This is a genomic window from Pantoea sp. Cy-639, assembly GCF_011752525.1.
Taxonomy (GTDB): Bacteria; Pseudomonadota; Gammaproteobacteria; order Pseudomonadales; family Pseudomonadaceae; genus Aquipseudomonas.
This window is the reverse complement of sequence record NZ_VWXI01000013.1, coordinates 1-115,343: the sequence shown is the minus strand read 5'-3', so window position 1 is coordinate 115,343 and position 115,343 is coordinate 1. Positions and strand designations below refer to the sequence as shown.

General features: G+C 64.3%; 92 protein-coding genes, 1 tRNA gene and 1 other RNA gene (1 of these 94 running past the window's edge). 42 read left to right on the top strand and 52 right to left on the bottom strand.

What is annotated here, in order from left to right; genetic code table 11:
- The 3 genes from sthA to F3J43_RS16775 form a co-directional block, all read right to left on the bottom strand.
- Positions 1-684: the 5' end (the start) of a Si-specific NAD(P)(+) transhydrogenase gene (gene sthA / locus F3J43_RS16785; protein WP_166888871.1), read on the bottom strand. Its footprint begins 711 nt before the window's first position; only the first 684 of its 1,395 coding nucleotides appear in the window; it begins with the start codon at positions 682-684; its stop codon lies beyond the left edge, outside the window.
- A gap of 203 nt (positions 685-887) precedes the next feature.
- On the bottom strand, positions 888-1,889 hold the full coding sequence (locus tag F3J43_RS16780; RefSeq protein WP_205297918.1) for an FAD:protein FMN transferase: 1,002 nt from the start codon (positions 1,887-1,889) through the stop codon (positions 888-890).
- A gap of 105 nt (positions 1,890-1,994) precedes the next feature.
- The gene (locus F3J43_RS16775) at positions 1,995-3,443 is read right to left on the bottom strand and encodes a glyceraldehyde-3-phosphate dehydrogenase (RefSeq protein WP_502706614.1); all 1,449 of its coding nucleotides are present in this window, start codon (positions 3,441-3,443) and stop codon (positions 1,995-1,997) included.
- Between the two features lie 206 nt (positions 3,444-3,649).
- Between F3J43_RS16775 and mfd the strand changes: the two genes are divergently transcribed.
- From mfd to F3J43_RS24340, 3 genes are read left to right on the top strand one after another with little or no spacing between them, the layout of a single operon-like run.
- A complete protein-coding gene (gene mfd / locus F3J43_RS16770) occupies positions 3,650-7,075 on the top strand; it encodes a transcription-repair coupling factor (protein WP_502706616.1) in 3,426 nt (1,141 codons plus the stop codon).
- 9 nt (positions 7,076-7,084) lie between these two features.
- Complete coding sequence (locus F3J43_RS16765) at positions 7,085-7,645, top strand: CsiV family protein (RefSeq protein ID WP_166888861.1); 561 nt, start codon at positions 7,085-7,087, stop codon at positions 7,643-7,645.
- Between the two features lies 1 nt (position 7,646).
- Entirely contained in the window at positions 7,647-10,949 is a 3,303-nt protein-coding gene (locus tag F3J43_RS24340) for a DEAD/DEAH box helicase (RefSeq protein WP_166888858.1), read from the top strand.
- A gap of 106 nt (positions 10,950-11,055) precedes the next feature.
- On the opposite strand, the gene nagZ is transcribed toward F3J43_RS24340, so the two are convergent.
- A complete protein-coding gene (nagZ, locus tag F3J43_RS16755; protein WP_166888855.1) occupies positions 11,056-12,066 on the bottom strand; it encodes a beta-N-acetylhexosaminidase in 1,011 nt (336 codons plus the stop codon).
- A 156-nt stretch (positions 12,067-12,222) separates the two neighbouring features.
- Complete coding sequence (locus F3J43_RS16750; RefSeq protein ID WP_166888851.1) at positions 12,223-12,927, bottom strand: TetR/AcrR family transcriptional regulator; 705 nt, start codon at positions 12,925-12,927, stop codon at positions 12,223-12,225.
- Between the two features lie 219 nt (positions 12,928-13,146).
- Between F3J43_RS16750 and lexA the strand changes: the two genes are divergently transcribed.
- Entirely contained in the window at positions 13,147-13,755 is a 609-nt protein-coding gene (gene lexA, locus F3J43_RS16745) for a transcriptional repressor LexA (protein ID WP_166888848.1), read from the top strand.
- A 13-nt stretch (positions 13,756-13,768) separates the two neighbouring features.
- Positions 13,769-14,245: an SOS-induced cell division inhibitor SulA gene (sulA, locus tag F3J43_RS16740; protein WP_166888845.1), complete on the top strand. Its 477-nt coding sequence runs from the start codon at positions 13,769-13,771 to the stop codon at positions 14,243-14,245.
- Between the two features lie 51 nt (positions 14,246-14,296).
- Here the strand turns inward: sulA and F3J43_RS16735 are convergent, their stop codons facing one another.
- From F3J43_RS16735 to F3J43_RS16705, 7 genes are all read right to left on the bottom strand, one after another.
- Positions 14,297-14,530 (bottom strand): hypothetical protein, encoded by a 234-nt coding sequence (locus F3J43_RS16735; RefSeq protein WP_166888842.1) that lies wholly within the window; start codon positions 14,528-14,530, stop codon positions 14,297-14,299.
- 51 nt (positions 14,531-14,581) lie between these two features.
- Positions 14,582-15,103: a DUF6586 family protein gene (locus F3J43_RS16730; protein ID WP_166888839.1), complete on the bottom strand. Its 522-nt coding sequence runs from the start codon at positions 15,101-15,103 to the stop codon at positions 14,582-14,584.
- Positions 15,104-15,260: 157 nt separating this feature from the next.
- Positions 15,261-17,870 (bottom strand): type I DNA topoisomerase, encoded by a 2,610-nt coding sequence (topA, locus tag F3J43_RS16725; RefSeq protein ID WP_166888836.1) that lies wholly within the window; start codon positions 17,868-17,870, stop codon positions 15,261-15,263.
- 100 nt (positions 17,871-17,970) lie between these two features.
- Entirely contained in the window at positions 17,971-18,222 is a 252-nt protein-coding gene (locus F3J43_RS16720) for a DUF1653 domain-containing protein (RefSeq protein WP_166888833.1), read from the bottom strand.
- Between the two features lie 78 nt (positions 18,223-18,300).
- Entirely contained in the window at positions 18,301-19,476 is a 1,176-nt protein-coding gene (gene fadA / locus F3J43_RS16715) for an acetyl-CoA C-acyltransferase FadA (RefSeq protein WP_166888830.1), read from the bottom strand.
- A 31-nt stretch (positions 19,477-19,507) separates the two neighbouring features.
- Entirely contained in the window at positions 19,508-21,655 is a 2,148-nt protein-coding gene (fadB, locus tag F3J43_RS16710; RefSeq protein WP_166888828.1) for a fatty acid oxidation complex subunit alpha FadB, read from the bottom strand.
- 406 nt (positions 21,656-22,061) lie between these two features.
- Complete coding sequence (locus F3J43_RS16705) at positions 22,062-22,499, bottom strand: hypothetical protein (RefSeq protein WP_166888825.1); 438 nt, start codon at positions 22,497-22,499, stop codon at positions 22,062-22,064.
- Positions 22,500-22,607: 108 nt separating this feature from the next.
- Here F3J43_RS16705 and F3J43_RS16700 point away from each other — a divergent pair, with 108 nt between their 5' ends.
- A complete protein-coding gene (locus F3J43_RS16700) occupies positions 22,608-23,051 on the top strand; it encodes a universal stress protein (protein WP_166888822.1) in 444 nt (147 codons plus the stop codon).
- 74 nt (positions 23,052-23,125) lie between these two features.
- Here the strand turns inward: F3J43_RS16700 and F3J43_RS16695 are convergent, their stop codons facing one another.
- Positions 23,126-25,057 carry an ATP-binding cassette domain-containing protein gene (locus F3J43_RS16695; RefSeq protein WP_166888819.1) on the bottom strand — a complete coding sequence of 644 codons (1,932 nt, stop codon included), beginning with the start codon at positions 25,055-25,057 and terminating at the stop codon, positions 23,126-23,128.
- Between the two features lie 221 nt (positions 25,058-25,278).
- On the opposite strand from F3J43_RS16695, the gene F3J43_RS16690 reads away from it, so the two are divergent.
- On the top strand, positions 25,279-27,207 hold the full coding sequence (locus tag F3J43_RS16690) for a transglycosylase SLT domain-containing protein (protein ID WP_166888816.1): 1,929 nt from the start codon (positions 25,279-25,281) through the stop codon (positions 27,205-27,207).
- Positions 27,208-27,271: 64 nt separating this feature from the next.
- Here F3J43_RS16690 and F3J43_RS16685 read toward each other — a convergent pair whose 3' ends face one another.
- Positions 27,272-28,075 (bottom strand): MOSC domain-containing protein, encoded by an 804-nt coding sequence (locus F3J43_RS16685; protein ID WP_166888812.1) that lies wholly within the window; start codon positions 28,073-28,075, stop codon positions 27,272-27,274.
- 51 nt (positions 28,076-28,126) lie between these two features.
- Positions 28,127-29,062, bottom strand: a complete 936-nt coding sequence (locus F3J43_RS16680) for a chemotaxis protein CheV (RefSeq protein ID WP_166888809.1) — start codon at positions 29,060-29,062, stop codon at positions 28,127-28,129.
- Between the two features lie 354 nt (positions 29,063-29,416).
- Between F3J43_RS16680 and F3J43_RS16675 the strand changes: the two genes are divergently transcribed.
- From F3J43_RS16675 to F3J43_RS16665, 3 genes are all read left to right on the top strand, one after another.
- The gene (locus F3J43_RS16675; protein WP_166888806.1) at positions 29,417-29,920 is read left to right on the top strand and encodes a histidine kinase; all 504 of its coding nucleotides are present in this window, start codon (positions 29,417-29,419) and stop codon (positions 29,918-29,920) included.
- 371 nt (positions 29,921-30,291) lie between these two features.
- Positions 30,292-31,188 carry a sensor histidine kinase gene (locus F3J43_RS16670; protein ID WP_166888802.1) on the top strand — a complete coding sequence of 299 codons (897 nt, stop codon included), beginning with the start codon at positions 30,292-30,294 and terminating at the stop codon, positions 31,186-31,188.
- Entirely contained in the window at positions 31,178-31,831 is a 654-nt protein-coding gene (locus F3J43_RS16665) for a response regulator (RefSeq protein WP_166888800.1), read from the top strand. The genes F3J43_RS16670 and F3J43_RS16665 overlap by 11 nt, the downstream gene beginning before the upstream one ends.
- Here the strand turns inward: F3J43_RS16665 and yegS are convergent.
- Complete coding sequence (yegS, locus tag F3J43_RS16660) at positions 31,815-32,702, bottom strand: lipid kinase YegS (RefSeq protein ID WP_166888797.1); 888 nt, start codon at positions 32,700-32,702, stop codon at positions 31,815-31,817. The genes F3J43_RS16665 and yegS overlap by 17 nt on opposite strands.
- A gap of 264 nt (positions 32,703-32,966) precedes the next feature.
- On the opposite strand from yegS, the gene F3J43_RS16655 reads away from it, so the two are divergent.
- Positions 32,967-34,421 carry a mannose-1-phosphate guanylyltransferase/mannose-6-phosphate isomerase gene (locus F3J43_RS16655; RefSeq protein WP_166888793.1) on the top strand — a complete coding sequence of 485 codons (1,455 nt, stop codon included), beginning with the start codon at positions 32,967-32,969 and terminating at the stop codon, positions 34,419-34,421.
- Between the two features lie 75 nt (positions 34,422-34,496).
- On the opposite strand, the gene F3J43_RS16650 is transcribed toward F3J43_RS16655, so the two are convergent.
- Complete coding sequence (locus tag F3J43_RS16650; protein ID WP_166888790.1) at positions 34,497-35,723, bottom strand: molybdopterin molybdotransferase MoeA; 1,227 nt, start codon at positions 35,721-35,723, stop codon at positions 34,497-34,499.
- Positions 35,707-36,246 carry a molybdenum cofactor biosynthesis protein B gene (moaB, locus tag F3J43_RS16645; RefSeq protein ID WP_166888787.1) on the bottom strand — a complete coding sequence of 180 codons (540 nt, stop codon included), beginning with the start codon at positions 36,244-36,246 and terminating at the stop codon, positions 35,707-35,709. The genes F3J43_RS16650 and moaB overlap by 17 nt, the downstream gene beginning before the upstream one ends.
- A 178-nt stretch (positions 36,247-36,424) precedes the next feature.
- Between moaB and F3J43_RS16640 the strand changes: the two genes are divergently transcribed.
- Together F3J43_RS16640 and F3J43_RS16635 are read left to right on the top strand one after the other, a co-directional pair.
- Positions 36,425-36,646 (top strand): YgdI/YgdR family lipoprotein, encoded by a 222-nt coding sequence (locus tag F3J43_RS16640; RefSeq protein WP_166888784.1) that lies wholly within the window; start codon positions 36,425-36,427, stop codon positions 36,644-36,646.
- A gap of 80 nt (positions 36,647-36,726) precedes the next feature.
- A tRNA-Pro gene (locus tag F3J43_RS16635) sits at positions 36,727-36,803 on the top strand.
- A gap of 107 nt (positions 36,804-36,910) precedes the next feature.
- Here the strand turns inward: F3J43_RS16635 and F3J43_RS16630 are convergent.
- The gene (locus tag F3J43_RS16630; RefSeq protein ID WP_166888782.1) at positions 36,911-38,527 is read right to left on the bottom strand and encodes a methyl-accepting chemotaxis protein; all 1,617 of its coding nucleotides are present in this window, start codon (positions 38,525-38,527) and stop codon (positions 36,911-36,913) included.
- Between the two features lie 203 nt (positions 38,528-38,730).
- Positions 38,731-40,494 carry an ABC transporter transmembrane domain-containing protein gene (locus F3J43_RS16625; protein WP_166888779.1) on the bottom strand — a complete coding sequence of 588 codons (1,764 nt, stop codon included), beginning with the start codon at positions 40,492-40,494 and terminating at the stop codon, positions 38,731-38,733.
- Between the two features lie 264 nt (positions 40,495-40,758).
- Here F3J43_RS16625 and F3J43_RS16620 point away from each other — a divergent pair, with 264 nt between their 5' ends.
- On the top strand, positions 40,759-40,932 hold the full coding sequence (locus F3J43_RS16620; RefSeq protein ID WP_166888766.1) for a PA1571 family protein: 174 nt from the start codon (positions 40,759-40,761) through the stop codon (positions 40,930-40,932).
- Between the two features lie 66 nt (positions 40,933-40,998).
- On the opposite strand, the gene pdxB is transcribed toward F3J43_RS16620, so the two are convergent.
- From pdxB to rlmM, 3 genes are all read right to left on the bottom strand, one after another.
- A complete protein-coding gene (pdxB, locus tag F3J43_RS16615; RefSeq protein WP_166888761.1) occupies positions 40,999-42,141 on the bottom strand; it encodes a 4-phosphoerythronate dehydrogenase PdxB in 1,143 nt (380 codons plus the stop codon).
- 47 nt (positions 42,142-42,188) lie between these two features.
- The gene (gene tusA, locus F3J43_RS16610) at positions 42,189-42,431 is read right to left on the bottom strand and encodes a sulfurtransferase TusA (protein ID WP_166888757.1); all 243 of its coding nucleotides are present in this window, start codon (positions 42,429-42,431) and stop codon (positions 42,189-42,191) included.
- A 67-nt stretch (positions 42,432-42,498) separates the two neighbouring features.
- Positions 42,499-43,563 (bottom strand): 23S rRNA (cytidine(2498)-2'-O)-methyltransferase RlmM, encoded by a 1,065-nt coding sequence (rlmM, locus tag F3J43_RS16605; RefSeq protein WP_166888754.1) that lies wholly within the window; start codon positions 43,561-43,563, stop codon positions 42,499-42,501.
- A 251-nt stretch (positions 43,564-43,814) separates the two neighbouring features.
- On the opposite strand from rlmM, the gene acnA reads away from it, so the two are divergent.
- The 4 genes from acnA to F3J43_RS16585 all read left to right on the top strand — a co-directional run bounded on the left by acnA (position 43,815) and on the right by F3J43_RS16585 (position 49,637).
- The gene (acnA, locus tag F3J43_RS16600) at positions 43,815-46,556 is read left to right on the top strand and encodes an aconitate hydratase AcnA (protein WP_166888751.1); all 2,742 of its coding nucleotides are present in this window, start codon (positions 43,815-43,817) and stop codon (positions 46,554-46,556) included.
- A gap of 175 nt (positions 46,557-46,731) precedes the next feature.
- A complete protein-coding gene (gene hemN / locus F3J43_RS16595) occupies positions 46,732-48,114 on the top strand; it encodes an oxygen-independent coproporphyrinogen III oxidase (protein WP_166888749.1) in 1,383 nt (460 codons plus the stop codon).
- Between the two features lie 187 nt (positions 48,115-48,301).
- On the top strand, positions 48,302-49,036 hold the full coding sequence (gene fnrA, locus F3J43_RS16590) for a Crp/Fnr family transcriptional regulator FnrA (protein ID WP_166888746.1): 735 nt from the start codon (positions 48,302-48,304) through the stop codon (positions 49,034-49,036).
- Between the two features lie 52 nt (positions 49,037-49,088).
- Positions 49,089-49,637 (top strand): adenine phosphoribosyltransferase, encoded by a 549-nt coding sequence (locus F3J43_RS16585; RefSeq protein WP_016711710.1) that lies wholly within the window; start codon positions 49,089-49,091, stop codon positions 49,635-49,637.
- A gap of 96 nt (positions 49,638-49,733) precedes the next feature.
- Here the strand turns inward: F3J43_RS16585 and recR are convergent, their stop codons facing one another.
- From recR to dnaX, 3 genes are all read right to left on the bottom strand, one after another.
- Positions 49,734-50,336, bottom strand: coding sequence for a recombination mediator RecR (recR, locus tag F3J43_RS16580; protein ID WP_166888743.1), 603 nt, complete (start codon positions 50,334-50,336; stop codon positions 49,734-49,736).
- Positions 50,337-50,424: 88 nt separating this feature from the next.
- Positions 50,425-50,760, bottom strand: a complete 336-nt coding sequence (locus tag F3J43_RS16575; protein ID WP_166888740.1) for a YbaB/EbfC family nucleoid-associated protein — start codon at positions 50,758-50,760, stop codon at positions 50,425-50,427.
- A 66-nt stretch (positions 50,761-50,826) separates the two neighbouring features.
- A complete protein-coding gene (gene dnaX / locus F3J43_RS16570; RefSeq protein ID WP_166888737.1) occupies positions 50,827-52,887 on the bottom strand; it encodes a DNA polymerase III subunit gamma/tau in 2,061 nt (686 codons plus the stop codon).
- 132 nt (positions 52,888-53,019) lie between these two features.
- Between dnaX and F3J43_RS16565 the strand changes: the two genes are divergently transcribed.
- Positions 53,020-53,790, top strand: coding sequence for a substrate-binding periplasmic protein (locus F3J43_RS16565; protein WP_166888734.1), 771 nt, complete (start codon positions 53,020-53,022; stop codon positions 53,788-53,790).
- On the opposite strand, the gene F3J43_RS16560 is transcribed toward F3J43_RS16565, so the two are convergent.
- On the bottom strand, positions 53,787-54,281 hold the full coding sequence (locus tag F3J43_RS16560; RefSeq protein ID WP_166888731.1) for a DUF2938 domain-containing protein: 495 nt from the start codon (positions 54,279-54,281) through the stop codon (positions 53,787-53,789). The two genes, F3J43_RS16565 and F3J43_RS16560, sit on opposite strands and share 4 nt — an antisense overlap.
- Positions 54,282-54,364: 83 nt before the next feature.
- Between F3J43_RS16560 and F3J43_RS16555 the strand changes: the two genes are divergently transcribed.
- Positions 54,365-54,775: a helix-turn-helix domain-containing protein gene (locus F3J43_RS16555; protein WP_166888728.1), complete on the top strand. Its 411-nt coding sequence runs from the start codon at positions 54,365-54,367 to the stop codon at positions 54,773-54,775.
- A gap of 13 nt (positions 54,776-54,788) precedes the next feature.
- Here the strand turns inward: F3J43_RS16555 and F3J43_RS16550 are convergent, their stop codons facing one another.
- The 7 genes from F3J43_RS16550 to F3J43_RS16520 all read right to left on the bottom strand — a co-directional run bounded on the left by F3J43_RS16550 (position 54,789) and on the right by F3J43_RS16520 (position 65,302).
- On the bottom strand, positions 54,789-56,729 hold the full coding sequence (locus F3J43_RS16550; RefSeq protein ID WP_166888725.1) for a hypothetical protein: 1,941 nt from the start codon (positions 56,727-56,729) through the stop codon (positions 54,789-54,791).
- 31 nt (positions 56,730-56,760) lie between these two features.
- A complete protein-coding gene (locus F3J43_RS16545; RefSeq protein WP_166888723.1) occupies positions 56,761-57,156 on the bottom strand; it encodes a hypothetical protein in 396 nt (131 codons plus the stop codon).
- 149 nt (positions 57,157-57,305) lie between these two features.
- An RNA gene (gene ffs, locus F3J43_RS16540) (signal recognition particle sRNA small type) lies at positions 57,306-57,402 on the bottom strand.
- Positions 57,403-57,589: 187 nt separating this feature from the next.
- Positions 57,590-59,944: an NAD-dependent DNA ligase LigA gene (ligA, locus tag F3J43_RS16535; RefSeq protein WP_166888719.1), complete on the bottom strand. Its 2,355-nt coding sequence runs from the start codon at positions 59,942-59,944 to the stop codon at positions 57,590-57,592.
- 100 nt (positions 59,945-60,044) lie between these two features.
- Positions 60,045-60,944 (bottom strand): cell division protein ZipA, encoded by a 900-nt coding sequence (zipA, locus tag F3J43_RS16530; RefSeq protein WP_166888715.1) that lies wholly within the window; start codon positions 60,942-60,944, stop codon positions 60,045-60,047.
- Positions 60,945-61,150: 206 nt separating this feature from the next.
- Positions 61,151-64,639: a chromosome segregation protein SMC gene (gene smc, locus F3J43_RS16525; protein WP_166888711.1), complete on the bottom strand. Its 3,489-nt coding sequence runs from the start codon at positions 64,637-64,639 to the stop codon at positions 61,151-61,153.
- A gap of 3 nt (positions 64,640-64,642) precedes the next feature.
- A complete protein-coding gene (locus F3J43_RS16520) occupies positions 64,643-65,302 on the bottom strand; it encodes a GntR family transcriptional regulator (RefSeq protein WP_166888709.1) in 660 nt (219 codons plus the stop codon).
- Between the two features lie 268 nt (positions 65,303-65,570).
- Between F3J43_RS16520 and xdhA the strand changes: the two genes are divergently transcribed.
- From xdhA to guaD, 4 genes are all read left to right on the top strand, one after another.
- Positions 65,571-67,025 (top strand): xanthine dehydrogenase small subunit, encoded by a 1,455-nt coding sequence (gene xdhA / locus F3J43_RS16515; RefSeq protein ID WP_166888706.1) that lies wholly within the window; start codon positions 65,571-65,573, stop codon positions 67,023-67,025.
- Entirely contained in the window at positions 67,018-69,417 is a 2,400-nt protein-coding gene (gene xdhB, locus F3J43_RS16510) for a xanthine dehydrogenase molybdopterin binding subunit (protein WP_166888703.1), read from the top strand. The genes xdhA and xdhB overlap by 8 nt, the downstream gene beginning before the upstream one ends.
- Before the next feature lie 92 nt (positions 69,418-69,509).
- On the top strand, positions 69,510-70,355 hold the full coding sequence (gene xdhC, locus F3J43_RS16505; RefSeq protein WP_166888700.1) for a xanthine dehydrogenase accessory protein XdhC: 846 nt from the start codon (positions 69,510-69,512) through the stop codon (positions 70,353-70,355).
- Positions 70,356-70,365: 10 nt separating this feature from the next.
- The gene (guaD, locus tag F3J43_RS16500) at positions 70,366-71,670 is read left to right on the top strand and encodes a guanine deaminase (protein ID WP_166888697.1); all 1,305 of its coding nucleotides are present in this window, start codon (positions 70,366-70,368) and stop codon (positions 71,668-71,670) included.
- Positions 71,671-71,727: 57 nt separating this feature from the next.
- Here guaD and aqpZ read toward each other — a convergent pair whose 3' ends face one another.
- Entirely contained in the window at positions 71,728-72,426 is a 699-nt protein-coding gene (aqpZ, locus tag F3J43_RS16495; RefSeq protein WP_166888693.1) for an aquaporin Z, read from the bottom strand.
- 166 nt (positions 72,427-72,592) lie between these two features.
- Positions 72,593-73,351: a GntR family transcriptional regulator gene (locus F3J43_RS16490; RefSeq protein WP_166888690.1), complete on the bottom strand. Its 759-nt coding sequence runs from the start codon at positions 73,349-73,351 to the stop codon at positions 72,593-72,595.
- Between the two features lie 386 nt (positions 73,352-73,737).
- Here F3J43_RS16490 and F3J43_RS16485 point away from each other — a divergent pair, with 386 nt between their 5' ends.
- Positions 73,738-75,057, top strand: a complete 1,320-nt coding sequence (locus F3J43_RS16485; protein WP_205297927.1) for an NCS2 family permease — start codon at positions 73,738-73,740, stop codon at positions 75,055-75,057.
- A 224-nt stretch (positions 75,058-75,281) separates the two neighbouring features.
- Here F3J43_RS16485 and uraH read toward each other — a convergent pair whose 3' ends face one another.
- Positions 75,282-75,626, bottom strand: coding sequence for a hydroxyisourate hydrolase (uraH, locus tag F3J43_RS16480; RefSeq protein WP_286184677.1), 345 nt, complete (start codon positions 75,624-75,626; stop codon positions 75,282-75,284).
- Positions 75,627-76,036: 410 nt separating this feature from the next.
- Here uraH and puuE point away from each other — a divergent pair, with 410 nt between their 5' ends.
- The 7 genes from puuE to F3J43_RS16445 all read left to right on the top strand — a co-directional run bounded on the left by puuE (position 76,037) and on the right by F3J43_RS16445 (position 83,166).
- On the top strand, positions 76,037-76,963 hold the full coding sequence (puuE, locus tag F3J43_RS16475; RefSeq protein ID WP_166888682.1) for an allantoinase PuuE: 927 nt from the start codon (positions 76,037-76,039) through the stop codon (positions 76,961-76,963).
- Complete coding sequence (gene uraD / locus F3J43_RS16470) at positions 76,963-77,478, top strand: 2-oxo-4-hydroxy-4-carboxy-5-ureidoimidazoline decarboxylase (RefSeq protein WP_166888679.1); 516 nt, start codon at positions 76,963-76,965, stop codon at positions 77,476-77,478. Before puuE ends, uraD begins: the two co-directional genes overlap by 1 nt.
- A 108-nt stretch (positions 77,479-77,586) precedes the next feature.
- Positions 77,587-78,090 (top strand): ureidoglycolate lyase, encoded by a 504-nt coding sequence (locus F3J43_RS16465; protein WP_166888674.1) that lies wholly within the window; start codon positions 77,587-77,589, stop codon positions 78,088-78,090.
- 200 nt (positions 78,091-78,290) lie between these two features.
- The gene (locus tag F3J43_RS16460) at positions 78,291-79,619 is read left to right on the top strand and encodes a urate hydroxylase PuuD (protein ID WP_166888672.1); all 1,329 of its coding nucleotides are present in this window, start codon (positions 78,291-78,293) and stop codon (positions 79,617-79,619) included.
- Between the two features lie 154 nt (positions 79,620-79,773).
- The gene (locus F3J43_RS16455; RefSeq protein WP_166888669.1) at positions 79,774-81,129 is read left to right on the top strand and encodes a nucleobase:cation symporter-2 family protein; all 1,356 of its coding nucleotides are present in this window, start codon (positions 79,774-79,776) and stop codon (positions 81,127-81,129) included.
- A gap of 116 nt (positions 81,130-81,245) precedes the next feature.
- Positions 81,246-82,031 carry an outer membrane protein OmpK gene (locus tag F3J43_RS16450; RefSeq protein WP_166888666.1) on the top strand — a complete coding sequence of 262 codons (786 nt, stop codon included), beginning with the start codon at positions 81,246-81,248 and terminating at the stop codon, positions 82,029-82,031.
- 352 nt (positions 82,032-82,383) lie between these two features.
- Positions 82,384-83,166, top strand: coding sequence for an outer membrane protein OmpK (locus F3J43_RS16445; protein ID WP_166888663.1), 783 nt, complete (start codon positions 82,384-82,386; stop codon positions 83,164-83,166).
- Positions 83,167-83,236: 70 nt separating this feature from the next.
- On the opposite strand, the gene F3J43_RS16440 is transcribed toward F3J43_RS16445, so the two are convergent.
- Positions 83,237-83,542 (bottom strand): hypothetical protein, encoded by a 306-nt coding sequence (locus F3J43_RS16440; protein ID WP_166888660.1) that lies wholly within the window; start codon positions 83,540-83,542, stop codon positions 83,237-83,239.
- 143 nt (positions 83,543-83,685) lie between these two features.
- Here F3J43_RS16440 and F3J43_RS16435 point away from each other — a divergent pair, with 143 nt between their 5' ends.
- Positions 83,686-85,629 carry an LTA synthase family protein gene (locus F3J43_RS16435; protein WP_166888657.1) on the top strand — a complete coding sequence of 648 codons (1,944 nt, stop codon included), beginning with the start codon at positions 83,686-83,688 and terminating at the stop codon, positions 85,627-85,629.
- A gap of 61 nt (positions 85,630-85,690) precedes the next feature.
- On the opposite strand, the gene F3J43_RS16430 is transcribed toward F3J43_RS16435, so the two are convergent.
- The 5 genes from F3J43_RS16430 to F3J43_RS16410 form a co-directional block, all read right to left on the bottom strand.
- Positions 85,691-86,599, bottom strand: coding sequence for a DUF808 domain-containing protein (locus tag F3J43_RS16430; protein WP_166888654.1), 909 nt, complete (start codon positions 86,597-86,599; stop codon positions 85,691-85,693).
- A 70-nt stretch (positions 86,600-86,669) separates the two neighbouring features.
- Positions 86,670-88,094 (bottom strand): efflux transporter outer membrane subunit, encoded by a 1,425-nt coding sequence (locus tag F3J43_RS16425; RefSeq protein WP_166888651.1) that lies wholly within the window; start codon positions 88,092-88,094, stop codon positions 86,670-86,672.
- Positions 88,091-91,168 (bottom strand): efflux RND transporter permease subunit, encoded by a 3,078-nt coding sequence (locus tag F3J43_RS16420; protein WP_166888648.1) that lies wholly within the window; start codon positions 91,166-91,168, stop codon positions 88,091-88,093. The genes F3J43_RS16425 and F3J43_RS16420 overlap by 4 nt, the downstream gene beginning before the upstream one ends.
- Positions 91,165-94,242 (bottom strand): efflux RND transporter permease subunit, encoded by a 3,078-nt coding sequence (locus F3J43_RS16415; RefSeq protein WP_502706613.1) that lies wholly within the window; start codon positions 94,240-94,242, stop codon positions 91,165-91,167. Before F3J43_RS16415 ends, F3J43_RS16420 begins: the two co-directional genes overlap by 4 nt.
- Before the next feature lie 4 nt (positions 94,243-94,246).
- Positions 94,247-95,374 carry an efflux RND transporter periplasmic adaptor subunit gene (locus F3J43_RS16410; RefSeq protein WP_166888642.1) on the bottom strand — a complete coding sequence of 376 codons (1,128 nt, stop codon included), beginning with the start codon at positions 95,372-95,374 and terminating at the stop codon, positions 94,247-94,249.
- 238 nt (positions 95,375-95,612) lie between these two features.
- Here F3J43_RS16410 and F3J43_RS16405 point away from each other — a divergent pair, with 238 nt between their 5' ends.
- Positions 95,613-96,224 carry a TetR/AcrR family transcriptional regulator gene (locus F3J43_RS16405; RefSeq protein WP_166888639.1) on the top strand — a complete coding sequence of 204 codons (612 nt, stop codon included), beginning with the start codon at positions 95,613-95,615 and terminating at the stop codon, positions 96,222-96,224.
- 87 nt (positions 96,225-96,311) lie between these two features.
- Here the strand turns inward: F3J43_RS16405 and F3J43_RS16400 are convergent, their stop codons facing one another.
- Complete coding sequence (locus F3J43_RS16400; protein WP_166888636.1) at positions 96,312-96,752, bottom strand: GlcG/HbpS family heme-binding protein; 441 nt, start codon at positions 96,750-96,752, stop codon at positions 96,312-96,314.
- 257 nt (positions 96,753-97,009) lie between these two features.
- Here F3J43_RS16400 and gcl point away from each other — a divergent pair, with 257 nt between their 5' ends.
- From gcl to F3J43_RS16360, 8 genes are all read left to right on the top strand, one after another.
- Entirely contained in the window at positions 97,010-98,785 is a 1,776-nt protein-coding gene (gene gcl / locus F3J43_RS16395) for a glyoxylate carboligase (RefSeq protein ID WP_166888633.1), read from the top strand.
- A gap of 54 nt (positions 98,786-98,839) precedes the next feature.
- Entirely contained in the window at positions 98,840-99,622 is a 783-nt protein-coding gene (gene hyi / locus F3J43_RS16390; protein WP_166888629.1) for a hydroxypyruvate isomerase, read from the top strand.
- A 51-nt stretch (positions 99,623-99,673) separates the two neighbouring features.
- Positions 99,674-100,567 (top strand): 2-hydroxy-3-oxopropionate reductase, encoded by an 894-nt coding sequence (locus tag F3J43_RS16385; protein ID WP_166888624.1) that lies wholly within the window; start codon positions 99,674-99,676, stop codon positions 100,565-100,567.
- Positions 100,568-100,709: 142 nt separating this feature from the next.
- On the top strand, positions 100,710-101,984 hold the full coding sequence (locus F3J43_RS16380) for a glycerate kinase type-2 family protein (RefSeq protein ID WP_166888621.1): 1,275 nt from the start codon (positions 100,710-100,712) through the stop codon (positions 101,982-101,984).
- On the top strand, positions 101,981-103,396 hold the full coding sequence (pyk, locus tag F3J43_RS16375; protein WP_166888618.1) for a pyruvate kinase: 1,416 nt from the start codon (positions 101,981-101,983) through the stop codon (positions 103,394-103,396). Before F3J43_RS16380 ends, pyk begins: the two co-directional genes overlap by 4 nt.
- Before the next feature lie 112 nt (positions 103,397-103,508).
- Positions 103,509-104,384, top strand: a complete 876-nt coding sequence (locus F3J43_RS16370; protein ID WP_166888615.1) for an urea transporter — start codon at positions 103,509-103,511, stop codon at positions 104,382-104,384.
- A 45-nt stretch (positions 104,385-104,429) separates the two neighbouring features.
- Entirely contained in the window at positions 104,430-105,251 is an 822-nt protein-coding gene (locus F3J43_RS16365) for an ion transporter (RefSeq protein WP_166888612.1), read from the top strand.
- A 120-nt stretch (positions 105,252-105,371) separates the two neighbouring features.
- Positions 105,372-106,370, top strand: coding sequence for a sulfate ABC transporter substrate-binding protein (locus tag F3J43_RS16360; protein ID WP_166888608.1), 999 nt, complete (start codon positions 105,372-105,374; stop codon positions 106,368-106,370).
- 78 nt (positions 106,371-106,448) lie between these two features.
- On the opposite strand, the gene F3J43_RS16355 is transcribed toward F3J43_RS16360, so the two are convergent.
- From F3J43_RS16355 to F3J43_RS16325, 8 genes are all read right to left on the bottom strand, one after another.
- Positions 106,449-107,387, bottom strand: a complete 939-nt coding sequence (locus tag F3J43_RS16355; RefSeq protein WP_205297917.1) for a class I SAM-dependent methyltransferase — start codon at positions 107,385-107,387, stop codon at positions 106,449-106,451.
- Between the two features lie 248 nt (positions 107,388-107,635).
- Positions 107,636-107,986, bottom strand: coding sequence for a hypothetical protein (locus F3J43_RS16350; RefSeq protein ID WP_166888605.1), 351 nt, complete (start codon positions 107,984-107,986; stop codon positions 107,636-107,638).
- Complete coding sequence (locus F3J43_RS24125) at positions 107,983-109,098, bottom strand: RHS repeat-associated core domain-containing protein (RefSeq protein ID WP_286184671.1); 1,116 nt, start codon at positions 109,096-109,098, stop codon at positions 107,983-107,985. The genes F3J43_RS16350 and F3J43_RS24125 overlap by 4 nt, the downstream gene beginning before the upstream one ends.
- Before the next feature lie 205 nt (positions 109,099-109,303).
- Entirely contained in the window at positions 109,304-109,711 is a 408-nt protein-coding gene (locus F3J43_RS16340; protein ID WP_166888602.1) for an Imm44 family immunity protein, read from the bottom strand.
- A gap of 8 nt (positions 109,712-109,719) precedes the next feature.
- Positions 109,720-110,250 (bottom strand): RHS repeat-associated core domain-containing protein, encoded by a 531-nt coding sequence (locus tag F3J43_RS24120; protein WP_502706615.1) that lies wholly within the window; start codon positions 110,248-110,250, stop codon positions 109,720-109,722.
- A 57-nt stretch (positions 110,251-110,307) separates the two neighbouring features.
- Positions 110,308-110,532 (bottom strand): RHS domain-containing protein, encoded by a 225-nt coding sequence (locus tag F3J43_RS23840; RefSeq protein WP_205297916.1) that lies wholly within the window; start codon positions 110,530-110,532, stop codon positions 110,308-110,310.
- Positions 110,533-110,940: 408 nt separating this feature from the next.
- A complete protein-coding gene (locus F3J43_RS16330) occupies positions 110,941-111,348 on the bottom strand; it encodes an Imm44 family immunity protein (protein ID WP_166888599.1) in 408 nt (135 codons plus the stop codon).
- A gap of 9 nt (positions 111,349-111,357) precedes the next feature.
- Positions 111,358-115,343: RHS repeat-associated core domain-containing protein (locus F3J43_RS16325; RefSeq protein WP_166888594.1), on the bottom strand; the 3,986-nt coding region annotated here is incomplete at its 5' end.

Here is a 115,343-nt window from a genome sequence, read left to right as displayed (position 1 = left end):
GTTGCTGAAGTGGTAGCTCAACGCCTGGGAAATTTCCGAGTCGAGGAAGCTCAGCAACTGGCCGCGGTTGTCGACCAGCTCCACCAGCACGCCCAGGCCGCTGAAGATCGAAGCGTATTCGCAGCCGATCACCCCGGCGCCGTAGACGATCAGCTTGCGCGGCGTGTGGCTCAGGCTGAGGATGGTGTCGCTGTCATAGACACGCGGATGGTTGAAGTCGATATCGGCCGGGCGGTACGGGCGCGAACCAGTGGCGATGATGATGTGCTTGGCATTGAGCTTCTCGACCACGCCATTGGGGCAGACCACTTCGATGGTCTGCTCGTCGGCGAAGCTGCCGGTGCCGAAGAACACGTCGACCCGGTTACGGGCGTAGTAGCCGGTGCGCGAGGCGACCTGCTTGGCGATCACCTTTTCGGCGCTCTTGAGCACGTCGGGGAAAGAGAACCAGCGCGGCTCGCCGATGGCGCGGAACATCGGGTTGGTGTTGAACTGCATGATCTGCCGCACGGAGTGACGCAGCGCCTTGGACGGGATGGTGCCCAGGTGGGTGCAGTTGCCACCGACCTGACGACGGCTGTCGACCATCGCCACCTTGCGCCCTGCTTTGGCGGCGTTCATTGCCGCGCCCTCACCGGCCGGGCCGGAACCCAGCACCACTACGTCGTAGTTGTAGACAGCCATGCGTACTCCTTCAGAACTGGCCCGCCGGCCGGGTGGCCGCGGGGCGCGATCATGTCGCCAGGGCGCCATGAGAAAATTCGGGTGCAGTCTAATCAAGCGTGAACGCCGCGCACATTAACCCTTGGTCGCGTCGTAGGCCACTATTGCCTGCACTACATGTCGTTTCACCGATTCCCTGGCGGCGATCATCCGTGCCTTGCCTTTCACTCGCCTTTCAACGCCCGCTCGAACGCTGGCGTGCCACGAGAGACGAACCCACCTTCGGCCCGGGTCACCAGCACTGCGGCAAGACCATGAGCGATGGCGAAGTCCCAGGCTCGCTCCGGCCCCAGGATCAACAACAGGGTCGAGTAGCCGTCGGCCAGCAGCGCCGAATCGTCCAGCACGGTCACTGCTGCCAGATCATGGCGTACCGGACGCCCCAGGCGAGCGTCGAACGTGTGCGAATAACGCCGGCCATTGTCCTCGAAATAATGGCGATAGTCACCCGAGGTCGACACCGCCAACCCCGTCACGGCGATGACCTGGCGGGCAATCTGGCGATCCTCGCGCGGCAGCTCCAGAGCTACTCGCCAGGGACTGCCATCGGGCTTGCGCCCCACCGCCTTGAGTTCGCCGGTGGCTTCGGCAAGGAAGTTGTCGACGCCCATGGCGCGCAGACGCGCGGCGATCAGGTCGACCGCGTGGCCGGCGGCGATGCTGTTGAAGTCCAGCTCGATGGGCGCATCCTTGCACAAGGCCTGGCCTTCGATGCGCAAGTGCCGGTAGCCCACCCGCTGGCGGACCTGCGCCAGGGCCTGGGGATCGGGCACCCGCATCTCGCGGGCCTGGGGACCGAACCCCCACAGGTCCAGCAGCGGCTCGACACTGAGATCGAAGGCGCCCTGGCTCTGCTCGGCCAGGTGCTGGCCGAACGCGACCAGTTCGAGCATGTCATTGTCGACAGCCTGGCACTGGTTGCCCGGCAGTTGGTTGAAGCGGCTGACCATGGAATCGCCACGGTAGGTGGAGTAATGCGCATCGATCGCCTGCAGGATGCCCTCGACCGCGGCCTGCACCTCAGCCACGGCCGGGCCGCCAGGCTGGCGCACGTACTGGATGCTGTAGCTGCTGCCCATGGTCGGGCCACCGAAGCGCTCGAGGGTCGGGGCCGGATCGCAGGCTGCAAGCAGCAAAAGGCAGAGCGGAAGAACGGTGCGCACCATGGTTTTCTCGATCAACCGGCCGCCCCTGCAAGGACCAACCGGATCAACAAGCCAAAAAAAACGGGAACCCGCAGGTTCCCGTTTTTTCAACGCATTACAACCGGATCAGCGTGGAAACGCTGGCGGGTTCACACCGGCCATCTCTTCCATCACGCGAACGACCTGGCAGCTGTAGCCGAACTCGTTGTCGTACCAGACGTACAGGACAACGCGATTGTCGTTGCAGATGGTAGCTTCGGCATCGACCACACCGGCGTGGCGCGAGCCGACGAAGTCGGTCGAAACCACTTCCTGGGAGCTGACGTAGTCGATCTGCTTGTGCAGTTCGGAGTGCATGGCGACCTGACGCAGGTACTCGTTGAGCTCCTCGCGGTTGGTGGCCTTCTCCAGGTTCAGGTTGAGGATGGCCATCGACACGTTCGGCGTCGGTACACGGATCGCGTTGCCGGTCAGCTTGCCCTTGAGCACCGGCAGCGCCTTGGCGGCGGCGGTGGCGGCACCGGTCTCGGTGATGACCATGTTCAGCGGCGCGGCGCGGCCACGACGGCTGCCCTTGTGGAAGTTGTCGATCAGGTTCTGGTCGTTGGTGAACGAGTGAACGGTTTCGACATGACCGTTAACGATGCCGTATTGGTCGTTGATCGCCTTGAGCACCGGCACGATGGCGTTGGTGGTGCAGGACGCGGCCGAGATGATCTTGTCATCGGCGGCGATGTCGCCGTGGTTGATGCCATGCACGATGTTCTTCAGCGCGCCCTTGCCAGGTGCGGTGAGGATCACCCGGGCGGCACCCGGGCAGGCCAGGTGCTGACCCAGGCCGTCGGCGTCGCGCCATACACCGGTGTTGTCGACGATCAGCGCATCGTGGATGCCGTACTGGGTGTAGTCGACTTCGCTCGGGCTCTTGGCGTAGATCACCTGGATCAGGTTGCCGTTGGCGGTGATGGTGTTGTTCTCTTCATCGATGACGATGGTGCCATCGAACGGACCGTGCACCGAGTCACGACGCAGCAGGCTGGCGCGCTTGGTCAGGTCGTTTTCGGCGCCCTTGCGCACGACGATGGCACGCAGACGCAGGCCGTCGCCGCCACCGGTCTTCTCGATGAGGATGCGCGCCAGCAGACGGCCGATCCGGCCGAAGCCGTACAGGACAACATCGGTGCCCTTGCGTGCGGAAGCGTTCTGCTGACCCACGACGTCGGCCAGTTCGTCACGCACGAACTGCTCGGCGCTGCGGCCATTGCCCTCGGCCTTGAACTTGCTGGCCAGCTTGCCCAGGTCGACCGAAGCGGCGCCCAGTTTCAGCTCGCTCATGGCCTTGAGCAGGGGGAATGTCTCGTGGACGGACAGCTCGGTCTCGTCAGCCTGGCGGTGACGGGCAAAGCGGTGGGCTTTGAGGATCGAGATAACCGAACGGTTGATCAGGCTGCGGCCATAGATCGAGCTCACCACGTTGTTGTTGCGGTAGAGCTGACCGATAAGCGGGATCATCGCTTCAGCCAGGGCTTCACGATCGATCCACTCACCAAGACACTGGTCGGGCTTCTGAGTCACGGTAACCTTCCACATGTAGGGGAACAAAAAAGGGGCTACATTATGACGCCCCGCGGCGTATCGGGCAATGAGCGCCTGTCGTCGGCCCCAGGGCCCGCCCTTCGGCCCTCTGGAGCCTGACAGCGGGCCCCGTCACCGGTACAATCGACCTCTTTGCCGCAACGCTTGGAGTCCGATCTCCCGTGTCAGTTCTGCGCCTACCGCAAATGTCGGCCACGGCCGGCAAACAAACCTGGGGCAACCTGCCCGGTGCCGCCTTGAGCCTGGCGGTCGCCGAGGCCGCCAGCAGCGCCGGTCGCTTCACCCTGTTGCTGACCGCCGACAGCCAGGCCGCCGATCGCCTGGAGCAGGAGCTGCGCTTCTTCGCGCCAGAGCTGCCGGTGCTGCCCTTCCCCGACTGGGAAACCCTGCCCTACGACCTGTTCTCGCCGCACCAGGACATCATCTCCCAGCGCATTGCCAGCCTTTACCGGCTGCCGGAGCTCGACCACGGCATTCTCGTCGTGCCGATCACCACTGCCCTGCATCGCCTGGCCCCCACGCGCTTCCTGCTGGGCAGCAGCCTGGTGCTGGACGTCGGCCAGAAGATCGATGTCGAGCAGATGCGCACCCGCCTGGAAGCCAGCGGCTACCGCTGCGTCGACACGGTCTACGAACATGGCGAGTTCGCCGTGCGCGGGGCGCTGATCGACCTGTTCCCCATGGGCAGCAAGCAGCCGTATCGCATCGACTTGTTCGACGACGAGATCGAGACCCTGCGCACCTTCGACCCGGACACCCAGCGCTCGATCGACAAGGTCGACTCGGTCCGCCTGCTGCCGGCCCGCGAATTCCCCATGCAGAAGGAAGAAGTCACCCGCTTCAAGGCACGCTTTCGCGAACGCTTCGACGTCGACTTCCGCCGCAGCGCGATCTTCCAGGACCTGACCAGCGGCATCATCCCCGCCGGCATCGAGTACTACCTGCCGCTGTTCTTCGAAGAGACCTCGACCCTGTTCGACTACCTGCCGACGGACACCCAGGTGTTTTCCCTGCCCGGGGTGGAACAGGCCGCCGAGCATTTCTGGAACGACGTGCGCGGGCGCTATGAAGAACGCCGCGGCGACCTCACCCGCCCCCTGCTGCCACCGGCCGAGCTGTTCCTCCCGGTCGAGGACTGCTTCGCCCGCCTCAAGCAATGGCCGCGGGTGGTGATCAGCAGCGAAGAGATCGAACCCGGTGCCGGGCGTGAGCGCTTCCCGGCCCGCGCCCTGCCCAACCTGGCCATCGAGGCGAAGGCCAACCAGCCGCTGGCCGAGCTGTCCAACTTCCTCGACCAGTTCGATGGCCGCGTCCTGTTCACCGCCGAGTCCGCCGGCCGGCGCGAAGTGCTGCTGGAGCTGCTCGAGCGCCTGAAGCTGCGCCCGCAGACCGTCGACGGCTGGAGCGACTTCGTCACCGGCAGCGAGCGCCTGGCGATCACCATCGCGCCGCTGGACGACGGCCTGCTGCTGGCCGATCCCGCCATTGCCCTGGTGGCCGAAAGCCCGCTGTTCGGCCAGCGCGTGATGCAGCGCCGGCGCCGCGAAAAACGCGGCGAGGCGGCCAACGACGCGGTCATCAAGAACCTCACCGAGCTGCGCGAAGGCGCGCCAGTCGTGCATATCGACCACGGCGTAGGCCGCTACCTCGGCCTGGCGACCCTGGAAATCGACGGCCAGGCCGCCGAATTCCTCACCCTCGAGTACGCCGAAGGCGCCAAGCTCTACGTGCCGGTGGCCAACCTGCACCTGATCGCCCGCTACACCGGCAGCGATGATGCCCTGGCACCGTTGCACCGCCTGGGTTCCGAGGCCTGGCAGAAAGCCAAGCGCAAGGCCGCCGAACAGGTCCGCGACGTGGCCGCCGAGTTGCTCGACATCTATGCCCGCCGTGCCGCGCGCAAAGGCTATGCCTTTGCCGACCCGGCCGCCGATTACGCCACCTTCAGCGCCGGCTTCCCGTTCGAGGAAACCCCCGACCAGCAAGCGGCGATCGAGGCGGTACGGGCCGACATGCTGGCGCCCAAGCCGATGGACCGTCTGGTATGCGGCGACGTCGGCTTCGGCAAGACCGAAGTGGCCATGCGTGCGGCCTTCATCGCCGTGCACAGCGGTCGCCAGGTAGCGGTGCTGGTGCCGACCACCCTGCTCGCCCAACAGCACTACAACAGCTTCCGCGACCGCTTCGCCGAATGGCCGGTGAAGGTCGAGGTGATGAGCCGCTTCAAGTCGGCCAAGGAGGTGGCCGCCGCCGCCGCCGATCTCGCCGAAGGCAAGATCGACATCCTCATCGGCACCCACAAGTTGCTGCAGGACGATGTGCGCTTCAAGGACCTGGGCCTGGCCATCATCGATGAGGAACACCGCTTCGGCGTGCGCCAGAAGGAGCAGCTCAAGGCCCTGCGCAGCGAAGTGGACATCCTCACCCTCACCGCCACGCCGATCCCGCGCACACTGAACATGGCGGTGGCGGGCATGCGCGACCTGTCGATCATCGCCACCCCGCCGGCGCGGCGCCTGTCGGTGCGCACCTTCGTCATGGAACAGAACAAGAGCACGGTCAAGGAAGCGCTGTTGCGCGAACTGTTGCGCGGTGGCCAGGTGTACTACCTGCACAACGACGTGAAGACCATCGAGAAATGCGCCGCCGACCTGGCCGAACTGGTGCCCGAAGCGCGCATCGGCATCGGCCACGGGCAGATGCGCGAACGCGAGCTCGAGCAGGTGATGAGCGACTTCTACCACAAGCGCTTCAACGTGCTGATCGCCTCGACCATCATCGAGACCGGCATCGACGTGCCCAGCGCCAACACCATCGTCATCGAGCGCGCCGACAAGTTCGGCCTGGCCCAGTTGCACCAGTTGCGCGGCCGGGTCGGACGCAGCCACCACCAGGCCTATGCCTACCTGCTCACGCCACCGCGCCAGCAGATCAGCGCCGACGCCGAGAAACGCCTGGAGGCCATCGCCAACACCCAGGACCTGGGGGCCGGCTTCGTCCTGGCCACCAACGACCTGGAAATCCGCGGTGCCGGCGAGCTGCTCGGCGAAGGCCAGAGCGGGCAGATCCAGGCGGTCGGTTTCACCCTGTACATGGAAATGCTCGAGCGCGCGGTCAAGGCAATCCGCAAGGGTACCCAGCCGAACCTCGAGCAACCCCTGGGCGGCGGCCCGGAGATCAACCTGCGCCTGCCGGCGCTGATCCCCGAGGACTACCTGCCGGACGTCCACGCCCGCCTGATCCTCTACAAGCGCATCGCCTCGGCCGCCGACGAAGAAGGACTCAAGGACCTGCAAGTGGAGATGATCGACCGCTTCGGCCTGCTGCCCGAGCCGACCAAGAACCTGATCCGCCTGACCCTGCTCAAGCTGCACGCAGAGAAGCTTGGCATCAAGAAAGTCGACGCCGGCCCCAACGGCGGCAAGCTCGAGTTCGAGGCCGAGACCCCCGTCGACCCGCTGACCCTGATCAAGTTGATCCAGGGCCAGCCCAAGCGCTACAAGTTCGAAGGTGCGACCCAGTTCCGTTTCCTGGTGCCGATGGAACGCCCCGAGGAACGCTTCAACACCCTGGAGGCGCTGTTCGAGCGCCTGACCCCACAATCACACTAAGGAAGCTTCATGCGTGCCATCCGTTGCCTGCCCCTGCTGCTGGCGTTGCTCACCCCAGCCGCCCTCGCCGCAGGCCCCTACCAGGTGGAAATGGTTCTGGTACGGCAGAACGCCGTACCGGCGATCACCAGCCCGTTCGCCCCGGAAGACTGGAGCGCCGGCGCGCCACGCCTGGGCCAGGGCGCCGAACGCCCGACCGGCCTCGGCGACGAAGTGACCCGGCTGCAGGCCACTGCGGACTACACCGTCCTGCTGCACAAGGCCTGGCAACAGGACGGCGACAGCGTCGCCCTGAGTGCCGGTGACGAGCAGTTCGGCCACTTCCCGATCGAGGGCAACCTGACCATCAAGGAAAGCCGCTTCATCGCCGTCAACGCCAACCTCTGGGTCAACCAGCTCGACGGCAACGGCAGCGTGCTGCGCAGCGAGCAGTTCCGCCAGAGCAACAGCAACATGAAGGCCGGCCAGCTGACCTTCCTCGACGGCGGGCATCTGGCGGTACTGCTCAAGGTGACACCGGCCGGCCTGCGCAAGATGCCGATGATGGACCCGGAGATGATGGAGCAGTGAGGTGAGCGAGCGTGAGCTGCGCCAGTTGCTCGGCGAGCACCCCGACTGGACCCGTTCGTTCGCCGGCCCGGCCCTGGAGCGAGGTGAGCGCTATGCCAACGAAGGCCGGGTAGAGATTGCCTCCTGCCAAGGCACGCGCATTCACGCCAGTTGCATCGGCAGCGCCGAGCAGGTCTACCGCCAGCGTATCGAGCTGTCGATTCGCGCACAGCAGTGCCAGGTCGTTGGCCAGTGCAGTTGTCCGGTCGGCCACAACTGCAAGCACTGCGCAGCCGTGCTCTATCACCTGAGCCACCAGGAACACACGACCGCCGACGCGCTGCCGGCCAACCTGCAGCGCTGGCTCAAAGGCCTGGAGGCGCCACCCGCCCCTGTCGAGGGCGCCGAAGAAGACAAGCATGGGCGCATGGTCTGCTACCAACTGCGCCTGGATCACGCCAACGGCTGTGCCCTGCGCGTGCGCAAGGGCGCCCGCGACACCCGCGGCCTGCGCCTGAGCCGGGTACAGTCGCTGTACGAGCTCCTCTATGATCCGCCACGCTTCGTGCAGGAACAGGACATCCGCATCCTGCGCCTGCTGTCGGCACAGAACCTGCCCAGCGGTCCGGAACGCGGCTACCCGCTCAAGGGACGCGAAGGCGGCGAACTGCTGCAGAGCGCCCTGGACACCGGCCGAATGGTCTACGACGACACCACGCCCCTGCTGCGCGAGGGCGCCGTGCGCAATGCCGAATTCCGCTGGGTGCGCCAGGAAGACGGCAGCTACAGCGGCCGCTGGTACCACGGCGACGAACCGCTGGCCTGCGTGCTGCCATTGCTGCCGCTGTATTATTTCGACCTTCTGACCTGCGAAGTCGGCAAGCTGGGACATGGCCTCGACCCGCACATCGCCCTGCAACTGACCCTGGCCCCGGATGTCCCGGAGCACCTGGTCATTCCCCTCAGCCACAAGCTCAACGCCTTGAATCACAAGCTCCCGACACCGACCACCCTTGATGAACAATACGTCGAGGACACCCAGCCCATCCCGCACCTGACCCTCGGCAGCCTGGAATTCAGCGCCTACACACCCAAGACCGGGCGCATGCAGCGACAGCTGCAGCACCGCGCCGCGCTGGCGTTCGACTACGACGGCCTGCGCGCCAGCGGCAACGACGAACGACCGCTGAGTCGCCTGGTCGGCACCACCAGCCAACGCATCCACCGCCAGCCCCAGGCCGAACAGGCGCTGCGCAAGGTTCTGCGCGACCATGGCTTCAAGCCCGCTACCCGTCAGAGCAAGGCCCTGCCCGACAGCGCAGGCGAGATGTACCAGCTACCCGATGACGAAACCTGGCTGCGCTTCGCCCGCGAGGGCTTGCCACGCCTGCGCGAGGCCGGCTGGGTGATCGACGCGCACCGCGACTTCGCCTTCAACCTGCACGAGGTCGACGACTGGTACGCCAGCATCGAAGAGGCGCCGGGGCATGAGTGGTTCGACCTGGAACTGGGCATCGTCGTCGATGGCCAGCGTCACAGCCTGCTGCCCATCGTCCTGCAGTTGCTGCGCAGCAACCCGGAACTGCTGCGCCCCAGCGAACTGGCACGACGCGCTGACGACGAACACCTGCTCATCGACCTCAACCGCGCCCGCCACGACAGCCCGGCACTGCGTGTCGCCCTGCCCTACGGGCGAATCAAGGCGCTGATGGGCACCCTGGGGGAGCTCTACCTGCACGAGGACACTGTCGGCCCGAGCCTGCGCCTGGAACGCGCCGACGCGGCGCGCCTGAACGAGATCGACAGCCTGCCGCTGCACTGGGAAGGCGGCAGCCATGTACGCGACCTCGGCCGCCGCCTGCGCGATGCCCGCGACCTGCAGGTCGTGCCGCCCCAAGGGCTGAACGCCACCCTGCGCCCCTATCAGCAGCAGGGCCTGAACTGGCTGCAGGCCCTGCGTGAAATGGGCACCGGCGGCATCCTCGGCGACGACATGGGGCTGGGCAAGACCCTGCAGACCCTCGCCCATGTACTGCTGGAGAAGGAGGCCGAACGACTAGCCCAGCCGGCGCTGGCGGTGATGCCCACCAGCCTGGTGCCCAACTGGCTCGACGAGGCCCAGCGCTTCGCCCCCGACCTGCGGGTCCTGGCCTTGCATGGCCCCGGCCGCGCCAAGCACTTCGGCAAACTGGGCGACTATGACCTGGTGCTGACCACCTATGCCCTCGCCCCGCGTGACCTCGAGCACCTCAAAGCGCAATCCTGGCACCTGCTGGTGCTGGACGAGGCGCAGAACATCAAGAGCAGCACCAGCAAGGCCGCCAGCGCCTTGCGCGAGCTGCAGGCCAGCCAGCGCCTGTGCCTGACCGGCACGCCGATGGAAAACAACCTCGGTGAGCTATGGTCGATCTTCCACTTCCTGATGCCTGGCTGGCTGGGCGACAGCAAGCGCTTCAACCACGACTATCGCACCCCGATCGAGCGTCACGGCGACGCCGAGCGCATGGCCCACCTGGCCAGCCGCATCCGCCCGTTCCTGCTGCGCCGCACCAAGGAGCAGGTAGCCACCGAGCTACCGGCCAAGACCGAGATGATCCACTGGGTCGAGCTCAGCGACGCGCAGCGCGACACCTACGAGGCGGTACGGGTGGCGATGGACAAGAAGGTTCGCGACGAAATCTCTCGCAACGGCGCGGCACGCAGCCAGATCGTGATCCTCGACGCGCTGCTCAAGCTGCGCCAGGTATGCTGCGACCTGCGCCTGGTCAAAGGCACCGAAGCCAGTGGCACCTTCGCCGACAAGGGCAAGCTCGGCAGCCTGCTGCAGATGCTCGACGAGCTGCTCAGCGAAGGACGCAAGGTCCTGCTGTTCTCGCAGTTCACCTCGATGCTGGCACTGATCGAGTTCGAACTGGAGAAACGTGGCATCCGCTACAGCCTGCTGACCGGCGACACCCGTGACCGGCGAGCTCCGGTGCAGCAGTTCCAGAACGGCGACAGCGATGTGTTCCTGATCAGCCTCAAGGCCGGCGGCACCGGCCTGAACCTCACCGCCGCCGACACGGTGATCCACTACGACCCGTGGTGGAATCCGGCCAGCGAGAGCCAGGCCACCGACCGTGCCTACCGCATCGGTCAGGACAAGCCGGTGTTCGTGTTCAAGCTGATCACCCGGGGCACGGTGGAAGAGAAGATCCAGTTGCTGCAACAGGAGAAGGCAGCGCTGGCGGCCGGCCTGCTCGACGGCGGCCAGGCCGGGCAATGGCGGCTGGGAGACGAGGAGATCGAGGCACTGTTCGCGCCGCTGCCTGGCAAGCGGCGCTGATCCGCAGCGGGTTCGTCGCAGGCTTCGCCAGCTCCCACAGGGATATCAATGCGGCATACGCCCCCCCTATGGGAGCTGGCGAAGCCTGCGATGAGGCCAGCGCTGGTCAGTCGACCAGCTGGGCATCCTTCAGCGCACGCAGCGCCTCCAGCCAGCGCGGCTGCTGACGGTAGTCGGTACGGGCGAAGCCCTGCCCGCGCATCCGCGCGATCCGCGGCGACGGCGCGACCTTCATCCGTTGCGCCGCACTCAGGGCCAGCTCGGCCGCCGCCCGGTCGTTGCACACCAGGCCCATGTCGCAGCCAGCGCTCAGCGCCGCCTCGATACGGCTGGCGGCATCACCCACCACATGCGCGCCAGCCATCGACAGGTCATCACTGAAGATCACCCCGTCGAAGCCCAGTTCACCACGCAGGATGTCCTGCAGCCAACGCCGGGAGAAACCGGCCGGCTGATTGTCAACCTGCGGATAGATGACATGCGCCGGCATTACCGCCGCCAGTTGGCGTCCAAGCCGGCCGAACGGCACCAGGTCGGCGGCGCGCAACTGCTCCAGGCTGCGCTCGTCCACCGGAATGGCGACATGGGAGTCGGCCTCGGCCCAGCCATGGCCGGGGAAGTGCTTGCCGCAAGCGGCCATCCCAGCGGCACTCATGCCACGAATGAAGGCCCCCGCCAGCTGGGTGGCCCGCTCAGGATCACCCTCGAAGGCCCGGCTGCCGACCACTGCACTGCGCTGATGGTCGAGGTCGAGCACGGGGGCGAAGCTCAAGTCCAGGCCCACGGCCAGCACTTCGGTGGCCATCAACCAACCGCACTGCTCGGCGAGGTATTCGGCATTGGCGTTGTCCGCGATCGCACGCATCGCCGGCAAGCGGACGAAACCCTGGCGCAAGCGCTGGACCCGCCCGCCCTCCTGGTCGACGGCAAGGATCAGATCAGGGCGAATAGCCCGAATCGACGCGCACAGCTCACGCACCTGGCGCGGACTGTCGATGTTGCGGGCGAAGATGATCAGGCCGGCCACTTCGGGCTGGCGCAGCAGATGGCGGTCCTCGGCGGTCAGCCATTTTCCGGCGATATCCACCATCAGGGAGCCTTGCAGGCGGGCAGTCATAGAGAGTCCTTCATTGCATTTCCAGGGCGCACCCTGTCATCGGACCGCAGCAGGCCCAATGGTTCAGTGTGACGGGAGACTTGCCGGCAGAGCGCACGGCGCGGGGTGTCAGGCATGGGCGCTAGCTTAGCCGAAGCGCCCTGCCTCGCCCAGTGCTCAGACCTTGGCGGGGATGCTGGTCTTGCTGCGCGGACGCAATTGGGCTGCAGCCATGGCTGCGTCGGTGACGCCGCTGTCGGCGCGCATGCCGGCGGCCAGGAACGGCACCATCAGGCGCATCACCTGCTCGATCGAGGTATTGATGCCGAAGTCGGTCTCGGCGATGGCGCGCAGAGCCTTGATCCCCGACATGCTGAAGGCTGCGGCGCCCAACATGAAGTGCACACGCCAGAACAGCTCCAGCGGCGGGATGTTCGGCGCGGCTTCGTTGACCAGCAGCATGTAGCGACGGAACACCTTGCCGTACATGTCTTCCAGATAACGCCGCAGGTGCCCCTGGCTCTGGCTGAAGGCCAGGCCCAGCAGACGCATGAAGATCGACAGGTCATTGTTGCTGCGCGGCTGCACCGCAAGCGCCTGTTCGACCAGCATCTCCAGCAGCTCTTCAAGGCTGGCCTTCTGCTCGGGACGCGCCTGGCGGCGCTCCAGTTCACGCTCGAGGCTGGCGCAGAAAGGGCCGAGGAAACGCGAGAAGACCGCCTGAATCAGGGCCTTCTTGGAGCCGAAATGGTAGTTCACCGCCGCCAGGTTGACCCCGGCCTTGCTGGTGATCAGGCGCAACGAGGTTTCCGCGAACCCGCGCTCCGCGAACAGCTGCTCCGCCGCATCGAGGATGCGTTCAACGGTTTCCGATTGGGCCATGACTACTCCGCCTGACAAACAGTTGTTTGAAACATACGTTTCAGACCTGCTCATGTCAAGGTCGAGTGACTGGCCGGTCGCCATTTAAAAGTGCCACGCCACAAGCCGCAAGCGACAAGATCCGCCCGATGCCTGCGATTTCTTGCAACGAGTGGCTTGCAGCGGGCTTCGCACTGTATATAATCCCAGTCACTGTATAAAAAGACAGAGCCCTCGCCCATGCTGAAACTGACGCCACGCCAAGCCGAGATTCTGGCTTTCATCAAACGCTGCCTCGACGACAACGGTTTTCCGCCGACCCGCGCCGAGATCGCCCAGGAGCTGGGCTTCAAGTCGCCCAACGCCGCCGAGGAGCATCTCAAGGCCCTGGCCCGCAAGGGCGCCATCGAGATGACCCCTGGCGCCTCGCGCGGCATCCGCATCCCCGGCCATGAAGCCAAGAGCGAGGACAACGGCCTGCCCATCATCGGTCGCGTCGCTGCGGGTGCACCAATTCTCGCCGAGCAGCACATCGAGGAATCCTGCAACATCAACCCGGCCTTCTTCCATCCCCGCGCCGACTACCTGCTGCGCGTGCACGGCATGAGCATGAAGGACATCGGCATCTTCGACGGCGACCTGCTGGCCGTGCACACCACCCGCGAGGCCCGCAATGGCCAGGTGGTAGTCGCCCGGATCGGTGATGAAGTCACCGTCAAGCGTTTCAAGCGCGAGGGCAGCAAGGTCTGGCTGCTCGCCGAAAACCCCGAATTCGCCCCTATCGAAGTCGACCTGAAGGAACAGGAGCTGGTGATCGAGGGCTTGAGCGTCGGCGTCCTGCGCCGCTGACCCAGGAGGTCTCATGCAGCCGTTCACTCATGCCTCACCGTCGCCAGCCCAGCTCCCGCTGTTCGAGGCCTTCCTCGCACAACCGGTACTGCCAGGACTCAAGGCCAGCGAGCAACCTCGCAAGCAACAGCCCGAACTGTTCAGCGAGCTGGCCTTGCGCGGCGCGCCCGGTCACTGTCAGAGCCTGCTGGCGCCGATCCTGCGTGAACTCAGCGAAGAAGACGACAATCGCTGGCTTACCCTCATCGCACCACCAGGCAGCCTGACCCAGACCTGGCTACGCGATGCCGGCCTGAACCGCGAGCGCATCCTGCTGCTGCAGCCAAGCGGTCGGCAGACCGCCCTGCAACTGGCCTGCGAGGCCCTGCGCCTGGGCCGCAGCCATACCGTGGTCAGCTGGCTGGGCAACGTCAACAACAACACGCGCCAGCAACTGCTGCGCGCCGCAGCCCTCGGAAACGCACAAAGCCTGAACATCCGCCTCGGCTGATGTCCAGGCTTTGCCTGTTAGCTGCTCGCCGTAAAATACCCCGGCCCAGGGTCAGTGCAGGACTCGCGGCCCCTCGTCATGCTCGAGCTCGCCTTCCACGAGACGCCCAGCCATCTGCACCCCAACGCTGAGCATGGCCTTGGCCACCTCCACATGCTGTCCTTGCAGGAATGCCTTGGCATCCTCGGAGAAATCCAGGGTCACCAGGGAACCTTCATCTTCGGCTCGACGCAGTTCGATCCGACCATCCGGCAACTCGACAATTTCTAGAAAGGACGTTGACATATAGGGCCTGCTTTTCACGAAAGGCCGGCATTGTACCAGCCGCAGATGTTGTCAGCACTCACTCAACGCTTCGCGGAATCGTCTCACCAACCCCTTGAGGTCCTGCCGCCAGGCCTCGAGCTCCTCGCGGGAAAGCGCCACCGACTCGGTTTCATCCAGGTTCACAGCCTGAATCAGCGGCTGGGTGACATCGGCTTTGGCGACTTTCCTTGCGACCGGCGGTAGGAACAAATCGGCATAAGCACTGAGCAGACGGGCCAGCCAGGTTTCCGGTTGGCGGGCCAACTCGAGCATCTCTGCCATTTCCGGGATCGCCACGCTCTGCAGCGTCTCGTCGTCGAGCAACAGCTCCGCACGTGGCGCACTCGCCTGCGGCAGGCGGTAGAAACCGGCGATCTCGTGGCAAAGCCCCAGCAGCGCGCCATACAGGTGGAACAGTGCCGACTCACGCTCGGCCTGCACCAGGCCCTGGGCGTTCATCGCCCCACTTGCGCCAGCCTTGGCCATGGACTCCAGCGCGAGACCGGCAAAGAACAGTTTCTGATTGGTGCGGGTGTAGAGTTCCTGGGTCATGCGCAATGACCTCCCATAGGCAACAAGGCGATGACGCAGTGTCGGGGATTGCCCGACATTACCGCAAGCACAAACGATCGCGGGGCAAGTCCGCCCCCACTGGCTCCAGATAGAACCTGTGGAAGCGAGCTTGCCCCGCGATAGGCAGAAACCCGGATCAGCGCTTGTCTTCGACCTTCCAGGCCTTGCCGTCGTAGAACGCCTTCCAGCCGGTCGGCTTGCCATCGACCTCGGACTGCACGTACTGCTCCTTGGTCTTGCGGCTGTAGCGAATCACCGCCGGACGACCCTCAGGGTCCTTCTGCGGCGCATCGCAGAGGAAGTGGTACTTCGGATCGATCTCATGCTTGTGCGGCACGATCTCCAGCACCAGCGGCGCACGGGTCTCGCGGTTCTTGGGGAACTGGCTGGCAGCCAGGAACAACCCGGAAGCGCCATCACGCAGCACGTAGGTATCATCGACCTTCTCGCACTTGAGCTCCGGCATGTCCACCTTGTCCATCTTCGGTGGCGCTGCCTCGCCACTCTTGAGCAGCTTGCGGGTGTTCTTGCATGCAGGATTGGTGCACCCGAAGAACTTGCCGAAACGGCCAGTCTTGAGCTGCATCTCGCTGCCGCACTTGTCACACTCCAGGCTCGGCCCTTCGTAACCCTTGATACGGTAGTTGCCTTCTTCGATCTCGTAGCCTGCGCAATCTGGATTGTTACCGCAGATATGCAGCTTGTGCTTCTCGTCGAGCAAGTAGGCATCCATCGCGGTGGCGCAGATCGGGCAGCGGTGCTTGCCACGCAGTACCAGCGACTCGGACTCACCCTCGTCGTCGGCTGCGATCTCGTCACCCGGCACCAGGTTCACGGTTGCCTTGCAACGCTCCTTCGGCGGCAGGCTGTAGCCCGAGCAACCGAGGAACACACCGGTGGAAGCGGTACGGATCATCATCGGGCGACCGCATTCCTTACAGGCAATGTTGGTCGGGGTCGGCTGATTGGCACGCATGCCGTGCTCGCTGGACTCGGCGGTCAGCAACTTCTTGCTGAAGTCGCCGTAGAACTCGTCGAGCACGTTCTTCCAGTCGCGCTCGCCCTGGGCCACATCGTCGAGGTTCTCTTCCATGCCGGCGGTAAAGCCGTAGTCCATCAGATTGGCGAAACTCTCCGACAAACGCTCGGTAACGATATCGCCCATCTTCTCGGAGTAGAAACGACGGTTGTGCAGGGTCACATAGCCGCGGTCCTGGATGGTGGAGATGATCGCCGCATAGGTCGATGGACGACCGATGCCACGCTTTTCCATCTCCTTGACCAGGCTCGCTTCGGTGAAACGCGCCGGCGGCTTGGTGAAGTGCTGGCTGGGGTCGAGCTGGATCAGCTTGAGCGCCTCGCCCTGGGCCATTTCCGGCAGCACGTCGTCCTCGCCCGGCTTGCTCTGTTGCGGCAGGACACGGGTGTAACCGTCGAACTTGAGGATACGGCCCTTGGCGCGCAGCTCGAAGTCGCCAGCCACTACGGTGACGCTGGTGGACAGGTACTGCGCCGGCGGCATCTGGCAGGCCAGGAACTGGCGCCAGATCAGCTCGTACAGGCGCTCGGCGTCCCGCTCCATGCCGCTGAGCTTGGTCGGGTGGGTAGCGACGTCGGACGGCCGGATCGCCTCGTGCGCTTCCTGGGCGCCTTCCTTGCTGCCATAGACGATCGGCGCGGCCGGCAGGTACTGCTTGCCGAATTCGCTCTCGATATAGCTGCGCGCCATCTCGACCGCGTCAGTCGACAGGTTGGTCGAGTCGGTACGCATGTAAGTGATGTAGCCCGCTTCGTACAGACGCTGGGCCATCATCATGGTCTTCTTCACCCCGAAGCCCAGGCGGTTGCTCGCGGCCTGCTGCAGGGTGGAGGTGATGAAGGGCGCCGAAGGCTTGCTGCTGGTCGGCCGGTCCTCGCGCTTGCTGACGCTGTAGCTGGACGACTTGAGCTTCTCCAGCGCGGCCATGGCCTGGGCTTCGTTGAGCGGCTTGAAGGCCTCACCCTTCTCGCGCGCCACCTCGAAACGCACCTTGGCGTTCTTGGTGGTACCCAGGTCGGCGTGGACCTCCCAGTACTCTTCCGGATTGAACGCTCGAATCTCGCGCTCACGCTCGACCACCAGCTTCACCGCCACCGATTGCACACGGCCGGCGGAGAGGCCGCGGGCGATCTTGGCCCACAGCAGCGGCGAAACCATGTAGCCAACCACGCGATCGAGGAAGCGACGCGCCTGCTGGGCATTGACCCGATCGATATCGAGTTCGCCCGGCTGCGAGAAGGCTTCCTGGATGGCTTTCTTGGTGATCTCGTTGAACACCACGCGCTTGTAGCGACTGTCGTCGCCGCCAATGGCTTCGCGCAGGTGCCAGGCGATGGCTTCCCCTTCGCGGTCCAAGTCGGTTGCGAGATAGATGGTGTCGGCGTCTTTCGCCAGGCGGCGCAGCTCTTCGATCACCTTCTCCTTGCCGGGAAGGATCTCGTACTTGGCTTTCCAGCCCGCCTCAGGGTCGACCCCCATGCGCGCCACCAGGGTGCGCCGGGCCTTTTCCTTCGGCGACAGCGCCGGTGCCTCGGCCGCAGCCTTGCCACGCTTGGCCGCCGGTTCCTTGCTCGCACTGGCGGAACCGCTGGTGGGAAGGTCTCGGATATGGCCGATACTCGACTTCACCACGTACTGGCTGCCCAGGTACTTGTTGATGGTCTTGGCCTTGGCCGGGGATTCCACAATGACCAGCGATTTGCCCATGGATCGGAGTATTCCTGAATCTGAAGATGAAAAACGCGTCAGGTGCCGGACGCGGCACCGCTATATATAGTGGCAAAAGAGCGAGGTCAAGCGCGGTCGATCACTCGTGCGCCTTGCCGTGCAGCTCAGGCAAGCATTCTTCGGCCTTGACCAAAGCAAAGCGTGGCACCTGCTCGCCGTCAACCTCGACCGATTCCTGGAACATCGAAAGCGGCCTGACCCAGAAGCTGTAATCACCGTACAGACACTGGTAGAACACCATCCACTCTTCACTCTCGGAATGGCGCGCCGCACTGAAAACACGGTACTCAGGGCCTTTGTAATGCCGGTACACGCCAGGTTGTATCTGCATGTCGCTCGCCCTCTTGAACATATCCTGAAAAAAACAAAAACCGGGGCACATGGCCCCGGCTGCTGTCCCGCTACGCGATCAGACGCGTTCGAAGACAGTGGTAATGCCTTGGCCCAGGCCGACACACATGGTCGCGACGCCCAGGGTACCGCCATTCTGCTTCATGACGTTGAGCAAGGTGCCGGAAATCCGCGCACCAGAGCAACCGAACGGGTGACCCAGGGCGATGGCGCCGCCATGCAGGTTAACCTTCTCATCCATCTTGTCGAGCACTTTCAAATCCTTCAGCACCGGCAGGGCCTGCGCCGCGAAGGCTTCGTTGAGCTCGAAGAAGTCGATGTCGGCGATGGTCAGACCAGCGCGCTTGAGGGCTTTCTGCGTCGACGGAACCGGACCGTAGCCCATGATCGCCGGATCGACCCCGGCCACGGCCATGGAACGGATCACCGCCAGCGGCTGGATCCCCAGGTCCATCGCGCGCTGACCCGACATGACGATCATGCACGAGGCACCATCGGTGATCTGCGACGAGGTACCGGCAGTGACGGTCCCCCCTTTCGGGTTGAACGCCGGCTTGAGCGATGCCAGGCCTTCGAGGGTGGTTTCCGGGCGAATGGTCTCGTCGAAATCGAAGACCTTCAGGAAGCCGCTCTCGTCATAACCCTGCATCGGGATGATCTCGTCCTTGAACTTGCCTTCGACCGTTGCCTTGTGGGCAAGCTGGTGCGAACGCAGGCCGAACAGATCCTGTTGCTCACGGGTGATGCCATGCATCTTGCCCAGCATCTCGGCAGTGAGGCCCATCATCCCGGAAGCCTTGGCAGCGTGCAAGGACAGGTGCGGGTTGGGATCGACGCCGTGCATCATGCTGACGTGCCCCATGTGCTCGACGCCACCGACCACGAACACGTCGCCGTTGCCGGTCATGATCGCCTGGGCGGCAGTGTGCAGCGCGCTCATCGACGAGCCGCACAGGCGGCTGACGGTCTGGGCCGCCGAGGTGTGCGGGATCGGGGTCATCAGCGACGCCATGCGCGCGATGTTCCAGCCCTGCTCCAGGGTCTGGTTGACGCAGCCCCAGATCACGTCCTCGACCTCTTTTGGATCGACCTTGTCGTTGCGCTCCAGCAACTTGCTGATCAGGTGCGCCGACATGTCCTCGGCACGGGTATTGCGGTGCATGCCGCCCTTGGAACGACCCATCGGCGTGCGACCGAAGTCGACAATCACCACGTCTCTTGGATTCAGGCTCATATCAATATTCTCGCTCTAGCTCGTTGGGCGCTCAGTTGAAGAAGCGCTGGCCGGTCTTGGCCATTTCGCGCAGCTTCGCAGTGGGGTGGTACAGCGGCCCCAGGTCGGCGTACTTGTCGGCCAGCGCGACGAACTCGGCGACCCCGATCGAATCGATGTAGCGCAGCGCGCCACCGCGGAAGGGAGGGAAACCGATGCCGTAGACCAGGCCCATGTCGGCTTCGGCGGCGGTTTCAACGATGCCGTCTTCCAGGCAACGCACGGTCTCCAGGCACAACGGGATCATCATCCAGTTGACGATGTCTTCGTCGCTGACTTCACGCTGCTCGAAGACGATTGGCTTGAGCACCTCGAGCACGCTGGCGTCGGCGACCTTCTTCGGCTTGCCGCGCTTGTCGGTCTCGTAGGCGTAGAAGCCCTTGCCATTCTTCTGGCCCAGGCGGTTGGCCTCGTACAGAGCGTCGATGGCGGAGCGGCGATCGTCCTTCATGCGGTCCGGGAAGCCCTCGGCCATCACGTCGCGACCGTGGTGGCCGGTGTCGATGCCGACCACGTCCATCAGGTAGGCCGGGCCCATGGGCCAGCCGAACTTCTCCATGACCTTGTCGATGCGCACGAAGTCGACGCCAGCGCTGACCAGCTTGGCGAAACCGCCGAAGTACGGGAACAGCACACGGTTGACCAGGAAGCCGGGGCAGTCATTGACCACGATCGGGTTCTTGCCCATTTTCTTGGCATAAGCCACGGTGGTGGCGACCGCCACTTCGCTGGACTTCTCGCCACGGATCACTTCCACCAGCGGCATCATGTGCACCGGGTTGAAGAAGTGCATGCCGACGAAATTCTCGGGACGCTTGAGCGCCTTGGCCAGCAGGTTGATGGAGATGGTCGAGGTATTGGAAGCGAGGATCGCGTCCTCCTTCACCTGGCTCTCGACATCCGCCAGCACCGCCTGCTTGACCTTCGGGTTCTCGACCACGGCTTCGACGACGATGTCGACGTTGCCGAAATCACCGTAGGACAGGGTCGGACGAATGGCGTTGAGCGCCTCGGCCATCTTGGCCGGGGTCAGGCGGCCTTTCTCGACGCGATTGCCGAGCAGCTTGGAAGCCTCGTTCAGGCCCAACTGGATGGCTTCCTCGCGGATGTCCTTCATCAGGATCGGAGTACCCTTGACCGCCGACTGGTAGGCGATACCGCCACCCATGATGCCGGCACCGAGCACGGCGGCCTGCTTGACGTCGCGAGCGATCTCGTCATGGGCCTTGGCCTTGCGCTTGAGCTCCTGGTCATTGAGGAACAGACCGATCAGGCACTCGGCGACCGAGGTCCGGGCCAGCTTGGCGAAGCCGGCAGCCTCAACTTCCAGGGCCTTGTCACGACCGAAGTTGGCGGCTTTCTGAATGGTCTTGATGGCTTCGACCGGGGCCGGGTAGTTCGGGCCGGCCTGGCCAGCAACGAAGCCCTTGGCGGTCTCGAAGGCCATCATCTGCTCGATGGCGTTGAGCTTGAGCTTCTCCAGCTTCGGCTGGCGCTTGGCCTTGTAGTCCAGCTCGCCGGAAATGGCGCGCTTGATCAGGTCCAGGGCGCCAGTCAGCAGCAGCTCGGGGGCGACCACTGCGTCCACGGCACCGACCTTCAGCGCGTCCTCGGCGCGGTTTTCCTTGCCGGAGGCAATCCACTCGATAGCGTTGTCCGAGCCGATCAGCCGCGGCAGGCGCACGGTGCCGCCGAAACCTGGGTAGATGCCCAGCTTGACTTCCGGCAGGCCGATCTTGGCGCCACTGGCCATGATCCGGTAGTCGGCGGCCAGGCACATCTCCAGGCCGCCGCCCAGGGCGATGCCATTGATGGCAGCCACGGTCGGCACCTGCAGATCTTCGAAGGCATTGAAAATGCGGTTGGCTTCCAGGTTGCCGGCGACCAGTTCGGCCTCGGGCAGCTTGAAGTTGTCGACGAATTCGGTGATGTCGGCGCCGACGATGAACACGTCCTTGCCACTGCTGACGATCACGCCCTTGACCGAGGCGTCGGCCTTGATGGCCTCCACGGCCTGGCGCAGTTCGTTCAGGGTGAGGCGGTTGAACTTGTTGACGGACTCACCCTTGAGGTCGAACTTCAGTTCGACGATGCCGCTTTCAAGAGCCTTAACCGTGATGGCTTTACCTTCGTAAATCATCAACTGATCTCCACGATATGGAAGCTGAACTGTACACGCCGATCGCTGGCGAAAGAGCCGGTGGTTCCGGCCTCCTCCCCAGGCACACCCGTCGGCGCGCTAATCGGGATTCTGTAAGAGCCGTCTGACATACAAACGCTCAATTCATACGCCCGTTTGATTTGGGTATGCACACATTCTCCGAAAAGATCGGCGTTGTCAAATGCTCACGAGCTCCACGAAAACGCGACTTTCCAGTCATTCTGCAGCCACTGGGAGCGAAACATGATGACAGTGATTGCCGATCATTCATGTCAGCGATAGACCATGCCGAAGGGTAAAAGCCCGTGTTTTTTACACACGCCATAACGACAGCGGGGCGCCCGAAGCCGTGCTCCGGGCGCCCCGCTGTCGTAACAGGATAGATTCAGGCGAGGGTATCAAGGGCCTGGGCAATATCCTGTAAAACAGAACTGCCGCCACGCTCCCCCCAGTACAAGGCGATCATCCGGCTGTCGGCCTCGACCTTGTAGACGCTCTCGGGCAGCCGCGCGAAGACCTCGGCCAGGCGCGCATCAACGCAAGGCTCACGCCACTGGTTCCACCACACGCCCGGAGTGATCTGCCAGTAGCACCAGCTATCCTCACGCCCCTTGCGACGCGCTCGATAGTACTGCGGGCATGGGCTAGGCGGCTCTTTTTCCAGCCAGTGCGGCCACTGCTGCGGCGCCAACTGCATGGCCAATCCGATGCGCCGTCCCTCCATCCGCAGCGTCATCTGCTGGCTCTGCTTGCGCGACTGGCGCAGCCAGGCAAGCGGGCTGAGCATCACCGCAAGGATTGACACCACTAGCCATACCGTCATATCTGTAGACCTTATAAAGCGTTGCAAATGAGCGGGTTACTCAGTGTTCCGATGCCCCGCCCGAAAGCGACCATACTTCTACTATCGCGATTGTCAGGAGTACTGCACATGTCCTATGAACATCTTCTGGTCGCCGTCGACCTGACCGAAGAATGCGACCCAGTGATCAAGCGTGCCATGAAGCTCGCCGAACCCACTGGCGCCAAGGTTTCCCTGGTGCATATCGTCGAACCCATGGCCATGGCCTTCGGCGGCGACGTGCCGATGGACCTTTCGCAGCTGCAGCAGCAACAGTTCGATCAGGCCAAGGAACGCATGGAGCGCCTGTTCAACAAGTACCCGGACATCAAGAAGGGCGATTCGCACCTGGTCTATGGCCAGCCACGCCAGGAAATCCACCAGTTGGCCAAGGACCAGCACTGCGACCTGATCGTGGTCGGCAGCCATGGCCGACACGGCCTGGCGCTGCTGCTCGGCTCCACAGCCAACGACGTGCTGCACGGCGCGCCGTGTGACGTTCTGGCGGTGCGACTGCTGAAAAAGCCCGAGTGATACTTCCATCGCGGGGCAAGCCCCCCCACAGGTCGTGAGCGACCTTGCAGGAGCGGGCTTGCCTCGCGATGGCTTCACCCCTCCAGTTCGGCCCAGCGCTCCACCAGCACGTCCAGCTCGCCCTGCAGCTTCTCCAGCTTGGCCAGCACCGCCGAGGTTTCAGCGATAGGGCGCTGGTAGAAGCCTGAGCCACCGACCTCCTCCTGCACCTCGGCCATTTGCCGCTCCAAGGCATCGATCCGCCCAGGCAGCGCCTCCAGCTCGCGCTGCAGCTTGTAGCTGAGCTTCTTCTTGCTGGCATCAGCCACTGCAGCGGCAGCCGGTACCGGGGCCGTCGCCTCTGCTGTTTTTTCCACGACGGCACTGTTGAGCTCGGACTTGCCACCCTTGCTCTCGGTCACACCCAGCAGCTTCGGCGAACCACCCTGGCGGATCCAGTCCTCATAACCGCCGACGTACTCGCGCACACGCCCTTCCCCCTCGAACACCAGGGTGCTGGTCACGACGTTGTCGAGGAAGGCCCGGTCGTGGCTGACCATCAGCACCGTGCCTTTGTAGTTCGACAAGACTTCCTCGAGCAGCTCGAGGGTCTCCACGTCCAGGTCGTTGGTCGGTTCGTCCAGCACCAGCAGGTTGGCCGGTTTGCTGAACAGCTTGGCCAGCAGCAGACGCGCCCGCTCGCCACCCGACAGCGCCTTGACCGGAGTACGGGCACGCTGGGGGCTGAACAGGAAATCGCCGAGGTAGCTGAGCACATGGCGGTTCTGACCATCGATCTCGATGAAGTCGCGGCCTTCGGCGAGGTTGTCGATGACGGTCTTTTCCAGCTCGAGCTGGTGGCGCATCTGGTCGAAGTAGGCAACTTCCAGCTTGGTGCCGCGCTCGACCTTGCCCTCGCTCGGCTCCAGGTCGCCGAGCATCAGCTTGAGCAAGGTGGTCTTGCCGGTACCGTTGGCGCCAAGCAGACCGATACGGTCCTCACGTTGCAGCACCATGGAGAAGTCCTTGACCAGCTTCGGGCCGTCCTTGTGGGCGAAGCTGACGTTCTCGAGCACCATCACCTGCTTGCCGGACTTGTCCGCCACTTCGATCTGGATATTGGCCTTGCCCTGGCGTTCACGACGTTCGCCGCGCTCCACGCGCAGCGCCTTGAGCGCACGCACGCGGCCTTCGTTGCGGGTACGACGGGCCTTGATACCCTGGCGAATCCACACTTCCTCCTGGGCCAGACGCTTGTCGAACAGCGCGTTGGCAGTGGCCTCGGCGGCCAGTTCGGCCTCCTTGTGCACCAGGAAGCTGGCGTAGTCGCCGTTCCAATCGATCAGGCCGCCACGGTCCAGTTCGAGAATGCGCGTGGCCAGGTTCTGCAGGAAGGAACGGTCGTGGGTAATGAACAGCACCGCGCCGTTGAAACCGTTCAGGGCCTCTTCCAGCCAGGCGATCGCGCCGATGTCCAGGTGGTTGGTCGGCTCGTCAAGCAACAGCAGATCGGGCTCGGACACCAGCGCCTGGGCCAGCAGCACACGCCGGCGCCAGCCACCGGAGAGCTCGGCGAGGGTCTTGTCGGCCGGCAACTGCAGGCGGCTCAGGGTGCTTTCCACCACCTGCTGCAGGCGCCAGCCATCACGGGCCTCGAGCTCGTGCTGGACATGCATCAGCTTTTCCAGGTCGTCGTCGCCGTGGATGTTCTGGCTCAGGTGGTGGTACTGCGCCAACAGCTCGCCGACACCGTCCAGGCCCGCGGCGACCACATCGAACACGCTGCGCTCGTCGGCCACCGGCAGTTCCTGCGGCAGCTCACCGATCTTCAGCCCTGGCGCGCGCCAGATCTCGCCGTCGTCAGGCTTCTGCTCGCCCTTGACCAGGCGCAGCATGCTCGACTTGCCCGTGCCGTTGCGACCGATGATGCACACCCGCTCGCCACGGGCGATCTGCCAGGAAACCTTGTCCAGCAGCGGCATGGCGCCGAACGCGAGGGACACATCGCTGAATTTGAGCAGGGTCATGATCATCTCCAAAAACCGGGCGCGCATTCTACCTGAGTTGACCCGCCACGGCATCTGCCCGACGCACCCGGCAATACACGGCCCGACCGCCAGCACGCATTACAACTCGATACAAGCACAGTGCTTTCACCGCTCCCCGGCAAACAGCTAAGCTAGGCAGTATTACCCGAACAGTGCTGGCTCCGCCGTCACTCTCCTTGGTTCAACTGCCCGGACGTATCATGCGCAGCCGCCTGTTACAACTTGCTTCCTGCCTGCTGCTCACCGCCACTGCCGCGAGCGCCGCACAGGCCATCGACATCACCCAGCAGCGCCAGTACTACGACGAGGCCAAACGCGCCCTCGCCAAGGGCGACAAAGGCCCGTACCTGCAATATGCGCAAGCGCTGCGCGACTACCCCCTGACGCCCTACCTCGCCTACGACGAGCTGACCGCCCGCCTGAAGAGCGCCAGCAACGAGGAGATCGAGGGCTTTCTCGCCGCCCACGGCGACCTGCCCCAGGCCAACTGGATGAAATTGCGCTGGCTACGCTGGCTGGCCGAACGCGGCGAGTGGAATACCTTCGTCAAGTATTACGACGCCAAGCTGAACTTCGCCGAACTGGATTGCCTCAACGGCCAGTACCAGCTCACCCACGGCCTGCGCGCCGAAGGCTTCGCGACCGCGAACAAACTGTGGAGCGTCGGCAAGTCGCAACCAGCGGCCTGCGACACCTTGTTCGCCCTCTGGGCGGCCGAGGGCCAACTGACCGAGGCCAAGCGCTGGGAGCGCACCAAGCTCGCCGCCCAGGCGCGCAACTATGGCCTGGCCAACCAACTGGCCAAGTCCCTCACCACCCTCGCACCCCAGGGCAAGCTGCTGATCGACGTGGCACAGAAGCCGGAGCTGCTCAACCAGCCCTCACGCTTCACCCCGGCCAACGAAGCCATGGCCGACGTGGTCAGCCTTGGCCTGCGCCGCCTGGCCCGCCAGAACCCCGACCAGGCCATGGCTCTGCTCGACGACTACGCGCAACGCATGCACTTCTCGCGCGACGAGAAAGTCGCCATCGCCCGCGAGATCGGCCTGACCCTGGCCCGTCGCTACGATCCGCGGGCCCTCGACCTGATGACCCGCTACGACCCCGAGCTGCGTGACAACACCGTCAGTGAGTGGCGCATGCGCCTGCTATTACGCCTGGGCCGCTGGGAAGACGCCTACGAACTGAGCAAGCGACTGCCCCAGGACCTGGCCAGCAGCAACCGCTGGAAGTACTGGCAAGCACGCAGCCTGGAGCTGGCCCAACCGAACAACCCGCAAATTCCGCTGCTGTACAAGACGGTCGCCCGCGAGCGCGACTTCTACGGTTTCCTCGCCGCCGACCGAGCACAGACGCCCTACCAGTTGAACAACAAGCCCCTGGCGCTGAGCCAGGCGGTGATCAACAAGGTCCGCAATACGCCAGGCGTGCGCCGCGCCCTGGAGTTCCACGCCCGCGGACAGATCGTCGAAGGGCGACGCGAGTGGTACCACGTCAGCCGCCACTTCAACCGTGACGAGATGGTCGCCCAGGCCCGCCTGGCCTATGACATGCGCTGGTACTTCCCGGCCATCCGCACCATCAGCCAGGCCCAATACTGGGACGACCTGGACATTCGCTTCCCCATGGCCCATCGCGACACCCTGGTACGCGAAGCCAAGGTCCGCGGCCTGCATTCGAGCTGGGTATTCGCCATCACCCGCCAGGAAAGCGCCTTCATGGAGGACGCTCGCTCCAGTGTCGGCGCCAGTGGCCTGATGCAGTTGATGCCGGCCACCGCCAAGGAAACCGCGCGCAAGTTCAGCATCCCGCTGGCCTCCCCGGCCCAGGTACTCAATCCGGACAAGAACATCCAGCTCGGTGCCGCCTACCTGAGCCAGGTGCACAGCCAGTTCAACGGCAACCGGGTGCTCGCCTCGGCAGCCTACAACGCCGGCCCCGGCCGTGTGCGCCAGTGGCTCAAGGGTGCCAAGCACCTGAGCTTCGACGTCTGGGTCGAATCCATTCCGTTCGACGAGACACGCCAGTACGTGCAGAACGTGCTGTCGTACTCGGTGATCTACGGGCAGAAGCTCAATGCACCACAGCCGCTGGTGGATTGGCACGAGCGCTACTTCGACGACATGTAAGCAACGCCCTCGCGGGACAAGCCCACCCCATGCAATCAACGTGGGAGCGAGCTTGTCCCGCTATTCATTCCAGCACCTCAACCGTCATCCCGACCTTCAGTTCACCCACGCCATCCACCGCCAGGTTCTGCCCAAACAAGACATCCCCTTCCCGCTCGCGGAAGCGCTTGAGGGTGGTCAGCGGCTCCCGGTCCGGGCTGCGCTCACCGGTGGCCGGATCAAGGGTGGTGAAGATGCAACGCACACTGGGCTTGAGCACCCGGAAGGTCATCTCGCCGATGCGGATGCGCTTCCAGCGGTCTTCGGCGAACGCCTCGGCCCCCTCGACCACCAGGTTCGGCCGAAAGCGCAGCATTTCCATCGGTCGCCCGACCCGCCTGCTCAGCTCATCCAGTGACGCCTGGCCGATCAGCAGCAACGGGAAACCATCGGGAAACGCCGCACGGTCGCTGTTCAGGCCATAGCCACTGGGCAGGTAGCGGGCACGCGGCTCGGGACAATGCACCAGCCGCACCGCCTTGCCGAGCAGACCGCTCAGCCAGGCTGCTGCGGCATCACCGGCATCAGGCACGCGCAACGTGTCGCGCCAGATCGTGACACCGCGCAAGCCCTCATCCGCCACAGGCACGGCAACCTCCAGCGGCGCCAGTCCCGGCGCCTCGAGGATCAACTGGCCCGCCGCACCTTCAGCGGCAGCGATCTGCCCGAGCAACGGCCAGGCGCGCTGGGTGAGGAAGCGGCCATTCTCCTCCTCCACCACCATCCATCGCCGATCTCCCGCCAGACCCAGGTTACCCACTGCAGACGCCTGCAACGGCTGGGCCCGCGCCGATTTCACCGGATAACGGTACAACGCACTGAGATACATCCTTGCCCGCCTTGAGCCAATGGAAAAGCCAAGCTTATACCGGGCGCGCGGTCATGCCGAGGCGTGATCCAGGGACAGACGCTGGCGCACCACATCCACCAGGCGATCGGGCTGGAATTTGGAGAGGAAGTTGTCGCAGCCGACCTTTTTCACCATCGATTCGTTGAAACTGCCCGACAACGAGGTGTGCAACACCACGTAAAGACCACGCAGGCGCGGGTCGTTGCGAATCTCGGTGGTCAAGCGGTAGCCATCCATCTCGGGCATTTCCGCATCGGTGAAGATCATCAGCAGCTTCTCGCAGACGTTTTCGCCAGCATCGGCCCAGCCCTTGAGCAGGCGCAAGGCCTTGAGACCATCGCTGGCCACATGGAGCTTGACCCCCAGTTGCGACAAGGTATCGCGCAACTGTGCCAGAGCCACGCTGGAATCATCCACCAGCAGCACCTCGCGACCACGGGCACGCGCCAGGACAGGGTCCTCGAGCTTGTCGCGGGAAACCTTGGCGCTGTAGGGCACGATCTCTGCCAGGACCTTCTCCACATCGATGATTTCCACCAGCTTTTCATCGACCTTGGTGATCGCGGTCAGGTAGTGTTGACGGCCGGCACTGGTCGGCGGCGGCATGATGGCTTCCCAGTTCATGTTGACGATGCGATCGACGCCCCCAACCAGGAACGCCTGCACCGAGCGGTTGTACTCGGTGACGATGATGGTGCTGTCCGGCCCCGGCTGCAGTGGGCGCATGCCAATCGCCTGGGACAGGTCGATCACCGGCAGGGTCTGGCCACGCAGGTTGACCACGCCGCAGACGAAGGTGTGACGTTGCGGCATCAAGGTCAGCTTGGGCAGTTGCAGCACCTCCTGGACCTTGAACACGTTGATGGCGAACAACTGGCGGCCAGCCAGGCGGAACATGAGAATTTCCAGGCGGTTCTCACCTACCAATTGCGTGCGTTGGTCTACCGTGTCGAGAATGCCGGCCATTGTCGAAAGCCCCCTGGCTTGAGTCGGGAAAAAGTGATCGTATCCGTCTTGTATCGGCGGCCGATCGCCCAGCTTGACCCCTGATGGAAAAAGCTGTTGCGGGTGATTGATATCACTTTACCATCATGGTTTACTGCTGGCACATCCTGCCCTCGGCACCCCGCCATACGTATCACCCGTTTGAATCCCCATCAGGGAAACCCCTAGTGGCAATCGGGTGCAACCTGATGTTCGCAATATCCATTAGCCATTAATGTGACGCCATTCTCAATGCATGAACGGAGTCAGGCTTTTGCTAGCGATCGTATTGGTGTGGCCAACCCCTGCTCCAGCCCTTCGCGCTGGAGCGGCATGATGGATAGCGCGCCACTGCACAACAGCGCATTGCAGGACTTCCTGCTCGATGCGCAGGTCCTGCTGACCAAGTCCCAGGAGTGTACACAGCACCTGGAACTGATCAGCAATGACCCGGACGCCTGTCTCTGCCTGAACGATACCCTCGACACTCTCGCCCGCCGCGCCGATGCGCTGGGCCTGGTCGAAGTGGCTCACTACACCCGCACCTTGCAGCAATTGCTGGCGCCCGCCTGCAGCCAGCGTCGCCTGCAAGGCGAGGCACTGAGCGCGCTAGAGGCCTGCCTGACGCTGCTGGCCTGGCAACTGGAACTGGTCGACCCAAGGACCGGACGCCTGAACCTCGACAACGAAGAGCAACACCAGTTGCTGAGTGACCTGGCCGGCGCACTCGGGCAACCAGCCACCCAGCTGTGCGCGCCCTGCGAGGGGGCCGGGACCTACTGCATCCATCCCCACAACAGCTTGCCGAACAATGTGGTGGCACCAGGACGCGAACACTAACGGAACATTCGAGTGGCAACTAAGCCGAATCCTGGTTGAACTTGCAAAGTACCGACAAGTTTTTCCAGATGTTTACCGAGGGTTCTTCGCTAGTTGCAGTTGCGGTTCGGCACCTTCTCGGATAGTGGCACTCAGCTAGTCCAGAATTCACTCGACAGCACCGCAGCAGCCCTTAAAATTCGAGGCCTCAAGCACTTACCCCCCCGCGACCAACGCCGCCCAAAGTGTTAACATGCGCACATTCCAACTTGCGCAACGTGGGTATTGGCCATTGGACGCGTACTCCGACTTTGATCAAGGCGGGACGCCAACAGCTCTGGTTAGACATGTGCAATGCCTCCAACAGCAATAATTCAGTGGCCTCCCTATCTATGCTTCCACGCTTGAAGATGTTCCAGCGTTGCCACTCCCGCGCAGCCTTGCTCCGCTGGGCAACCACGCTGTTGTGCGTGGCCTCGCTGGCGGCCAACCTGGCGGCCTATCTGCAGACCCAGCCACTCTCTGCCAGCCTGCTGCTGTTGCAACTGGTGGCCATGCTCGGGGTGGGCTGGCACCTGCGCCACTGGGCGCGCTCCATCAGCCTGCGCCCAGCGGAGTTGGCCGACCGCATGCTCAAGGTCCAGGAAAGCGAACGCCAGCGCCTTAGCCGCGAACTGCACGACGATATCGGTCAACTGCTGACCGCCGCCAAGCTCCAGGTCGATTGGCTGCAGCGCCGCGTCCCCACTGAACTGCAGACCCACTGCAGTACCCTGCGCAGCACCCTGGACCACACCTTGAGCAACGTGCGCGACGTGTCCGCCATTCTCAATCCGCGACAGCTGGCCAGCCTGGGCCTCGAGGCCAGCCTGCGCGCGCACCTGCTGCGCACCCTGGAAAGCAGCGACGTGCACTGGAGCCTGGAGTGCCAACAGCGCCTGGGCGGCATCAGCGACGAAGTCGCCATGGCTGCCTTCCGCATCACCCAGGAGGCCGTCACCAACATGCTGCGCCATGCCCAGGCGCACAACCTGGTGATCCGCCTGCAGCGCACGCCGGCAGGCCTGGCCCTGTCGATCCACGACGATGGCTGTGGCTTCGTGCCTGCCCAGGATCCCGCCTATGCCGGTCAACGTGGCATGGCCGGCATGCTCGAGCGCGCCACCGCGCTGCAAGGCAGCCTGACCATTACCAGCCAGCCCGGCCAAGGTACCCAGATCAACGCTTTGTTCCCTTGGCCGCCACGCAGCCAGGAACGCGCCAGGACCCCTTCTTCCGATGACCTGTAGATTGCTGCTGGTGGATGACCATTCCCTGATCCGTGCCGGCGTGAGGGCATTGATAGCGGACATTCCCGGCTACACCGTGGTCGGCGAAGCCGAAGATGGCAGCCAACTGCTGGAGCACGTCCAGCGCCTGGCGCCGGACATCGTCCTGCTGGACATCTCGATGCGCACCACCAGCGGCCTGGATGCACTGACGCAACTGCGCGCAAACGGTTGCACCTGCAAGGTGCTGATCCTGTCCATGCACACCGACCCGGAGCTGATCATGCGCGCCCTGGAAAGCGGTGCCCATGGCTACCTGCTCAAGGACACCACTGCCAGCGAGCTGGAGCAGGCCCTGGTGGCCCTGAGCAACCACGAACGTTACCTGAGCCCGGCAATCGCCCACACCGTGATCAACCAGGCACTGTTGCGTGCCCAGAGCAGGCTGGGCGACGAGCGCCACAACCTGACCGCGCGCCAACTGGAGATCCTGCGGCTGATCGTGCGCGGCAAATCGACCCGGGAAATTGCCAGCGGCCTGGGCCTGTCGATCAAGACCGTGGAGACCCATCGCTCGCAGATCATGAAACGCCTGCAGATCTACGATGTGGCCGGACTGGTACTGTTCGCCGTGCGCGAGAAGATCATCAGCCTGGACGACTGAGCAGCGGCGAGTCGCCCGGCAAATGCACGCGCAAGGCCCGAGGCAGCGCCTCGAAGCGCAGGCTGTCGGCCTGCAAGGGCTCACCATCGAGGTTGATGTCCAGTCCCTGAGCGCTCTTGATCTCGACCCAGGGCAGGCGGGCGCGAACCATCAGCTCCTCCCCTGCCAGCAGCCCACGCAAGGTCCCGCCCACCTCCTGAGGTGCCGGCAGGATACCAATGTCCAGCAAGCCGTCATCGACCTTCGCCTGAGGGCACAGTGCATGTCCACCACCGGCCTGCCGGCCGTTGCCGATCCCCAGCGCCAGCAATTCGCCTTGCCAGCTGAAGCCAGGCCCATGCAGTTCCACCGTGGCCGCCTGCAGTTCGCTGAAGCGTGACAGCCCCGTGAACAGGTAGGCAGCGGCGCCCAGGACCTTTTTCAAGTCCTCGGAGGTGTTGGCCGTGACCTGGCTGCCGAAGCCACCGGTCGCCATGTTGAGAAACAACTGTTTCCCCACCCGCCCAAGATCGATGGCTTGCGCGGGCTGCTCCAGCAACGCCAGGGCCGCATCTGGCTCCAGCGGCACTACCGCGGCCCTGGCGAAGTCGTTGGCAGTCCCCAGCGGCAACAGCGCCAGGCTGGCCTGGCCATCCGCCAGGACCAAGGCCTCGGCGACATCGCGCAACGTGCCGTCGCCACCGCCCGCCACTATCTTGCGATAGCCGGCAGCCAATGCCTCGCCGACCAGACGCCGGGCGTCCCCCGCCTCCCAGGTCAAACGTACGTCCAGGGTCCAGCCACGCTCACGCAGGCGCCCCACTGCGGCCCGTACCTCGTCGTTGGTGGCCTGCTTGCCATGCAAGATCAACAGCGCCTTGCGTTCGTCCATCGTGGCTTCCTCTGGAAATGGCTCGTCGCCATCTCGACCATGCCGACACCTGAAATGCTCCATAGCCCACACCAAATTGGCGCACTTCATACAAATATCATTGAAAGGCCGTATCGACAGGTGCATCATCCGACAATTATTTGGCCTTCACGGACGATGCCGCTCATGAAAGTCGGTTTTTTGACTTTTTTGCTGCCAGATGCCTGACAGGTCGTGATTTCTTCTCATCGCGCTGCCCACAGCGCCTGACCCGAGGTTGTGACCATGAGCACTCTGATCCCCTGCATCATCGCTGGCGGCGCCGGCACCCGGCTGTGGCCGGTTTCCCGCGAGGCCATGCCCAAGCCCTTCATGCGCCTGCCCGATGGCCAGAGCCTGTTGCAGAAGACCTTCAGCCGCGCCAGCAGCCTCCCCGGCGTCGAACGGGTACTCACAGTGACCAACCGCGATCTGTTCTTCCGCACTCAGGACGAGTACCGCCAGCTCAACCAGCAGCGGCTCGCCCTCGACTTCCTGCTCGAGCCCGTCGGCCGCAACACCGCGCCAGCCATCGCCATCGCCGCGCTGGACTGCGCCCGCGAGCACGGCGAGGACTGCCTGCTGCTGGTGCTGCCCGCCGACCACCTGGTCAATGACCTGCCCGCCTTCGCCGACGCCGTCGAGCAGGCCCAGCTACTTGCCGCGCAGGGCTGGCTGACCACCTTTGGCCTGCGTCCGACCCGCGCCGAAACGGGCTTTGGCTACATCGAACAAGGCCAACCCATCGACGCAGGTGGCCACAAGGTCGCGCGCTTCGTCGAAAAACCGGATGCCGCCCACGCCGAACGCTACCTGGAAAGCGGCCACCACTTGTGGAACGCCGGCATGTTCTGCCTGCGCGTCGGCTCCCTGCTCGACGAACTGCGCGAACACGCCCCTGAAGTACTCGAATGCGCCAGCCAGTGCCTGGCTCGAAGCCCAGTGAAAATGGGCAGCGGCGAGCGCCAGGTGGAACTCGCTGCCGACAGCTTCGGGCAGGCACCCGACATTTCCATCGACTACGCCCTGATGGAACACTCTTCGCGGGTGGCGGTGGTGCCTTGCGACCTCGGCTGGAGCGATATCGGCTGCTGGGAAGCGGTGCGCGAACTGCGCCCCACCGACGCCCAGGGCAACCACTGCAACGGCGAGGCTGTGCTGCACGACGTGAGCAACTGCTACATCGACTCACCCCGCAGGCTGGTGGGCGCCGTCGGCCTGGACAACCTGATCGTCATCGACACCCCCGACGCCCTGCTGATCGCCGATGCCGCGCGCAGCCAAGAGGTCAAGGTGATCGCCCAGCAGCTCAAGCAGCAGGGCCACGATGCCTATCGCCTGCACCGCACGGTGACCCGCCCCTGGGGGCTGTACACCGTGCTCGAGGAGGGCCCGCGGTTCAAGATCAAGCGGATCATGGTGCGCCCGGGTGAATCGCTGTCGCTGCAGATGCACCATCACCGCAGCGAACACTGGATCGTGGTCAGCGGCATGGCCTGCGTGACCAACGGCGAGGAGGAATTTCTGCTCGATACCAACGAGTCGACCTTCATCAAGCCTGGGCGCAGCCATCGCCTGACCAACCCCGGCGTCATCGACCTGGTCATGATCGAGGTGCAGAGCGGCGAGTACCTGGGCGAGGACGACATCGTGCGATTTACCGATATCTACGGGCGCGTCCCCTCCGCAGCCATCGGCTGACTACCCCAGGACCTCACGAGCACCCGCGCCCGATGAAGCTCGGTGTTTCACCGGGTGCTCGTGAAATGCGGGTGGCTAACCAAGTAGTTCGCTGAAGGGAATGAACGACACCAGTTCGCCCTGGCACGGCGTGCTGCCCTCGAGGACCTCAACCACCCCTTCGGCCCAGGCCGCGCTACGCAGCACGCCGGAGCTCTGGTTCTTGTAGATCCGCACCCGCCCTTCCTCGAGACGCGCACGCAGGTATTCGCGGCGAGTACCCGGCTTGGGCCAGTCAAAACCTGCCGGCACGCTGAAACGCAGCGGCGTGACGTCGGCCACGCCTTGGCGGCGCAACAAGTACGGACGGGTCAGCAGGCCGAACGTAACCAGCGTCGAAGCCGGATTGCCCGGCAAGCCGATCACCGGAACCCCCTGGTAATGGCCAAAGGTCAACGGTTTGCCCGGTTTGATTGCCAGCTTCCACAACGCCAGTTCGCCGGCTTCGCGCAACGCCATGCCCAGGTAATCGGCCTCACCGACCGAAACCCCGCCAGTGGACAGGATCAAGTCGACATCGCCCAGCCCCGCCAGGCACTGCCGAGTGAGCGCCAGGTCGTCGGCGAGGATGCCGACATCCTTCACTTCGCAGCCCAGACGCTGCAACCAGCTGACCAGCAACCGCCGGTTGCTGTTGTAGATCTGCCCCGGCCCCAGCGGCAAACCTGGCTCGACCAGTTCATCGCCAGTCGACAGCACCGCCACCCGTGGCCGACGTACCACATCCAGACGGGCGAAACCCAGGGTTGCGGCCAACCCCAGCTCAATCGGCCCCAACCGCGTACCGGCGCTCATCACCTGCTCGCCAACCCGGGTTTCCTGCCCTTTCGGACGCACATTCCGGTCAATGGCCAACGGCTCGAGGAACCGCACCCGACCGTCCGCCAGCACCTCGGTGTTCTCCTGCATTTCCACGCAGTCGGCCCCCTCGGGCAATGGCGCGCCGGTGAAGATCCGCGCGCAGGTTCCGGGCTGCAGAGGCTCGGGCGCATGCCCGGCAAAGATGCGCTGGCTCACCGGCAGCGGCTCGTCCTGCCAGTCGGCCAGGCATAGCGCGTAACCGTCCATGGCGCTGTTCGGCCAAGGTGGCAGGTCGAGGCCAGCCACCAAGGCGCGAGCCAGAACCCGGCCCTCGGCATCCGCCAACTCGACGGTTTCCGTCTGTGTGATCGGCGCGGCGTCAGCCAACGCCAGCAAGCGCTCGAGCGCCTCTTCCACCGGCATCAATGGCCGGGATGGAACGGCCTCAACCACGGCTGTCACAGGCCGCGACCTGCTTCAGGTGAGGGACGAAGTTGCAGGGCCGATGACGGGCATCGAGCTGCTCGGCAAGAATGCCGTCCCAGCCAGTGCGCACGGCATTGGTCGACCCAGGCAGGCAGCACACCAGAGTACCGTTGGCCAGGCCAGCCAGCGCACGGGACTGTATGGTGGAGGTGCCGATGTCGGCCACCGAGATCTGCCGGAACAATTCGCCGAAACCATCGACCTGCTTGTCGAGCAGGCAGGCCACGGCCTCCGGGGTGCTGTCGCGGCCGGTGAAACCGGTGCCGCCGGTGATGAGCACCACTTGCACCTGGTCGTCGGCGATCCAGGTCGCGACCTGGGCGCGGATCTTGTACAGGTCGTCCTTGAGCAGCACTCGCGCGGCAAGCTGGTGGCCTGCCGCCGCCAGGCGGTCGACGAACAATTGGCCGGAGGTGTCTGTGTCGAGGGTGCGGGTGTCGCTGACCGTGAGCACGGCGATGCTCAGGGGCACGAACGGGGTATCAGCCTTGGCTTTCATGGAGTCCGGTCACAGGGATGGAGAATGGGCGTTGTTATATCACAGGCCAAACCGCCACGACCGCGCCATTGTTCCGGGTCAATGCCCGGCCATGGTCGCTATGCTGCACTGTGCAAGGAACTTGCGTGGACGCGCTGCGTCTTAATGACTTCTAGCACTATCGCACTGGAGAAACACGATGATTCAACGGACCCTTCCCGCCTTCCTGCTTGCCCTGGGCCTCGGCGCCCTTGCCGGCTGTGCCTCGCCGACCGTCATCACCCTCAACGATGGCCGCGAGATCCAGGCGGTGGATACCCCGAAGTACGACGACGACTCCGGCTTCTATGAATTCGAGCAGCTTGACGGCAAGCGCACCCGCATCAACAAGGACCAGATCCGCACCGTCAAGGAGCTGTGATCCTGTCCCGTTTTCGCCATAACTCCTTTTTGCAACAAGGGGTTGCGAAGCAAAGAGTGATGCAGTAGGATTTTGGACATCGGAGTGTAGCGCAGCCAGGTAGCGCGTCTCGTTCGGGACGAGAAGGCCGCAGGTTCGAATCCTGTCTCTCCGACCAGATCCTTCGAAAAACCCGCCTTGTGCGGGTTTTTTGTTGCCTATGGAAAAGCACAGGAGCCGCGCCAGCAGTCCAAACCCGCTGGCGCAACAACCTGTGAAGCAGGCTCAGGCGCTCAAGCGCGAGGTCACTTCACCCAGTTGCCCCGACAGCCCATGCAGGCGCTGCCCGGCTTGCTCGGTATGCTGCACTGCCTGCTGGTTGGCGGTGGCGATACGGGTAATCTCGACCAGGTTGCGGGAAATGTCCTCGGCGACACTGGTCTGTTCTTCCGCCGCCGTGGCGATCTGTCGGTTCATGTCGCGAATCGCCTCGACCGCATTGGTGATGCGTTGCAGCATCTGGCCCGCCTGCTGAACCTGCTCGGCGCCCTCCTCGCTGCGCTGCCGGCCGCTTTCGATGGCCTTGACCGCCTCCACCGCACCGAACTGCACGGCCTCGATGATCTGATGGATTTCGGCGATCGACGCCGCGGTGCGCTGGGCCAGGCTGCGAACTTCGTCGGCGACCACCGCGAAACCACGTCCGGCCTCGCCGGCACGCGCTGCCTCGATGGCGGCGTTGAGCGCCAGCAGATTGGTCTGCTCGGCGATGCCGCGGATCACCTCGAGCACCTTGCCGATACGCGTGCTGTCGTTCTCCAGGTCACGAATCACTGCGGCCGTACCGGCAATCTCGCGATTGACCACGGCGATGGTGTCGATGGTCTGCTGCATTACCTGCTCGCCCGCCTGGGCACTGTGGTCGGCCTCGTCCGCCGCGCGCGCGGCATCGGCGGCATGGCGCGCCACTTCCTGGGCGGTGGCGGACATCTCGTGCATCGCGGTGGCGACCTGGTCGGTGCGCTGGAACTGGTCATGGGTGCCGCTGGCCATGTCGCCGGCGATGCTGCGCAACTGGCCACTGGCGCTTTCCAGCTCCTCGGCGTTGTCCTTGAGCCGGCCAACGGTGTCGGCGAGAAAGTCTCGCAGGGTGTTGGCGGCCAGCGCCAGACGCCCCAGTTCATCCTCGCGGCGACTGTCCACCCGAGCGCCGAAGCGGCCCTGGCTGAGCTGGGCCACGTAGTCGATCAACTGGCGGATCGGCTCGACCAGGCTGCGATTGACCAGCCACAGACTGAACAGGCCCACCAGCACAGCCGAGGCCAGCATCACCAGCACTCCCAGCCACACCGTGCGCTCGGCGCTGGCACTGATGTCGACCGCACGCCCCTTGGCGTCGGCGCGCAACTGCTCGACCAGCGCGCTCATCTGCTCGCTGGCGGCACGATCCACGCCCTTGACCGCGGCATCGCCCGCCACCGGGTCGCCACCGGCCGCGAGGAAGGCCTGGCGACCTTGCGCATAGGCCACGCCAAGCTCGCGGTGGCTGGCCTTGAGTTGCTCCAGAGGCGCCCTGAGCGCCGGGGCGCTGCTGTCGATCAACTGCCCGAGCAATTGCTGCACCTGTTGCTCGCGAGCCTGGAACTGCTGCCAGTACTTGTCCAGTTCGGCTGGCTGGCGGCCGCGCAGCAGCACGTTCTTCCATTCCTGCACCTGGATCTTGAACTGCAGGTTGGCCTCGTCGATCAGTTGCGAGGCGCGCAGCGGCCCGTCGACCAACTCGGCATAGCCGCGCACGCTGGAGGACAGGAACTGGAAGCACACCAGGGCGATCAGCAGCATCGCCGCCAGGCTGCCGCCAAGCAGGGTGAGGATTTGCACTCTGAGGGATTTGCGCAACATTGCGGATCTCGGAACAAGGAGGTGGGAATACGGCGCGTACGAGCAGCGCCGGCAAAGACATCCTTGTCCTCGTTCGCTGGCCAGAAAAACTGCCAAAAAAAAGCTGCCATCGCTCGATAGCAGCCAGATAGAGCACTTACGCGACAACTGAGGGGGATAGTCTCAGGCAATTGCTACAGAAATGTTACAAAAACGCTACAGCCTTACCCCTGAGTGAACTGCAGCGCCGCCAGGCGCGCGTAGAGTGGGCTTTCCTCGATCAGTTGTCGATGGCTGCCCACCGCCGTCAGTCGGCCGTTATCGATCACCGCGATGCGATCGGCGTGCTGCACGGTGGCCAGGCGATGGGCGATCACCAGCGTGGTGCGCCCAGCCATCAACTGTGGCAGGGCCTGCTGGATCAGGTGCTCGCTCTGCGCGTCGAGCGCGCTGGTAGCCTCGTCCAGCAACAGCACCGGCGCATCCACCAGCAACGCCCGGGCAATCGCCAGGCGTTGGCGCTGGCCACCCGACAGCCCGACACCACCCTCCCCCAGGCGTGTCTGGTAACCCTGCGGCAATTGCGTGATGAATTCGTGGGCATGGGCGCTGCGCGCCGCCGCCTCGACCTCGACCAGACTGGCCTCGGGCCGTCCATAGCGAATGTTGGCCTCCACGGTACCGCGAAACAACGCCGGCTGCTGCGCCACCAGGGCGAACTGGCGGCGCAGTTCGGCGGGCGCCAGCGCGGCGATCGGCCGGCCATCGAGGAGGATGCTGCCCGCCTGCGGCTCGTAGAAGCGCAGCAACAGATCGAACAGAGTCGACTTGCCTGCACCGGACGGCCCGACCAGGGCCACCGTCTGGCCCGGCTGGATGTGCAGGTTCAGGCCATCGATCGCGGCCACGCCAGGGCGTGATGGGTAGGCGAAGCGCACATCGCGCAGCACGATGTCGCCCTGGGCACGACCGCCAACCAGGCCGGCTGGCTGAGCAGGCACCTGGATCGCGCTCTGCGCCGCCAGCAGTTCGGCGATGCGCTCGGCCGCCCCTGCTGCGCGCTGCAGTTCGCCGATCACTTCGCTGAGGGTGCCGAAGGCGCTGCCGACGATCAGGCTGTAGAACACGAACGCCGCCAGCTCTCCCCCCGAGATGCGTCCGGCGATCACGTCCATGCCGCCGACCCAGAGCATCACTCCTACCGCGCCCAGCACGAGCACGATCACCAGGGTGATCAACCAGGCCCGCTGGGCAATACGCCGGCGCGCCACGTCGAACGCGGCCTCGACGGTGCCGGCGAACAGCGCCCGATCGTAGCCCTCATGGTTGTAGGCCTGCACGGTCTTGATCTGGCCAAGGGTCTCGGCGACATAACTGCCGACGTCGGCGACCCGGTCCTGGCTCTGACGCGACAGACTGCGCACACGACGACCAAACAGCAGGATCGGCGCCAGCACCAATGGCAACGCCAGGACCACGATACTGGTGAGCTTAGGGTTGGTGACGAACAGCAACACCACACCGCCAAGCACCATCAGCGCATTGCGCAGGAACATCGACAACGACGAGCCGATCACCGATTGCAACAATGTCGTGTCGGCGGTCAGCCGCGACTGGATCTCCGAACTGCGGTTGTCCTCGAAAAAACCTGGGTGCAACGCCACCAGATGGTCGAACACCGCACGACGGATATCGGCGACGCAGCGTTCGCCAATCCATGACACCAGGTAAAAGCGGGCGAAGGTACCCACCGCCAGCGCCACCACCAGCAGCAGGAACAGGCCGATGGTCTGGTTGAGCTGGTGCGGCGAACGGGTCATGAAGCCCTGGTCGACCAGCAGGCGGATACCCTGGCCCATGGACAGGGTGATGGCCGCAGTCACCACCAGCGCCAGCAAGGCCAGCAATGCCTGGCGGCGGTAGGGGCGAATGAACCGCCAGCCCAGGTGCAAGGCCCTGCGCTGGCGGGAGGAAATGGCGTCTGGCATGGCGGATCGTCGGGTGGCCGGAGATGGCCAAGCCTACCATTCGTCCGCCCGCCTGGAACTCCCGAACACGCCACTGCGTCGCAACAAGGGCCAGCGAGACGGCGGCGCCTTCGGAAAAGGACGCTATGCTGATTCGTTCTAACGTGTCACTGGAGCTTTGCCGTGCTTTCTGGTGGACTGTCCTTGTCGTGATGCCACGGAAGCTGTAACAGGCCAGTCACGGCGAGGCGATATCTTGAGCTTGCACCTGAGAGGAGACAGGAAATGAGCTTGCAGCACAGCACCGAGACCACGAAACGCCAGGACCGCCCACAACCTCAAGTCTGCGGTTCGTACATTGACGCCCAGGGCCGGGAAGTCCCGATCACCGAGCAGATGATCCAGCAGGCCTGCAAGGATCTGGAGGAAAGCCGGGTGAAGAAGGTCCACAAGGCCTGAGGCAAGGCAAGGATTCCCTACGACCCGGCGCTTGCGCCGGGTTTTTATTGGCCGCTACCACCGTCTTCAGACCAGCACCGCTCCCAGTGCGCTGATCATCTGCGCCAATTGCGGCGACTCGCCGCGCAACCGCACCGCCAACCCTTCGATCTCGCGTCGCACAGGATAATGCTTGCGCAGCAGGTCGAACGCCGCGCGCTGCTCGGTCGGATCGTCGCACAGGCTACGCCGGAAATCCGCATCGTCCCGCCGTGGGTCGTACACCGCCCGGCACAACATGGCCAGGGCCCAGGCCGGGTCGGCGCCAGCGTCGAATTCGACCTGCGCCAGCGCAGGCGGCGGCAGCAGGTCGGCCAAGCGCACCGGTGCCGGTTCGCCACGCCAGGCACAGAACGCCTGGTAGATCTGCGCGGTGCCACGCTGCTTGCCATCCAGGCTGTAGCCGGCGATGTGCGGACTGGCCAGGGTACACAGGTCGGCGAGCCGCAGATCGACCTGCGGTTCGCCCTCCCAGACATCGAGCACCGCGTGCAGGTCTTCGCGCTCGAGCAGCAGCTCACGCAAGGCCGCGTTGTCCACTACAGGTCCACGGCTGGCGTTGATCAGCCAGGCGCCGAGGCGCAGACCTGCCAGGCGTCGGGCGTCGAGCAGGTGCCAGGTCGGATGTTCGCCGCCTTGCTGCAAGGGCGTGTGCAGGCTGATCACATCGCACTGCTCGATGATCGTGTCCAGGCTGACGAAGTCCCCGCCCTGTGCAGCCTGGCGCACCGGGTCACACACCAGCACCTTCCAGCCCAGGCCGTGCAGTACCCGCACCAGGCGCCCGCCCACCTCTCCGGCACCTACCACGCCGTACACTTTCTGGCCGAGGTCGACGCCTTCCAGTTCAGCCAGCGTCAACAGGCTGCCCAGCACATAGTCGACCACGCCACGGGCGTTGCAACCCGGGGCGCTGCTCCAGTGGATACCGGCAGCGGCGAAATGCTCGAGGTCAAGATGATCGGTACCGATGGTGCAGGTGCCGACAAAACGCACCCGGCTGCCTTCGAGCAGTTGCCGGTCGACCCGGGTCACCGAACGCACCAGCAGCACGTCGGCGTCCTTGACGCAGGCGGCGTCGATGGCCCGGCCGGGGTAGCGGCGGATCTCACCGAACCCAGCGAAAAAGGCATCGAGCAGCGGGATATTCTCGTCGGCAACTATCAGCATGGCGCTCTCCTGTCAGGGGAGCGCAGTGTAGCGCGATCGCGCAGGCCTCAGTCGGCCTTCTTGCGGATCCAGTACAGGTAGGTGCCGGCGTCCTCGTCCTGGCCGAGCAGCTCATGGCCAAGGAAGACACAGAACTTGGGAATATCGCGACGCGTCGACGGGTCGGTGGCGATCACCTTGAGCACGCCGCCGGCTGTCAGCTCGCGTACATGCTTGTGCAGCATCATCACCGGTTCCGGGCAATTCAGGCCGGTGGCGTCGAGAAGGGCGTCATGGGTGAAATCGGTCATGGAGGGCTCCGCAAAATGATCGTCATTGTCGCGCATCGGGCGTGACTGTCACAGCCCCGCGCTGGCCTCAGCGCGGTTTCAGGTCGAGCCGGCGCAGGTGGCAGGTCACTTCCTCGCGGTCGTGGTAGAGCTGCTTGCAGGCAATCGACACCTTCACCTTGCGCGCCTTGAACCCCGCCTCGATGCGCTCCAGCAGCTTGCGCACCTCGGCATGGCGCTGCTTCATCGGCAGCTTCAGGTTGACCACCGCCTCGCGGCACAGCCCCTCGCCCAGCCAGGTCTCGATCAACGACGCCGTGCGCGCCGGTTTCTCGACGATGTCGCAGACCATCCAGTCGACGGTCTGTTTCGGCTTCCAGGTGAAGCCGTCGGCCATCAGGTGCGTGACCAACCCAGTCTCCATCAGGCTCTCGGCCATCGGGCCGTTGTCGATGGCGGTCACCAGCATGCCGCGCTTGACCAGTTGGTAGGTCCAACCGCCCGGCGAGGCGCCGAGGTCGACTCCGGTCATGTCGTCGTTCAGGCGTGCGTCCCACTGCTCACGCGCAATGAACTGGTGCCAGGCCTCTTCCAGCTTGAGGGTCGAGCGGCTGGGTGCCTCGCGGGGGAACTTCAGGCGCGGGATGCCCATCGGCCACAGTGCCGAGTTGTCCGCCTCGGCCAGGCCGAGGAATACCCGGCGACCGCTGATGAAGGTCAGCAGCAGGCGCGGGCGGCGCGCATCGTCCACCAGCCGGCCGGCCTTCTCCAGCGCCTTGCGCAACGGCACCTCGAACTTGCGGCAGAAGGTCGACAGCTCCTTGCCCTCGTTGCTGTCGAGCACCTCCAGCCACAGGCTGCCGCACACCGGCAGGTCGGCCAGTTGCTCGAGCAGCACGCTGATGCGGTCGGTCTCCGGCAGCTCGACGAAGCTGCCGCGCGCCCACTGGCGCGGGAAGATCAGCTGAGCGAAGCGCAGCTCCCGCATCATGCGTTCGGCAGCGCCGGGCTCGGTGCAGACGAACTCGGCGCAGGCGCTCTGCGGCTTGCCTTTGGCATAACCGGCCACGCCCAGATGGGCGGCATGTTCGCTGATTTCGGCGCAGACCTCGCCCTCGAAGCCGGGCCGGCAATGCATGAACAGGGTATTCATTTCTCACTCCACATCACTGGCGCAGACGGCGCCAGCCTTGACCCCCGACAACGCGAATGGCGGCCGGGCGGCGAATGATAAAGGAAGATCGGAACCTGCGACACGCCCCATCGGTCCAGAAAAGGGTCAGGTCCGGCAAACCGGTCTAACCTGACTGTTCAGCCCAGGTCCGTGCCGTGCGGACCGATCCAGAGCGGTGACACCGACGAGCCATTGGCAGCCGCCGGGCACCGGAGCACAAGGAGTAGTAAATGCCCTCGCTCGATAGCCTGAAAACCCTCAAGCCCCTCAAGGTGGCCGACCGCACCTACCACTACTACAGCCTCGAGGAGGCCGCACACCAGCTCGGCGACCTGCAGCGCCTGCCAATGTCGCTGAAGGTGCTGCTGGAAAACCTGCTGCGCTGGGAAGACGGCGAGACCGTCACCGGCGATGACCTGCGCGCCCTGGCCAAATGGCTGCAGGCGCGGCGCTCGGACCGCGAGATCCAGTACCGCCCAGCGCGGGTGCTGATGCAGGACTTCACCGGCGTGCCGGCGGTGGTCGACCTGGCCGCCATGCGCGCGGCCGTGGCCAAGGCCGGCGGCGATCCGCAGCGGATCAACCCGCTGTCGCCGGTCGACCTGGTGATCGACCACTCGGTGATGGTCGACCGCTACGCCAGCCCCGGCGCCTTCGCCGCCAACGTCGACATCGAGATGCAGCGCAACGGCGAACGCTACGCGTTCCTGCGCTGGGGCCAGAGCGCCTTCGACAACTTCCGCGTAGTACCGCCAGGCACCGGCATCTGCCACCAGGTCAACCTCGAGTACCTGGGCCGCACCGTCTGGACCCGCGAGGCGGACGGCCGTACCTATGCCTTCCCTGACACCCTGGTGGGTACCGACTCGCACACCACCATGATCAATGGCCTTGGCGTCCTTGGCTGGGGCGTCGGCGGCATCGAGGCGGAGGCCGCGATGCTCGGCCAACCGGTGTCGATGCTGATCCCCGAGGTGATCGGCTTCAAGCTCACCGGCAAGCTGCGCGAAGGGATCACCGCCACCGACCTGGTGCTGACCGTCACCCAGATGCTGCGCAAGAAAGGCGTGGTCGGCAAGTTCGTCGAGTTCTACGGCGACGGCCTGGCCGACCTGCCACTGGCCGACCGCGCCACCATCGCCAACATGGCGCCGGAGTACGGCGCTACCTGCGGTTTCTTCCCGGTCGACCAGGTTACCCTCGACTACCTGCGTCTGTCCGGGCGACCCGAGGAGGCCGTGCAACTGGTCGAGGCCTACTGCAAGGCCCAGGGCCTGTGGCGCCTGCCCGGCCAGGAACCGCAGTTCAGCGACACCCTGGCACTGGACATGAATGACGTGCAGGCAAGCCTGGCCGGGCCCAAGCGTCCGCAGGACCGTGTCGCCCTCGGCCAGGTGCGCCAAGCCTTCGACCATTTCATCGAGCAGCAACCCAAGCCGCTGGCCAGGGACGTCGGCCGCCTGGAGAGCGAAGGTGGCGGCGGCGTGGCAGTGGGCAATGCCGACCAGGCCGGCGAAATCGACTACACCCATGACGGCCAGCGCCACACCCTGCGTGACGGCGCCGTGGTGATCGCCGCCATCACCTCCTGCACCAACACCTCCAACCCCAGCGTGATGATGGCCGCCGGGCTGGTGGCGAAGAAAGCGGTGGAAAAAGGCCTGCAGCGCAAGCCATGGGTCAAGAGCTCCCTCGCCCCCGGCTCGAAAGTGGTCACCGACTATTACAAGGCTGCTGGCCTGACGCCCTACCTCGATCAACTCGGGTTCGATCTGGTGGGCTATGGCTGCACCACTTGCATCGGCAACTCCGGGCCGCTGGACGAAGCCATCGAGAAAGCCATCGGCAGTGCCGACCTCACCGTCGCCTCGGTGCTCTCGGGCAACCGCAACTTCGAAGGCCGGGTGCACCCGCTGGTCAAGACCAACTGGCTGGCCTCGCCGCCCCTGGTGGTGGCCTACGCCCTGGCCGGCAGCGTGCGCATCGACCTCAGCCAGGAACCGCTGGGCACCGGCAAGGATGGCAAGCCGGTGTATCTGCGCGACATCTGGCCGAGCCAGCAGGAAATCGCCGAGGCCGTGCGCAAGGTCGATACCCGCATGTTCCACAAGGAGTACGCCGAAGTGTTCGCCGGCGACGCCCAGTGGCAAGCCATCGAAGTACCGCAGGCAGCGACCTACGTGTGGCAGGACGACTCCACCTATATCCAGCATCCTCCGTTCTTCGACGATATCGGCGGGCCGCTGCCGCAGATCACCGATATCAAGAGCGCACGCATACTCGCCCTGCTCGGCGACTCGGTAACCACCGACCATATCTCCCCGGCCGGCAACATCAAGGCCGACAGCCCGGCAGGGCGCTACCTGCGCGAAAAAGGCGTGGAGCCCCGCGACTTCAATTCCTACGGCTCGCGCCGCGGCAACCATGAGGTGATGATGCGCGGCACCTTCGCCAACATCCGCATCCGTAACGAGATGCTCGGCGGCGAGGAAGGTGGCAATACGCTGTACGTGCCCACCGGCGAGAAGCTGTCGATCTACGACGCCGCCATGCGCTACCAGAACGACGGTACGCCACTGGTGGTGATTGCCGGACAGGAATACGGCACCGGTTCCAGCCGCGACTGGGCAGCCAAGGGCACCAACCTGCTGGGGGTCAAGGCAGTGCTGGCGGAAAGCTTCGAACGCATCCACCGTTCCAACCTGGTGGGCATGGGCGTGCTGCCGCTGCAGTTCAAGGCCGGGGACGACCGTAAAAGCCTGGGGCTGACCGGCACGGAGCAGATCGAGGTACTGGGCTTGGGCGGGGCGCAGATCCGGCCGGGCATGAGCCTGCCGTTGCGCATCACCCGCGAGGATGGCCGGCAGACGCAGATCGAGGTGCTGTGCCGGATCGATACGCTCAATGAAGTGGAGTACTTCAAGTCCGGCGGGATCCTGCACTACGTATTGCGACAGCTGATCGCGGCGTAGCAAGCCCTCTCCTGCGGGGAACATCCCCCGCCAGCCTTGCCGGTGCTCGCCGGCAAGGCTGGCTCCGTGCTGGGAGCGGGCTCACGCCCCTCAAGCAGCTTGATACAAATCAACACAGATTCCTACAGACGCCCCTAGACTCCGGACACTGCAGCTCTATCCGGGGACTACCCACATGCTCGACGACCTACGCTGGGACGCCGACCTGATTCGTCGCTACGATCTGGCCGGGCCACGCTACACCTCCTATCCGACCGCCGTGCAACTGCACGGCGAAGTGGGCTCGTTCGACCTGCTCCACGCCCTGCGCGAGAGCCGCCGTGCCGTGCGCCCGCTGTCGCTGTACGTGCATGTGCCGTTCTGCGCCAACATCTGCTACTACTGCGCCTGCAACAAGGTCATTACCAAGGACCGCGCCCGCGCCGCGCCCTACCTGCAACGCCTCGAACAGGAAATCCAGCTGATCGCCTGCCACCTCGACCCTAAACAGGTCGTTGAGCAGCTGCATTTCGGCGGTGGCACGCCGACCTTCCTCAGCCATGTGGAATTGCGCCAGCTGATGGCCACCTTGCGCCAGCATTTCAACCTGCTGGACGATGACTCCGGCGACTACGGCATCGAGATCGACCCGCGCGAAGCCGACTGGTCGACCATGGGCCTGCTCCGCGAGCTGGGCTTCAACCGCGTCAGCCTCGGCGTGCAGGACCTCGATCCGGCCGTGCAGCGCGCGGTCAACCGCCTGCAAAGCCTGGAACAGACCCGTACCCTGATCGAGGCGGCACGCACCCTGCAGTTTCGCTCGATCAACCTCGACCTGATCTATGGCCTGCCCAAGCAGACTCCGGAAGGCTTCGCCCGTACCGTCGAGGAAGTCATCCGCCTGCAGCCTGGCCGCCTGTCGGTATTCAATTACGCACACCTGCCCGAACGCTTCATGCCCCAGCGGCGCATCGACAGCAACGACTTGCCATCACCAGCGGCCAAGCTGGAGATGCTGCACGCGACCATCGAGCAACTGACTGCCGCCGGCTACCGCTACATCGGCATGGACCACTTCGCCCTGCCCGACGACGAGCTGGCCATCGCCCAGGAAGAAGGCACCCTGCAGCGCAACTTCCAGGGTTACACCACCCATGGCCACTGCGACCTGATTGGCCTGGGCGTCTCGGCGATCAGCCAGATCGGCGACCTCTACTGCCAGAACAGCAGCGACCTGAACACCTACCAGGACACCCTTTCCAGCGCCCAGCTGGCGACCCAGCGCGGCCTGCTGTGCAACCCGGACGACCGCCTGCGTCGGGCTGTGATCCAACAGTTGATCTGCCATTTCGAACTGGACTTCGAATCGATAGAGCAAGCCTTCACCATCGATTTTCGCGGCTACTTCAATGACCTGTGGCCAGAGCTGCAGGCCATGCAACGCGACGGCCTGATCACCCTGGACAGCAAAGGCATCCGCATCCTGCCCGCCGGCCGCCTGCTGGCGCGCTCGGTGTGCATGGTGTTCGACGCCTACCTCGCGCAACACAACCGCCAGCGATTCTCGCGGGTGATCTGACGCCGTTGAGGCGATTCACCGCATGGACAGCCCGCCTTTCGAGGCACACTATGGACAGTTGAACGGTAGCGGAACACCCACCGCCCGCCGCCACCAGCGCGCACCAAAAAAGCGCACGCTGGCCTATAGCCCATGCCGCAGGTTATCCTTACGGCTTATGTGTGCTTTCCCACAAGGATCGAAAGAAATGTCCGAGCCAGTAAAACTGCGCCCACACAACCAGGCCCATTGCAAGGATTGCAGCCTGGCCCCCCTGTGCCTGCCCCTGTCCCTCAATCTCGAGGACATGGACGCACTGGATGAAATCGTCAAACGTGGCCGCCCCCTGAAGAAAGGCGAGTTCCTGTTCCGCCAGGGTGACAATTTCGGCTCGGTCTACGCGGTACGCTCCGGCGCCCTCAAGACATTCAGCCTCAGCGACGGCGGCGAGGAGCAGATCACCGGCTTCCACCTGCCCAGCGAGCTGGTCGGCCTGTCCGGCATGGACACCGAAGCCTACCCGGTGTCGGCCCAGGCCCAGGAAACCACCTCGGTGTGCGAGATCCCGTTCGAACGCCTCGACGAGCTGTCGGTCCAGCTGCCACAACTGCGCCGCCAGCTGATGCGGGTAATGAGCCGCGAGATCCGCGACGACCAGCAAATGATGTTGCTGCTGTCGAAGAAAACCGCCGACGAGCGCATCGCCACCTTCCTGGTCAACCTGTCCGCGCGCTTCCGCGCTCGCGGCTATTCGGCCAACCAGTTCCGCCTGAGCATGTCGCGCAACGAGATCGGCAACTACCTCGGCCTCGCCGTGGAAACCGTATCCCGCGTGTTCACCCGCTTCCAGCAGAACGGCCTGCTCAAGGCCGAGGGCAAGGAGGTGCACATCCTCGACCCGATCCAGCTGTGCGCGCTGGCCGGTGGGGCACTCGAGGCCTGACCACGCCGCGAAAAGGGTATACTGGCGCCTTGGTTTTTCCAGGATACCCCCCATGCACAGCGACACCTTCGACCTCAAAGCCCTGATCCGCCCGGTAGTGGACTTCCCCAAGCCGGGCGTGATCTTTCGCGACATCACCCCGCTGTTCCAGTCACCGCGCGGCTTGCGCTATGTCGCCGACCAGTTCATCGAGCGCTACGTCGAGGCCGAGTTCAGCCATATCGGTGCCATGGACGCCCGGGGTTTCCTGATCGGCTCGATCATCGCCCACCAGTTGAACAAGCCGCTGATCCTGTTTCGCAAGCAAGGCAAGCTGCCGGCCGATGTCCTGAGCGAGGGTTACCAGACCGAATATGGCGAGGCATTCCTGGAAGTCCACGCGGACAGCCTCTGCGAAGGGGATTCAGTGCTGATCTTCGATGACCTGATCGCCACTGGCGGCACCCTGCTGGCGGCTGCCAACCTGGTGCGCCGCACCGGTGCCCAGGTGTTCGAGGCGGCAGCGATCATCGACCTGCCGGAGCTGGACGGCTCGCGGCGCCTGCAGGCGGCCGGCGTGCCGACCTTCTGCCTGACCGAGTTCTCCCTCAGCGAATACTGAGTTCGCCTGTACAAGCATCGCGGGGCAAGCCCGCTCCCACGCCGATTCTGCTCGGCGTCGTGGGAGCGGGCTTGCCCCGCGATGTATTTGCCCGTCCTACAGCGAAATCGGCTTGCGCCCGGCGAACGCATGGGCCAGCGTCCCGCCATCCACCAGTTCCAGTTCGCCCCCCAGCGGCACGCCATGGGCGATCCGCGTGGCTGTCAGGCCTTTCTCGGCCAACAACTGGGCGATGTAATGAGCCGTCGCCTCCCCTTCCACTGTCGGGTTGGTGGCCAGGATTACCTCGCTGAAGGTGCCCTGCTCGTCGATGCGCGCCATCAATTGCGGGATACCAATGGCATCCGGCCCAAGACCATCGAGCGGCGACAGATGCCCCTTGAGCACGAAGTAACGGCCACGGTAGCCGGTCTGCTCTACCGCATACACGTCCATCGGCCCTTCGACCACGCACAGCTGGGTATCGTCGCGGCGCGGATCGGCGCACTGCGGGCACAGTTCCTGCTCGGTCAGGGTACGGCACTGGCGGCAGTGGCCAACGCCCTCCATGGCCTGGCTCAAGGCCTGGGCCAGGCGCGTACCACCGCTACGGTCGCGCTCGAGCAGCTGCAGGGCCATGCGCTGGGCGGTTTTCTGGCCGACCCCGGGGAGGATGCGCAGGGCGTCGATCAGTTGGCGGATCAGGGGGCTGAAGCTCATGTATGCAGGCCTGCCAATTCAGGTGTCAAAACGAACGAGGGAGCAGCGACCGCCAGGCCGCTGCTCCCTCCGTGAAGCGAGAAACCGATCAGAACGGCATCTTGAAGCCAGGCGGCAACTGCATGCCGGCGGTCATGCTGCCCATCTTGTCCTGGCTGTTCTGCTCGATCTTGCGCACGGCATCGTTCAGCGCGGCGGCGATCAGGTCTTCCAGCACTTCCTTGTCGTCGGCGTCGGTGGACATCAGGGTCTGGTCGATGCTCACGCGCTTGACGTCATGGCGACCGGTCATCACCACGCTGACCAGGCCGCCACCGGACTGGCCGGTCACTTCCGCATTGGCCAGCTCTTCCTGCATCTTCTGCATCTTTTCCTGCATCTGCTGGGCCTGCTTCATCAGGCCGGCCATGCCACCTTTCATCATGGGGGTATACCTCGATCAGTTCATATGATGCGGCCAGGCCACGAAGCCGGCCGCATGGTTATCCATTCACTGGCCCTGGCTGGCCAGGGCGTCGACAGGTTCAATAGTATCCTGTCGCACCGTCGCGCCGAACAGCCGGATCATCTGCTGGATGAGCGGATCCTGCTCGATCGACACTTCGGCGTCATGCTGACGCTCGGCACGCTTGCGGGCGGCGGCCTGGGCCGGCGTCTCCTGCTCCGGGCAGATCAGCTCGATCTTCAGGTTGATGGTGCGCCCCAGTTGCTGGTTGAGCGCATCGTTCAGACGACGTTGCTGCGTCGAGTTGAACAGCGCGCCCTGTCCCGGGTCCAGGTGCAGCAGCCAGTCATCGCCATCGGCGGCGATCAGCGTACAGTTTGCGGCGATGTTGCCTGTCATCCCTGAGACAGGCAACTGTGGGAACAATTCCAGCCATTGCAAGGCCAGCCCCGTGGCCGGCTTGGCCGCCAGCGCCGGCTCGACGGGCTTGGCAGGCGGCTCTTCCTGCACATGCTCGGCCAGTTCGTCGAGATAGCTGAAGCCGGCCGGGTCGCCGTCCACGACGTAGTAGTCCTCGTCCGCGGGCGGTTCATCGTCACGCTCCATGCCTGCCGCGCCATAGGCGGACGGATCGAACGGCGGCTGGTCATCGTCCACCTGACTGACGGCAGGGGTCGACCTGGCAGACGCAGGCTCAGGCTCTGGGGCTTGCTGTGGCTGCGGCGGAGCAACCGGAGCGGCCGGCTCTTCCCAAGGCAGGTCGATGACTTCCTCGACCGGCTCCGGCATCACGGCCTGCGGCTCTGGCTCTGACTCTGACTCTGACTCTGGAACAGCCTGCGGCTCGACCAGCGGAGCCGCCTCGACGACCGCCGGCGCTACCGGCACAACAGGCTCAGGCGCAACAGAAGCGGCAACCGGTTCGACGACAGTCGCCGCGGCTGCCACCGGCTTGGCTGGATCAGCTGTGGCCTGGCTGATCCCCACTGGCTTTAGCACTGGCCTCGGCGCATCGTCGCTATCGGCCGGGCGGAACGCCAGCATGCGCAACAGCACCATCTCGAAGCCACCACGCGGATCCGGCGCCAGCGGCAAGTCGCGCCGGCCGATCAGGCCCATCTGGTAGTAGAACTGCACATCCTCGGCCGGCAATGCCTGGGCCAGCGCCAGCACCCGCTCGCGATCGCCCTGGCCATTGTCGACCGCCTCCGGCAGCGCCTGGGCGACGGCCACCCGGTGCAGCACGTTGAGCATTTCCGACAGCACACCGTTCCAGTCCGGCCCCTGCTCGGCCAGTTCGCGCACGGCTTCCAGCAGCGCCCGGGCATCGCCCTCGAGCAGCGCCTGCAGCACGCCATACACCTGGCCATGGTCCAGGGTGCCGAGCATCGCCCGCACATCGGCGGCCAGCACCTTGCCCTCGCCGAAGGCGATGGCCTGGTCGGTCAGGCTCATGGCGTCGCGCATCGAACCATCGGCGGCACGGCCAAGCAGCCACAGGGCATCGTCCTCGAAAGGCACGTTCTCGGCGCCCAGCACATGGCTGAGGTGCTCGACCACCCGCTCCGGGCTCATGTTCTTCAGCGAGAACTGCAGGCAGCGCGAAAGAATGGTCGCCGGCAGCTTCTGCGGATCGGTGGTGGCGAGGATGAACTTGACGTAGGGCGGCGGCTCTTCCAGCGTCTTCAACAAGGCGTTGAAGGAGTGCGTCGAGAGCATGTGCACTTCGTCGATCAGGTAGACCTTGAAGCGCCCGCGACTGGGCGCGTACTGCACGTTGTCGAGCAGTTCGCGGGTGTCCTCGACCTTGGTGCGGCTGGCGGCGTCGATCTCGATCAGGTCGACGAAGCGCCCCTCGTCGATCTCCCGGCACACCGAGCAGGTGCCACAGGGGGTGGAGGTGATGCCCGTCTCGCAGTTCAGGCATTTGGCGATGATCCGCGCAATGGTGGTCTTGCCCACGCCACGGGTACCGGTGAACAGGTAGGCGTGGTGCAGGCGCTGGTTGTCCAGGGCGTTGATCAAAGCCTTGAGCACATGGGTCTGGCCGACCATTTCGCGGAACGAGCGCGGACGCCATTTACGTGCAAGAACCTGATAACTCATCAAAAAACCATCGTGACCGGAGCGGGCGGAAAGAGCGCTAATGCTAGCGGAGCGGGGCCGAAAATGCACCCTGCCGATCTCGTCTAAGCTCAGTAGCGGGCGTGCAGCCGGACAGATCAGGGAGGATGAGACGTGCGGCAAGTCCTGGCCATCCTGTTGTTATGGACGACCCACAGCCTGGCCGAGCAGCCGGTGCTGCGCTTTTCCATCGCCGAAAGCTGGAGCATGCCACTGATGCGTACCGAGCAGGAACAGCCGGTGGAAGGCATCCTGTTCGAGCTGATGCAGGCCATCGCCCGCGAAACGGGAACCCGCGCGCAGTACCATGTGATGGCGCGCCTGCGCCTGCAGGAAGCCCTGGAGAACGGCGACATCGACGTGCGCTGCTACGTTTCCAGCCAATGGCTGGACGAACGCCCCGGCAACTACCTGTGGAGCGTCCCGCTGATCGAGCAACGCGACCTGCTGGTAGGCCGCCCCGGCGACAGCAACCCGACCACCCCCGAGAACCTGGCGCCCCAATCCATCGGTACCGTACTCGGCTACACCTACCCTACCCTCGCCCCACTGTTCAACCGTGGCCGCCTGCAGCGCGAGGACAGCCGCAACCAGTTGCTCGCCCTGCAGAAGCTCAAGGCCGGACGCTACCGCCATGCGGTGAGCAACCAGCTGTCGCTGCAATGGTTCAACCGCCAGCATCCTCCGGAGCAGCGCCTGCGCGTCGTCGCCGTGCTGCAGGAGCAAGCCCTGGGCTGCCTGGTGCGCAACGACCCCCTGCTACCGACCCGGCGTGTACTCAAGGCGATGATGCGGCTCAAGCAGTCCGGGGAGGTCGAGCGCATCATCGAACGCTACACCGATGCGTCCTCGCCACAGCGCCTGACACGGGGCGATGGCGATTAGGCGAACAGAGCGACCCTGACCAGGCCAGCCAGGTAGAGCCCTGCCCCGAACACGGCATGGGTGGCCAGGCTACGCAGGCAGTTTCTCAGCGGCGTCGGTGTGTTCATCGCGAAGTACCCCGCCCCCAGCGCCGGCTGGATCACGCACAGCGGCACCAATACCGAAACGATTCCGAACGACAGGGCCGGCCACAACGTGGGGGATTGCAGCCATTGCGGCGATGCCAGCCCTACCAGGATCGCGGCGAACAGCAGCCCGGTGACGTAATGCAGCAGCCAGCCCAGCAGCAGCTCGCCCCGCACCGGCGGTGCCTTGGCAATCGCCTGATGTCGCCAGCGCCCCGCGCCCAAGTGCCCGGCCCAGCGACCGACCATGGCGTAGTTGAGGGTGGCGATGCCCAGACGCTTGAGCAACAGGGTCCACAGGTCCATCACCAGGGTGGCGCCGACGCCGACCCAAAGCATGGAGAACAGCAAGGTAACGAGAGGCATGCAAAAGCTCCGAGAGGATTGACGGAAATGTCCATGGCTCGCAGCATGCAAGTTGAAGTCGACTTCAAGTCAAGGAGAACGCGATGGACATTGCCGATGTCGCCCGGCGCACGGGCGTGCCGGCCTCGACACTGCGCTACTACGCCAAGAAGGGCCTGCTCAGGTCACTGACAAGCCCTGGCCAACGCCGCCAGTTTCCGGCCGATACAAGCGAACGCCTGGCATTGATCGCCCTGGGCCAGGCGGCAGGTTTCTCACTGGATGAAGTGGCGGCAATGCTGGTGGAGCAGCGGGTAGACCGGCAGCTGCTGCTGGACAGGGCCGCTGAGATCGACCAGCAGGTCAAGCGCCTGCAGGCGATGAGCAAGGGCTTGCGCCATGCCGCCGCCTGCCCGGAAGAGAACCACCTGCACTGTCCCAAGTTCCAACGGCTGCTGCAGGTGTCAACGGGCCGTGGCAAACGCAACAAGCCAGCAGCCGGGGCCAGGCGCTAGAGGCGCGTACCGCTCAATAACCGTGCAGTTCGCGGAACGGCTGCCCCTTGTGGTAGTCGATCCACTCCTCCACGTCATACGGCAAGTACAGCTGGCGCCGCGCCCGCGACAACGCGATGTACACGGCGCAGATCCGCGCATCGAAGGCGTAGGCGTCCTTGAACGGCTCGGTGCTCATCAGCTCGGGCGTCAGCAGCACCTGGTCGAACTCAAGGCCGCCAGCCTCCTCGGCCATCATCAGTGTGATGCTGGCCCTCTGGGCGCTGACCCGGGACTCCAGCACGGTAAGGTCGGCCAGCTTGTAACCGCCCTCCAGTCGCGCCTCGACCCACCGGAACGCGCCATCGAAGCGCTCGGCGTCGCGCACCTGCTGCCAGTCGAGCAGATGGGCGAAGTGTGCATGCGGGCCCGCCGCATCATGTCCGGGGCTATAGAACGCTGCCCGGAACAGGCCGATGGCCGTGGCCATGAAGCGCCGCATGTCAGGCCAGTCAGGGAAATCCAGCAGGCAACCGCACTCAGCCAGCTCCATGGCCCAGCGCATGATGTCCCAACGCGACGCGCCCAGCACCACGCAGCCCTCAGGTGGAACGAAGCCCTCGGGGAAATGCTCGATGCCCACATCGACGTTGCGCGCCGCCTCGAAAGCGACCTTGGACTTGTGCGAATGCATGCCGATCAGCGGGTTGATCAGCCGTTCGACCTTGGGCCCTGAGCGCACGGCAAAGGCCATGTCCTTGTGGCGTACCTGGCGCTCGCGCCGGACCACTTCGCCAACGGCCTTCTGATACTCGTCGCCGAGGGTGATCAGCACCTGCCGACCGCGCTCGATCACCTGCAACAGCGAGGCCGGCAGGTCCTGGCTCTCGTCGATGATCACGTGGCTGAAGCGCGTCGGCACGCTGCACCCGGCCAGGCTGGCACGCTTGATCAGCAGCAAGGCCTCGAACCCGGTCTGCGCGCCCCAGGCAGGATTCGCTTGCAGATAACGCCAGAGGCGGCTGGCGTACTCCAGCAACACCTGCGCATCCATGCCGGTCAGCGCTTGCCGGAAGAACGGCAGATGGCGGCTGGACAAACTGTAGTCCCGCGACTCGCAATAGGCGTGCAACACCTCCAGGCAGATATCCAGCGCATGCTCGGCATCGTACTGGCGCAGGCCGACAATACCCAGTTCCTCGGCCAGCCGGCGCTTGCCAGGGCCTCGAACCACCGAGCGGGCGGAAGCCGGCTGTGCATCCTTGAGCAGCGCCCGGGCCAACTGGCCGAAGGTCATGCCGAGCTTGGCCTGAGCGTCCAGCCCCATGCGCTGGCGCAACGTGCCGAGCTTGGCCGGCGTGCGTGCCAGGGCCAGCACCCGGCCACGCGGCAGGCAGTCCATCAGCGCACCGAGCAGGTAGCTCTTGCCGATCCCGGCATAGCCCTGCACATGGATGTCTTCATCGAGATTGGCGCGGATCACCTTGAGCAGCTTGTCCTGCTCGACGGTCAGCCAGCGCTCCCGATCGAAACCGGTCGTCACCCGCTGGCTGAATGGATTGCCGTCATGGTGGCGGCGGATGCGGAAATCGAAGTCCCACTTGCCATTGGCCAGCAGGTAATCACCGGCCGCGACTTCGTCTGCGCCAAGCAGATGCAGGTTCGAGCCCTTGATCACCTCAAGACCGAAGTACAGCTTGCGCGCGTCGAACAACCGGCGCGCCTCGGACAGCAGCCCGACGCCGGCCGTATGCGGGCCATCGACGGCCCAGGCCAGCAGCCGGCCCAGGACCTTCTCCGCGCCTCGCGCATCGACCTTGCCTGAGGCCTGGGCAAGGTTCTGCACCACCAGCACGGCAGCCAGCTCTGGATCGCTCAGCGTCTCGAGCGCTGGCGTCTCCAGAAGTGCCCGGCAGGTTTCCTGGGAAACCGGCAGGTAGACCGGCCGGGAGAAATCGAAGTGTTCAGGTTGCATGCGGGTCGACCTTGCGCAAACCAGGGATCGTTCAGACCGCGCCAGTATCGGGCGTGTCGCCCGTCACCAGTTCGAACCGGTAGGCGCCCAGAGAACCAGACATGTCGCCAGGGTAGCTGTTGCCGGGCTGCTGGGCGTCGAGTACCCCCTCGAGCTCGTGCAACGCCAGTTCCAGCAACTTGCGCAGGTCACGCACGCTGCTCGCAGCAACGTTGAGCTGCAGCGCCAGCGCCGCGGCGGGCTCGCTGGCGACGGCGGGCGGCGCCGCTTCGCCGAGGATGCGCTCGTGCTCTTCTTCCATCTGGTCGAGCACTTGCGACAGCTCCAGCATGCGCTCGGGCTGGGCAGCCATCTGGTCCTTGATTTCCAGGCGGCGCAATTGCCATTCCCGGATCTTGTGGCGGGTGAGGTCGTCGACATGTTCCACGGTCGCTATCTCCTGGCCGAACGGACTGACACGATGGGATGCATGATAAGGCCCCGCGCAGCTTTGTGCAGGTGCGAAGACGTATGCAGAGGTAAGAAGGACTGGCGCGGCAGGCGCGGTGAAGTTTCCCGGGCCTGAAATGGAGGCGGCCCCACCAGCCACACCCCGGCACTCGATGTTCCCGCTATGGCTGCTCCCTTCCGGGCCTGACCAGGTTAACGGGTAATCAATGCGGGGGGACCGATGGGGCCACCACGACGGCTCGCCATGTGACGAGCCGCGCCATTGTACAGCGCCAGCCGGAAGTTACAACCTCTTCCCGAGAAAAAACCATCATTTCTCAAGGACTTGTGGCGGCATGCCAGCCGGCGAACAACGGCGGCGGCGTCGATGCCAGACTCCGCGGTGTCCGGTTCGCCAGCCAGGCTGGCGCCTACAGGGCGATGCCCTGCCCGGCCATGAACGCGACGAACTGCTCTTCGTCCAGTACGTTGACCCCTAGCTCGTTGGCCTTGGCCAGCTTGGAGCCGGCGCCGGGACCGGCGACCACGCAGTGGGTCTTTCCGGAGACCGAACCTGCCACCTTGGCCCCCAGGCTTTCCAGTTTTTCCTTGGCCACGTCGCGGCTCATGCGCTCGAGGGTGCCGGTCAGCACCCAGGTCTGCCCAGCGAGCGGCAGACCCTCGGCGCTCTTCTTCTCGCACGACCAGTGCATGCCGAAGGCCAGCAACTGGGCTTCGATATCACGCGCCAGTTGCTGGTTGGCCTCGACCTTGAAGAACTCGCGCACGCCTTCGGCCTGCTTGGTGTTCAACGCCTGGCGCAAGTCGATGCCGTCGGCGGCGATGATCTTGTCCAAGGTGCCGAGCTTGTCGACCAGTTTCTCGGCCCCGGTCGGACCGACCGACGGGATGTCGAGCTTGGCCAGCATGCCGGCCAGCGTGGTGCTGGCGGCGAACTCGGCACCCAACTCGCCTTCGTCCTGCAACTGCATGCCGCTGTCCAGCAACTGCTGGATGACCTCGCGGTTATGCGCATCCTCGAAGAAGTTGTGGATCTCGTAGGCGACTTCCAGGCCGATGTCCGGCAGGTAGGTCAGCACCTGCGGCAACGCCACCTGCACGCGGGCCAGGCTGCCCAGCGAACGGGCCAGCACCTTGGCGGTCTCTTCGCCCACGTCGGGGATGCCCAGTGCATAGATGAAGCGTGCCAGGCTCGGGCGCTTGCTGGCCTCGATGGCTTCCAGCAGCTTGCGGCTGGAGACCTCGGCGAAGCCTTCGAGGTCGACCACCTGCTCGAACTCGAGCTTGTACAGATCGGCCGGCGAGCGGATCAGGCCTTCGTCAACCAGTTGCTCGACGCTCTTCTCGCCCAGGCCATCGATGTCCATGGCCCGGCGCGACACGTAGTGGATGATCGCCTGCTTGAGCTGGGCAGCACAGCTCAGGCGGCCAACGCAACGATAGACGGCCCCCTCGCTGGTGGTTTCCTTGCCCTTGCTGCGCTTGACCAACTGGGTACGCTCGACCTGCGAACCACACACCGGGCATGCGCTGGGCACCGCCACCGGGCGGGCATCCTCGGGACGACGCTCGAGCACCACCTGCATCACTTGCGGAATCACATCGCCGGCGCGACGGATGATCACCGTGTCACCGATGCGCAGGCCCAGCCGGGCGATTTCGTCCATGTTGTGCAAGGTGGCATTGGACACCGTGACCCCAGCCACCTTGACTGGCTTCAGGCGCGCCACAGGCGTCACCGCGCCGGTTCGACCGACCTGGAACTCGACGTCGAGCACTTCGGTGAGCTCTTCCATGGCCGGGAACTTGTGGGCGATCGCCCAGCGCGGCTCACGGGCCCGGAAGCCCAGCTCGCGCTGCGAAGCCAGGCTGTTGACCTTGAACACCACGCCGTCGATCTCGTAGGGCAGGTCGTTGCGCCGCGCCCCGATGTCCCGGTAGTAGGCCAGGCACTCCTCGATGCCTGCGGCGTGGCGCAGCTCGCGACTGATCGGCAGCCCCCAGGTCTTGAGTTTCTCGAGAATGCCGATGTGGCTGTCGCCGAACGGCTCGGACACCTGGCCGACGCCATAGCAGCAGAATTCCAGCGGGCGGCTGGCAGTGATCTTCGGGTCCAGCTGGCGCAGGCTGCCGGCAGCAGCGTTGCGCGGGTTGGCGAAGGTCTTGCCGCCGGCCTCGGCCTGGGCGGCATTGAGCCGGTCGAAACCGGCCTTGCTCATGTACACCTCGCCACGCACCTCGAGCACCGCCGGCCACCCCTCGCCCTGCAACTTGAGCGGGATATTGCGCACGGTGCGCACGTTGGCACTGATGTCCTCGCCGGTAGTGCCGTCGCCACGGGTAGCGCCCTGCACCAGTTGGCCATCGCGGTACAGCAGGCTCACCGCCAGGCCGTCGAGCTTGGGTTCGCAGCTGTAGTCGACGGCAGCGGACGCCCCGAACAGGTCCGCTCCCGGCAGGTCGAGGCCTTCTTCCACACGGCGGGCGAAGTCGCGCAGGTCGTCTTCCTCGAAGGCATTGCCCAGGCTGAGCATGGGCACCTCGTGACGCACCTGACTGAAGGCAGCCAAGGCCGCGCCACCGACACGCTGGGTCGGCGAGTCGGGGGTTACCAGATGCGGGTGCTCGGCCTCCAGCGCCTTGAGCTCGTTGAACAGGCGGTCGTATTCGGCGTCAGGCACGCTGGGCTCGTCGAGCACGTAGTAGCGGTAGTTGTGCCGGTCGAGCTCGGCGCGCAGTTCATGGATTCGGGATTCGGCGTTCATTCTTCGTCTTCTCTTGCAAAGCAAAAGAGCAGCCCCAGGCTGCTCTTTTGCTTGAATCATCGCGAAGTGGACCGAGGCAGGGCCCACTCGCTCGGGTACATCAGCGCTTCTGGGTGAGCGCGCGGCGCTCGAACTCGACGATACGCTGACGGTAGTGCTCGATGGTCTGGGCGGTCAGCACGCTGCGCTGGTCGTCCTTGAGCTCACCGTCGAGCTCGTGGGCGAGCTTGCGGGCGGCGGCGACCATCACGTCGAAAGCCTGTTTCGGATGCCGCGGCCCTGGCAGGCCAAGGAAGAAACTGACCGCGCGGGTGCTGAAGTGATCGATGTCGTCCAGGTCGAACACCCCCGGCTTGACCGCGTTGGCCATGGAGAACAGTACCTCGCCGTGGCCGGCCATGCTTTCGTGACGGTGGAAGATGTCCATCTCGCCGAAGCGCAGGCCGCTTTCGAGAATGTTCTGCAGCAACGCAGGCCCCTTGAAGCCACCTTCGTCACGGGAGATGACGCTGATGACCAGCACTTCTTCGGCCGGCGGCAGTTCCTTCACGGCATTGCCCGACGAGGCGAAACCCGTCTCGCGCTTGTTGTCGACAACCAGCTCTTCGTCACTGTCGGCGAACAGATCGGGCTCACGGCTTTGCGCGGCCAGATTGAGGTCGCCCTGCTGCGGCTCGTTGTGGCTGTTGTTGCGCTTGCCACGCTTGGATGCCTTGGCCGGCTTGGTTTCGCGCTCACGCTCCCGCTCACGTGCCGGCGCGCTCAGCGAGGGCAGGTCGGACTCGTCCAGCTCGGGCTCTTTATGGTGCGTTTCCAGCACACGTGCAGGGCCGAGCACCTCGGCGCTGCCTTCGTCGTCCGGCACATTGGCGTAACTGCGATCCAGACGGAACTTCAACTTGCCCTTGCCGCCGCGCATGCGGCGCCAGCCGTCGAAAAGAATACCGGCGATGACAATGATGCCGATGACGATCAGCCACTCGCGCAGACCGATTTCCATGTAATCCCGTGCCTCTATAAAAAATATGCTTGAAAACAAAGGCTTCAAAGGCCTTTAACACGTGGCGCCAACTCTATGTTCTGACAGGCGTTTTACCCACGCAAAAAACAAGTGACATTAAGCTAGCACGACCAAAGGCAACTTTACACCGTCTGTCGCACCTGCCAGGGGCTTTTACCCGCAGGTTCACGCCCGATTCCCGCTCATCAGGCGTCGACCATGGCCATCGCCTCCTCCACATCAACTGCAACAAGACGTGAACAGCCCGGTTCATGCATGGTCACGCCCATCAATTGATCGGCCATTTCCATGGCGATCTTGTTATGGGTGATGTAGATGAACTGCACACTCTCGCTCATTTCCTTGACCAGACGGGCGTACCGCCCGACGTTGGCGTCGTCCAGCGGCGCATCGACTTCGTCGAGCATGCAGAACGGCGCCGGATTCAACTTGAAGATGGCGAACACCAAAGCCAGGGCGGTCAACGCCTTCTCGCCACCGGACAGCAGATGGATGGTGCTGTTCTTCTTGCCCGGTGGACGCGCCATGATGGTCACCCCTGTATCGAGTAGATCTTCGCCCGTCAGTTCCAGATAAGCGCTGCCACCACCGAAAACTTTTGGGAAAAGTGCCTGTAATCCGGCATTTATCTGATCAAAGGTATCCTTGAAGCGGTTGCGGGTTTCCTTGTCGATCTTGCGGATGACGTTTTCCAGGGTCTCCAGCGCCTCGACCAGGTCGGCGTCCTGGGCATCCAGGTAACGCTTGCGCTCGGACTGCTGTTCATATTCCTCGATGGCCGCCAGGTTGATTGCGCCCAGGCGCTGGATCCGCGCTTCGAGCTGCTCCAAAGCCTGTTCGGTGCCTTGCTCGCTGGCTTCGGCCTCCAGCGTGGCGAGCACGCCCTGAAGATCGTAGCCGTCCGCCAGCAATTGTTCCTGCAAAGTCTTGCGACGTACGTCCAGGCCCTGGGACTCCAGGCGCTGCTGCTCCAGCTGACCACGCAACAACTGGGCCTGCTGCTCGGCCTGGGTCCGGCGTTTCTCGGCGTCGCGCAGCGCGCGATCGGCTTCGTCCATGTGCAAGCGGGCCTGGCGCATTTCCTCGTCGACGCTCATGCGCCGCTCGAGCAACTCCTCGAGCTTCAGGCGCAGCTCTTCCAGCGGCGCCTCGCCCTCCTCCAGGTTCAGGTTCAACTGCTCCTGGCGCTCGCTCAGGCGCGCTGCCTGCTGCTCCAGACGCTCCAGCGCCTGGCGGGTGGAATCGTGCTGGGCACGCAGGGAGCCCAGGCGCACGGCCAATTGGTGGCCGTGATCCTTGTGCTGGCGGGCCTCCTGGCGGATGCGGTCGAGCCCCTCGCGCAGGGTGTCGCGACGGGCCATCAATTGCTCGCGCTGCTCGGTGTCCTGGGCCATCAGCTCGAGGGCCTCCTGCAACAGCAGGCGCGCTTCGCCCAGTTGTTCGTGCTCCACGGCGCGCTGCTCCTGCAGCTCGGCCAGTTCTTCCTGCAAACGGCGGCGCCGCAACTCGAGCTGTTCGGCACGGGCACGACCAGCCGACAGGCGGGCTTTGAGCTCGCCATGCTGGCGACTCTCTTCCTGGCTGCGACGGCGCAACTGCTCACGCCGCTCCTCAAGGTCGAGCTGCTGCTCACGCAGGCGCTGCAGTTGCTCGTCCAGTTGCTCGAGGGCCGCCTCCTGCTCCAGTTGCTCCTGGCCCAGGCGTTCGATTTCCTGCCCCCGGGCCAGCACGCCCCCCTGGGCCTCACCGCCACGACTGATGCGCAGGAAGTGCCGGCCGACCCAATAGCCGTCACGACTGACCAGGCTCTGGCCCTCGGCAAGGCCTGTGCGCAAGGCCAGTGCCTGCTCCAGGCTTTCCACCGGCTTGACCTGGCCCAGCCAGGGCGACAGGTCGGTGCGGCCCTCGACCTTGTCGAGCAAGCTACCTGGCAGGCGTGCGCCTTCGCCGGCACCCAGCAACAGGCGCAGCTCGCCTTGTTCCAGGGTGCTGAAGTCGAGGCTGTCGAAGCCCTCGAGCAACACGGCTTGCAGGTCGGCACCCAGCACCGTCTCCACCGCCAGTTCCCAACCCGGCTCGACACGCAACCCCTCGGCCAGACGCGGACGCTGCTCCAACCCCTGCGCGCGCAGCCATTCGCTGCTACCGCCACCCGGCTCGAGAGCAGCCTGCTGCAAGGCTTCGAGGGAGGCCAGGCGGCCGCCCAGGCGCTGCAGGTCGCCTTGTTGCTGCTGCTGGGCCTGGGCGGATTGCTGCAACTGATCACGCAAGGTCTCGAGCTGCCCGATGACCTGCTGCTCCTGCAACTGCAGGTCTTCCAACAACTGCTCGCTGCCGGCCAACTGCTCGCCGAGGCTTTCGGTCTCGCCATCCTGCGGATCGGTGCCCAACTGGTCGCGCTCCTCGCCCAGCTTGCGCTGGCGCTCGGCAAGACGCTCCAGGCTGGCCTCCAACTGGGCCAGTCGCGTCTGCTGCACCTCGGCCTGGCGGCGCGGCTCGGCCGAGCGGGTGTTGAACTGGTCCCACTGCTCCTGCCAGCCCTGCATGCCCAGCTCGGCTTCCTCCAGAGTCGCGGCGGCCTCCTCGGCGGCGGCCAGGGTCAGCTCCTGCTCGGGCTCGAGCATCGCCAACTCCTCGCCCAGGGTGGCCAGCAAGGTGCGGTCATGGCCCAGGTGCGATTCGGTTTCCAGGCGCGTGCGCTCGGCCTCCTTCAGGTCGTCCTGCAACTGGCGCAGGCGCTGCTGGCCGTGCTGGATGCTCTGCTCGACCCGGGCAATGTCGCCGGCCACCGAATAGAAGCGGCCCTGCACCTGGTTGAAACGCTCGGACAGTTCGTGGTGACCATCGCGCAGGCGCTCGATGCTGGCGTCGGCGTTGCGCTGCTCGGCCACCAGGGCCTCGAAGGCGATCTCCTGGTCGCCGATGACCGTCTCGCGCTGGCGCACGCGCTCGTCCAGTTCGCGCCAGCGCAGGGCCGACAGGCGCGCCTTGAGCTGACGTTCCTCGGCCTTGTACTCGCGGTATTTCTCGGCGGCCTGGGCCTGGCGATGCAGGCGTTCGAGCTGACGCTCGAGTTCTTCGCGCAGGTCGGTCAGGCGCGCCAGGTTTTCCTGGGTGCGGCGAATGCGGTTCTCGGTCTCGCGGCGGCGCTCCTTGTACTTGGAGATGCCCGCCGCTTCCTCGATGAAGTTGCGCAGTTCCTCGGGCTTGGCCTCGATCAGCTTGGAGATCATCCCCTGCTCGATGATCGAGTAGCTGCGCGGCCCCAGGCCGGTACCAAGGAAGATGTCGGTGATATCACGGCGCCGGCACTTGGTGCCGTTGAGGTAATAGGTGTTCTGCCCGTCGCGGGTGACCTTGCGCCGAATGGAGATCTCGGCGTAGGCCGCGTATTCCCCCACCAGACTGTTGTCGCTGTTGTCGAACACCAGCTCGATGCTGGCCTGACTGACCGGCTTGCGGCTGGTGGAACCGTTGAAGATGACGTCGGTCATCGACTCGCCACGCAGGTTCTTCGCCGAACTCTCGCCCATCACCCAGCGCACCGCGTCGATGATGTTGGACTTGCCACAGCCGTTGGGGCCGACCACCGCCGCCATGTTGCTGGGGAAATTGACGGTGGTCGGGTCGACGAACGACTTGAAGCCGGCCAGGCGGATGCACTTCAGGCGCATCGGTCAGATCCGCGCCAGCGCCGCCAGCACCAGCTCGCAACTGCGCTGGCTGTAGGCGGCGAGCACCTCGCGGATGCGCGGCAGGTCGCGGGCGACCACGGCCTCGAGCAGGCGGGCGAACAGGTTGAGGTAATCGACCATGTTGGCCTGGCGCTGGTCGAGGGCCAGGTAATAGGCGCGGCTCATGGCCGGCTGCAGGTTCTCGACGGTTTCCTGCAGGTAAGGGTTGTTGGCGAACGGATAGGCGGCGCGCATCACCGCGAAGCTGTCGGCGACGAAACTCTTGATGTCCTGGCTGGCGTGGGCGCGTTCAAGACGCTGCTGGATCTCCAGGAACGGGCGCAAGTCGCTTTCGCTGCGCCAGTGCTGGGCCACCGCGTTGCCCAGCAGGATGTAGAACTCGCCCATCAGCGTGCACAGGCTGCGTACGCCGTTCTCGTCCAGCTCGGTCACATGGGCGCCGCGACGCGGCAGGATGGCGATCAAGTGACGACGCTCGAGGATCAGCAACGCCTCGCGCACCGAGCCGCGGCTGACGTTCAGGGCCTGGGTGACCTTCTGCTCCTGGATACGCTCGCCGGGTGCGAGTTCGCCGCGGATGATCCGCTCGGCCAGGTAATGGGCAATTTGCTCGGAGAGGCTGTCCGGCGCCTTGAACGTCATGGTTTTCCTTCGCGATCTGAAATGCAGTGCACAAGGGCGCGATTGTAGCGCACTTGCTCCGTGCACGCGCAGCGCCACGCAAGGGTTTATGCGACCTGTCGGTCATCCACCGACGGCGGCGCGAACTATGCTTGGAGAAGGCGTTTCGAGGCGACCGGAAAGCGTTCGGGCAAAATCTTGACCCTTGAGTCAGAAATTTATTGACCATCAGGTCAAGCCTGCTTAGAGTCCGCCCGAACAACAATAAAATCATTGCGAGGCCCTCCCCGTGATCCAGTTTCTCGTCAACCAGGCGCTGCACAGCGAGCACGCCCTGGACCCGAACATGACGGTGCTGCAGTACCTGCGCGAGCACCTGGGCAAGCCCGGCACCAAGGAAGGCTGCGCCAGCGGTGACTGCGGCGCCTGCACCGTGGTGGTCGGCGAGCTCGTCCAGGACGACCAGGGCGTCGACGCCATCCGTTACCGAAGTCTCAATTCCTGCCTGACGTTCGTCTCCTCGCTGCATGGCAAGCAACTGATCAGCGTGGAAGGTCTCAAGCACGACGGCGAGCTGCACAGCGTGCAGAAAGCCATGGCCGACTGCCATGGCTCGCAATGCGGGTTCTGTACCCCCGGCTTCGTCATGTCGCTGTTCGCCCTGCAGAAGAACAGCAGCGGCCACGACCTGCACCAGGCCCAGGAAGCCTTGGCCGGCAACCTGTGCCGCTGCACCGGCTACCGGCCGATCCTCGATGCCGCCGCGCAGAGCTGCGCCCAGCCCTGCCGCGACCAGTTCGACGCGCAGCAGGCACAGACCATCGCCCGCCTCAAGGCCATCGCCCCGCAGCAGACCGGCGAGCTCAACAGTGGCGACAAGCGCTGCCTGGTGCCGCTGACCGTGGCCGACCTGGCCGACCTCTACAGCTCGCACCCCGAAGCCCGCCTGCTGGCCGGCGGCACTGACCTGGCGCTGGAGGTCACCCAGTTCCACCGCACCTTGCCGGTGATGATCTATGTGGGTCATGTCGCCGAGCTCAAGCGCATCGAGCGCAGCGCCAGCCACCTGGAGATCGGTGCCGCCACGCCATTGACCGACTGCTACGCCGCGCTGAACGAGGAATACCCCGACTTCGGCGCCCTGCTGCACCGCTTCGCCTCGCTGCAAATCCGCAACCAAGGCACCCTCGGCGGCAACATCGGCAACGCCTCGCCGATCGGCGACTCGCCCCCCCTGCTGATCGCCCTGGACGCGCAGGTCGTCCTGCGCCAGGGCCAGCGCCAGCGCACCCTGGCGCTGGAAGACTACTTCATCGACTACCGCATCACCGCCCGCCAGGACAGCGAGTTCATCGAGAAGATCCTCGTGCCGCGCGCCAGCAATGACTGGACGTTCCGTGCCTACAAGGTATCCAAGCGCCTGGACGACGATATTTCCGCCGTGTGCGCGGCGTTCAACCTGAGCCTCGAGAACGGCGTGGTCAGCGGCGTGCGCATCGCCTTCGGCGGCATGGCGGCGATTCCCAAGCGCGCCCGTGCCTGCGAAGCAGCGCTGCGCGGCAAAGCGTGGAACCAGGCCAGCATCGAGCGCGCCTGCCAGGCCCTGGCCGAAGACTTCACCCCGCTCAGCGACTTCCGCGCCAGCCGCGAATACCGCCTGCTGACCGCGCAGAACCTGCTGCGCAAGTACTTCATCGAACTGCAATCGCCGCACATCGAAACCCGGGTGACCGCTTATGTCTAACCAGCACGCCGTCAAGAGCCAGGCCGAGATGGCCGCACTGTTCAGCCAGGACCTGACCACCGGGGTCGGTCGCAGTCTCAAGCACGATAGCGCCGACAAGCACGTGGCCGGCGAGGCGGTGTACATCGACGATCGCCTCGAATTCCCCAACCAGTTGCACGTTTATGCACGCACCGCGGACCGCGCCCACGCGCGCATCCTGCGCATCGATACCAGCCCCTGCTATCAGTTCGAGGGCGTGCGCATCGCCATCACCCACGAAGACATCCCGGGCCTGAAGGACATCGGTCCGGTGGTCGCCGGTGACCCGCTGCTGGCCATCGACACGGTCGAGTTCTTCGGCCAGCCAGTGCTCGCCGTCGCCGCCCGCGACCAGGACACCGCGCGCCGCGCGGCCATGGCCGCGATCGTCGAGTACGAGGACCTGGAGCCGGTGCTCGACGTGGTCGAAGCGCTGCGCAAGCAGCACTTCGTGCTCGACAGCCACACTCACCAGCGCGGCGACTCGGCCGCCGCCCTGGCCAGCGCCCCGCACCGCCTGCAGGGCACCCTGCACATCGGCGGCCAGGAGCATTTCTACCTGGAGACCCAGATCAGCTCGGTGATGCCCAGCGAAGATGGCGGCATGATCGTCTACTGTTCGACGCAGAACCCCACCGAAGTGCAGAAGCTGGTGGCCGAGGTGCTCGACGTGCCGATGCACAAGATCGTCGTCGACATGCGCCGCATGGGTGGCGGCTTCGGTGGCAAGGAAACCCAGGCTGCCAGCCCGGCGTGCCTGTGCGCGGTGATCGCGCGCCTGACCGGCCAGCCGACCAAGATGCGCCTGCCACGGGTCGAGGACATGACCATGACCGGCAAGCGCCATCCGTTCTACGTCGAGTACGACGTGGGCTTCGACGACAGCGGCCGCCTGCATGGCATCAACTTCGACCTGGCCGGCAACTGCGGCTATTCGCCGGACCTGTCCGGCTCGATCGTCGACCGCGCCATGTTCCACGCCGACAACGCCTACTACCTGGGCGATGCCACCGTGCACGGACACCGCTGCAAGACCCACACCGCCTCCAACACCGCCTACCGCGGCTTCGGCGGCCCACAGGGAATGGTCGCCATCGAACAGGTGATGGACCATATCGCCCGCCACCTGGCGCTGGACCCGCTGGCGGTGCGCAAGGCCAACTACTATGGCAAGACCGAGCGCAACGTCACCCACTACTACCAGACCATCGAGCACAACCTGCTCGAGGAACTGACCGCCGACCTCGAGGCCAGCAGCGACTACCACGAGCGCCGCGAATCGATCCGCCGTTTCAACGCCAACAGCCCGGTACTGAAGAAGGGCCTGGCGCTGACCCCGGTGAAGTTCGGCATCTCGTTCACCGCCACCTTCCTCAACCAGGCCGGCGCGCTGATCCACATCTATACCGACGGCAGCATCCACCTCAACCATGGCGGCACCGAGATGGGCCAGGGCCTGAATACCAAGGTGGCACAGGTGGTGGCACAGGTGTTCCAGGTCGACTTCGAACGTATCCAGATCACCGCCACCAACACCGACAAGGTGCCCAACACCTCGCCAACCGCGGCCTCCAGCGGCGCCGACCTGAACGGCAAGGCCGCGCAGAACGCCGCCGAGATCCTCAAGAAGCGCCTCGTCGAGTTCGCCGCGCGCCATTACAACGTCACCGAGGAAGACGTCGAGTTCCGCAACGGCCATGTACGCGTGCGCGAGCAGATCGTCAGCTTCGAGCAACTGGTGCAGCAGGCCTACTTCGCCCAGGTGTCGCTGTCGACCACCGGTTTCTACCGTACGCCGAAGATCTTCTACGACCGCACCCAGGCTCGCGGCCGGCCGTTCTACTACTACGCCTTCGGCGCCGCCTGCGTGGAGGTGATCATCGATACCCTGACCGGCGAGTACAGGATGCTGCGTGCCGACATCCTGCACGACGTCGGCGACTCGCTGAACCCGGCCATCGACATCGGCCAGGTGGAGGGCGGCTTCATCCAGGGCATGGGCTGGCTGACCACCGAGGAGCTGGTGTGGAACGCCAAGGGCAAGCTGGTGACCAACGGCCCGGCCAGCTACAAGATCCCGGCCATCGCCGACATGCCGCTGGACCTGCGGGTGAAGCTGGTGGAGAACCGCAAGAACCCGGAGGACACCGTGTTCCACTCCAAGGCCGTGGGCGAACCGCCGTTCATGCTGGGGATCGCCGCCTGGTGCGCTATCAAGGATGCGGTGGCGAGCATCGCCGACTACCGCGTGCAGCCAGACATCGACGCACCCGCGACGCCAGAGCGGGTACTGTGGGGTTGCGAGCAGATGCGCAAGGCAGTGGCCACTGTGCAACCGGTCGAGCAGGAACTGGAAAGCATCCATCAGTAACCGCATGTGGGAGCGGGCTTGCCCCGCGATCGGACGCCGATCGTCGCGGGTCAAGCCCGCTCCCACGGCAGCACTTGCCGAGGTTTCATACCATGCACCAATGGATCAACGCCCTCGCCGAGCATCAAGCCCGCGGCGAACCCTGCGTTCTGGTGACCATCATCGAGGAACGCGGCTCGACCCCGCGCAACGCCGGCTCCAAGATGGTGGTCAGCGCCAGCGCGCTGTACGACACCATCGGCGGCGGCCACCTGGAATACAAGGCCCTGCACATCGCCCGGCAGATGCTCGAGGAACACCGCGGCACGCCACATCTGGAGCGCTTCAGCCTCGGCGCCAGCCTCGGCCAGTGCTGCGGCGGCGCCACCGTGCTGCTGTTCGAGCCCATGACCGGGGTGCAGGCACAGATAGCCGTGTTCGGCGCGGGCCATGTCGGCCGGGCTCTGGTACCCTTGCTCGCCGCCCTGCCCTGCCGGGTGCGCTGGATCGATTCGCGCGAGCAGGAATTCCCCGACCTCATCCCCAACGGGGTGAGCAGGATCGTCAGCGAGGAGCCGGTCGACGAAGTCGCGGACCTGCCCGCCGGCAGCTACTGCATCGTCATGACCCACAATCACCAGCTTGACCTGGAACTGACCGCCGCCATCCTCAAGCGCAATGATTTCACCTGGTTCGGCCTGATCGGCTCGAAGACCAAGCGCGCCAAGTTCGAACATCGCCTGCGCGAGCGCGGCTTCGACGACGCACTGATGGCGCGCATGCGCTGCCCGATGGGCCTGGCCGAGGTCAAGGGCAAGCTGCCGATCGAGATCGCCGTGTCCATCGCCGCGGAAATCATCGCCACCTACAACGCCTGTTTCGGCCAGCACGACGCTGCCGCCAATTCAGGCCCCATCGCCCAGTTGCTGCCGCCCTCCCGGCGCAGCCAAGCCATTTGACGAGAGCCTCATGAGCGCAACCTGCAAAGCCTACCGAGCCGCCATCCTGCACAGCATCGCCGACCCTGCCGAGGTCGGCCTGGAGGCGTCCTGCGAATACTATGAAGACGGCCTGCTGGTGGTCGACGATGGCCGCATCAGCGCCCTTGGCCACGCCAGCGAGCTGCTGCCGACCCTCGCCGACGGCGTCGCGGTGGAGCACTACCCGGACGCACTGATCACCCCGGGATTCATCGACACCCATATCCACTTCCCGCAGACCGGCATGATCGGCTCCTACGGCGAGCAACTGCTGGACTGGCTGAACACCTATACCTTCCCCTGCGAGAAACAGTTCGCCGACAAGGCCCACGCCGACCAGGTGGCGAAGATCTTCCTCACGGAACTGCTGCGCAACGGCACCACCACCGCCCTGGTGTTCGGCAGCGTGCATCCCGAGTCGGTCGAGGCGCTGTTCGAGCAAGCCCAGCGCCTGGACCTGTGCCTGATCGCCGGCAAGGTGATGATGGACCGCAACGCCCCCGACTACCTGACCGACACCGCCGAGTCGAGCTACCGCGACAGCAAGGCATTGATCGAGCGCTGGCATGGCAAGGGCCGCCTGCACTACGCGGTCACCCCGCGCTTCGCGCCGACCAGCACGCCGCAACAACTGGCGGCGGCCGGCCAGCTGCTCAAGGAGCACCCTGGCGTGTACCTGCACACCCACCTGTCGGAGAACCTCAAGGAGATCGACTGGGTCAAGTCGCTGTTCCCTGAGCAGAAGGGCTACCTGGACGTCTACGATCACTTCGAGCTGCTCGGCGAGCGCTCGGTGTTCGCCCATGGCGTGCACCTGTGCGACGAGGAATGCCAGCGCCTGGCGCAGACGGGTTCGGCGGTGGCGTTCTGCCCGACCTCCAACCTGTTCCTCGGCAGCGGCCTGTTCAACCTGCCCCAGGCCGAGCGTTTCAAGGTCAACGTAGGCCTGGGCACCGACGTCGGTGCCGGGACCAGCTTCTCGCTGCTCAATACCCTGAACGAGGCGTACAAGGTGATGCAGATGCAAGGCGCGCGCCTGCACCCGTACAAATCGCTGTACCTGGCCACCCTCGGCGGCGCCCGTGCCCTGCGCCTGGACGACCGCATCGGCAGCCTGCGCCCGGGCAACGACGCCGACTTCGTGGTGCTCGACTACAAGGCCACGCCGCTGCTGGACTACCGTCTGCAGCAGTCGAAGAGCATCGAGGAAACCCTGTTCGTGCTGACCACCCTGGGTGACGACCGCACCGTACGCGCGACCTACGCCGCCGGTCGCCAAGTACACCAGCGCTGACCCGCCCGAGGGGGCAGCCCGCCACGACCAAGGAACGGGCTGCCGCCACGACGGAAACTAAGACTGTTTAGCCAGGCAGCGATACAACCCGCCACCCAGCGCCGCTCCGATCAGTGGCGCCAGCCAGAACAGCCACAGCTGCTGTAACGCCCAGCCGCCGACGAACAACGCAGGCCCAGTGCTGCGCGCCGGGTTGACCGAGGTGTTGGTGACCGGAATCGAGATCAGGTGGATCAGGGTCAGGGCCAGGCCGATGGCGATCGGCGCGAACCCGGCCGGCGCACGCACGTCAGTGGCGCCCATGATCACCACCAGGAACATCGCCGTCATGACCACTTCACTGACGAATCCCGCCGCCAGGCTGTAGCCGCCCGGCGAGTGCTCGCCGTAGCCGTTCGACGCCAGGCCGCTGGACAGCTCGAACCCGGCCTTGCCACTGGCGATGAAGTAGATCACCGCTGCCGCCAGGATTGCCCCGATGACTTGGGCGATCACGTAGGGCAGCAGCTCTTTCGCCGGGAAACGCCCCCCCACCACCAGACCGAACGACACCGCGGGATTGAGATGGCAACCAGAGATATGACCGATGGCGAACGCCATGGTCAGCACCGTCAGGCCAAAGGCGAAGGCGACCCCCAGCACACCGATACCGACCGGGGAACTGGCGGCCAGCACGGCACTGCCGCAGCCCCCCAGCACCAACCAGAAGGTACCGACCAGCTCGGCACCCATGCGCACACCCAGAGATGTAGACATGACCCATTCCTCAAGTAGTTGAACGCAACGACTGCGCAAGCCCAACTACAGGAATTCGGGGTTTGCAACTAGTAAATCTAACAGGGTCCAGGCAAATGGCCAGTCACGAAAAAGGGGCCTGTCAGAGGCCCCTTGCGGTGATCATGCTGCCGGCACAGGCAAACGTTCAACCCTTGGCTGCGGCCTTGGGTTTTTTCTGCAGCAAGTGCGAAAACACCGCATGCAGGTCGTCAGAAGCACTTTCCTCGTCGAGGTTGAGCTTGCTGTCGATGTGGTCCATGTGGTGCATCATCAGGCTCACCGCCTGCTCGCCATCGCGCGCCTCGATGGCATCGATCAATTGCATGTGCTCGTCGTAGGAGCAATGCGAACGGTTGCCGCTTTCGTACTGGGCGATGATCAGCGAAGTCTGCGACACCAGGCTGCGCTGGAAACTCACCAGCGGCGCATTGCCGGCAGCTTCGGCCAGCTTGAGGTGGAACTCGCCGGACAAGCGGATACCGGCGCCGCGATCGCCGCGGGAGAAGCTGTCGCGCTCCTCGCGCACCATCTGGCGCAGTTCATTGAGTTGCTCGACCGTGGCGTGCTGCACCGCCAGCTCGGTGATGGCGCGCTCGACCATGCGCCGCGAGAAGAACACCTGACGGGCTTCCTCGACCGTCGGGCTGGCCACTACCGCGCCACGGTTGGGGCGCAGCAACACCACGCTTTCGTGGGCCAGGCGCGACAGGGCGCGACGAATGATGGTGCGGCTGACGCCGAAGATCTCGCCCAGCGCTTCCTCGCTCAACTTGGTGCCCGGCGCGAGGCGTTGCTCGAGGATCGCCTCGAAGATGTGCGCATAGACGATGTCGTCCTGGGTACCGCTGCGGCCGGCCTTGCCGGTGCGCGCAGGTTTTTTCAGAGGTTGCAGCTGTTCGTTCATGGGCTCTCGAGCACGAAGGACCTACCAGTCGCGCCGTGACTGTAATACCTGTCAGCGGAGGGGTGGCGAGTCTGGGAAGAAGAAGTTGGGCCAAGGTATGGCGCCATTGTACACAGGCTGACCCGTTTCTGCAGGTGGCCTTTTCCTATATAGCCGTTGTACGGCGGTTTGTGCGAACAAAAGATAAAACATTATTTGCTTTATTTGTACACAAAAGCATAATCCTGCGAGCAACTTCCTGACCCAGAAGTCAACAAAATGGTCGGACGTCTGCCACACCCTCCCTCGCGAAGCCCCCAAGTGCACTGCTCAGGACCAGGCTTCGAACAACAAGAACGACTTGAGGAGTACTCGCTGTGGAAAGCCGCAAATCCGAAGCCCCTACGCTGGATCTCGCCCCGCCGCTCGAAACGAGCTGGCTGGAACGGATTTTCAAACTCAAGCGACATGGCAGCACCGTCAGAACCGAACTGATCGCCGGGGTGACCACCTTCATCACCATGGCCTACATCATCTTCGTCAACCCCAACATCATGGCCGACGCCGGCATCGACCACGGCGCGGCGTTCGTCGCCACCTGCATCGCCGCCGCCCTGGGCTGCCTGCTGATGGGCCTGTACGCCAACTGGCCGGTGGGCCTGGCACCGGGCATGGGACTCAACGCGTTCTTCACCTACACCGTGGTCGGGACCATGGGCTACAACTGGGAAACCGCGCTGGGGGCGGTGTTCATCTCCGGTGTGCTGTTCATGTTCCTGACCTTGTCACGGGTACGCGAGTGGCTGCTCAACAGCATTCCGGTAAGCCTGCGCCATGCCATGGGCGCCGGCGTCGGCCTGTTCCTCGGGCTGATCGGCCTGAAGACCGCCGGCATCATCGTCGACAGCCCGGCCACCTTGATCAAGCTGGGCTCGCTGCATGAGCCAGCGCCACTGCTGGCGGCGCTGTGCTTCCTGCTGATCGCGATCCTCAGCTACAAACGGGTGTTCGGCGCGATCCTGATCAGCATCATCGGCGTGACCCTGGCCGGTTGGGCCCTGGGCCTGGTGAAATTCACCGGGGTGATGTCGATGCCGCCGAGCCTGGCCCCGACCTGGATGGCCATGGACGTGGCCGGGGTGTTCAACGTCAGCATGATCAGCGTGGTGCTGGCATTCCTGTTCGTGCACATGTTCGACACCGCCGGCACCCTGATGGGCGTGGCCCAGCGCGCCAACCTGGTGGCGCCTGACGGGCGCATCGAGAACCTGTCGCGGGCGCTGAAGGCCGACAGTGCCTCCAGCGTGTTCGGCGCGGTGGTCGGCGTGCCACCGGTGACCAGCTACGTGGAGAGCGCCGCAGGTGTCGCCGCTGGCGGGCGTACCGGCCTGACCGCGGTGGTGGTCGGCGTGCTGTTCATCGCGGCGATGTTCTTCGCCCCGCTGGCCGGGATGATTCCTGCCTATGCCACCGCAGGCGCGCTGATCTACGTGGCGATGCTGATGATGGGCAGCATGGCGCATATCCACTGGGACGAAGCCACCGACAGCATCCCGGCGATCGTCACGGTGATCATGATGCCGCTGACCTTCTCGGTGGCCGACGGCATCGCCCTGGGCTTCATCAGCTACGTGGCGCTGAAGGCCGGGACCGGCAAGTACCGGGAGATCTCGGCAAGCCTGTGGGTGCTGTGTCTGATCTTCATTGCCAAGTTCGTGTTCCTCTGAACCGAGCCGAGTACGACAAAGGGCGCCAATGGCGCCCTTTGTTCATTTCCAGGCCGTCCCCGCATGCCGAAGGCACCAGCCTTGCTGGCGAACCAGGCGCCGTGGTGGCTGGCACCTACCACGGTTGCTTGCTTCATCCGCGGCTGGCATGAAACAGCAGGCGAAAAAAAGCCCGCCAGTGTGAGAGCGGGCCAAGGACCTACGAAGATTCTTCTAGCGACCAACTAGCTTCCACGATAGGTCGAATAGCTGTACGGCGAGATCAACAGCGGCACGTGGTAGTGCTCTTGCTGCTCGTCGATGCCAAAGCGCAGCACGACGACATCGAGGAACGCGCTGTCCGGCAGTTTCACGCCTTTGCCGCGGTAGTAGTCACCCGCGCTGAACTGCAACTGGTAGACACCGGTACGGTAGTCGTCCCCTTGCAGCAACGGCGCGTCGACACGGCCATCGCTGTTGGTCAGGGCGGTGTTCACCAGCTCCAGTTGCTGGCCTTCGACACGGTACAGCTCGACCTTGATCGAGCTGCCCGGGCAGCCATGCGCGGCATCCAGTACGTGTGTGGTCAAACGTCCCATTTGCTTGTCGCCTCTTGTCATATGCGTGGGCAAAAAATACACGCCATCCACCAGGCACAAAGGCCTGCGGTGTGCGGGAATGACGCCATTAAGACAGTTTGCCGATAAATTGTACACAATTTTTTATCCCCTCTCGTCGACCGCCCGGTCAGCCCCCGCAATATCAGCCGCCAGTCGCAAAGATAGATGGCATGCCGAGGCCGCCGCCATTAACTGACCAATCAGGCAGGTTTCTTGCAAAGGCTTTACGGCGCCGCCCCAACCGACAAAAGGGAAGAAATGCGGAAAAACAGGCTTACAAAAGATTTCAGAAGTTGTATACAATCAGCCCATCCGGTGGTGCGACATCCCGACGCGGCCCCGCCCACCACCCGCACTAACGTACAAGAAGGAAGACTGCAGTGAGCGCTGACTACCCTCGCGACCTGATCGGTTACGGCAACAACCCACCTCATCCGCAATGGCCGGGGAATGCCCGCATTGCACTGTCCTTCGTGCTCAACTACGAAGAAGGTGGCGAGCGCAACATCCTGCACGGCGACAAAGAATCCGAAGCGTTCCTCTCCGAAATGGTCGCCGCCCAGCCCCTGCAGGGCGCGCGCAACATGAGCATGGAATCGCTCTACGAGTACGGCAGCCGTGCCGGTGTATGGCGACTGCTCAAGCTGTTCAAGGACAGCGGCGTGCCGCTGACCATCTTCGCCGTGGCCATGGCCGCCCAGCGCCACCCTGACGTGATCCGCGCCATGGTCCAGGCCGGCCACGAGATCTGCAGCCACGGCTACCGCTGGATCGACTACCAGTACATGGACGAGGCCCAGGAACGCGAGCATATGCTCGAGGCCATCCGCATCCTCACCGAGATCACCGGCGAACGCCCGCTGGGCTGGTACACCGGCCGCACCGGCCCGAACACCCGACGCCTGGTGATGGAGGAAGGCGGCTTCCTCTACGACAGCGACACCTACGACGACGACCTGCCCTACTGGGAGCCGAACAACAGCACCGACAAGCCGCACCTGGTGATCCCCTACACCCTGGACACCAACGACATGCGTTTCACCCAGGTGCAAGGCTTCAACTGCGGCGAACAGTTCTTCCAGTACCTGAAAGACGCCTTCGACGTGCTCTACGCCGAAGGCGCCGAAGCGCCGAAGATGCTCTCCATCGGCCTGCACTGCCGCCTGGTCGGCCGTCCGGCGCGCCTGGCCGCGCTCAAGCGCTTCATCGACTACGCCAAGAGCCACGAGCAGGTCTGGTTCGCCCGTCGCGTGGACATCGCCCGCCACTGGCACGCCACCCACCCGTACAAGAAAGAGAACGCCTGATGACCGCCTTCAAGACCCTCAAGCCCTCCACCCTGGGCCGTGCCGCCTTCGTCGAGGCCTTCGCCGACATCTACGAGCACTCGCCGTGGGTCGCCGAAAAAGCCTTCGACCTGGGCCAGCCGGGCGAGCTGGACGAGATCGAGGCGCTGCATCAGCGCATGAGCGACATCCTGCTCAGCGCCAACCACGCCGACCAGCTGGCGCTGATCAACGCCCACCCGGACCTCGCCGGCAAGGCCGCGATCCAGGGCGAGCTGACCGAATCGAGCACCAACGAACAGGCCGGCGCCGGCATCCACCAGTGCACCGCCGAGGAGTTCGCCCGTTTCACCGAGCTGAACGACGCCTACAAGGCCAAGTTCCAGTTCCCGTTCATCATGGCGGTCAAGGGCAGCAACCGGCACCAGATCCTCGCCGCCTTCGAGAAACGCATCCACAACGACAAGGATGCCGAGTTCAAGGAAGCCCTGGCGCAGATCAACCTGATTGCCCTGTTCCGCCTGTTGCAGCTTTGAGGATTGTCCTGGCCTGGCCCGAGTGCATGACGCGTCTGTACCCAGGGCCTGCCATCGCGATGACAGTCCATCCATTTCAAGAACAATGAACATAGAAGAGATATCCGCATGCGCACGCTAGTGATCGAGCCCCTGAGCAAAGAAGCCTTCGCCCCTTTCGGTGACGTGATCGAAACCGACGGCAGCGACCACTTCATGATCAACAACGGTTCGACCATGCGCTTCCACAAGCTCGCCACGGTCGAGACCGCCGAGCCCGAGGACAAGGCGATCATCAGCATCTTCCGCGCCGACGCGCTGGAGATGCCCTTGACCGTGCGCATGCTGGAACGCCATCCGCTGGGCAGCCAGGCTTTCATCCCGCTGCTCGGCAACCCCTTTCTGATCGTGGTCGCGCCGGTTGGCGATGCACCTGTATCAGGCTTGGTCCGAGCCTTCCGCAGTAATGGCAGGCAGGGCGTTAATTACCATCGCGGCGTCTGGCACCACCCGGTGCTGACGATCGAAAAGCGGGATGACTTCCTGGTGGTTGATCGCAGTGGTTCCGGCAACAACTGCGATGAGCATTACTTCCCCGAGGAACAGATGTTGATCCTCAATCCCCACCAATAAGAAAAGGTCGGTCATCCAGAAGGGGCTGCACGACATGCTTCGAACGGCGATCAGAGGCGAACACAGACGGGAAACAGTCGGAATCGCGTCCGACTGGGCGAATGCCATGCGCATTGCACACCGGTTTGCAACGCAGCCTGATCGTCGCGCAGAAACATTTCGTGCAGTCCCCGGGTGGTGGCTGGCGAGAGGTTAATACTGTGGAAGCACACCTTCACGAATGGCTGAACCTGAGCATTCGCTGGGTTCACATGATCACTGGCGTCGCCTGGATCGGTGCATCGTTCTACTTCGTCTGGCTGGAAAACAACCTGAACCGGAGCAATCCGCGCGAAGGGCTGTCGGGTGACCTCTGGGCCATCCACGGCGGTGGTATCTACCACCTCGAGAAGTACAAGCTGGCGCCGCCGAAGATGCCCGAGAACCTGCACTGGTTCAAATGGGAAGCCTACTTCACCTGGATGTCCGGTATCGCCCTGCTCTGCGTGGTGTTCTACTGGAACCCGAGCCTGTACCTGCTGGCCCCCGGCAGCACCCTGAGCGGTGGCGAAGGCGTGGCCATCGGCATCGGTTCGCTGATCGCCGCCTGGTTCATCTACGACTTCCTGTGCGACTCGCCCCTGGGCAAGCAACCGGCCCTGCTCGGCGGCGTGCTGTTCGTGCTGATCATCGCCGCCTGCTGGGGCTTCAGCCTGGTGTTCAGCGGCCGTGGCGCGTACCTGCACACCGGCGCGATCATCGGCACCATCATGGTCGGCAACGTGTTCCGCATCATCATGCCGGCCCAGCGCCAGTTGGTGGCGGCGATCGAGAAGAACGAGACCCCGGACCCGGTACTGCCGGCCAAGGGCCTGCTGCGTTCGCGCCACAACAACTATTTCACCCTGCCGGTGCTGTTCATCATGATCAGCAACCACTTCCCGAGCACCTACGGCAGCCAGTACAACTGGCTGATCCTGGCCGGGATCGCAGTGGCCGCGGTACTGATCCGTCACTACTTCAACACCCGCCACGACAGCAACAAGTACGCCTGGACCCTGCCTGTCGGCGCCCTGGCGATGATCTGCCTGGCCTACGTGACCGGCCCCAAGCCGCTGCCGAGCGCTCCTGAGCAGGCCGCTGCCAAGGTCGAGTACCAGCCGTTGCCGGAAACCGCCGTCGGCGGCAAGACCGCTGCCGAGAAACGTGTCGAGGACGCCGCCAAGGCTGCCGAGGCACCGGCCGCGGCAGCCCAGGAACCTGCCCAGGCCAGCGCCCAGGCCAGCGGTGACAGTTTCGACAAGATCCACAATGTCATCCAGGAACGCTGCACCGTGTGCCACTCGTCCAAACCGACCAGCCCACTGTTCAGCGCCGCCCCTGCCGGCGTGATGTTCGACACCCCGCAGCAGATCCAGGCCCAGGCCGCGCGCATCCAGGCGCAGGCCGTCGCCAGCCAGATCATGCCGCTGGGCAACATCACCCAGATGACCGTTGAAGAACGCAAGCTGGTCGGCGACTGGATCGCCAACGGCGCGCGGGTCAACTGATCGAGGTACACCGTTTCACGACGTCAAGCTGTAAGTAGTGCGTTGCTAGCATCGAGCAGGCCTTCGGGCGGGAACCACGGGTATTCACGTGCGTACCCGCCGCCCGGAGGCCAACGCTTGGATCCGAGAATAAAAACAAAACTCGAGGTGCTGCATGTCCGAGTCACGCAAGGCGTACATCCCTGTTGCGCCCCCACGACAGCCCCTGCCCCTGTTCCAGCTGATCCTGGTGGGTCTGCAACATGTCCTGCTGATGTACGGTGGCGCCATCGCCGTGCCGCTGATCATCGGCCAGGCCGCCGGGCTTTCTCGCGAAGAAGTCGCTTTCCTGATCAACGCCGACCTGCTGGTCGCCGGCGTCGCCACCATGATCCAGTCGTTCGGCATCGGCCCGGTGGGCATCCGCATGCCAGTGATGATGGGCGCCAGCTTCGCCGCCGTCGGCAGCATGGTGGCCATGGCCGGAATGCCCGGCGTGGGCCTGCAGGGGATCTTTGGCGCGACCATCGCCGCCGGGTTCTTCGGCATGCTGATCGCGCCGTTCATGTCCAAGGTCGTACGGTTCTTCCCGCCCCTGGTGACCGGCACGGTCATCACCTCCATCGGTCTGTCGCTGTTCCCGGTCGCGGTCAACTGGGCCGGTGGTGGCCAGGACGCCAGCACCTTCGGCTCGCCGATCTACCTGATGGTCGCCGGCCTGGTCCTGGCAGTGATCCTGCTGATCAACCGCTTCATGCGGGGGTTCTGGGTCAATGTCTCGGTGCTGGTGGGCATGGGCCTGGGCTACGTGATCGCCGGCAGCATCGGCATGGTCGACCTGAGCGGCCTGAACGAGGCGCCATGGCTGCAGGTGGTCACCCCCCTGCACTTCGGCATGCCGACCTTCAGCCTGGCGCCGATCCTGTCGATGTGCCTGGTGGTGGTGATCATCTTCGTCGAGTCCACCGGGATGTTCCTCGCCCTGGGCAAGGTCACCGACCGCGAGGTCACCCCAGGCATGCTGCGTCGCGGCCTGATGTGCGACGCCGGTGCCTCGTTCGTGGCGGGCTTCTTCAACACCTTCACCCACTCCTCGTTCGCCCAGAACATCGGCCTGGTGCAGATGACCGGGGTACGTTGCCGCTACGTCACCGTGGTGGCCGGCGCGCTGCTCATCCTGCTCAGCCTGCTGCCCAAGGCGGCCTTCCTGATCGCCTCGATCCCGCCCGCGGTACTGGGCGGCGCGTCCATCGCCATGTTCGGCATGGTCACCGCCACCGGGATCAAGATCCTCCAGGAGGCAGACATCTCCGACCGACGCAACCAACTGTTGGTCGCGGTCAGCGTCGGCTTCGGCCTGATCCCGGTGGTCCGTCCGGAGTTCTTCGCGCAGATGCCACAGTGGATGGAACCCATCACCCACAGCGGCATCGCCATGGCGACCCTCAGCGCCCTGATACTGAACCTGCTGTTCAACATCCTCGGTGGCGCCGATCGCGCCGCGCACAACGACGCCTGCCACCAACACTGAAGTCCCTGTCACGGGGCAAGCCCGCTCCCACGCTGGATACACGTCCGCACGTGGGGGCGGGCTTGCCTCGCGAAAAGGCGACACCCTCATAAAAACAATAAGTAGGGAACCACTCCATGAAGCGCATCACCTCGTCCCTCCTGCTGGGCAGCAGCCTGCTGGCCACCCTCCCCGCCCACGCTGGCGAATGGCTGCAGTGGCACGGCGAAAGCCTGACCTACCTGTACGGCAAGGACTTCAAGATCAACCCCGATATCCAGCAGACCATCACCTTCGAACACGCCAACAAGTGGAAGTACGGTGACACCTTCCTGTTCATCGACAAGATCTTCTACAACGGCAAGGCCGACCCCGGCAAAGGCGTGACCACCTACTACGGTGAGTTCAGCCCGCGCCTGTCGTTCGGCAAGATCTTCGACCGCAAGCTGGCCTTCGGCCCGGTCAAGGACGTGCTGCTGGCCATGACCTACGAGCGTGGCGAGGGCGACAACGAGGCCTACCTGATCGGCCCCGGCTTCGACCTGGACATTCCCGGCTTCAACTACTTCACCCTGAACTTCTACGTGCGCAACACCGAGGGCAGCCGCCCGGGCGACAACGTCTGGCAGATCACCCCCGGCTGGTCGTACACCATTCCCGTGGGCAAGTCGGACATCCTGATCGACGGCTACATGGACTGGGTGACCGACAACGACCAGAACCGCCGCGGCACCTATCACGCCAACCTGCACTTCAACCCGCAGGTCAAGTACGACCTGGGCAAGGCCCTGAACCTGGGCGCCAAGCAGCTGTACGTGGGCTTCGAGTACAGCTACTGGAAGGACAAGTACGGCATCGACCACCGCGGCAACCTGGACAGCAATCAGAGCGTCGCCAGTGCCCTGGTCAAAGTGCATTTCTGATAACCTGACCGAACGCCCAAGTTTGTATCACCCTGCTCCAGGACGGAGCACTTGAGGCCCGGCGCGCAAGTGAGTAATCTGCGCGCCCCCTCGATCGGGGCAGGACGGAACCTGCCCGCGTTTGCTGACCTCCCGGTCAATGAATTCGGGTGGTTGGCCAACGTGTTGCCAGCCTGAAATACCCATTTCAACCGTTCAGAAAGCCGTCGAGCAGGACCGTTGCGACCAACCCGGAAAATGTTGGCACAACGCTTGCCAAACAGCTGTGGCCAATCGAAAAAAGCTGACTCAAAAGACAAGAACAGCGCCCGAGCGCTGACAACAGATTCAAATCCAGGGAGCGACACACGCAATGCGTACCATCAACAGCCTTATCCTCGCCGGCGGCCTGCTGGCCTGCGGCGCCAGCCAGGCCGGCGATCTGCTGCAATGGCAGAACAACAGCCTGACCTACCTGTGGGGCAAGAACTTCAAGGTCAACCCCGACACCCAACAGACCTTCACCTTCGAACACGCCGACGCGTGGAAATACGGTGACAACTTCATCTTCGTCGACAAGATCTTCTACCAGGGCAAGAAGGACGCCAACAACGGTCCCAACACCTACTACGGCGAGATCACCCCACGCCTGTCGTTCGGCAAGATCTTCGACCAGAAGCTGGAGTTCGGCCCGGTCAAGGACGTGCTGCTGGCCATGACCTACGAGTTCGGCGAAGGCGACACCGAAGCCTACCTGATCGGTCCCGGCTTCGACCTGGCAGTCCCGGGCTTCGACTACTTCCAGCTGAACTTCTACCAGCGCACCACCGAGGGCAGCCGTCCGGGCGACCGGGTCTGGCAGATCACCCCGGTGTGGTCGTACACCCTCCCCGTGGGCTCGTCCGACATCCTCATCGACGGCTACATGGACTGGGTGGTGGACAACGACGAGAACCGCCACGGCACCTACCAGGCCAACCTGCACTTCAACCCACAGGTCAAATACGACCTGGGCAAGGCCTTGCACATGGGTGAGAAGCAACTGTACGTCGGCTTCGAGTACGACTACTGGAAGAACAAGTACGGCATCAAGGACAGCGACGGCTTCACCACCGATCAGAACACCGCCAGCCTGCTGGTCAAAGTGCACTTCTGATGCCTGGAACGAAACAGCGCCTTTTTATCAAGGCGCTGTTTCTTTCAATATTGTAAGCATTACCCTATGGCTAACTAACACCCTTCTTTCCCGGAACAAAACCTGTCCTGCAAGTCAATAGCAGGCACGGCAGCGCCACCCCCGCCAACCACAAGATCGCCTCGACCTGGTGATGATCCAGCGTGCGCCGGATATCGAGCAGCAGCATCACGCCGTTGATCGACAGCGCAATGGCGAACATCCCGCAGCACCTGATCAAGGCCCCGAATCCCGTGCCTTGCAGCAGAAAATACAGACCCAGCGCGCCCCAGGCCAAGGCGGTACACAGGTACAGCGCCAGGTGATAGGCGCCATAAGTCAACACTTGGCCAAACATCCGACCTCCGCTCCAGTTGGGTAAAAGGAGCCGAACTATAAAGGTGAAAAATAATTTCGGAAATTTCATTTTTTTGACAAAACTTTTGCAAATAGACGATTAATCTCCTGGCCTCTCCGCCCCTATGGACATAGGCCATCTGCATGCGCACTTCGCTCGCCGCACCCTGGCGCTTTCTGCTGCATCTCTGCTCGACCTGGTTCGGCATCTTCCTGGTGACCCGCGTGATCCTGCTGGCCGCCCATGCCGACGAATTCAGCGGCAACTACTTCGCCGTGTTCGCCAGCGGTGCGCTGTACGACCTGACTTTCCTGGTCTATGCCGCCTTGCCGCTGGGCCTGTACCTGGCCCTGTGCCCCAATGGCGTGTGGCGCTCACGGCCCCACCGCTGGCTGCTGCACGGCGCACTGGCGGCGAGCCTGTTCCTGATGCTGTTCGTCGCCGTGGCCGAGTGGCTGTTCTGGGACGAATTCGGCGTGCGCTTCAACTTCATCGCCGTCGACTACCTGGTGTACTCCAAGGAAGTGCTAGACAACATCCGCGAGTCCTACCCGTTGCCGGCCCTGCTCGGCGGCCTGGCCGTCGCCGCGCTGCTGCTCACCCTGCTGCTGCGCCGCCCGCTGGCCGAGGCCCTCGACGCCCCCGTCGCCACTGCCCGCCAGCGCCTGGCCGGGATCGCGCTACTGAGCGCACTCGGCGCCTTGTCACTGCTGCTGGTCGACCAGCAGTTCCCCCGCGGCCAGGACGGCAACGCCTACCAGCGCGAGCTATCCAGCAACGGGCCGTACCAGTTCTTCGCTGCGTTTCGCAACAACGAACTGGATTACACCCAGTTCTACGCCAGCCTCGACGCCAACCAGGCCGGCGCGCAGATGCACCAGGAACTGGCCGCCGGCAACGCTCGCTTCGAAGCCCGCGAACCCCAGGACATCCGCCGCCAGATCAGCGCCAGCGGCCCGTTGCGCAAGCCGAACATCATCCTGGTGACCATCGAAAGCTTCAGCGCCAAGTACATGGGCAGCAACGGCAACCCGGAAAAGCTCACGCCCAACCTCGACGCCCTGCGTACCCAGAGCCTGTACTTCAACAATTTCTATGCCACCGGCACCCGCACCGACCGCGGCCTGGAAGCCATCACCCTGTCGATCCCGCCCACCCCGGGGCGCTCGATCGTCAAGCGCATCGGCCGCGAGAGTGGTTACGCCAGCCTCGGCCAGCAGTTGGCGGCGGTCGGCTATGACAGCGTGTTCGTCTATGGCGGGCGCGGCTATTTCGACAACATGAACGCATTCTTCAGCGGCAACGGCTACCGCATCGTCGACCAGAGCAGCGTCGATGAGAGCGAGATCAGCTTCAAGAATGCCTGGGGCATGGCCGACGAGGACCTGTACCGCCAGGCGCTGAAACTGGCCGACAGCGACCACGCCGCGCAGAAGCCGTTCTTCCTGCAACTGATGACCACCTCCAACCACCGCCCCTACACCTACCCTGATGGGCGCATCGACATCCCCTCCGGCGATGGCCGCGAGGGCGCGGTGAAATACACCGACCATGCCATCGCCCAGTTCCTGCGCCAGGCCCGGGAAAAACCCTGGTTCGACGACACCCTGTTCGTCTTCGTCGCCGATCACACGGCCGGTAGCGCCGGCAAGGAAGACCTGCCGGTCAGCAACTACCAGATTCCGCTGTGGATCTATGCGCCGAAGCTGATCACCCCGGGTGAGAACGCGACCCTGGCCAGCCAGATCGACCTGGCGCCGACCCTGCTCGGCCTGCTCAACCTGAGCTACACCTCGACCTTCTTCGGGCGTGACCTGCTGCGCGACGACGCCCTGGCACCGCGGGTACTGATCGGCAACTACCAGCACCTGGGCCTGTTCGACGGCAAGGACCTGGCCATCCTCAGCCCGCGTGGCGGCCTGCGCGTGCATGAGGACGCACTGGGCAACAGCCGTGAAACCCGGGTCGGCGAGGACAACCCGCTGGTACGTCGAGCGATCGCCTATTACCAGAGCGCCGCCCATGGTTTCAGCCAGGGGTTGCTGGCGTGGGCGGGGCAGAAGAAGGACATCGCGATCAATCCGTAAGGGCTGGGCAAGCTTGCCCCAGGTTGACGCCAGCCCCCGGCCATGGGGGCTGGCCGTATGATCAGCCCCTGATCGCCCGCCACAGCTTCGCCGCGACACTGACCACCACCAGCACCACGGCCCCGGCCACCACGCCAGTCACGCCATTGAGCAGGCCTGCGGTCAACGCCCCGCCATGTCCCTCGGCAAAGGCCTCGATAGCCTGGTGCAACGGCGCGATGCCGTGGACCAGAATGCCGCCGCCGACCAGGAACATCGCCGCGGTACCGACCACCGACAGCCCCTTCATCATGTAGGGTGCGGCGCGCAGGATGCCATTGCCGACGGCCCGGGACAGCCTCGAGGCCTTGGTGCTCATCCACAGTCCCAGGTCGTCGAGCTTGACGATGCCGCCCACCAGCCCATAGACGCCGAGGGTCATCACCACCGCGATGCCCGACAGCACGACGACCTGCTGCATGAGCGGCGCATCGGCGACGATGCCCAGGGTGATGGCGATGATTTCCGCCGAGAGGATGAAGTCGGTACGCACCGCGCCCTTGATCTTGGCCTTCTCATAGGCCACCAGGTCGACACTGGCATCGGCCAGCGCCTCCTTGCGTGCCGCCTGCTGCGCTGCGCCTTCGTCCTTGTCGTGGAGGAACTTGTGCGCGAGCTTCTCGAAGCCTTCGAAGCACAGATAGGCGCCCCCGAGCATCAGCAGCGGCGTCACCGCCCAGGGAATGAACGCACTGATCAGCAACGCCGCCGGGACCAGGATCGCCTTGTTCACCAGCGAGCCCTTGGCCACCGCCCAGACCACCGGCAGCTCGCGTTCGGCGCGTACGCCAGTGACCTGCTGGGCGTTGAGCGCCAGGTCGTCGCCCAGCACACCGGCAGTCTTCTTCGCCGCGACCTTGGTCATCAGCGAGACGTCGTCGAGCACCGTGGCGATGTCGTCGATCAACACCAGTAGACTGCTTGCGGCCATGTTGCCTGCTTCCTTTCGTGGGAAAACGCGGAGCATAGCGCCAGCCCGGCGGCCAGGCGAGCGCCCCTGGTCAATGCCCCGGGCCCGGTGCCTGCCAGCCGCCCCCCAGGCTCTGGATCAGGCCGACGCTGGCCTGGCTCAGCTGGCCCTGGGCGTCGCGCAGGTTCTGCTCGCTCTGCAACAGCAGCAACTGCTGGGTGACCACGGTCTGCAGGCTCGACACCCCGGCACGCTGCTGGGCCTGCTGGCTGGCGAACAACTGTTGGTTGCGCCGATGGATCTGCTGGTAGGTCTCGGCCTGGCGCTGCAGGTGATTGAACGCCGACAGGTTGTCCTCGACGTTCTGCAAGGCCGCCAGCACCGTGCCGCGATAGCTGGCCACGTCCTGGTCATAGCCGGCGTAGGCCTGCTTCAGCGTGGCCTCCCGGGCGCCGCCGTCGAACAGCGTGGCCGACAGCGCCGGGCCCAGGCTCCACACGCGGTTGGCCACGTTGAACAGGCCGCCCAGGCTGCTGCCGCGAAAACCCACATCGGCGGTGAGGTCCAGGGTCGGATAGAACGCCGCCTCGGCCACGCCGATGCGGGCATTGGCCGAGGCCGCGGTGCGCTCGGCGGCAATCACGTCAGGCCGGCGCAGCAGCAGTTGCGACGGCAGGTTCAGCGGCGGGTGCGGCACTGCGAAGGCGTAGTCTGTCCGCGGTGCCACGCTGAACTGCGCCGGCGCCTGGCCGACCAGCACCGCCAAGGCATGCTCGAACTGTTCGCGATTGCGCTGGGAGGTCTGCAAGGCGGCCACCACGTTGCTCAGCTGGTCCTGGGCCAGCAGGATCTGGTCATTGGAAGCCGTGCCCTGGAGGAAACTGGCCTGTGTCATGTCCAGCAACTGCTGGTTGAGACGCTGCTGTTGCTGCAACAGGTCGATGTCCAGATCGAACTGGCGCAGGCCCAGGTAGTTGCTGGCGACACTCGCGGCAATCGACAGGCGCACCCCGGCCAGTTGCGCATCGGACACCTGCGCCAGCGCTTCGCTCGACTCGATGCTGCGCCGGACCTGGCCCCACAGGTCCGGCTCCCAGCTGGCGCCGAGGCTCGCGCTGACCGTCTGCTGCACGCCCGTGCTGCTGCCGCTCGCCTGGCTAGCACCGCTGCCGCCCTCGCCCCGCGAGCCCGACAAGCCGACACTGACCGTCGGCCACAGGCCGGCCCGACTCAACGCCACCTGGGCCTGGGCCTGGCGATAGGCCGCCTGGGCCGCGACGATCGACTGGTTGGCCCGGGCGGCCTGCTCCACCAGCGCCGTCAATTGGGGGTCGCCGAACGCCAACCACCAACGGCTGTCCAGCGCGCCCTGCGGGTTGGCCACGGCGCGCTGCCACTGCCCACCCTCCTTGAACCCCTGCGGCAGCGCCATGGCCGGCTGCCGGTAGTCCGGGCCGACCATGCACGCTCCCAGGGCCAGGCACAGCGCCAACGGCGCGGTCATGCGCATCCTCATGATGAACGCTCCTTGCCCCAGCGCAGCCGGCCCGACAGGCGGTCCAGCCACAGGTAGATCACCGGTGTGCTGTACAGCGTCAGCAACTGGCTGAACAGCAGGCCGCCAATGATCGATATCCCCAGCGGACGCCGCAGCTCCGCGCCATAGCCGTTGCCGAGCACCAGCGGCAAGGCGCCCAGGGTGGCGGCCAGGGTGGTCATCATGATCGGCCGGGCGCGCACCAGGCAGGCCCGGCGGATCGCCGCGCGCGCCTCCAGCCCCTGCTCGCGGCGTTCGTTGATGGCGAAGTCGATCATCATGATGGCGTTCTTCTTGACGATGCCGATCAGCAGGATCACCCCCACCAGGGCGATGATCGACAGCTCGGTGCCGGTCAGCAGCAACGCGATCAGCGCACCGACGCCCGCCGAGGGCAAGGTGGAGAGGATGGTGAGTGGATGGACCAGGTTCTCGTAGAGGATGCCCAGCACGATATACACCGACAGCAGCGCCGCGACGATCAGCAACGGCTCGCTGGCCAGCGACGCCTTGAACACCTGGGCGGTGCCGGCGAACTCGCCGACCACGCTGGCCGGCATGCGCAACTGGGCGACGGCGGCATCCACCTGCGCGGTGGCCTCGCCGATGGAGACCCCGGGCGCCAGGTTGAACGAAGCGGTCACCGCCGGGAAGGTGCCCTGATGGTTGATGGCGATGGCGGTGCGCACCAGCGACTGGCTGGCCACCGCCATCAGCGGCACCAGCGGCGCGGCGGCGGTCTGCCCAGGCAGGTAGATGGCCTTGAGCGCCGCCGGATCGGTCCAGTAGGACGGCGCTAGGCTCATCACCACGTGGTACTGGTTGGCGGCACGGTACAAGGTCGAGACCTGACGCTGGCCGAAGGCGTCGTACAGCGCCTGGTCCACCGCCGCCATGCTCACGCCCAGGCGCGCCGCGGCATCCCGGCTGACCTGCAGGCGCGTCATCAGGCTGGCGTTCTGCTGGTCGGTGTTGACATCGGTCAGCTGTGGCAGGCCGCGCAGCGCCGCCACCACCTGCGGCACCCAGAGGTCCAGGGTGTCCTGGTCATCCGCGGTCAGGGTGTACTGGAACTGCGCGCCGCTCTGCCGCCCGCCGACGGTGATGTCCTGCACCGACTGCAGGTACAGGCGGGTGCCGGGCATGTCGCCCAGGGCATGGCGGATCTGCGCGATGACCTGGTCGGCGCTGGCCTGGCGCTCGCCTTTGGGCTTGAGGGCGATGAACAGCTGGGCGCTGTTGATCGCCCCGCCACCGCCACCGCCGCCTCCGACGAAACCGCCGACAGTCTCGACGTTGGGGTTGTTCGCCACCTGCTGGTTGATACGCCGGAAGTCGGCCTGCATCGCCGCGTAGGAGATGCTCTGCGAGGCCAGGATCGAACCTGACAGACGCCCGCTGTCTTCCTGCGGGAAGAAGCCCTTGGGCACCAGTGTGTACAGCACCACGGCCAGCACCAGTACCAGCAGCGTCACCACGCCCATCAGCCGCGCATGGTCGATCACCCAGCCCAGGCTGCGGTCGTAGAAACGGTGGAATACCGAGTCGGGGGTTTCGCTGCCGTGTTCGCCCCGGGGTGGCTGCAGCAGCACGCTGGCGAGCACGGGCGTGATGGTCAGGGAGACCAGCATCGAGATGCCGATCGACAGCGACAAGGTCACCGAGAACTCGCGGAACAAGCGCCCGACGATGCCCCCCATCAGCAACAAGGGAATGAACACCGCCACCAGCGACACGCTGATGCTCAGTACCGTGAACCCCACTTCGCGGGCGCCGTCGAGCGCCGCCTGCAGACGGGTCGCGCCACGCTCCAGGTGGCGCATGATGTTTTCCACCACAACGATGGCATCGTCCACCACGAAACCCGTGGAGATGGTCAGGGCCATCAGCGACAGGTTGTTGAGGCTGTAGCCGAGGAAATACATGCCGCCAAAGGTGCCGAGCAACGACAGCGGCACGACGATGGCCGGCACCAGGGTGCTGCGCCAGTCGCGGAAGAAACCGTAGGTCACCAGGGTCACCAGCGCGATGGCCGCCAACAGGGTGATCTCGACGTCCCGCAACGAGGCACGGATGGTGGTGCTGCGATCCATCAGCACACTAAGGCGGATGGTGGCGGGAATCGCCGCCTGCAGGAACGGCAGCTGTGCCTTGACCAGGTCCACCGTGTCGATCACGTTGGCACCCGGCTGCTTGAACAGCACCAGCAACACCGCCGGCTTGCCGTTGAACAGGCCGAAGTTGCGCAGGTCCTCGACATCCTCGCGCACCTGCCCCAGGTCACCGATGCGCACCAGGCTGCCATTGACATGCTTGACCACCAGCGGCGCGTAGTCGGCCGGGGTGTACAGCTGATCGTTGGCCGCCAGCACATGGGCCTGCCCGGCGATGTCCACGGTGCCCTTGGGCAGGTTGACATTGGCGCTGGCGATGGTCGAGCGCACCTGTTCGAGGCTCACGCCGTAGTGGTTCAGCCGGTCGGGATTGAGCTCGACCCGCACCGCCGGCAGGGCCGCGCCGCCCACCGTCACGTCACCGACCCCACGGGTCTGCAGCAGGCGCTGCTCCAGCAGCGTCGAGGCCACGTCGTACATCTGCGCCGGCGTGGCGCTGTCGGAGGTCAGGCCGATGATCAGGATCGGCGAGTCGGCCGGGTTGACCTTGCGGTAGGTCGGGTTGCCGGACAGATCGCTGGGCAGGTTGCTGCGCGCCGCGTTGATCGCCGCCTGCACGTCACGCGCGGCGCCATCGATATTGCGGTCCAGTTCGAACTGCAGGTTGATGCGGGTGGCGCCGAGGGTGCTGGACGAGGTCATCTGGGTCACCCCGGCGATCTGCCCGAACTGGCGCTCCAGCGGTGTCGCCACCGAGGTCGCCACGGTGTACGGGTCGGCCCCCGGCAGCGAGGCGCGCACGCTGATGGTCGGGAAATCGACCTCCGGCAGTGGTGCCACCGGCAGCAGGGTGAAGGCCAGCCCACCGAACAGCGCCAGCCCCAGCGCCAGCAAGGCACTGGCCACCGGGCGGCGGATGAACGGCGCACTGAGGTTCATCGCGGCGCATCCAGCAGCGCGCGGCGCCGGCCGAAGCGCTCGGCCAGGGCGTTCATCGCCAGGTAGATCACCGGCGTGCTGAACAACGTCAGCACCTGGCTCAGCAGCAGGCCGCCGATGATCGCGATACCCAGCGGGTGGCGCAGCTCGGAACCGACCCCGGTACCCAGCGCCAGGGGCACCGCGCCGAACAGCGAGGCCAGGCTGGTCATCAGGATCGGCCGCAACCGCAACTGCGCCGCCCGGCGGATCGCCGCCAACGGTTCGGCACCGTCACGGCGCTGCAGCTCGAGGGCGAAGTCGACCATCATGATGCCGTTCTTCATGACGATACCGATCAGCAGGACGATGCCGATCAGGCCGATGATGTCGAACTGGGTACCCGTCACCAGCAGTGCCAGCAACGCGCCAAGGGCCGCCGACAGCAAGGTCGAGAGGATGGTCACCGGGTGCACGAAGCTTTCGTAGAGGATGCCCAGCATCAGGTACACCACGACGATGGCGGCAGCCACCAGGAACGCCTGGTTGCCCAGCGAATCGGCAAAGGTCGCCGCCGCGCCCTCCAGCGACACCTGCACCGCCGCCGGCACGCCCAGCTCGGCCTCGATCGCCTTGAGCCGGTCGACGGCGGCGCCCAGGGTCTTTCCCGGCGCCAGGTTGAAGGCGATGTCGGCATAGGGAAACTGACCCAGCCGGTTGAGCGTCAGGGGGACCCGCTGCACCTGCTGACGAACCATGCTCGACAACGGTGCCACCCCGCCCTGGGGCAGGCTGACGTACAGCCCGGTGAGCAGATCGGCCAGGTTGCGCGGCGGGCGGTCGGTGACCATCACCACGTGGTACTGGTTGAGCTGGGTGTACAGCGTCGAGACCTGGCGCTGGCCGAACGCGTCGTACAGCACATCGTCGATGGCCTGGGGCGTGACGCCCAGCCGTGAGGCGGTGGCACGGTCGAAGTCCAGCTGGATCTGGTTGCCGAACTGCATGGCCTGGCTCTGCACGTCGGTGAAGGCCGAGTCCGCGCGGATCGCCGCCATCAACTTGCCGGTCCAGCGCTCCAGCGTGTCCATGTCGCTGGCCTGCAGGCCCAGCCGGTAGCTGGTGGTCGACACCGTGGCGTCGAGGGTCAGGTCCTGCACGCCATGCAGGTACAGGCGGATGCCGGCGTCGTCGGCATTGGCATCGGCCAGTCGCCGGATCACCGCCGCGCTGCTGTCGCGCTCGCCCCGTGGCTTGAGGTTGATCAGCAGGTTGCCCTGGTTCAGCGTCGGGTTGTTCTGGTCGATGCCGACGAACGACGACAGGCTCTGCACCGCCGGGTCGCGCAGGATCCGCGCGGCCAGGCGCTGCTGTTCGTCCTGCATGCGCTGGAAGGAAATGCTCGGCGCCGCCTGGGAAATGCCCTGGATCAGGCCGGTGTCCTGCTCGGGGAAGAAGCCCTTGGGCATGACCAGCAGGGTCAGCAGGGTCAGGGCGCCAGTGCACAGCACCGACAGCAGCGCCAGGCCACGATGGGCCAGGACCCAGTCCAGCCCGGCCAGGTAGCGTCGCTCCACCCGGCTGAACAGGTCGGGACCTGGCTGGCGCGGGTGCCGGCGCAGCATGCGCGCGCAGAGCATCGGTGTCAGGGTCAGGGTGATCAGCGCCGAGATGACGATGGTCACCGCCACGGTCATGGCGAACTCGCGGAATAATCGGCCGACCACATCGCCCATGAACAGCAGCGGAATCATCACCGCGATCAGCGCCACCGACAGCGAGACGATGGTGAAGCCGATCTGCGCCGAGCCCTTGAGCGCCGCTTCGAGCGGCGTGTCGCCGGCCTCCAGGTAGCGGGTGATGTTCTCGACCATGACGATGGCGTCGTCGACCACGAAGCCGATGGAAATGGTCAGCGCCATCAGGGTCAGGTTGTTCAGCGAAAACCCCAGGGTGTAGATCACCGCCAGGGTGCCGACCAGGGTCAGCGGCACGGTCAGCGCCGGAATCAGCGTCGCCGCCAGGCTGCGCAGGAACAGCAGGATCACCAGCACCACCAGCACCACCGCCACGCCGAGCTCGAACTGTACGTCGCTGACCGAGGCCCGGATGGTCTGGGTGCGGTCGGTGAGCACCGTGACCTTCAGCGTCCCCGGCAAGCTGGCGCGCAGGGTCGGCAACAGGCGTTGCACCCGGTCGACCACCTCGATCACGTTGGCGCCGGGCTGGCGCTGGATGTTCAGCACGATGGCCGGCGTGCTGTCGGTCCAGGCCGCCTGGTGCGGGTTCTCCGGCCCGAGGATCGAACTGGCGACCTGGGACAGCCGGATCGCCGCACCATTGCGGTAGGCGATCACCAGGTCGCGGTAGTCCTCCGGGTTCTGCAACTGGTCGTTGGCGCCGATGGAATAGGCCTGGTAGCGACCGTCGATATTGCCCTTGGCCTGATTGACGTTGGCGCTGCCCAGTACCGTGCGCAGGTCCTCCAGCGACAGGCCGAGGGTGTTCAGCGCCGAGGTGTTGGCCTCGATGCGCACGGCCGGGCGCTGGCCGCCGCTGATGGTGACCAGGCCGACCCCGGCGATCTGCGAGATCTTCTGTGCCAGACGGGTGTCGGCCAGGTCCTGGACCTTGGTCAGCGGCAGCACGTCGGAGGTCAGCGACAAGGTCAGCACGGGGGCATCGGCCGGGTTGACCTTGCTGTAGACCGGCGGGTACGGCAGGTTGGCCGGCAGGAAGGTGCCGGCGGCGTTGATCGCCGCCTGTACCTCCTGCTCGGCCACATCCAGTGACAGCGACAGGTCGAACTGCAAGGTCACCACCGAGGCGCCGTTGCTGCTGGTCGAACCCATCGAGCGCAGCCCCGGCATTTCGCCCAGTTGGCGCTCCAGCGGCGCGCTGATCGAGGAACTGATCACCTCGGGGCTGGCGCCAGGGTACTGGGTGAAGACCTGGATCGTCGGGTAATCCACCTGTGGCAGCGCCGACACCGGCAGCAGGCGATAGCCGAGGATGCCCAGCAGCAGCACGGCGAACATCAGCAGGCAGGTGGCCACCGGCCGCTCGACGAATGGCCGTGAAATGTTCATGGCCATCGCCTCACGGCGCCACCACCTTGATCGGCGAAGCGTCGTCGAGCTTGTCGGCGCCGTCGGTGATCACCTGCTCGCCGGGCCGCACGCCCTCGTCGAGAATCGCCGTCAGCTCGCCACTGACCGGCCCGCTGCGTACATGGCGCAATTGGGCCTTCTGCCCCTGGACCACGAACAGGAAGTCGCCCTGGCTGCCGTGCTGGATGGCGCGAGTCGGCACCACCGCGACCTGGCGCAGGGTGTCGGCCTCGAGCCGGGCGTTGACGAACTGATTGGGGAACAGCCGGTTGCCGCTGTCGTCGAAGCGCGCCTTGACCTTGACCGTGCCGGTGGTGGTGTCGACCTGGTTGTCCAGTGCCAGCACACTGCCGCGGGCCAGCAGCCCGCGCTTGTCACGGTCATAGGCCAGCACGCTGACCGGCCCCTTGGCCATGGCCTGGTGGATCCGCCCCAGGTCATCCTCGGGCACGGCAAACACCACCATCGCCGGGCGCATCTGGGTGATCACCGCGATCGGGGTCGTGCTGGTGGTGCTGACGTAGTTGCCCGGATCGACCTGGCGCAGACCGACCACGCCATCGACCGGCGACCTGATGGTGCAGTAGCCCAGTTGCACTTCAAGATTCTGTACCGCGCCCTGGTCGGCGGCGACGGTGCCGGCCAGCTGCTGCACGGTGGAGACCTGGGTGTCGACGGTCTGCTGGCTCACCGAGCCCACCCCGATCAGTTCGCGAAAGCGCACGAGGTCGCGGCGTGCGTTGTCGAGCACCGCCTGGTCATGGGCCAGCACGCCACGGGCCTGGGCCAGCTGGGCCTTGAGCGTGCGGTCGTCGATCCGCGCGATGACCTGGCCCTCGCGCACTGCCTGGCCCTCCTCGAACGCCACCGCCGCGAGGATGCCGTTGACCTGCGTGGTCACGCTGACGCTGCGGGTCGGCGTCACCGTACCCAGCGCATCGATGTACACCGGCACGTCCTGCAGCGCCACGCCGACCGCCGTCACCGGCTCGCCGACCGGGCCGGCAGGCTTGTGCTGGCGCGGGCCGGAAATCAGCAGCCAGGCCAGCACCCCCAGCAGGGCCAGGCCGGTCAGGCAAAGGAGCCATCCATATCGCGCACGTTTGCCGTTACCCACGACAATGCTTCCTGTCCGTTCGAACCCAATGTCCCGACCGCCCAGGCACTGCGCTGGCCAGCAAAGAGCCAGCTCCAGGGGTCATCGAGATCAAACTCTAGCAGCACGTTGGCAGGTTGCCGCCCGGCGTGGACTCCGTTCAGCCTGGCGACAGGCGCCCGCGACTGCGCCTGGCCTGTGCCCCGGCGGTGTTCGGTGCTACCATCCGCGCTCGCAGCGTCAAAGGATCGCCAGCACCATGAGTACCATTCGCGAGCGCAACAAGGAGCTGATCCTGCGCGCAGCCAGTGAAGAGTTCGCCGACAAGGGCTTCGCCGCCACCAAGACCAGCGATATCGCGGCCAAGGCCGGCCTGCCCAAGCCAAACGTCTACTACTACTTCAAGTCGAAGGAAAACCTCTACCGCGAAGTGCTCGAGAGCATCATCGCGCCGATCATGCAGGCGTCGACGCCGTTCAACGCCGACGGTGATCCGAAAGAGGTGCTGAGCGCGTACATCCGCTCGAAGATCCGCATTTCCCGCGACTTGCCCCACGCCTCCAAGGTGTTCGCCAGCGAGATCATGCACGGCGCGCCGCACCTGTCGCCAAGCCAGGTCGAGCAGCTCAACGAGCAGGCGCGGCACAACATCGAATGCATCCAGCGCTGGCTCGAGCGCGGACAGATCGCCCACGTCGACCCGCACCACCTGATGTTCAGCATCTGGGCGGCCACGCAAACCTACGCGGACTTCGACTGGCAGATCGCCGTGGTGACCGGCAAGGCCAAATTGGCCGACAGCGACTACGACGCTGCAGCCGAGACCATCATTCGCCTGGTGCTCAAAGGCTGCGAGCCCGAGGCGGCCTGAGATAACGCCAGTGCAGGACAGGCCCGCCCCCACGCATTGCCTTGGAGTCGCGTGGGCGCGGGCAGGCCCCGCGATCATGGCAACGTATCAGGCCACTACCCCGGCATCCGCTGCCAGCCCCGCCTCCTCGATCGCATTGATCGCGCATTGCTCATCGATATCCGACGTATCCCCGCTGATCCCCACTGCCCCCAGCACCTTGCCGTCCTGATCGCGAATCAGCACGCCACCCGGCGCCGGCACCACCGGCCGCTCGCCCAGGCCATTGAGCGCGGCGAAGAACGCCGGCCGTTGCTGCGAGTCCAGCGCCAGCAGGCGTGAACCCTTGCCCAGGGCTACTGCCCCCCAGGCCTTGCCAATCGCCACCTGCGGCCGCAGCAGGCTGGCGCCGTCCTCGCGCTGCAGCGCCAGCAGGTGCCCGCCGGCATCGAGCACGGCCACGGTCAGCGGCGCGGCGTTGATCTTGCGGCCGGCGGCCAGCGCGGCGTTCACCACGCCAACGGCGACTTTCAGGGTCAATGCGGTCATGAAAAGGTCCTCTTCTTGTTGTGAGAAGCCCTGAGGGCAGTTGAAAACCAATAGACAAGATAGAACACAACAAAGGCACGAGTTGTATACAATTTTTTAGACCAATTTACTCGCATGCGACGAAATGCCGCCTTTAGCGGGCATGACCGACAAGTCAAAGCCGCCGACGAAAATGGATTGACCTTTTGCGCCGAGCATGAATACACTCTGCCGCAACGCAAGTTGTATACAATTACAAAATCGATGAGGCACAAACCATGAGCAAAATGAGAGCAATCGATGCAGCCGTTCTGGTCATGCGCCGTGAAGGTGTAGAGACGGCGTTCGGCATTCCAGGGGCTGCCATCAACCCGCTGTACTCGGCCCTGAAGAAAGTCGGTGGCATCGATCACGTCCTCGCTCGCCACGTCGAAGGTGCCTCGCACATGGCCGAGGGCTACACCCGTGCCAACCCGGGCAACATCGGCGTGTGCATCGGCACCTCCGGCCCTGCCGGCACCGACATGGTCACCGGCCTGTACAGTGCCTCGGCCGACTCCATCCCGATTCTCTGCATCACCGGCCAGGCCCCACGCGCCCGCCTGCACAAGGAAGACTTCCAGGCCGTCGACATCACCAGCATCGTCAAGCCGGTGACCAAGTGGGCGACCACCGTACTGGAGCCGGGCCAGGTGCCCTACGCGTTCCAGAAGGCCTTCTACGAAATGCGCACCGGCCGCCCAGGCCCGGTACTGATCGACCTGCCGTTCGACGTGCAGATGGCCGAGATCGAATTCGACATCGACGCCTACGAGCCGCTGCCGGTGCACAAGCCGGCCGCCACCCGCGTCCAGGCCGAGAAAGCCCTGGCCCTGCTCAATGACGCCGAGCGTCCGCTGCTGGTGGCCGGTGGCGGCATCATCAACGCCGACGCCAGCGACAAGCTGGTCGCGTTCGCCGAGCTGACCGGCGTGCCGGTGATCCCGACCCTGATGGGCTGGGGCACCATTCCAGACGATCACGCGCAGATGGTCGGCATGGTCGGCCTGCAGACCTCGCACCGCTACGGCAACGCCACCCTGCTCAAGTCCGACCTGGTGTTCGGCATCGGCAACCGCTGGGCCAACCGCCACACCGGATCGGTCGACGTCTACACCGAAGGCCGCAAGTTCGTCCACGTCGACATCGAGCCGACCCAGATCGGCCGCGTGTTCACCCCGGACCTGGGGATCGTTTCCGATGCCGGCAAGGCCCTGGATGTGTTCCTCGAAGTGGCCCGCGAGTGGAAAGCCGCCGGCAAGCTCAAGGACCGCAGCGCCTGGCTGGAAGACTGCCAGCAGCGCAAGGCCAGCCTGCAGCGCAAGACCCACTTCGACAACGTGCCGGTCAAGCCGCAGCGCGTGTACGAAGAGATGAACCAGGTGTTCGGCAAGGACACCTGCTACGTCAGCACCATCGGCCTGTCGCAGATCGCCGGCGCACAGTTCCTCCACGTGTACAAGCCGCGTCACTGGATCAACTGCGGCCAGGCCGGCCCACTGGGCTGGACCATCCCGGCCGCCCTCGGCGTGGTCAAGGCCGACCCGGCGCGCAAGGTGGTCGCGCTGTCCGGTGACTACGACTTCCAGTTCATGATCGAGGAATTGGCGGTGGGCGCGCAGTTCAACCTGCCGTACGTCCACGTGCTGGTGAACAACGCCTACCTCGGCCTGATCCGCCAGGCCCAGCGTGGTTTCGACATGGATTACTGTGTACAACTGGCGTTCGAGAACATCAACGCCACCGACGCCGCCACCTACGGTGTCGACCACGTCGCCGTGGTCGAAGGCCTGGGCTGCAAGGCCATCCGCGTGTTCGAGCCGGCCGAGATCGTCCCTGCCCTGCTCAAGGCGCAGAAAATGGCCGAGGAGTTCCGCGTACCGGTGGTGGTCGAGGTGATTCTCGAGCGTGTGACCAACATTTCCATGGGCACCGAGATCAACGCGGTCAACGAGTTCGAAGACCTCGCCCTGGTCGGCAACGACGCGCCGACCGCCATCTCGCTGCTGGACTGATCGCCTGACGCCCCCAGGCACCGCCTGGGGGCCCTCATCGCAAGGAGACAACCCATGCCTCGCTTCGCTGCCAACCTGTCCATGCTGTTCACCGAACAGGACTTCCTGGCCCGCTTCAAGGCTGCCGCCGACGCCGGCTTCAGCGGTGTCGAATACCTCTTCCCGTACGATTTCAGCGCCGCCGAGATCAAGCAGCAGCTCGACGCCCACGGCCTGACCCAGGTGCTGTTCAACCTGCCGGCCGGCGACTGGTCCAAGGGCGAGCGCGGCATCACCTGCCACCCCGACCGCGTCGAGGAGTTCCGCGCCGGGGTCGACAAGGCCATCGAGTACGCCAAGGTGCTGGGCAACACCCAGGTCAACGCCCTGGCCGGCATCCGCCCGCAAGGCCCGGACTGCGCCACCGTGCGCAAGACCTTCGTGGAAAACCTGCGCTACGCCGCCGACAGGCTCAAGGCCGCCGGGATCCGCCTGGTCATGGAAATGATCAACACCCGCGACATCCCCGGTTTCTACCTGAACACCACCCAGCAGGCGCTGGAGATCCAGGCCGAGGTGGGCAGCGACAACTTGTTCCTGCAGTACGACATCTACCACATGCAGATCATGGAAGGTGACCTGGCGCGGACCATGGAAACCAACCTGAAGCTGATCAACCACATCCAGCTGGCCGACAACCCGGGCCGCCACGAACCAGGCACCGGCGAGATCAACTACCGCTTCCTGTTCGAGCACCTGGACCGCATCGGCTACCAGGGCTGGGTGGGCGCGGAATACAAGCCCAAGACCACCACTGAAGCCGGCCTGGGCTGGCTGAAGACCCACAACGTTATCTGATGAGGCCCGCTCCCACGGAGCCACGAACAAATACAAAAGAGGCATATTCTCATGGCTAAAATCGGTTTCATCGGCACCGGCATCATGGGCAAGCCCATGGCCCAGAACCTGCAAAAGGCAGGTCACAGCCTGTTCGTCTCCACCCACCACGACGCCGCCCCGGCCGACCTGGTCGCCGCCGGCGCGGTAGCCCTGGCCAACCCGAAAGAGGTTGCCCAGGAAGCCGAGTTCATCATCGTCATGGTGCCGGACACCCCGCAGGTCGAAGCCGTCCTGTTCGGCGAGAACGGCGTCGGCGCGGGCGTCGGCCCGAACAAGGTGGTGATCGACATGAGCTCGATCTCCCCTACCGCCACCAAGGCCTTCGCCGAGAAGATCAAGGCCACCGGCGCCGCCTACCTGGACGCCCCGGTATCCGGCGGCGAAGTCGGCGCCAAGGCCGGCACCCTGAGCATCATGGTCGGCGGTTGCCCGAAAGCCTTCGAGCGTGCCCTGCCGCTGTTCGAAGCCATGGGCAAGAACATCACCCGCGTCGGTGGCAACGGTGACGGCCAGACCGCCAAGGTCGCCAACCAGATCATCGTCGCCCTGAACATCCAGGCCGTCGGCGAAGCCCTGCTGTTCGCCGCCAAGAACGGCGCCGATCCAGCCAAGGTGCGCGAAGCGCTGATGGGCGGCTTCGCCTCGTCGAAGATCCTCGAAGTGCACGCCGAACGCATGATCAAAGGCACCTTCGACCCGGGCTTCCGCATCAACCTGCACCAGAAGGACCTGAACCTGGCCCTGCAGGGCGCCAAGGAGCTGGGCATCAACCTGCCCAACACCTCCAACGCCCAGCAAGTGTTCAGCACCTGCGTGGCGCTGGGCGGCGGCAACTGGGACCACTCGGCGCTGATCAAGGGCCTGGAGCACATGGCCAACTTCTCGATCCGCGACGACAAATGACTTGAGTCCAGATCCACACCCATGAGCCTGCGACCACGGCTCATGGGTGCCCCGAGCAACACCCGCCCCTGGTTCGGCCTGCACGGAGGCAGTTCCAGGGGCGTTTTCGATTCTGCAGAACAACAATAAATGGGAGCCTGCCATGTCGGTCGATCCACAAGAACTCCTGCGTGAGCTGTTCGACACAGCCATCGCCGCCGCCCACCCCCGCCAGGTCCTCGAACCCCACCTGCCTGCCGACCGCAGCGGCCGGGTCATTGTCATCGGCGCCGGCAAGGCCGCCGCCGCCATGGCCGAAGTGGTCGAGAAAAGCTGGCAGGGCGAAGTCCGCGGCCTGGTCGTGACCCGCTACGGCCACGGCGCCAACTGCCAGAAGATCGAGGTGGTCGAAGCCGCCCACCCGGTCCCCGACGCCGCCGGCCTGGCCGTGGCCAGGCGTGTGTTGGAACTGGTCAGTGATCTCGACGAAAACGACCGCGTCATCTTCCTGCTGTCTGGCGGCGGCTCCGCGTTGCTGGCGCTGCCCGCCGAGGGCCTGACCCTGGCCGACAAGCAGCAGATCAACAAGGCGCTGCTCAAATCCGGCGCCACCATCGGCGAGATGAACTGCGTGCGCAAGCACCTCTCGGCGATCAAGGGCGGCCGCCTGGCCAAGGCCTGCTGGCCAGCCACCGTCTATACCTACGCGATTTCCGACGTGCCCGGCGACCTGGCCACCGTCATCGCCTCCGGCCCCACCGTGGCCGACCCGAGCACCTCGGCCGAGGCCCTGGCGATCCTCAAGCGCTACAACATCGAGGCACCACAAGCGGTCATCGACTGGCTCAACAACCCGGCCTCGGAAACCGTCAAGGCCGGCGACCCGGCGCTCGCGCGCAGCCACTTCCAGCTGATCGCCAAGCCCCAGCAGTCGCTGGAAGCCGCCGCAGTCAAGGCCCGCCAGGCCGGCTTCAGCCCGTTGATCCTCGGCGACCTCGAAGGCGAGTCGCGCGAGGTGGCCAAGGTCCACGCCGGCATCGCCCGGCAGATCGTCCTGCACGGCCAGCCACTGAAAGCGCCCTGCGTGATCCTCTCCGGCGGCGAGACCACCGTCACCGTGCGCGGCAACGGCCGCGGCGGGCGTAATGCCGAGTTCCTGCTCAGCCTCACCGAAAGCCTCAAGGGCCTGCCGGGCGTCCATGCCCTGGCCGGCGACACCGACGGCATCGACGGTTCGGAAGAGAACGCCGGTGCCTTCATGACCCCGGCCAGCTACGCCCGCGCCGAGGCCCTGGGCCTGTCGGCCAGCGACGAGCTGGACAACAACAACGGCTATGGCTACTTCGCCGCGCTCGACGCGCTGATCGTCACCGAGCCGACCCGCACCAACGTCAACGACTTTCGCGCCATCCTGATCCTCGAGACCGCCCAATCATGACGCCTGACAAAAAAGTGAAAATCCTCGCCACCCTCGGGCCTGCGATCAAAGGCATCGATGACATCCGCCAACTGGTCGAAGCCGGAGTGAACATCTTCCGCCTCAACTTCAGCCACGGCGAACACGCCGACCACGCCCTGCGCTACCAGTGGATCCGCGAGGTCGAGCAACAGCTGAACTACCCGCTGGGCATCCTCATGGACCTGCAAGGGCCGAAACTGCGGGTTGGCCGCTTCGCCGACGGCAAGGTCCAACTGCAACGCGGCCAGGCCCTGCGCCTGGACCTGGACAAGACCCCGGGCGACAGCCGCCGGGTCAACCTGCCGCACCCGGAGATCATCGCGGCCCTCGAGCCTGGCATGGACCTGCTGCTCGACGACGGCAAGCTGCGCCTGCGCGTGACCGCCAAGCACAGCGATGCCATCGACACCGAAGTGCTCAACGGTGGCGAGCTGTCCGACCGCAAGGGCGTCAACGTGCCGCAAGCGGTGCTCGACCTCTCCCCGCTCACCGAGAAAGACCGCCGTGACCTGGCCTTCGGCCTGGAACTGGGTGTGGACTGGGTGGCGCTGTCGTTCGTGCAGCGTCCTGAAGACATCGTCGAGGCGCGCCAGTTGATCGGCGACCGCGCCTACCTGATGGCCAAGATCGAGAAGCCTTCCGCGGTCGAGCAACTGCAGGCCATCGCCGAGCTGTCCGACGCGATCATGGTCGCCCGCGGCGACCTGGGCGTGGAAGTACCGGCCGAGAGCGTGCCGCAGATCCAGAAACGCATCATCGGCACCTGCCGCCAGCTGGGCAAGCCGGTGGTGGTGGCGACCCAGATGCTCGAGTCGATGCGCTTCTCGCCGGCGCCGACCCGCGCCGAGGTCACCGACGTGGCCAACGCCGTGGCCGAGGGCGCCGACGCGGTGATGCTGTCGGCCGAGACCGCCTCGGGCGACTACCCGCTCGAAGCGGTGCAGATGATGAGCAAGATCATTCGCCAGGTGGAGAACGGCCCGGACTACCAGGCCCAGCTCGACGTCGGCCGGCCCAAGGCCGAGGCCACCGTGTCGGATGCCATCAGCTGCGCGATCCGGCGCATCAGCGGCATCCTGCCTGTGGCGGTGCTGGTCAACTACAGCGAGTCGGGCGCCTCGACCCTGCGTGCCGCGCGCGAGCGGCCACGGGCACCGATCCTCAACCTGACACCGAACCTCGACACCGCGCGCCGCCTGAGCGTGACCTGGGGTGTGCACTCGGTGGTCAACGACCGCCTGCGCCAGGTCGACGAAGTAGTCTCCACCGCTCTTGAAATCGCCCAGGCCCAGGGCATGGCCAGCCGTGGCGACACACTGCTGATCACTGCTGGTGTGCCTTTCGGCAAGCCGGGCTCGACTAATACACTGCGGATCGAGACGCTGTTGTAACCACTGACCTGTCAGCTGGTTTCACCCCGCGATGGCGCAGCCCTTGTCGGCGCCATCGCGGGGCAAGCCCGTTGCCACGGCGACCGTTTTTCACTCACCTGCCGACTGCCCCATGTACACCAAGAATTTCGTCAACCCGTGCCCCGACTGGGCCACGGCCCTGCTCAACGGCTTCAGCCAGGTGCTGCTGCTGCGCAACCCGTTCTGTGGCCTGTGCTGCCTGCTGGCCATCCTGCTGACCGCCCCCGGGCTGGTCGGCGGCGCCCTGCTCGGCGCCCTCGCCGGCCTGCTGACGGCCCAGCGTCGCGGCTACGAACGCAGCGATCGCCAGGCCGGCCTGTACTGCTACAACGGCGTGCTGATCGGCATCCTGATCAGCGCCGTGCTGCCCTGGTCGGCCATCCTGCCGCCGCTGATCATCGCCGCCGGGGGGCTGTCGAGCATGCTCACCCACCAGTGGCGCAAACGCGGTGGCAAGCTGCTGATCGCCTACACCGCGCCCTTCGTCCTGCTCGGCTGGGCCGCCCTGGCGCTGACCGAACCCAGCGCCGCCGTGCCGGTCGAGCCCGACCCGCTGTACGGCCTGCTGCGCGGTGTCGGCCAGATCTTCCTGCTGGACAAGCCGCTGGCCGGCCTGCTGATCATCATCGGCCTGTACGTCGCCAACCCCTGGGCGGCCACCTGGGCGGTGATCGGCGCGGCGCTCGGGGGTGGCCTCGCACTGCTGGCCGGCGAGACCCAGGCCGCCGCGCTGGGCCTGTACGGCTTCAATGCCGCACTCGCTGCGCTGGCCTTCAGCCGCATGGGCGAAAAACCCTGGATGACCCTGCTGGCCATCGTCCTGGCCCTTCTGCTGCAACCGCTGTTCAACCTGCTGCCGGTAGCCGGGCTCACCGCGCCCTTCGTCGCCGCCTGCTGGCTGATGCACCTGGGCAGCCATCTGGCGCAGCTCATCCAGCGCCGCAACGCCCCCCGCTTGCACAGCTGAAACGTAGCCCCTAGGCTCTGCCCATCCGCACAAGGGAACGAGCCCATGGACAACCCTGCGAGCCTGCGCGAGCGGCTCTACGTCATCGTCTTCCAGACCGACACCGGCGCCGGAAGACGCTTCGACAAGATCCTCCTGCTGATCATCCTCGCCAGCCTGGTGACGGTGATCCTCGACAGCATCGACGAGATACACCAAGGCTACGCCGGCCTGCTGGCCGCCATCGAGTGGGGCTTCACCGCGATCTTCCTCGGCGAATACCTGGTCCGCCTGTACTGTTCGCCCAAGCCCCTGCGCTATGCCTTCAGCTTCTACGGGCTGGTCGACCTGCTGGCGATCGTGCCGGGGATCATCGCCCTGTACTACAGCGACGCCCAGTACCTGCTGATGATCCGCGTGGTGCGCATGCTGCGGATCTTCCGCGTGCTCAAGCTCAGCCCCTACCTCAAGCAGGCCCACTACCTGCTGGCGGCGCTGCAGGGCAGCAAGCAGAAGATCATCGTGTTCCTGGTCAGCGTGTCGACCCTGGTCACCGTGTTCGGCACCCTGATGTACGTGATCGAAGGCCCCGAGCATGGCTTCACCAGCATTCCCAAGGGCATCTACTGGGCCATCGTCACCCTGACCACCGTAGGCTTCGGCGATATCGTGCCGAAGACGCCGCTGGGCCAGGTGCTGTCGTCGCTGGTGATGATCACCGGTTACTCGATCATCGCCGTGCCCACCGGCATCTTCACCGCCGAGCTGGCCAATGCCCTGCGCGGGGAACAGCTGCAGCACGACTGCCCGACCTGCGCCAAGAAACACCATGAACATGGCGCGGCGTTCTGTTCGCAGTGCGGCAATGCGTTGTTTCCAAAGCGCTGAGGGCCAAGGCTGACAACGACATAACCAAAGTCCTTTTTGTTCTTTAACCCGCGCAAAGCCACCCGCTATAGTCGCTGGCATATCGCTAACCCTTTGAACCAGAACAAGGAATTCGCCCCAGTGAAAAAACTGTTCAGCGCCTCGCTGCTCGCCGCGGGCCTTGCCCTGGGCAACCTCGCCCAGGCCGCCCCAACCCTGCTCAACGTGTCCTACGACGTGATGCGCGACTTCTACAAGGACTACAATCCGGCGTTCCAGAAACACTGGGAAGCCGAGCACAAGGAGAAGGTCAACGTACAGATGTCCTTCGGCGGCTCGAGCAAGCAGGCGCGCGCCGTGATCGACGGCCTGCCGGCCGACGTCATCACCATGAACATGGCCACCGACATCAACGCCCTGGTCGACAACGGCAAGCTGGTGCCGGACAACTGGGTGAGCCGCCTGCCGAACAACAGCGCACCGTTCACCTCGGCCACCGTGTTCATCGTGCGCAAGGGCAACCCCAAGGCGCTGAAGGACTGGCCCGACCTGCTCAAGGACGGCGTGCAGGTGATCGTGCCCAACCCCAAGACCTCCGGCAACGGCCGCTACACCTACCTCTCGGCCTGGGGCTACGTGCTCAAGCAGGGCGGTGACGAGGCCAAGGCCCGTGATTTCGTCGGCAAGCTGTTCAAGCAGGCGCCAGTGCTGGATACCGGTGGCCGTGCCGCCACCACCACCTTCATGACCAACCAGATCGGCGATGTGCTGGTGACCTTCGAGAACGAGGCCGAGATGATCGCCCGCGAGTTCGGCCGCGATCAGTTCGAAGTGGTCTACCCAAGCGTGTCGGCCGAGGCCGAGCCACCGGTGAGCGTGGTCGACAAGGTGGTGGAGAAGAAGAAGACCCGCGCCGTGGCCGAGGAATACCTGAAGTACCTGTGGTCGCCAGAGGCCCAGGAGATCGCGGCCAACAACTACCTGCGCCCGCGTGACGCCGCAGTGCTGGCCAAGTACACCGACCGCTTCCCGAAAGTCGACTTCCTGTCGGTGGAAAAGACCTTCGGTGACTGGCGCACCGTGCAGAAGACCCACTTCAACGACGGCGGCGTGTTCGACCAGATCTACACCGACAAGTAATCCCCTCCGCCAGCAAGGCTGGCTCCTACGAGCGCCCCTGCCCTGTAGGAGCCAGCCTTGCTGGCGAACGGCCCTCTCTCAAGGCTCCTGGCGGAACACCAACGCCTTCAGCCCGCCTTGCGGATCCGCATCCGGAAACTCCGGCGGGTTCGCCAGCCGCTCGACGAACACCAGTTCCGGCGCATGCTCGGCCATACCCTCGATGAGGAACTGCGGGCCGATTCCCGGATCGTTGACACAGGCCAGCACCGTCCCCCCCTCGCTCAACAGCTCTGGCAGGCGCCGCAGGATCTTGGCGTAGTCCTGGGTCAGCACGAAGCTGCCGCGCTGGAAGGTCGGCGGGTCGATGATGATCAGGTCGTACGGCCCATACTTGCGCACCTTGCCCCACGACTTGAACAGCTCATGCCCCAGGTACGCCACGCGCGAGGCGTCATGGCCATTGAGCCGATGATTGTCGCGCCCGCGCGACAACGCCGACTTGGCCATGTCCAGGTTGACTACCTGCTCGGCGCCAGCGGCGATCGCCGCCACCGAGAACCCACAGGTGTAGGCGAACAGGTTGAGCACCCGCTTGCCCGCCGCCTGCTCGCGCACCCAGCGCCGGCCGTAGCGCATGTCGAGGAACAGGCCGTTGTTCTGGCGCACGCCGAGGTCGAGCAGGTACTTCAGGCCATCCTCGATCACCTCACGTTGCAGGCAAGGTTCACCAAGCAGCCATTGTCCCGGGCTGTCGGGCAGGTAGCGGTGTTGCAACAACATGGCCTGGCCGGTCCATTGCGGGCGTTCGGCCAGGGCGCGCAGCATCGCCTCGAGCTCGGCCAACTGGCCCTCGGGCGGCTCGCGAAACAGCGCCACCAGCAGCACGCCGTCGAGCCAGTCGACGGTGATCTGCTCCAGGCCCGGCCAGCAGCGGCCACGGCCATGGAACAGGCGACGGGTTTCGCTCGGGGCGGGGTCGAGGGCGGCGAGCAGGTGTTGCTCGAGGGTGGTGATGGCAGGGCTCATATCGGTCATGGGTCGGGCAAAAGCGCCATTCTACCCGCTGCCGCCTCCATCGCCAGCCAATCACAGCTGATCAGCCCAGACCACGCGAATCCAGGTACCCAGTCAAGTACTCGATGAACGCATGTGCCTTGCCGGTGGCTGGGGTATACCGACAGGATCTGCGGGCCGAAGGCATCGGGGTAACGCTGACGACTCATGGTACCTCTTATTTGGGCCTCATTATGAGGCTTGGAGGTGTCTACGAAACCAAAGGCGATTCACAACTTACTTTCGCCAAGCATCATACTCTCAACAGCACTAAGATCGGCCATCAACCTAAAACTCGCCCCACCCTCCATAATCTGCAAATCTTTAATACCAATAGATTCAGTTCTTGGTGAAGGGCCGACGACATAAAGCCCAAGCGAGTCTATTTTCTTCATCAAGCGCTCCTCCTCTATAAAAAGCTGCTCATTCACCGCTTGCTCATGCTCCTTGAACAGATTTCCATATAGATCAAAATCTCTATCCGGCAAAAAAGAACCGATCATTCGCATACCACTCGTGGAAGAAACCAATAATCTTCCAAGAGACAGCCCATTAGTAGAGACCAGCTTAAACTCCATCATCGAGGGCACCTCGTAGTTTCGCCCAACGCTTTAGAAAGCCCCTTTAGGTTTTCATCATTAAACCCATCAAGCCCGTCAGGATGGATAATACGAGCATGATTCTTAAAGTTCTTTGTAGGATCCTCTATAACATCAAAGCCTGCTTCTCGAATAGCATGCGCTGTACCTGATGCTACAGTTTCTGATGTTTTATGAAGCCCAGTTGCAGTAGGGAAAGCTTCTCTCATCTGCTGTGCAGACTCACATGGACAGCAACTATGCAATACAGAAATCCCTGGAGGATCCAGCTTTTTCTCTGGGTTCTTAAGTCGAAGATTTTCCACCTGACTACCACCTATCCGGTTCACATTTGTAGTGTTAGGTAATGACTTTCCCGACAACCCAAGCGGGTCAGTCCAGTTCTGCGGGTTAGGCGCGTATTGGTATAGATTCACCCCACCGGACAGCCCTATTGGGTCTTGCGACACAAACCGACCAGTGCTCGGCTCATAATATCGATTTCGATTGTAGTGCAGCCCAGTCTCTTGGTCGTGGTACTGCCCCTGGAAACGAATCGGGTTGGTCAGGCCAACCTGCTTCGCCCAGTCGGACCGCGTTTCCTTGATCTCGCCCCACGCCTTGTACTGCGCCGCCCACGCCACCTCACCGTTGTGGTCGGTCAGCTCCATCGGCGTGCCGAGGTGGTCGCATTGGTACCAGAGGATCGCATCGAATGGCTGCGCCTTGACCTCGGTATGCCACAACGGGTCCTGATCGAAGTCGTACTCACGATCGCTCCAGTCCGGCTGACGCAGCAGGCGGATCGGATTGCTGCGCTGGGCCTGGGCAACCGGCACGAAACTGCCCGGCTCGTACAGGTAATGCACGGTACGCCCAGTCTCACCTTCGCCCTGCGGCGGCGAGCTCTCCCAGGCCAGGTTGTCACCATCCCAACCGTATAAGGTGTAACCACAGCCCAGTTCGCGCTGGCGCTTGGCCCGCTGTATCTGGTTCCAGCCACTGCCGGCACGCGGATCGTCTTGGTGGTGCGCAGTGGAGTGCTTGTGCAAACGACGACCCAAGGCGTCGTAGCTGTACACCACGCTGAGCTTGCCATCGTCGAAGCGCGCCAAGCGGACAAACAGGTCCCGGCTCAGGCGTGCCTATTCGCCGTTGTGCAGGCGGTGGATCAGGTTGCCACGGTCGTCGTACTGGTAATGGGTCCCGGCGTATTCTCGCAGCAAGTTGTCCATCAACTTGTTCCGGCGCGGATCGCTTTCCAGCGGGCGACTCCACCACGCCCCCCTGAAAAACCAAACTTATAGAGCATTATTATAATTAGCTGATTAATTTCGCACGCGCCTTCTCAACCGCCCCCTTAAGTACAAGAGCATCGTTCTCAGTTAGCTTCAAACTTTTTATTTCCTTCATCATTTCCACTGAGCGAGACAATGCATCAAGAATCAAACTTACCTGCTGCAAAGCATTCGAATCCTTAAACTCGTAAATAGGAACTTGCACCCGAACCTCAATAACCTTCCGGGCCTTGTGGTATCGCCTCACTTCGGGATAATCACCTATTCGTTCATCAGGCATAAGTATTGATATGAATGTCCATGCCTCCGCACCACACTCGAGTGAAACATCACGTAAAATCTCAACCAATATATCCTTTACCTTCTTTCGAGCAATCTGGGCAGCGTTGCCCGCCAACACATGCTGCTCACTTGAAGTATTAAAATCCATAAACCACCTTAATAATCGCTTTTATTTAGCGGAGGCCTTCTACCTTCTTTATCTGCCGCCTTGTATTCCAAGATTTTTTCATGCTGCCACGCATGCATCTCCCGCTTGGTCCCTGAGACCTCCTCCTGCATATACGCATTATTTTTCTTAAGATACTCTTCCGTATACCTACGCTTACCCATTGTAGTTTCACCATACTTCAAAACGCTGTGATCTTCTTCGTACCTCAATATGTAGCCAATAGCTGGCTTAGTCGAATTGAGACTATTCCCATGAGTACCATCCGACTTACACGGACATGGCTTCGAAGGATCTTTCCCCGCCCCAAACCTACCACCCGCCTGACGCGGCTGCCCTTTCCCCAAACCTAACGGGTCGACCCACTCGACAGGGTTCGGCGCATACGCAAACAGGTTCAAGCCACCGCTGTAACTGATCGGATCCTGGTTGATGAACCGCCCGGCCCTCGGATCATAGTACCGATAGCGGTTGTGATGCAGTCCGGTCTCAGGGTCGTGGTACTGCCCCTGGAAGCGGATCGGGTTGTTCAGGCCATTCTGCCTGGCCCACTCCGAGCGAGCCTTCTCGACCTCACCCTACGCCTTGTTCTGCGCCGTCCACGCCATCTCACCGTTGTGGTCGGTCAGCTCCATTGGCGTACCGAGGTGGTCGCACTGGTACCAGGCAATGGCATCGATTGGCTGCGGTTTGACCTCGTGCTGCCACAGCGGGTCCTGATCGAAGTCGTACTCCCGGTGGATCCAGTCCGGCTGGCGTAGCAAGCGGATCGGGCTCTTGCGCAACGCCTGGGCAACCGACACGAAACTGCCCGCCTCGTACAGATAATAAACCGTGCGCCCAGTCGTCCTACGGAGGCAGGCTTTCCCAAGCAAGGTTATCGCTATCCCAACCAAAGAGAGTGAAGCCACAACCGAACTCACGTTGCCGCTTGGCCCGCTGTATCTGGTTCCACCCCGTACCAGCCTCAGGCCTGTCCCAGAAATGCGCGACAGACTGTTTGTGCAGACGTCGGCCCAAGGCGTCGTATCTGTGTCAGCAGATTGACATCCTATTTGGTCGAATTATCGCGGCGAAGCTCCAATTTGACATGCCAATCATAATTACACCATGAGTTATACAGCAAACACCCCCGGGTTTTAGGCCCGCCCGAGGGAGCAAAGCATCACGCTCGCTCCCTGGCGACTCGTACTTCTCGGGCATCGCTAGCATTAGCTATTTAATTTTAACCGCGCCTTCTCAACTGAATTTTTAAGTATAAAAGCATCATCACCCGTAAGCTTCAAACTTTTTATTTCACCCATAAGATCAACTGAGCGAGCCAATGAATCCAGCATGATATTAATTTGCCCAGCGCCATTGGAACTCTTAAATTCGTTGTAAGGCAACTGCACACGCAACTCAATATCCTTGCTGGATTTATGGTAACGCCTGACCTCCGGATAATCCCCAACTCTCTCATCAGGCATAACGATAGATATAACACTCCATTTAGCCGCACCACACGAGAGCTCAACATCTTTTATCAACTCAGCAATGATTGGCTCAACAGCCTTACGCGCCCCTGTCACAGCCTCGTTAACCGATATGTGTTTCTCACTCGACATCCAAAAATCCATTGCCCACTCCTAATAATCACTTTTATTCAGAGGCGGCCTATTGCCACCATTAGCCGCCTTATAATCAATGATTTTTTCATGTTGCCAGGCATGCATTTCTTTTTTGCTTCCTGACACTTCCTCCACCATCTCGACATTATTTTCATTCAAATACTTCTTCGGATACCGCCGCGCCCCCATCGTTGTTTCGCCATATTTCATAACTTCGTTTGTATCGCGGTCCCTCAACGTATATCCAATAGCTGGCTTAGTCGAATTATGACTATTCCCATGAGTACCATCCGACTTACACGGACATGGCTTCGAAGGATCTTTCCCCGCCCCAAACCTACCACCCGCCTGACGCGGCTGCCCTTTCCACAACCCTAACGGGTCGACCCACTCGACAGGGTTCGGCGCATACGCAAACAGGTTCAAGCCACCGCTGTAACTGATCGGGTCCTGGTTGATGAACCGCCCGGCCCTCGGATCATAGTACCGATAACGGTTGTAATGCAGCCCGGTCTCAGGGTCGTGGTACTGCCCCTGGAAGCGGATCGGGTTGTTCAGGCCATTCTGCCTGGCCCACTCCGAGCGAGCCTCCTTGACCTCACCCCACGCCTTGTACTGCGCCGTCCACGCCATCTCACCGTTGTGGTCGGTCAGCTCCATCGGCGTACCGAGGTGGTCGCACTGGTACCAGGCAATGGCATCGATTGGCTGCGGTTTGACCTCGTGCTGCCACAGCGGGTCCTGATCGAAATCGTACTCCCGGTCATTCCAGTCCGGTTGGCGTAGCAAGCGGATCGGGCTCTTGCGCAGCGCCTGGGCAACCGGCACGAAACTGCCCGGCTCGTACAGGTAATGCACAGTGCGCCCGGTCTCACCCTCATCCTGCGGTGGCGAGCTTTCCCAGGCGAGGTTATCGCCATCCCAACCATACAAGGTGTAACCGCAACCCAGTTCGCGCTGGCGCTTGGCCCGCTGCATCTGGTTCCAGCCACTGCCGGCACGCGGATCATCCTGATAGTGCGCAGTGGAATGTTTGTGCAAGCGACGACCCAAGGCGTCGTAGCTGTACACCACGCTGAGCTTGCCATCGTCGAAGCGCGCCAAGCGGTCAAACAGGTCCCAGCTCAGGCGCGCCTGTTCGCCGTTGTGCAGGCGATGGATCAGGTTGCCACGGTCGTCGTACTGGTAATGGGTCCCGGCGTATTCTCGCAGCAAGTTGTCCATCAACTTGTTCCGGCGCGGATCGCTTTCCAGAGGACGGTTGAGCTCCTGGGTCTTGTCGTCCAGCAAGTTGCCAGCCGGGTCGAAGGCGAAGGTTTCGACACCGAGGCGGCTGGTGGCTTGCAACAGGCGGCCGACGGGATCGTATTGATAGGCCAGGTGGCCACGCCGGGTGTCGTGGATATCGGTCAGTTGGCCAACGGCATCGTACTGATACTGGCGTTTGAGCAAAGTCGACTGGCCATCATGACTACCCAGCAGTTGCTCTTGCAGGCGCCCCGCCGGGTCCCAGGCCTGGGTTTGCATCAGCTGGTTGCCCTGATGCCGGACCACTTCACGGTGCAGGTCATCGCGTTCATAACCCAGCAGCTCGTGCTGGTCGAGGGTCATGCCCAGCACGTGACCGCTGCCGTAGGTGAGCACGCTGACCTTGTGCCCATCCGGGCGAACGGTCGCGACACGGTTGTTGAGCACGTCGTATTCGTGCTGCCACACCGCAACCATCGGCACCTCGGTACCGAGGTAGTGCTGGTGCTCGCGGGTCAGATTGCCCGCCTCGTCATGGAACCACTGCAGTTTGCTGACCGCGTTGATCGCCTGGATCAGGTTGCCGTTGCGGTCGTAAGCGAAGGTCTCTTCCTGACGCTGGTCGCCCTGGCTGGCCATTCGGGACGTAATGCGGCCCACGGCATCGTAGGTGATATCGATACGGCGCTGGCCGACCTGGGTGCTGGCCAGCCGGCCACTGTCCGGGTCGTACTGGTAGCGGGTAATCAGGCCATCGAAGCCCTTCTCTTCCAGCAAGCGGTCCAAGGGGTCATAGAGGAAACTGATCTTGCTGTCGTTCTGGTTTTCCAGCCCGATCAAGCGCCCAAGCTTGTCCCAGCGATAACGCAAGGTGCGCTCATCGGCATCCACCCGCTCGGCCAGCATGCCAACGGCGTTGTAGGCCCAGGTGGTGCAGCGATCCAACGCATCGACATGGGCCAGCAGACGGCCCTCGGCGTCACGCTCGAAACGCTCTTCGGTGTTGTCTGGGTGGGTGACCTTCGCCAGCTGGCCAGCCTTGTGCTCGAAGGCCGTCTTGTTGCCAGCGGCATCGATGAACGACACCAGGTGACCCAGGTCGTCGTATACCCACTCACTGGTCTTGCCCGAACAGTCGGTGTACTCGGTCAGCTGATCCGCCGCGTTGTATGCCAGTTTCTTCTCGTTGCCGTTGGCGTCCTTGATCGCCTTGACCAGCCCGGAAGGCGTGTAGGCAAACTCGGTCTTGTTGCCCAGTGGGTCGACGGTCTCGACCAGGTTGCCCTTCTGGTCGTAGTCCCGCAGCCACAAGCCGCCCTCGGCGTCGCAGATCTTGATCAGGTTGCGGCGGCCGTCGTAGGCAAAATGCGTCTGGCTATGGTCAGGGCGAATATGGCGAATGACACTGCCTTGCTCGTCGTAGTCATAGCGGTCTTCGCTACCATCCGGGTGGACGTGGCGCAGCAGCTTCTTGCGCTCATCGCGGAACAGCCATTCCGAACGCTCGTCCGGATAACGGATGCGGTACAGGTAGCCGAGGATGTCGTAGTAGTACCAGGTCTCCTGGCCATGGGCGTCGGTGACGTAGGTAAGACGGATGTTCTCATCCCACTCCAGCTTCGTGTCGAAGCTGCCATCGTCGGCCCACTCACGAATCGCCTTGGCGTCGAAGGCGCTACCGTCCCACTGCAGGTTGATACCCCGGTCGGTACGGTCGGTGTAACGGCTCACCAGGTGGTTTTGATACTGGTAGCGCCAGGCTGCGCCGTCTTCGTCCTGCGCCACGATCAGGTCACCCTGGTCGTCGTAGTGGTAGCCGCACAGTTGGCGCAGCGGTTGGCCGTCACGCATTTCCCACAGACCGGTGATGTGGCCGTGGTCATCGATCAAGGTGCCTAGGTGGCGGTGGATCTGGTTCGGGTCATCCTGATAGGTGATGACGTCCGAAAGCACCGGCCGCCCCTCGTGGCGGTGCTCGTAGTGCAACATGCAACCGGCGCCATTGTTGAGCGTGATCTTCTGCAAGTAATAGCGATCACCGACACGCAGGTAGTACTCCTTGCGGTCGAAGCCTCGGCAGATCACTAGCTCGTTTTCGCGGCTGCGGATCAGCAGCAAGTCCTCGATGGCGTTGAACAATGACTGCTCCACTTTGGGCAGTTCGAAGGCATGGCTGCGACCGTCGAAGTCGTGGAACAGAATGCCCCTGTCGACGACATCGATGCGCGTAGTGAACTCGGTGATCCAGCGCGCCCCAAGGTTGCCCTGGTCGTATTCGGCCAGGCGCGAGTGATAGATGCGCTGCCATTCGAGCGGGAAGGGGCCTGGCAGGCTGAAGTCTGTGTGAACGATGAATTCGGAACCAAGCGCGAAACTGATGCTGCGCGGAGTGAATGCCATCGTTTCTTCCGGACAGCCTCTTTTCACCGGGCTGGAGGCGCCTTGGGCCTTCGCCTGCGAACTGCTCACCGCCAACTCGCCCTTGCCCTTCTCCCGCGCCACCTGCGTTGTCGTCCCCGGCTTGCTCACCCCGGGCTGTCCATTCTTGTTGCGCTTGCGGAACCCCTTCACCGCCCCGCCCAGCATGGTCAGCAGCCAGCCGATGCTCATCTGCGTCCCCGGATCCGCTAGCTTGGCGAACTGCCGGGTCATCTCCGGGCCCAGGGCACGCAACTGGCCGGTGTTGGCCAGCACCTTGGTCTTGACCTCGTCCGGCAGCATCTTGCGCGCGGCACTGTTGGCCAGGCCCTTGCCTG

Bases quoted from the DNA above. Each gene is read 5' to 3' on its own strand.
- F3J43_RS16780 (WP_205297918.1), bottom strand. From the start codon at position 1,889: ATGGTGCGCACCGTTCTTCCGCTCTGCCTTTTGCTGCTTGCAGCCTGC.
- mfd (WP_502706616.1), top strand. From the start codon at position 3,650: ATGTCGGCCACGGCCGGCAAACAAACCTGGGGCAACCTGCCCGGTGCC.
- F3J43_RS16765 (WP_166888861.1), top strand. From the start codon at position 7,085: ATGCGTGCCATCCGTTGCCTGCCCCTGCTGCTGGCGTTGCTCACCCCA.
- nagZ (WP_166888855.1), bottom strand. From the start codon at position 12,066: ATGACTGCCCGCCTGCAAGGCTCCCTGATGGTGGATATCGCCGGAAAA.
- F3J43_RS16750 (WP_166888851.1), bottom strand. From the start codon at position 12,927: ATGGCCCAATCGGAAACCGTTGAACGCATCCTCGATGCGGCGGAGCAG.
- lexA (WP_166888848.1), top strand. From the start codon at position 13,147: ATGCTGAAACTGACGCCACGCCAAGCCGAGATTCTGGCTTTCATCAAA.
- sulA (WP_166888845.1), top strand. From the start codon at position 13,769: ATGCAGCCGTTCACTCATGCCTCACCGTCGCCAGCCCAGCTCCCGCTG.
- F3J43_RS16735 (WP_166888842.1), bottom strand. From the start codon at position 14,530: ATGTCAACGTCCTTTCTAGAAATTGTCGAGTTGCCGGATGGTCGGATC.
- F3J43_RS16730 (WP_166888839.1), bottom strand. From the start codon at position 15,103: ATGACCCAGGAACTCTACACCCGCACCAATCAGAAACTGTTCTTTGCC.
- topA (WP_166888836.1), bottom strand. From the start codon at position 17,870: ATGGGCAAATCGCTGGTCATTGTGGAATCCCCGGCCAAGGCCAAGACC.
- F3J43_RS16720 (WP_166888833.1), bottom strand. From the start codon at position 18,222: ATGCAGATACAACCTGGCGTGTACCGGCATTACAAAGGCCCTGAGTAC.
- fadA (WP_166888830.1), bottom strand. From the start codon at position 19,476: ATGAGCCTGAATCCAAGAGACGTGGTGATTGTCGACTTCGGTCGCACG.
- fadB (WP_166888828.1), bottom strand. From the start codon at position 21,655: ATGATTTACGAAGGTAAAGCCATCACGGTTAAGGCTCTTGAAAGCGGC.
- F3J43_RS16705 (WP_166888825.1), bottom strand. From the start codon at position 22,499: ATGACGGTATGGCTAGTGGTGTCAATCCTTGCGGTGATGCTCAGCCCG.
- F3J43_RS16700 (WP_166888822.1), top strand. From the start codon at position 22,608: ATGTCCTATGAACATCTTCTGGTCGCCGTCGACCTGACCGAAGAATGC.
- F3J43_RS16695 (WP_166888819.1), bottom strand. From the start codon at position 25,057: ATGACCCTGCTCAAATTCAGCGATGTGTCCCTCGCGTTCGGCGCCATG.
- F3J43_RS16690 (WP_166888816.1), top strand. From the start codon at position 25,279: ATGCGCAGCCGCCTGTTACAACTTGCTTCCTGCCTGCTGCTCACCGCC.
- F3J43_RS16685 (WP_166888812.1), bottom strand. From the start codon at position 28,075: ATGTATCTCAGTGCGTTGTACCGTTATCCGGTGAAATCGGCGCGGGCC.
- F3J43_RS16680 (WP_166888809.1), bottom strand. From the start codon at position 29,062: ATGGCCGGCATTCTCGACACGGTAGACCAACGCACGCAATTGGTAGGT.
- F3J43_RS16675 (WP_166888806.1), top strand. From the start codon at position 29,417: ATGGATAGCGCGCCACTGCACAACAGCGCATTGCAGGACTTCCTGCTC.
- F3J43_RS16670 (WP_166888802.1), top strand. From the start codon at position 30,292: ATGCTTCCACGCTTGAAGATGTTCCAGCGTTGCCACTCCCGCGCAGCC.
- F3J43_RS16665 (WP_166888800.1), top strand. From the start codon at position 31,178: ATGACCTGTAGATTGCTGCTGGTGGATGACCATTCCCTGATCCGTGCC.
- yegS (WP_166888797.1), bottom strand. From the start codon at position 32,702: ATGGACGAACGCAAGGCGCTGTTGATCTTGCATGGCAAGCAGGCCACC.
- F3J43_RS16655 (WP_166888793.1), top strand. From the start codon at position 32,967: ATGAGCACTCTGATCCCCTGCATCATCGCTGGCGGCGCCGGCACCCGG.
- moaB (WP_166888787.1), bottom strand. From the start codon at position 36,246: ATGAAAGCCAAGGCTGATACCCCGTTCGTGCCCCTGAGCATCGCCGTG.
- F3J43_RS16640 (WP_166888784.1), top strand. From the start codon at position 36,425: ATGATTCAACGGACCCTTCCCGCCTTCCTGCTTGCCCTGGGCCTCGGC.
- F3J43_RS16630 (WP_166888782.1), bottom strand. From the start codon at position 38,527: ATGTTGCGCAAATCCCTCAGAGTGCAAATCCTCACCCTGCTTGGCGGC.
- F3J43_RS16625 (WP_166888779.1), bottom strand. From the start codon at position 40,494: ATGCCAGACGCCATTTCCTCCCGCCAGCGCAGGGCCTTGCACCTGGGC.
- F3J43_RS16620 (WP_166888766.1), top strand. From the start codon at position 40,759: ATGAGCTTGCAGCACAGCACCGAGACCACGAAACGCCAGGACCGCCCA.
- pdxB (WP_166888761.1), bottom strand. From the start codon at position 42,141: ATGCTGATAGTTGCCGACGAGAATATCCCGCTGCTCGATGCCTTTTTC.
- tusA (WP_166888757.1), bottom strand. From the start codon at position 42,431: ATGACCGATTTCACCCATGACGCCCTTCTCGACGCCACCGGCCTGAAT.
- rlmM (WP_166888754.1), bottom strand. From the start codon at position 43,563: ATGAATACCCTGTTCATGCATTGCCGGCCCGGCTTCGAGGGCGAGGTC.
- acnA (WP_166888751.1), top strand. From the start codon at position 43,815: ATGCCCTCGCTCGATAGCCTGAAAACCCTCAAGCCCCTCAAGGTGGCC.
- hemN (WP_166888749.1), top strand. From the start codon at position 46,732: ATGCTCGACGACCTACGCTGGGACGCCGACCTGATTCGTCGCTACGAT.
- fnrA (WP_166888746.1), top strand. From the start codon at position 48,302: ATGTCCGAGCCAGTAAAACTGCGCCCACACAACCAGGCCCATTGCAAG.
- F3J43_RS16585 (WP_016711710.1), top strand. From the start codon at position 49,089: ATGCACAGCGACACCTTCGACCTCAAAGCCCTGATCCGCCCGGTAGTG.
- recR (WP_166888743.1), bottom strand. From the start codon at position 50,336: ATGAGCTTCAGCCCCCTGATCCGCCAACTGATCGACGCCCTGCGCATC.
- F3J43_RS16575 (WP_166888740.1), bottom strand. From the start codon at position 50,760: ATGATGAAAGGTGGCATGGCCGGCCTGATGAAGCAGGCCCAGCAGATG.
- dnaX (WP_166888737.1), bottom strand. From the start codon at position 52,887: ATGAGTTATCAGGTTCTTGCACGTAAATGGCGTCCGCGCTCGTTCCGC.
- F3J43_RS16560 (WP_166888731.1), bottom strand. From the start codon at position 54,281: ATGCCTCTCGTTACCTTGCTGTTCTCCATGCTTTGGGTCGGCGTCGGC.
- F3J43_RS16555 (WP_166888728.1), top strand. From the start codon at position 54,365: ATGGACATTGCCGATGTCGCCCGGCGCACGGGCGTGCCGGCCTCGACA.
- F3J43_RS16550 (WP_166888725.1), bottom strand. From the start codon at position 56,729: ATGCAACCTGAACACTTCGATTTCTCCCGGCCGGTCTACCTGCCGGTT.
- ligA (WP_166888719.1), bottom strand. From the start codon at position 59,944: ATGAACGCCGAATCCCGAATCCATGAACTGCGCGCCGAGCTCGACCGG.
- zipA (WP_166888715.1), bottom strand. From the start codon at position 60,944: ATGGAAATCGGTCTGCGCGAGTGGCTGATCGTCATCGGCATCATTGTC.
- smc (WP_166888711.1), bottom strand. From the start codon at position 64,639: ATGCGCCTGAAGTGCATCCGCCTGGCCGGCTTCAAGTCGTTCGTCGAC.
- F3J43_RS16520 (WP_166888709.1), bottom strand. From the start codon at position 65,302: ATGACGTTCAAGGCGCCGGACAGCCTCTCCGAGCAAATTGCCCATTAC.
- xdhB (WP_166888703.1), top strand. From the start codon at position 67,018: ATGTCTAACCAGCACGCCGTCAAGAGCCAGGCCGAGATGGCCGCACTG.
- xdhC (WP_166888700.1), top strand. From the start codon at position 69,510: ATGCACCAATGGATCAACGCCCTCGCCGAGCATCAAGCCCGCGGCGAA.
- guaD (WP_166888697.1), top strand. From the start codon at position 70,366: ATGAGCGCAACCTGCAAAGCCTACCGAGCCGCCATCCTGCACAGCATC.
- aqpZ (WP_166888693.1), bottom strand. From the start codon at position 72,426: ATGTCTACATCTCTGGGTGTGCGCATGGGTGCCGAGCTGGTCGGTACC.
- F3J43_RS16490 (WP_166888690.1), bottom strand. From the start codon at position 73,351: ATGAACGAACAGCTGCAACCTCTGAAAAAACCTGCGCGCACCGGCAAG.
- uraD (WP_166888679.1), top strand. From the start codon at position 76,963: ATGACCGCCTTCAAGACCCTCAAGCCCTCCACCCTGGGCCGTGCCGCC.
- F3J43_RS16465 (WP_166888674.1), top strand. From the start codon at position 77,587: ATGCGCACGCTAGTGATCGAGCCCCTGAGCAAAGAAGCCTTCGCCCCT.
- F3J43_RS16455 (WP_166888669.1), top strand. From the start codon at position 79,774: ATGTCCGAGTCACGCAAGGCGTACATCCCTGTTGCGCCCCCACGACAG.
- F3J43_RS16450 (WP_166888666.1), top strand. From the start codon at position 81,246: ATGAAGCGCATCACCTCGTCCCTCCTGCTGGGCAGCAGCCTGCTGGCC.
- F3J43_RS16445 (WP_166888663.1), top strand. From the start codon at position 82,384: ATGCGTACCATCAACAGCCTTATCCTCGCCGGCGGCCTGCTGGCCTGC.
- F3J43_RS16440 (WP_166888660.1), bottom strand. From the start codon at position 83,542: ATGTTTGGCCAAGTGTTGACTTATGGCGCCTATCACCTGGCGCTGTAC.
- F3J43_RS16435 (WP_166888657.1), top strand. From the start codon at position 83,686: ATGCGCACTTCGCTCGCCGCACCCTGGCGCTTTCTGCTGCATCTCTGC.
- F3J43_RS16430 (WP_166888654.1), bottom strand. From the start codon at position 86,599: ATGGCCGCAAGCAGTCTACTGGTGTTGATCGACGACATCGCCACGGTG.
- F3J43_RS16425 (WP_166888651.1), bottom strand. From the start codon at position 88,094: ATGAGGATGCGCATGACCGCGCCGTTGGCGCTGTGCCTGGCCCTGGGA.
- F3J43_RS16420 (WP_166888648.1), bottom strand. From the start codon at position 91,168: ATGAACCTCAGTGCGCCGTTCATCCGCCGCCCGGTGGCCAGTGCCTTG.
- F3J43_RS16415 (WP_502706613.1), bottom strand. From the start codon at position 94,242: ATGGCCATGAACATTTCACGGCCATTCGTCGAGCGGCCGGTGGCCACC.
- F3J43_RS16405 (WP_166888639.1), top strand. From the start codon at position 95,613: ATGAGTACCATTCGCGAGCGCAACAAGGAGCTGATCCTGCGCGCAGCC.
- F3J43_RS16400 (WP_166888636.1), bottom strand. From the start codon at position 96,752: ATGACCGCATTGACCCTGAAAGTCGCCGTTGGCGTGGTGAACGCCGCG.
- gcl (WP_166888633.1), top strand. From the start codon at position 97,010: ATGAGCAAAATGAGAGCAATCGATGCAGCCGTTCTGGTCATGCGCCGT.
- hyi (WP_166888629.1), top strand. From the start codon at position 98,840: ATGCCTCGCTTCGCTGCCAACCTGTCCATGCTGTTCACCGAACAGGAC.
- F3J43_RS16385 (WP_166888624.1), top strand. From the start codon at position 99,674: ATGGCTAAAATCGGTTTCATCGGCACCGGCATCATGGGCAAGCCCATG.
- F3J43_RS16380 (WP_166888621.1), top strand. From the start codon at position 100,710: ATGTCGGTCGATCCACAAGAACTCCTGCGTGAGCTGTTCGACACAGCC.
- pyk (WP_166888618.1), top strand. From the start codon at position 101,981: ATGACGCCTGACAAAAAAGTGAAAATCCTCGCCACCCTCGGGCCTGCG.
- F3J43_RS16370 (WP_166888615.1), top strand. From the start codon at position 103,509: ATGTACACCAAGAATTTCGTCAACCCGTGCCCCGACTGGGCCACGGCC.
- F3J43_RS16365 (WP_166888612.1), top strand. From the start codon at position 104,430: ATGGACAACCCTGCGAGCCTGCGCGAGCGGCTCTACGTCATCGTCTTC.
- F3J43_RS16355 (WP_205297917.1), bottom strand. From the start codon at position 107,387: ATGACCGATATGAGCCCTGCCATCACCACCCTCGAGCAACACCTGCTC.
- F3J43_RS16350 (WP_166888605.1), bottom strand. From the start codon at position 107,986: ATGATGGAGTTTAAGCTGGTCTCTACTAATGGGCTGTCTCTTGGAAGA.
- F3J43_RS16340 (WP_166888602.1), bottom strand. From the start codon at position 109,711: ATGGATTTTAATACTTCAAGTGAGCAGCATGTGTTGGCGGGCAACGCT.
- F3J43_RS16330 (WP_166888599.1), bottom strand. From the start codon at position 111,348: ATGGATTTTTGGATGTCGAGTGAGAAACACATATCGGTTAACGAGGCT.